Genomic DNA, 115,343 nt, shown 5'->3' with positions numbered 1-115,343 from the left:
CGGACATGACCAGGTGCTCCGGTGGCTTCTCGATGTGGAGGATGCCGCTGCCGGCCGTCATCCACTGGGTGGCGCCGTCGGCGATCACGCCGCCACCGCCGTGGGAGTCGCTGTGCTCCATCTGGCCGTCGATCATGTAGGTGACGGTCTCGAAGCCCCGGTGCGGGTGCCAGGGGGTTCCCTTGGGCTCGCCGGGCGCGTACTCGACCTCGCCCATCTGGTCCAGGTGGATGAACGGGTCGAGGAGACCGGCCGAGACGCCGGCGAACGCCCGGTACACCGGGAACCCCTCACCCTCGTGGCCGGAGGGCGCGGTGGTCACGGACCTGACGGGGCGTTGACGACCCTCGGGGGCCGCCTCGGCGAGGCGAGGCAGTTCCAGGGTGTTCTCGACGGTGACGGCTGGCATGGCGCCCCTCCTGGTGCGACTCGGGACGCGCGTCGTCCCGACCACGCCAGTTTAGTTGAAGTTTCATCTAGTTTGGTGGAGTTCCCGCCGTCCGGGTTTCCGGTTGGGCGCCGCCCAACACACGGCCGCCTCGACCCCAACACTCCCGGCACCACGTCCCACCGGTGCCCTCCGCTCGGAACCGTGGCTCCTGGTGGGACGGGCCCGCGCGCCGGCCAGCCGACGGGAGCGGGCGCGGGCCCACCGGAACCGCCACCCCGACGCGGTGCGGCGACGTCCCCACCTCCGACACGGGTCAGGCGGTCACCGGGCCCGAGGACCCGGGCTTCGCGCGAGCGGAGGGCCACCCGTTCCCCGCTCCGGCCGGGACCGGAGCACCTCGGCCCGACGCGCACTCGCCGGCGCGTCGGGTCGTGCCATCGTGCACCGGGTGCGCACCACTCACTCGTCCGGCGTAGGTGGGTCCGCTTCCCGTCGAACGCGCTGCGCCGTCCGAGCGGATGGGACTTCGCCTGCTCAGCGGGACCACCTCCGCCGGGACCGCCCTAGGCTCGGTTCGTCGGCGTCGCCGCCGACCACGACCCCACCAGCTGGTCGTGCCCTCGCCGGGTCGGAGGTGTGGGTTGCTGCGCGGTTCGCCCTCCCGTGAACTCGCCCGACTCCCCCGAGCCCACCCCGAACGCGTGCCCCGGTCAGTCCCCTGGGCGGCTGGCGCCCGGCTCGAGGGCACCCCCGAGACGGCCGATCCCGAGAGCTCGGCCACCCGGCGCGCCGACACCGGGGCGCGGCCCGGACCAGGCGACGTCCCCAGCGGCGGCGGGACACCCGTGCCGCCCCTCAGGGAACCCGGCCCGCCGTGGCCCATCCGGCACACCGACCCCCGCGCGCACCTCGCCCACCGTCCGGCCACCGCACCGGGCGGCCAACGACACCACGCCCACCCGCCTGGTGCCCGGCGCCCCGATCCGCCCCCGGGGCGCGCCGGAACGGGAACCGCCACCGCCGGCGGGACGGCCCCGACCACACCCGTCCACTGCCGCGCCCGACGGACGCCGGCTCCGGGGCGGGGCCTCGCCCGCCCGCGCCCGGCCCGCCGGCGGCCCCAGCCGGCGCCCCGGAACTCCCGGCCGCCGTCGTCCGCGACTCACCCGGACGAGCGGGCGAGCCGCGTCGGTTCGCCACCCACCGGCGAAGGTCACCGATGCTGGCAAGCCCGGCACGACCACCGCCCCCGAGCCCACCAACCCGGTCGCGGGACACCCGAGCCAGCGACCACCCCGACGCGCAAGGGCTGAACGAACGGCAGCGACCAGGAGAGGTGCCAGTCATGCATTGGTCCCGGCAAGGCGCAGACACCCCGGCCCGACCACATCCGCCCCGACGTCGTCCCACCGCGATCCTCGCCGCCGTGGTCATCATGGGAGGCATGGCTCCACTCAGCACCCCCGGTTCCGCCGACGCCGAACCGGCCACCACCACTGTCAACGGCCAGGTGGTCGACGCGGACACCGGCCGCCCCCTCCCCGGCGCGGTCGTCCACGTCACCGAGCAGACCAGCACCGTGCGGACCGACGCCGACGGCAGGTTCACCGTGCCCGAGGCCCCGGTGGACGCGTTGGCCCTGGTCGCCGCGCGCCAGGGCTACTCCTTCGGCTGGCACCCACTGGAGGATCCGAACGCACCGGTGACCCTCGCGTTGGAGGCGGAAACCCCGGACACCGCCCCCCACCCGGACTACCCCCGCCCGGACTTCGACCGCCGCGCCGGAGTGGACGGCCAGTGGGCCTCGCTGAACGGCACCTGGTCGCTCGACTTCGACCCCTCCGACGTCGGCGTGGACGAGGGCTGGCACGAGGGGGACCACGAGTGGGCGCACGCGGTGCGGGTGCCCTTCGCCTACAACTCCCTCGCCGGGATCGGTGAGGAACGGCGCGCGGGCAACCAGGTGTACGCGAGCCAGTTCGCCGAGGCCAGGGGAACGGTCTGGTACCAGCGGGACCTGACGGTCCCCGAGGACTGGCCGACCGACCGCGGCACCCTGCTCCGTTTCGGCGCCGTCGAGTGGCGGGCGGAGGTGTTCCTCGACGGGAACCGCGTCGGGGAGAACGACGGGGGCTACTCCCCCTTCGACGTCGATCTCGGCCCCCTACGCCCCGGGGCGGAGCACTCCCTCGTCGTGCGCGTCGAGGTCCCGGACAACTCCGCGACCACCCCGTACCCCCAGGGCAAGCAGATGGGCTGGTACACCGACACGGGCGGCATCTGGCAGTCGGTGTGGATCGAACCGGCGGACTCGGCGCGGCTCACCACGGTGCACACCACACCGGAGATCGACTTCGACGGGCGCGAGGCCACCGCCGCCCGGGTCACGGTGGACGTCGAGGCGCGGGGCGCTCCTGACGGGACGGTGGAGCTGGCGGTGCGCGCCCAGGACGGGGAACCGGGCGCGCGTGCCGGGCAGCGGCAGGACGGCGTGTCCGCGCCGGGGCTGCCGGTGCCCGTGGAGCCCACCGTCGGCGAGGTGGTGGCCACGGCGACGGTGACGCTGGTGGACGGCGCGGGAAGCGCGGTCATCGACGTGCCCGACCCCCGGCTGTGGGAACCAGAGGCGCCCTGGCTGTACCGGGTGGACGCGAGCCTCACCGATCAGGCGGGATCGGACAGGGTGGACACCTGGTTCGGGCTGCGCACCGTGAGTCGTGAGTGGCTCCCCGGGCACTCGCCCGAGGAGCAGGACGACCCGGCCGAGCAGTACCAGTACCTGTTCCTGAACAACCGGCCCGTCTACCTGCGCTCGGTGCTGGACCAGAACTTCAACCCGTGGGGCAACTACAGCTACACCGGCCTGTACCAGGGCGCCGACCTGCGCGGCGGCGAGCTGGAGGACCCCGGCAAGGGATCGGTGCTGTTCGACCTGGCGCTGACCAAGCAGCTCGGGTTCAACTCGGTGCGCCCCCACATCAAGGTCAACGACCCGCTGTACTACCACTGGGCGGACGTCCTGGGGCTGCTCGTCTGGTACGACCAGCCGAACTTCGGTTACGACGGCTACGGACCGGAGGCCGAACGCCTGTGGGAGGAGGTCCTGCGGGACGCCGTGCACCGCGACTACAACCACCCGTCCATCGTCATCTGGGACGCGTTCAACGAGGCGTGGGGCTTCAACGCCACACCGGGTGGCCCGATCAGGGACGACGCCAAACCCTGGATCGAGCGGATGTTCGACCTGACCACGGACCTGGTGCGGGGGACGCGGCTGGTGGTGGACAACTCGCCGTGCTGCGAGAACGGCCACCTGGTCACCGACATCAACGACTTCCACGGCTACTACTCCACCTGGGAGGAGTGGGCGGCGACGGTGGACCGGATCGTGTCCAACACCTACCCCGGGTCGACGCACAACTTCGAGGACGGGCGGACCCAGTCCGGGCAGCCGCTGATGAACTCCGAGTTCGGCCCGTGGAGCGGTGGCCGGGAGAAGGACCAGGAGGTGGCCACGCCCTTCCGGTACACCGCCGAGCTGTTCCGCGCCGAGCAGAAGATGAGCGGCTACCTGTTCACCGAGCTCACCGACCTGGAGTGGGAGTGGAACGGGTGGGCGGCCTACGACCGCACCCTCCAGGTGCCCGGCTACCTCGACGCCGACGGGGCGCAGGGCGGGGTCGGGTTGGCCAACGCCGACGACGTGCTGCTGGTCGGGGAACGCCCCGTGCAACGGCTCGTCGGGGACGACCGGATCGGACTGGCGGTGCGTTCGTCGTTGTTCTCCGGTCGGGACCTCGGGGAGACCACGCTGCGGTGGCGGGTGACCGGCACCGACGGCACCGGGGCGGAGCTGCCGTCCTCGGACTGGGCGGAGGTACCGGTCTCGCCCGAGACGTTCGCGGTCACCGAGTTGACGACGGTGGAGGTCCGTCCGCCTGACGGGTTCGTCACCGGGCGACTGGACGCGGAGCTGCTCTCCGACGGCCAACCGGTCGCCTCCGGCCAGACGGTGCTGGCGGCGTGGGGCGCGGCGGCCGAGCAGGCGGCGGGAACGTTGGCCCTCGACCCGGCGGGCGCGGACGTGGAGTGGCCCCAGGGTTCGGAGGTGTTCTCCCAGGACGGCGCGTCGGCCGTGGTCGGGTGGGGTGACGGCGAGTTCCGCTGGCACCTGACCGTGCCGGAGGACCTGCGGGACGGTGGTTTCGACAGCGCCCAGCTGGTCCTCGAGGCGGCCGCGTCCCGCCCGTCGCTGCCGCGCACCTCGTTCCCCCAGACCTCGGAACGGGTCTTCCCGACCACCCTGAGCGCGACCGTGTCCGGCGCGGGAACCGTGGTGGAGACGGAGGCCGTCGTACTCCCAGACGACCCGGCGGACGCCAGGGGCGCGTTGTCCCACGAGTCCGGGTTCCACCCGGGGCAGTACGGCTACCGGGTGCTGCTCGACCTCGACGTCGAGGACATGCGGGCCGCCGTCGCCGACGGCGAGGTCACCGTCACCCTGCGGGGAGCCGGAGGCGGTCTGACCGTGCTGGGCCCGCGCACGGGGCGGTTCGGTGTGCCACCACAGCTGGTGCTGTCCGAAGGCGCCGGCCTGCCCGGGCCGGCGGTGGCCGGAGGTGAGCCCTACCTGCGGACCGCCGAGGCCGCCGGGGTGACCACGCACCTGCTGGCCGGCGACGCCACCGCCGGTGCGGAGGCCGCCATGACCGTGAGCGTGGTCAACGACTCCGGCGAGGTCGTGCGCGACGTGCGGCCGGCGTTCGTGGCGCCCGAGGGGTGGACGGTCGAAGCGTTGGGCGACCACACCGTCGGCGAGCTGGCTCCCGGTGAGGGCGCGCACCTGCGCTACCGGGTGGTCCCTGACGGGGACGGCCCGGTGACCGTGCGGACCCGGGCGTACTACTCCACTGGGGAGGGCAGGCAGGTCACCGAGGAACCGTGGGAGCTCGACCTGAGCTGAGCGGGACCACTGGTACGGGGCCGGCCCGGGACGGCGGGCCGGCCCCTGCCCGATCCGGACCGGTCGCCCGAACCCGCTGGCGATCCGCCCAGATTCGTCCGGGGGAGGGTGTGCCCCGACTCGTCCGCGACTTGCCCGGCCTCGGCGGGCGGTCCGGCTCCGACCGCCGGTCGAGGCGCCGAGCGACATCGACACGGCTCCAGCAGAGCGCCCCTCCGCCCTGGTCCGTGAACGACCGAACTCTTGAGGAATAACCCCACGGCGTGGCAGCGACCGCGGGGCGCCAGGAACGGCGGCATGCGGTGCCACCGCCGCACACGTCCCGGGTCGCGACCGGCCTCCCCGAGCCGGGAGGTGCGCGGGGAGGACAGTGAGCGGCCCCTGCCCGCGCGATGCGCCGTTCCCGGCACGGCACCCGGTGTCCACTCCCCCGCGGAGGCGCCCCGTGTGGCTCCTCGGTCACCCGGGAATGCCACGGCCCGTGCCCCGAAACCTCCTCCGCTGGCCGCTCCCCACCGGGGCACCGGTCCACGATGCGGATCACCCGGGTCGGTTTCCAGTCCCCCGACGGCGGAGCCGGTGGCGGATACGGCTCCACAACCGGACCGGCCAGGGCCGGCCGTCGTGGACTCCGAGCACCCGCAGCGGCCGGTTGGGTTTCGCTGGCTGCCACCGGACGGGCGCGGCGACGCGGTTGGGGAAGACGACCCACCAGGTCGCCCCGTCGTGGGGGGCCGCCCACTTCGGACGTGCCCAGGCCAGGGTTCCGCCGAGGGGCACCGAGGACGACAGGAGCCGGTCGGCCTCGCCGCCCACCGGCAACCGGGTCCGGTCCACCTGGCACACGGCGTGCAGCCTCGCCCCCGTGCGCTCGAAGAGGTCCGAGGCGCGGTGCAGGCAGGTGGTCGCGTCCAGTTCGGCCACCGCTCCCGGCCGACACGGCAGGCAGTACTGGTCGTGTTCGCCGGCGACGAGGAACACCTCGGCGGGGGTGGTCCGGCACCAACCCGGTGGGCGGCGACGAGCCCGCACCGTCGGCGCGATCGTGCTCCTGAGCTGCCGGGCGGCGTCGTCGAGGTCGGGGGCGCCCCCACAGCGTTCCTGGAACCGTTCGACCGCGTGCCGCGTCAGGTGGATCCGGGCCAGCAGCTCCCGGCCCCGCAGGGCCACCAGGGCGTCCAGGTCGGGCGGATCGCACGCCGGGAAGGGAACGCAGTGGGTCGCGATCCAGCGGGTCGACCCGTCCGAGTCGCGCACCAGGGGGAGCACCAGGGTGTCCGGGACCAGGAGGAAGAACCCGGACCTGCTCCGTCGGCCCGCCAGTTGGGGCGGGAGTTGGTCGGTGACCTCACCCAGCTCGTCGACCATCCGCCGCAGGGTCGCCTTCGCCGCGCCGTGGTCGGTGAGCCCGCGCCACCGGGCGTAGGCCCCGGCGCAGGAGTCGGTTACCACCACGGGCCACTGGTTGTCGTGCTTCGCCGCCACCCCTCCTTTCCTACCGGCCTCACCCCGGTCGACGACACGTCCATCACGGCGATCCGCCGCCGCCGGACCGGTGAAGCCGGTGCCAGCCGGCTCGGCCCGGCGTGCGGTGCGGTGGCCGGAACCCCGGCGGCGGGGACTACCCTCGGTGCCCGGTCGCGGACGGGATGCCACGGCCGGTGGTCCGGGAAAGCACGGACCACCGGCCCACTTCACGCGGAACTCACGAATCCGAGCGGACGCCCCGGCCGCCCCGCACCTGCCGGCGTCGGCGAATCCCCCACCGCCCGCCGCCACCCGACAGGTGACCCCCTTCCGGCCGAACGGTCAGCGATCCGGCCGAGTGGAGCGCGCCAGAGCGCACCGCCGTTGCGCACCGCGAACGGCACCACGCCGCCCCCGCTCCTCGGACGCCCCCCGCTTCCGGCGCCGCGCGAACGGCACGCCGAAAACACGTGGAGCACCCTTTTCCCACCACCGCCGTCGCCGATTCCGGAAATCGGGGGAGATGATTGACCCGCCTTTTCCCGAAAGGGCCGCGAACCTCCTCACGGAAAAGGAACCGCACGCGCGGAGAAAAGGGAACTTCACACCACGAACGTTACCGAGAGTGACATCGAGGCCGTCGCCCGGCGGCCCCGAACACGAGGAACCGCACGAGAGCGACCCGAACGAGACAGTACGTCCATCTTGCATTCACCAAAGTGTGATGACAGAGTGTGAATGCCCTGCCGGCGGGCCACACCAGCGAAACGGAAGCACCCACTCGGAAAGGGAGTGACGTGATGACCGAGAAAGCGGGTAGACAACGCTGGCGGAGACCCGCCTCCGTGGCCGCGGCGAGCGCCCTCGCGTTGACGATCGGCGCGCCCACCGCCGTGGGTCTGGAACCGGGCACGGCGGAACACGTGGCCCCGCTCGGCTTCGGCCCGAAGAACGTCATTCACCTCATCAGCGATGGCATGGGCTACAACCACGTCGACGTCGCGAGCCTCTGGGAACACGGCACCACCGCGCACCAGGTCCGCGTCGACCCCGACTCGGGAACCACCGAGCACCTGCCCGCCACCCCCGCTCAGGTCTACGAGGACTGGCCCGTCCAGCTCGGCATGTCCACCTACCACGACGGTCACTCCTACGAGGCGGACCGGGCGTGGGCCGGGTTCGACTACCCCAGCGAGGACTTCACCGACTCCTCCGCCGCCGGCACCGCGCTGGCCACCGGAGTCCGCACCTACAACGGTGCGATCGGTCTCGCACCGGACCGCGGTCCCGTCAAGAACCTGACCGAACGGGCCCAGGAACTGGGCAAGGCATCCGGCGTCGTCTCCAGCGTGCCGTTCAGCCACGCCACCCCCGCCGCCTACGTGGCCCACAACCCGGACCGCAACGACTACCACGGCATCGCCAAGGAGATGTTGTTCGAGCACGACATCAACGTCGTCTTCGGCCCCGGCCACCCCGACTTCGACGAGGACGGTCAGCGTCGCGACGAGCCCGACCACCGCTACGTCGACGAGTGGACCTGGGGAGCCGTGCAGCGGGGCGCCACCGCGTTCGACCTCGTCGAAACCCCCGAGGAGTTCGCCGCGCTCGCCCAGTCCTCGAACCCACCCCGCCACGTGCTCGGCGTTCCCCAGGTCGCGGCGACCCTCCAGTACGACCGAGGAGGCCCGGACCGCACGCCCGACGGACGACCGGTCCCCGGAGCGCTCCCCTACACCGCGCCGCCAGTCGAGAACGTGCCCACCCTCGCCGACATGACGACCAGTGCCCTCGCCGTCCTGGAGAACGCCTCTGACGAGGGGCTGTTCCTCATGATCGAGGGTGGAGCGGTCGACTGGGCCAGCCACGACAACGACACCGCACGGGTGATCGAGGAGCAGATCGACTTCAACCGGGCCGTCGAGGCCGTCGTGGACTGGGTGGAGGAGTCCAGCAGCTGGCACGAGACCCTCGTCGTCGTCACCGCCGACCACGAGACCGGCTACCTGGCCGGCCCCGGCGCCGACCCGACCTGGACCCCGGTGATCGGCTCGGCCGGGCAGCTGCCCCACGTCTCCTGGCACTCAGGTAACCACACCAACGCCCTCGTGCCGTTGTTCGCGAAGGGACCGGGCGCGAGCCGTCTCGAACAGCACGCCGACAACATCGACCCCGTCCGGGGTCAGTACCTGAACAACACCGATGTCGCCAAGGTCGTCTTCGACTTCTGGGGACGCTGAGCACTCCTGGTCGACCCGGACTGACTCGGGGCCGCCACCACTGGTGGCGGCCCCGCCCCGCGAGCCCGGACCCATACCCGGCGCCCAACCGTGCTCCTCCCCGTCCGTGACCACCCGTCGCCCCGGCCGGGCTCCCGGGGCCACCCCGGGGAAATCCGTTGCCCCAGCGGCCGGCGCACCCGATGCTCGTCCCGTGTCCCTCCGCGAGGTCCGAGCCAATGCCGACGCGAGCAGCGTCGTGGTCTACCAGGCCTACCCGGCCGCGATCGCCGACCCGGCGTTGCGGGCCGGCACCTTCGTCGCTCCCTTCAAGCAGGAGCGGATGACCTGGATCAAGCCCTCGTTCCGCTGGATGATGTACCGCTGCGGCTGGGCCACGAAGCCAGGCCAGGAACGGGTGCTCGCCGTGCGGATCAGCCTCGAAGGGCTGTGGTGGGCTCTTCGCCGGTCGTGCGCCAGCAGCCACGGCGCGGGACGGCACCCGAACAGGGAGGCCTGGCGACGGCAGCTGGCGGAAAGCCCGGTCCGGGTGCAGTGGGACCCGGACCGGGACATGGACCTGAACCCCCTTCCCCAGCGCTCCATCCAGATCGGGCTCGGCCCGGAGGCCAGCCGCCGCTACGTCGACGAGTGGATCGTGGAACTCACCGACGTCACCGAACTCGCCCGCGAGGTGGGGCGCCTGGTGCGGGCTGGCGATCAGGACGGGGCGCGTGCGCTGTTGCCCGAGGAGCACCCGTTGACGGTGCCCGCCGATATCGCCGAGCGGATCGACGTCACCGGGCCAGCTCCCGCCCGGACGAACGGCCAGGGCAGGTGAGACCCCCTACCGGTAGCCCGGGAACAAGGGGACCTCGTTCTTCCTGGTGCCACATCACCCCAGGTCAGAACGGCCTGACGACGATACGCACCCCCCGGTCGGGCCGCGTGGGAGGCGTGGGGTAGTCTGTGTTCACACCGAGACGGTAACCGGGACGTGGCGCAGCTTGGTAGCGCACTTGACTGGGGGTCAAGGGGTCGCAGGTTCAAATCCTGTCGTCCCGACGGTTACGAGAAGGCCCGCTGACACTGGGAACATACCAGGTCAGCGGGCCTTCTCGCGTTCCGGTGCCGATCAGCGACCGATCATCCACTTCGGCCCCTACCCGCGAGTAACCCCCGCGGTGGGAGGATTTGGGGAGGATCGGGTCCGACGGGGCGAAATGTGGTCGCGTTCCCAGAAGCGAACCGTGTCGCCCGAACGGGGTGATCGTGGCGGCCCAGCAGGAGCCAAGCCGGCGTGCCGACCGACCGCGCGCCCAGTATTGCCGGAACCCCAGCAGGGTGCCGTACCAGGAGCAGCACGAGGGTGCCCCCCATCTCGCTTCAGGAACAGCGCGTACTCGTCGTAGGGAGCATCCCCGCGTACGCGGGGCCGATGCCCTGGCGGTCCTCAAGCTGACCTACGCCACGGGAGTATCCCCGCGTACGCGGGGCCGATACTTGTTGACCTGCGACTCCACACGGGATGAGGCCCATTTCTCCGCAGCCTTCATTCAATGCCGCTCGCCAGTTCACTCGTCACTTGATCACCACTTGTCCCACCATGGCGCCTGTCGACGTGACCAGAACGGCCACGACGGTGATCCCCCGTGTTCAAGGGCATTTTCCGGGCGGCGAGCCGGCCCCGCTCGACGATGAGCACGGACGGGTTGATCCTCGACCTACCGTCGCTCTGGCGCCTGGACGATCACGACGCTCGCCGGGCACCAGGCGGATCACGCACAGGGTACGCACACCGAAGCAGCGGGCGACCGGACTCGGCACCCAACCCGGCCAGTGGCTGCCGAGGAGAGCGCCGGCGGCCCGAGAGCCCGGAGCACGTTCCTCCTCCGGTGGTCGTGGGGACGGGTCAGCGGGCGATGAGCCCGGTGAGCACGAGCGCGAGCCAGCGGACACGGGCGGCGGGGGCCTGGTCGGTGGGGAACGTGGACAGCACCAGGTAGAGGTCGTCGACGGTGCAGTCGGTGCGCAGCTCGCCCTGTGCCTGTGCGGCGCGGAGGAGTTGACCGAGCGCGCTGGTCACGCGTGCCTCCAGGTCGCGCATGGCGGGATGGACGGCGTGGTCGGTGTTGAGGGCGTGGGCGGCCGCTTTGACCGCCTGGTTGTGCGCGACGGTGTCCATCAGGCGTGTGAGGAACCCCGTGAGCTCCTCCATGGCGGGCGCGCCCTGGCCGGCGCGCCGCAGGGAGTCTTCTGCGTCGTCGGCGACCGGTGCGAATGAAGCCGCGATCACGGCGTTGACCAGGTCGGTTTTGTTCGGGAAGTGCTTGTAGAGGGTGCCGACCGCCACGCCGGAGGCGGCGGCGATCCGCTCCATCGACACTCCGGCCCCGTGCTCGGTGATCTGTTCGTGTGCTGTGGCCATGATCCGGGCGCGGTTGCGGGCGGCGTCGGCTCGCAGTGGCCGTTGGGGGGACATGGGCTGCTCCGGGTACGGGTTTGCGTCAAGGTGAATTATGATTCACCATAGAGGTGAATCGGCATTCATCTTACCGACAGGGGACGATCATGACGAGCACGACCGCCGCCACCCGCTGGACCGAGGACGACGTCCCGGACCAGGACGGCCGGGTGGCCGTCGTCACCGGTGCGAACAGCGGCCTCGGTTGGGAAACGGCGCGGGTCCTCGCCGCACACGGGGCGTGTGTCGTCCTCGCGGTACGCGACCTCGACAAGGGCCGGCAGGCGATGGCCGCCATCACCGACCAGGTGCCCGGCGCCCAACTCGGCCTCCAGCGCCTGGACCTGGCCTCCCTGGAATCGGTGCGCGCCGCGGCTGCCGAGCTGCGTGACGCCCACCCGAGGATCGACCTGCTCATCAACAACGCCGGTGTGATGTACACGCCTCGGCAGAAGACGCAGGACGGCTTCGACCTGCAGTTCGGCGTCAACCACCTCGGGCACTTCGCGCTCACCGGGCTCCTGCTGGAGGCGATGCTGCCCTTACCCGACTCCCGGGTGGTGACCGTCAGCAGCCTGGGCCACCGCATCCGGGCCGACATCCACTTCGACGACCCGCAGTGGGACCGCACCTACAACCGTGTCGCCGCCTACGGGCAGGCCAAGCTCGCGAACCTGATGTTCACCTACGAGCTGCAGCGCCGCCTCGCCTCGCACGGCACCGGCACCGGCACCGGCACCACCATCGCCGCCGCGGCCCACCCCGGGGGTGCCGCCACCGAACTGATGCGGAACCTGCCCGGCCCGCTCCGTGCGACCGCGGGCCTCCTCGTCCCCTTGTTCACCCAGACAGCGGCCATGGGCGCGCTGCCCACGCTGCGGGCCGCGACCGACCCCGCGGTCACCGGCGGTCAGTACTACGGCCCCACCGGGATGGGAGGGGTTCGGGGATACCCCCGCGTGGTCGCCTCCAGCGAGAAGTCCCATGACAGGGCCGTTCAACAGCGCCTGTGGACCCTGTCCGAGCAGCTCACCAAGGTCACGTTCCCCGTCTGAGCCGACCTGGCGGGGATACCGGCCCGACAGGACGGCGGCACCGTCGCGCCGGAGCCTGGGTGCCGGTCGCGTGCTTCCAACTCATCGACGACGAGGAGGACTTCCCCGGCGCGGGGGGCTCGTAGGGGTCCACCACTGCCCGCGCTCCCGGAACGGTGGACACGGTCGGCTCAGCAACCCTTCGATCCGTGCTCGTCGATCAGGGGAGCCCGGTCCCCTGGCACGGGAACGGCTCCGGGTGGGAGCACCACCGATCCTGTGCCGCCACCGGTCGGTCATCCGTCCACGCGCAGCGCCGTCCAGCTCAGGCGATGATGTTGTCCAGCAGCAGCATGAGCGTGATGAGACCGGACAGTACGAGCACACCCACCACGGCGCAGCCCGAGTTCGGGGCCGAGGCGTTGGGCTTGCGGGGTTCCCTTCCCGCGTTGACGGCCGTTCCGGCCTCGAGCCCCCAGCAGTAGAGGCACTCGCCGCCGTAGTCATAGGTCCTGCCGCACTTCGAACAGGTCTGCGACGCCATGTCGAACTCCCCTTCGGCTGCCTCGTCCCACACCAGGCCGCGCACGCGAGCCCGTTGCTGAATTCGTGAGGTGGAACGGTCCCTCGAATCCGCGGGACTTCCAGGGCGAGGCACCGAACTCCTGGGTCCACCTCGGACTCGTCGAGGACGGGATCCGTGACCGGCGCGGGCCGCCGGTCACGGTGATCGGGCCCGGCCGCCCCCCAGGCCGGCCGGGTCCGGTCACGTCCCCGTCCCCGTCCCCTGGGGCGACCGGAGACGATCCGCTGTCGCGTCGCGACCGCGACAGGAAACCCCCTCCGGCTGCCCCGGCAGGGTGATCGTCTCCGTTGCCTTCGGGTCCGGAGTGGATCTCGTGTCCCAACTCATGATGGTTCGACCCCGTGCCGAGCGGTATCCCAGAAATCTGGGAACACCGTCGGCCACCAACCAGTTGCTCGCAGTATCGTCCTGTTGATCGCGGCGACCACCGTCGCCGGAACGACTCACGAGAACGGACACCCGTGGCGAACCGGCGGCAGCGCGAGCGACAGGTTCTGGGGGATCTCCGCGACCTGGCGAGGGCGGGCGTGACCGCCAGGGAGCTCTTCGCCGAGTTGGACGGCCTGCTCCCGTCGTTGATGGGCTTCGAGGCCGTCTGCTGGCACCACACCGATCCGCTGACCGGCTTACCGACCTCGATGGTCAGCACCACCCTCGACCCACGGGGCATGGGGCCAGCGATGGACCTGGAGTTCGCCGGCGGCGATGTCGCCACGATGGCGCAGATGCACGCACGGGGCGACCGGGTAGCGGCCCTCAGCCAGGTCACCGAGGGCCACCCGGAACGCAGCATCCGCATGCGCGAACACCTGTCCACGCACGGGTTCGGCGACGAACTGCGGCTGCGGTTCGATCTCGGTGAGGGCACCTGGGGCTTCGCGGCCCTCATGCGGGAGAAGGGCAGCGGCCCGTACTCCGAGGAGGAACTCCGCTTCGCCGGTCAGGCGAACCGGCTGATCAGCGCCGCGCTCCGCCGCACCTACCGCCCACCGACCACGCTCGCGGTGGCCGCTCCGGTTCCCGCCGTGATCGTCCTCGGCTCGAGCGACGAACTGGTCGCGGCGGACCAGCCGGGGCAGGCCCTGCTGCTCGAGCTCGCGGACTCGGTGTTCGACGTGCTGGCCGTGCCCGCCGTGTTCCTGGTCCTCTCCCGGATGGCCCGACACGCCGAGGCGGACCCGACGGGTATTCCGGCGGTGATGCGGCTGCAGACACCAGCCGGGCAGTGGATCGTCCTGCGCGGCTCGGTGCTCCACGGCATCGCCGCCGGGCAGGTCGTGGTGACGGCCTCGACGCCGACGGCCGCCGAGATCATGCCCCTGGTGCTGAGCTCCCACGGCCTGACCCGCCGTGAGCAGCTGGTGACCGCGCAGGTGCTGCGGGGCGGCAGCACCAGGGAGATCGCCAAGGAACTGTCAGTGGCACCGGTCACGGTGCAGGACCACCTGAAGTCGATCTTCTCCAAGGTCGGCGCGCGTAGTCGAGGCGAACTCGTCGCCTTGCTCTCGCTCGACGGCCCGCGGCTCGACCACTCGGTCCCCGCGGCATCGAGCGACCGGCGGTGACCCGCGGTGGGCCGCACGCTCCGGGGCCGCCCTCAGGAGAGCCCGCCCGGTGCGGCCCGCCCGCTGCCCGCGTGCGGTCATGCGGCTCACTGTTCGGGCAGCCCCGTAGGTCCCTGCTCGGCGAGGAAGCGCTCGAACTCGGAGCCGATCTCCTCGGCGGTGGGCAGCGCCTCGCCCTCCTCGACCAGGAGACCTCGCGTGCCCGGTGCCGGGGAGGAGGAGTCGTACTGGCGCTCCAGCGCGCGCACCACGTCCGACACCTCGGCGGACTCCACCACCTGCCGGTCGATCTCAATGTTCACCCGCTCGGCCGCGGCCGGCAGTCCCCCGGAGGGCAGTGCCAGCCCCGTGGCTCGGCTCACCGACTCCAACAGGGTCACGGCGGCCGTGGGGTAGCTGGACTGCGCGAGGTAGTGCGGCACCTGCGCCGCGAAGCCCATGGCGTCCAAGCCCGCCTCACCCAGCCGCAACTCGAGCAGGGCCGCCACGCTGCCGGGTACCTGGAACCGGTCCCTGAACGCCGGGTGACCGAGCCCGGCGACCGTGTCCAGCAGCTCGGTTCGCGTGGCGTGCGACACCACCCCGAGCGGTCGGGTGTGCGGCACGCCCATCGGGATGCCGTGGAAGCCGACGGCGAGCCGGACACCCCACCGGTCCATCAGATCGCGCACGGCCGCGATGAACAGTTCCCAGTGCCGGTCGGGCTCGGGCCCGGTCAGCAGCAGGAACGGCGTGCCCTCCTCGTCGAAGAGCTGCCGGACGACCAGCTCGGGCTTGTCGTAGGCCGCCCAGTGGTCGACGGCGTAGGTCATCGTTGGCCGTCGGGACCGGTAGTCGATCAGCCCGTCGACGTCGAACCGGGCGACGATGCGTCCCCCACCGCTCTCGGCGAGGTGCTCGGCCAGCAACCTGCCCGCCGAACCGGCGTCCATGAACCCCTCGAGGTGATGCAGGAGGACCGCACCGTTCAGGTCGGGGACGTCGGAGTCCACCTCGTACAGCTCCCGTGGATCGAGCACCACCTGTAACCTCCAGCCCTTCGGCCTACCTGTCGTCGCTCAGGTGCAACGCGGCACGGCCGCTGTTCCATCCCGCGTTCGCGGACGAGTTCGACGAGTCACACGAGATCGTCGGGGTGGTCTCCGTGACCGCCTTGTCCCGGCGTCCCCGCGTGGCGCTCCGAACCACGTCCTCGCGATCGATCCTGCCATCGTGCGCCCGTGCGTCGGGCGGGAACCGGTCGAGCGGTCCGCCCGACCGAGGAACACCACGCCAGCCCGCAGGAGGTGTGTTGGCCGAGGACCGGCTACCTCAGCGCGATTGGGTGGTATCGGCATCACCACCGCACGCGGAACGCGCACGAGCACTTCACCAACACCCGGGAGGACCAGGACAGGGCCGAAGGAGATGACGAGCATCAACACGCCCCGCTGCCACGACACCCCGTCATCAGCAGCGATGCCGGCCGATCCGAGCCACTTCGCCAGCAGTGCGGCGGAGGCCGTGAATCCCGCGGCTACCCGGATCCAGGAATCCGTTGCTGTCGGTGTCCTTGCCCTTGTCCTTGTTCTCCCCCATGCGCGGGCCTCTGCCCGATTGATGGAGCGGCGGCTCTCGTCGATCCCCCGTCGCCTTCCCGCACGACTCTGTGGACCGCCAATCGCCGCGCGAAGCCCGACCGTGGTGCTTCGAGCCCTCCCCCGAGGCCGGTGGCGCGCGAATTCGGCGGGTGTGGCCCCGCGCCCGGCACGGGGCCGTCGGTCGGACCACCCGCTCCGACGGGCCACCACCACCTGGCGCGCTGGCGTCGGCCACGCGCCACCTCCCGGCCGGTTTCGCCGGCCCGGAGGGGCGGCTCAGCGTTTCGCGTCCCGTCCGGCACCCGGAGCGTTGGCGGTGCCGGTGTAGATGAAGACGCCCACCGAGCTCGGGAGCCCCTCGAGGGCGAGCGGCATGGTGCGCTCGTGGGCGCGGTGGAGACCCCTCCGCTCGTAGAACTCGTAGGTGCACAGCGAGTCGGTGAAGAGGTGGTAGTCATCGCGGCCTGAGGCCCGCAGGTGGTCCGTGAAGTGGGTCAGCAGCTGCTTGCCGACGCCGGTCCCCCGCGTGGCGGAGTCCACGACGAAGAGGGTGAGTTCGTCGCCGAGGGTCCCGCCAGCGTCCCGTCGCAGGCCCGCGTAGGTGCGGGCGAAGGTGAAGTACTGGCCCAGGGAGCGGTAGTGCCCGAATCCCGTCAGGGCGATCATCGCGGCGTGCCCGGCCAGGCGAAGCCGGTCGCGGGCCCGACGCGCGAACGGGGGGTGGCCGTCGACCCGTCCCATCACGATGCCGACCGCGCGTCCGTCGAGGACCGCGACCCGCGTGTACGTGCTCGCGACGAGGCACTGACGCAGGTAGATCTCGAGCGCGTGGCGCAGGAGTCGTGGGGTGCCCGCGTAGCGGTGGATGTGGAACGCCTCGTTGATCACGGCCTTGACCCGAGGAGCGTCGGACTCCCGGTAGGGCCGGTACGTGACCTCGGCCATGGCGGACCTCCCTGGTGGTGAGCGGCCGGGTGGGCCAATCGACTGTTACTGTACCGACTAGTCAGTACAGTAACACCGAGGGGTGACGGACGTGGCAGGGATGAGCGACGCGCGACGCTGGGCGAGCCTGGGAGTACTGGTGGCAGCCGTGCTGCTGCTGGCGATCGACAGCACCGTGCTGTACCTGGCCGTGCCGTCACTGACCCAGGACCTGGGCGCGAGCGCGACCGAGGTGCTGTGGATCGGTGACATCTACTCGTTGGCGCTGGCCGGGCTCCTCGTGACGATGGGCAACGTCGCCGACCGCATCGGACGCCGGAGGCTCCTGTTGATCGGCGCGTCGGCGTTCGGCGGGGCCTCCGCCCTGGCGGCCTTCGCCGTCAGCCCGGAGATGCTGATCGTCGCCCGCCTGTTGCTCGGTGTCGCCGGCGCCACCATCATGCCCTCGACGCTGTCGCTCATCCGCAACATCTTCACCGACCAGGTGGAACGAACGCGGGCGATCGCGCTCTGGTCCGCGGCGGCGGCGAGCGGGATCGCCCTGGGTCCCCTGGTGGGTGGCGCCCTGCTGCAGAACTTCTGGTGGGGCTCGGTGTTCCTCATCAACATCCCGATCACCCTCGCGCTGGTGGTGGCCGGTCTCGCGCTGCTCCCCGAGTCCCGCAACCCGAACCCCGCCCGGTTCGACCTGCTCTCGAGCTTCCTGTCGATGGTGGCGATCGTGCCGTTCGTGTACGTCATCAAGAAGGCCGTGGGCGGGGACGTCGACCTCGTGGTCGGTGCCGCGCTCCTGCTGAGCGTCGTCGGAGCGGTCCTGTTCGTCCGGCGTCAGCGGTCCACCGCCTCACCGATGATCGATGTCGACCTCTTCCGCGTTCCCGAGTTCAGCGGCGCGGTCCTGGTCAACTTCATCACCATCTTCGCCCTCAGCGGGCTGCTGTTCTTCTTCGCGCAGTACCTGCAACTCGGACGCGGGATGAGCCCACTCCAGGCCGGCGTGGCACAGCTGCCCGTCGCGGTGGCCGCCATGATCGTGGTCGTCCTGGTCGGCCGCGCGTTGCGGCTCCTCGGTCGAGGACGGGCGATCTCGGTGGCGCTGGTCGTCGCGGCCGCCGGGCTCCTCCTGCTGGCCCTGGCCGAGACGGCCGACGGCTTCGGCTGGATCGCCCTGGCGCTCGTCCCGATCGGGCTGGGGATCGGCCTGGCCGAGACCCTCAGCGTCGACGCGGTCGTGTCCGCCGTGAAGCCGACGAAGGCCGGCGCGGCGGCCTCCATCTCCGAGACGGCGTACGAGCTCGGCGTCGCGCTCGGGATCGCCGTCCTCGGTTCGATCGTCACCGCGCTCTACCGCTCCAGCCTCGACCTCTCGCAGGTGGCGTTGCCCGAGCTGGTCCGGGCACAGGTCGAGGACTCCCTCGCCGGCGCGGTGGCCGCGTTGGAGCCCGGCTCGCCGGCTCTCGGCCTGGCCCAGAGCGCTTTCGTGTCGGGCATGCAGGTCACCACGGTCATCGCCGCTGGGATCCTCGCCCTCGCCGCCGTGGTTGCATGGCGGTTGATCCCCGCCACCCGGACCACCACGCCGGTCGAGCACTGAAGGAGAACCGATGGGTCGCACCGAAGGGCGCACCGCCGAGGACACCAAACGCCTGATCCTCCGTGCGGCCGCCCAGGTCATCCGCCGCGACGGGTTGGCCGCGAGCCTCGATGACATCGCGGCAGAGGCGGGGGTGTCCAAGGGCGGGTTGGTGTATCACTTCCGCAGCAAGCAGGCGCTGCTCGTCGCCCTGGGCGAGTCCATCGCCCGGAGTTTCGAGGCGCTGGTCACCAGCAGGATCGACCCCTCGGACACCCGTCCAGGACGTCTGACCCGCGCCTACATCCGGGCCTGCTTCGCCGATGTCGAGGACCCGGTCGCCATGCGGGACAACATCGCGATAGCCGCGCACCTGATCAGCGATGATGACCTCCAGGAGCTCGCCGACCAGGACGGACGCCGCTGGCGGGCACGGCTCCGCGAGGACGGCCTGCCCGACCGGACGATCACCCTCGTCATCGCCGCGTGCGACGGGGTGAGCACCGGCCCCCTGTGGGGTTCGGCGCTCGACGGCGACGACGTCCGCGAACTGGAGAGGGACCTGATCGGTCTCACCGAGTCGGGTCCTGGGCCCGGCTCGGGCGGATAGGGGACCGCCCCGCACCGATCCCGCCCGTCGTGGACCGGAACCAGGCGACCCACCCGGGGGCCTGGCACACGGGGGACTCCCAGCGGCGACCCGGACGGCGACGTCGGGGTGCACCGCGCGCTCACGGTCCGACCGCGCGCCTCGGCGGGCGTCCCGGGCCACCGGTAGCCGGTCGAGGACGGGCACGTCAGTCGCGGTCAGCCAGGCGGGTACCGCGCTCGTCCCGTATGCCGTCCCGTCGACGCGCACGCCACGCGGCCGGTGTCCACCCCGGCCTCGGGTAGTGCTGGGCCCACTGTCGGCGGCAGCCGACCGGGCAGGCGTCGACACCGGATGTGGCGGGGCAGGTGGGGAGGGTCCGCGCACTCGTCCGTACGCCACCCGCCACCACCCAGGACACGCGGATTGCCCGACGTGGACGAGCAACGCCCGCACACCCGACCTACCCGGCGGCGCCTCGCGGCCCCGCCCTGCCTGGCCGGTGGCCGAGTACCGTCCGAGGAACCACGCCAGGGTGATCAGCTCTTCGGTCGCCCTTCGACGACGAGCAGTGCCGCCGGGGTTGTCGCCGGTGGACGGAAGTGCGGGGATCGGGTCATGGGAGCCAACCGCGCGCGAGTGCACCGGTCCGTTTCGACGTGGACGCAGCCGACACCGCCTCCCTGTTCGCCTGCTCGCACCGCGCTCATCGCCACGATCGCGGACCAGGTCCTGGCGCTGGGCCCCCATCGCCTCCGCGTGGCTGTTGACGGCCGCACCGCGGCGGGGAGGACCAGCTTCGGCCATGAACTCGCCGAGCACATCGCTCACCGTCGCCGACCGGTTCTCCGCGGGAGCCTCGACGACGACAAGAAGCCCTGGCGGGACCGGCACCTCGACGATCGTGAGTCCGGCGAAGGCTACTACCGCAACGCGTACGACTAGGACGCCGTGACCGACCTCCTGCTCGATCCGGCCGCTCCCCAGGGCTCGGGAATGTGCGTGCTCTGCGGCATCGACCCGCTGGCCCAGGTGGACCACTCGTCGGTGACCGCCCGCGCGGCGCCGGACGCCGTGCTCATCGTCGACGGCGTGTTTCGCGTTCCGCGCCGAGATCAACGACCGCTGGGACTTCCGCGGCTGGCTGGACATCGGTGCTGACCTGTCCATCCAGCGAGGGACCGGACGGGACCAGGACTGGACGGATTCCGACGCCGAGGCCCTGCACCTCGACCGCTACCTGGGCGCCGAACGGGTCCACATCGCCGAGGCCGATCCCATACGGGTGGCGGACGTCGTCATCGACAACCGCGTGTTCGAGCACGCCCACGTGCGACGCCGAACGCCCGCCTGCGGTCACCCGGACGCACGACAGGGACGGTGCCGGACGGGGCGCGGGGCATCGCCGCGATAGCGGGAGGACGTTTCCCCATTCGAATGACGCTGGGTACGAGTACTGGGCACGAGTACTCATCTCGACGCGAAAAGCGCGGGCGAGGCAGGACGAGGGGCCTTTGCTCAACCGCGAGCAGGGGCTGGCCGGAGATGCCCCCGAGTCCACGGTCAATTCGTCCCCGAACTCGGTGCCGCGCGCTTGTCGTCCCTCGGCGGCCGTCCGGGCGGAGGAATGGCGAGGCGGTCACCCGCTCTCGGCCATGTTCAACATATAGCGCACTGGTGGTCTTGCGGCAAGACCCCGGTCGTGCCGCAGAATCGCCGGCCGAAGCCAGAACCTACGGAAACGGGTGGCGTGGAATGCGGGTGCTGTTGTCGACCTACGGGTCGCGTGGGGATGTCGAACCGCTGGTGGGGCTCGCGGTGCGGCTGCGGGAAGCGGGAGCGGAGGTGCGGGTGTGCGCACCGCCGGACGAGGACTTCGCCCGGCGGTTGGGCGATGTGGGCGTGCCGGTGGTGGGCGTCAGCGAGTCGGCCCGGGTGTGGACGAAGGCGGCCCCTCCGGCGGAGGCCCTGCCCCGACGGGCGGCCGAGGTGATCGCCGGGCAGTTCGAGGCGGTCGCCTCGGCGGCCGAGGGATGCGACGTGCTGGTGGCGACGGGGATGATGCCGGCCGCTGCCGGTGCGCTGTCGGTGGCCGAGCTGCTGGGCATCCCCTCCGTGTCCGTGACCTTCCAGCAGCTGACCCTGCCAGCGCCGCACCGGCGGCCGCTGGCGTACCCGGGCCGGCCGTTCCCACCGGACGTGACGGACAACCGGGTGCTCTGGGACCTGGACGCCCGCAACATCGACGCGCTGTTCGGCGAGGCGCTGAACACGAACCGGGTGGCGGCCGGCCTGCCTCGGGTGGACGGCGTCCGCGACTACGTCGTCGGCGTCCGGCCGTGGCTGGCGACGGACCCGGTCCTGGATCCGTGGCAGGAGACCCCGGGACTCGACGTGGTCCAGACCGGGGCGTGGGTGCTGCCGGACGAGCGCCCGCTCCCGGCCGAGTTGGTGGCGTTCCTGGACGCCGGCGAGCCGCCGGTCCACGTGGGCTTCGGCAGCATGCCCATGCACGCCTCGACCGACGTGGCCCAGGTGGCCGTCGAGGCGGTCCGCGCGCAGGGCCGCCGCATCGTCCTCGGTCGGGGCTGGGCGGATCTGTCCCTGATCGGCGGTGGGGACGACCACATCGCCGTCGGCGAGGTCAACCACCAGGCGCTGTTCCGCCGGGTGGCCGCCGTCGTGCACCACGGTGGTGCGGGCACCACCACCACGGCCACCCAGGTTGGGGTGCCCCAGGTCGTCGTCCCCCAGTTGGCGGACCAGCCGTACTGGGCGGGCCGGGTGGCCGACCTGGGCATCGGCTCGGCACACGACGGGCCGACCCCGACCGTCGGGTCGCTGTCGTCGGCGCTCGCGACCGCCTTGGCTCCCGAGACCCGCGCCAGGGCGGCCGCTGTCGCGGCCACGATCCGCACCGACGGCGCCGCGGTGGCCGCGCGTCTGTTGCTCGACGCCGCCGGAGGAGGAGCGGGGGCGGGGTCATCGTGAACCGCGGGGCTTCGTCCAGCCGGGCGCCGTGACCGGCACCGCCGCCTCCACCGCACCGCCCACTCCCCCGCCGGCGACCTCACCTGCCGGTCAGGTCTGGCACGAGCTCGGCCCCCTGCCGGGCGGCTCGCGACGTGCGGGGAGATCCGCGGTCAGCCGCCGAGGCCGCCCGTATCGCCGGCGCGGACTCGGCGGAGCGACACGGCGATGCCGGTGGCGCCAGGAGTCGGCAGCACACGCGGCCAGGAAGGTCACTGGCCGGGGCCGGCGTCGCGACCGGGACGCGGGGACGGTGGACCTCGGTGCCGGGGCGGCGAGGGACGCCGTCGCCGACCAGGGCGCTGGCGGCGGGGTCGCTCGCGGTCGCCACCTCGCCGGGCGACCCGCACCACGGGGTCAGCGGGACTCGTGACCGACCAGGTCGACGAGGAACGGCGAACTGGGGTCGGGCGCCGCGGCCGGGGCGGGTCGAGCCCGCTCAACAGCGCCGGTGCGCGTCCTCGGCGGCGGTCCCGACCAGGTGGCCGCCGCCCCCGCCGCTCGTCCCGCGACGCGAGCGCCGAGCGGCCCCCCAGCCGCCCCGCGCCCTACGCCTCCGCCCAGACGCCCAGTTCGTTCCCGCTCGGGTCGGTGAAGTGGAACCGACGTCCACCGGGGAACTCGTACGGTCCGTTCACCACGTGGCCGCCGGCGTTCCTCACCGCCTCCACGGACCTGTCGAGGTCGGCGGAGTAGAGCAGCACGAGCGGGCCACCCGTTCGCACCTCGTCGGTTGTTCGGAGTCCGCCTACTTCCGCGTCGCCCCGTGGGCTCCGGATGCCTGCGTACCCGGGGCCGTGGTCGTTGAACCGCCAGCCGAACGCCTCGCTGTAGAAGCGTTTGGCCCGCTCGAGGTCGGTGACCGCGAGTTCGATGTAGTCGAGGGCGTGGTGCTGGTGCGTGAGGGGTTCGGACACGCCCGCATCCTGCGCCCCGGGGCCGACGAACCCGCGATCGTGGAGGGCGCCGCCGGGGCGGGGAGTGGGGTGGCCGGCCGCCGGTTCTGGTCACCGCACGGGTGGACGTGATCGCTCGGCCGGCGGCGGAACCGGGTGGGGCACGCTCGACCGGTCGACGCGGGACCGCTGGATCACGGCAGCGTGTGGAGCCAGCACCGGTGACCTCGTCGAAGTCATGCCTTCGCCTTCCAGGGCCAGGTCGAGCACCAGGTCGGCGCCACTGGACCCCGGCCGGGACAGCGTCGCCGGCCCCGGTCCACCGATGGCCCGCACCGTCTCGCGTTCAGGACGGGCGAGGCCGCACGCGGACGTCCTCAGTGAGCCCGAAGGGCTCCAGCTGGTCGATGCGGCCACGGCGGGGCGGTGGGGCGGCGGGGCGGCGGGCGGCACCGGGCCGGGGTGAGCGGTCGTGGCCACCCACCCCGGCCGGGGGACACCGCCTCGCCCGGCATTCGGTCCTCACCCAGCGGCCGGGGCCTCGCAGGTCAGGTCCCGTTCGGGCATCGTGCCGTCGACCAGGAAGCGGGTGGTGACGTTCAACGCGCAGGGGTTGCCGCCGAGGACGTACACGCCGTGCCCGCTCCCGTCGACGCTCAGCAGCCGGGATCGCTCGCCGAACTCCTCGTTGAGCAGTTCACCGCCCCGCAGGGGGGTGACCGGGTCACGCTGGTTCTGCACGACCAGCACGTTGGTCGGCCCGTCGTCGTTGATCTCCACCGGAGGCCCGGCCGGCTCCCGCCAGTAGGCGCAGGGCATGACGTTCGCCGTGGCCGCACCGAAGAGCGGGTACTCCACGCGGTCCTCGGCGACGGCCCGCCGGTAGGTCCGCAGGTCCTCGGGCCATTCGACGTCGTTGCAGGTCACGGCGAGGAAGACCGACCAGGAGTTGTCGTGCGGTGCGGGCGTCCCAGTGGGCGCCGGCCGGTCGTCCTCGGGGCCCGCCTCGGTCCGGGAGAGCAGTGACTGCCAGGTCTGCGCGGCCTGGCCGTAGGACTGCTCGTGGTAGAGCGTCGCGAAGGTGGACAAGCGGAAGAGGTGGCCGTCGACTTCGCCGACGGGGGTTTCGTCGAGCCGTTCGGCGAGGGTGAGGTAGGTGGCGCGCACCTCCTCGGGCGTGCGGCCCAGGCCGTAGCTGTCGTGCCGTGCTGCTGCCCAGGCGGCGAAGTCGGGGAAGGTCTCCTCCATGCCGCTGCCGTAGCGGCGCATCCCGTCGTGGTCCAGGTGCGTGTCGCCGATGTTGCTGTCGAGCACGATCCGGTCGGAGCGTTCGGGGAACATCGAGGCGTAAGCGGCGCCCAGGGCCGTTCCGTAGGAGTACCCGAGGAAGCTGGCCTTGTCCTCGCCGAGCGCGGCCCGGATGCGGTCCAGGTCGCGGGCCTTGTTCGCCGTCGTGAGGTGGCGGAGTCGTCCCTCGTCGTCGTTCGCGGCGCACTTCTCGGCGACGCTCTCGGCGATCCTCGCCTGCTCGGCGACCGCCGCGTCGTCGACCGCGTAGGGCGGGATGGCACCGTGGTACTGGTCGTCGTCGGTGAAACCGCAGCTCACCGGGGCCGAGTGGCCGACGCCCCTGGTGTCCATCCCGATGAGGTCGTAGCTGTCGAGGACGCTGGCCGGAATGCCCTGGGAGACCAGGAGCTGGGGTTGGGTCAGCCCGGTTCCGCCGGGGCCACCCGGGTTCAGCAGCAGTACCCCGCGCCGCCGGTCGGGGTTCTCGCTGGCGAGCCGGGAGATCGTGATGTCGATGTGCTCGCCGTCGGGGTCGTCGTGGTCCAGGGGCACCGGGACGGTGGCGCAGTCCAACGGGGTCGGGGCGGCGGGGACGTCGTCGGGGCACTCCCCCCACCGCACCTGGGCGGCGGTCTCCTCCCCGTGTTCGCCGGCCAGGGCGGGTACCCCGGCGACGGCCGTGGCGAGGCCGAGGACGGCGGTCAGGGTCACGCCTCGGGCGGCACTCCGTGGTCGGTGCATACAGCTCCACTCCTCGACGAGGACGCGGTGGACCGCCCGGTGTGGCGTGCCGGTCGCCGTTCGGGTGGTTCGTGGGTCCGCACGTCCTCGGTGTCGTGTCCGTCGTTCTGGTACGGCCCGAGTCTGTCCTTCTGACCCGGCCGGCACATCGGCCTCAGGGCTCGAACCGCCTCCGACGGAAGTCGGACGCGGTGCCTCGACCCTGGTCGAGGTCCCTGTCCGCCGGACCCGCCCGGCGACGCGCAGCCGTGGCGATAATGGCGGGGTGATCACGGACGGCGCGCCACGGCTCGGGGGGTGGCAGCAGGCATGGAGACTGGCGGCGGCCCTGGCACTGGGCGTTCCGTTCTGGCTCGCCACCGCCGCTGTGTTGCCACCGGGGTGCGCGGCCGACACGTGTTCCTGGTTCGCCACCGGTGATCCGCTGGTCGCGGTGGGCTGCGTGGTGGCCCTGCTGTGGCGGCGGCGGTTCCCGCTCGCGGTGGCTGTGGTGGTCGCGGCCGCCTCGACGGCGTCGTCGCTGGCCACCGGCACCGCGCTGCTCGCCCTGTGCTCGATCTCCACCCGTCGCCGGCCCGTCGAGATCGGGATCGTCGTCCTGGTCCACATGGCCGCCTCGCAGCTCGCGCTGGGCCTCTACCCCGTCGTCGTGTCCTCGCCCTCGCTGTGGGTGCGGCTCGCCCTTCCGGCTCTGAGCGCCGGTACGGCGGTGGCGGTGGGCCTCGCCATCGGCGCGCGGCGCGTCGAGGTGCGTTCCCTGCGGGACCGGGCGGAGAGCGCGGAGCGGGAGCGGGCCGCCGGAGCGGAGCGGGCCCGGGTTCTGGAACGCAACCGGATCGCCCGCGAGATGCACGACGTGCTCGCGCACCGGATCTCACTGGTCGCCATGCAGGCCGGGGTGTTGGACCACCGTCGCGGTCTGAGCGCCGAGGAGCACCGGGTGTTGGTCCGCGGCATCGCCGACGGTTCCCACCAGGCGTTGGAGGAGCTGCGGGACGTCCTCGGTGTCCTCAGGGCCGACGAGGGGGCCCCGGAGCCGGAGCCACCCTCCCTCGACGGGATCCCCGATCTGGTCGCCGACGCCCGCGCCTCGGGGCTGGACGTCGCGCTGACCCTGTCCGTGGACGGGTCACCACCGGAGGCGGCCGGACGGGGCTGCTACCGGGTGGTCCAGGAGGGGCTGACGAACGCCGCGAAACACGCGCCCGGCGCGTCCGTTCGCGTCACGGTCGGAGGGGCGGTCGGGGACGGGCTGCGCGTGGGTGTGCGCAACGCGTCCCGCACTCGGAGGGTCGCCGCGCCGCCGTCCTCGGGGTTCGGTTTGCTCGGTCTGTCGGAGCGGGTCGCGCTCGCCGGTGGGCGCCTGTCGCACCACCCGACCTCCGACGGCGGGTACCTGCTCACCGCGTGCCTGCCCTGGCCTGGTCCCGACGACGAGAAGAGCGCCGAGTGACGGGTGAACGGGAGCCGGTGCGGGTCGTCGTCGTCGACGACGACCCGCTGGTGCGGATGGCGCTGCGCCTGGTCATCGACGGCGAGCCGGATCTGACGCTGGTCGGTGAGGCGGCCGACGGGGTCACCGCGATCGCCGTGGTGGAGGAGCGGCGTCCGGACGTCGTGCTGGTCGATGTGCGGATGCCGGGTCGTGACGGGCTCGACACGACCCGGGAATTCCTCACGTGGCCCGTACCGCCCCGGGTGCTGGTGTTGACCACGTTCGACTCGGACGACCTGGTGCTCGGCGCGCTGCGTGCCGGCGCGCACGGGTTCGTCGTCAAGGACACCCCGCCGGCTCGGATCGTGGAGGCGGTGCGGAGCGTGGCACGGGGTGACCCGGTGCTGTCCCCGGCGGCGATGGCGCGGGTGATCGCCGCGGCCACCGGGCCGGGGTCGGCCGATGCGCGCGGCTCGTCCCGCGAGGCGGCGCGTCGACGACTGGCGGTGCTGACCGAGCGGGAGCTGGACACCGCGCGGGCCGTCGCGGACGGGTTGGGGAACTCGGAGATCGCCGCGCGGCTGCACGTGAGCGTGGCGACGGTGAAGGCGCACATCGGCAGCGTGTTCGCGAAGTTGGGTCTGGAGAACCGGGTGCGGGTCGCGCTCCTGGTCCGCGACGCGGAGGGGTGACCTGGTCCGGGTGGGCCGCGTACGTCGCGGGCGCCGGCGGCCGCTCCGGGCGGTGCCGGGTTCCGCGCGCGGCGGGCGGAGGGGGTGTGGTGTCGGGGTGGCCGTCGTGTTCCCGGGGTGGGCGGGTGTCGGCGGCGAGGGGTGGTGGAGCGGGTCGCGACCCCACTGAACGGGTGGGTTCGGTGTCCTCGTTCAGTTCCTCCGACGCTGTGGGTGGGGTGGGCGGCGCCAGGAAGGACATGCTCGGCACGACGTTCCGCGACGGGGTCACCACGAGCACGATCCCGGCCGCCCCGGGCACGCCGAGGGTCCTGTCGCCTCGGCCGCCGGGTGGTGGTGTCGAGTCGGCCCGTCCCGTGGTCGTACCGGGTGCCCTCCGCCGGCCACTCGACCACGAAGGGCTTGTCAACCTGGGTTGACGATCCCAGGATGTCAATATAGGTTGACACCCATGATGACGGACAGACTGGTCGACGTGGGCGGGTACGCGCTCCACGCCCGGGTCCAGGGATCGGGGCCGGCGGTGGTCCTGGACGGCGGCGGAGCCGGTCAGGGACTGGGCACGTGGGGGCCGGTACCGGAAGGTCTCGCCGAGTTCGCCACCGTGGTCACCTACGACCGGGCCGGGGTGGGTCGGTCGGGCGGGACCCAGGCGGGGTCGGTCGTGGACATGGCCGACGACCTGCGTCGACTGCTCCGCGCTCTCGACCTCGACCTGCCGGCGGTGCTCGTGGGCTGGTCGTACGGCGGACTGGTCACCCAGGTGTACGCCGCCCGCCATCCGGAGGACGTGGCCGGGTTGGTCCTCGTCGACCCGACGGCGGCGGGGACGCCCCCGGGGTCCGCCGTGGTGCGGAGTTCGTCCTTCGTCCTCGCGGCATGGCTGCTGCGGGCGAGGGCGGCCCTGGGCGGACGGAACGCGCGGCCCCTGCGCGAACTGGCCGTGACGCTGCGCGGCATGCCGGACGCCATGGCCGAGACCGCGCGGATACGGGAGGAACACGGCTTGCCACCCGTACCGGTCCGCGTGATCACGGCGGGCCGACGGCCCAGGATGCCGCGCGCGCAGCTCGAACACCTGACCGCCGACCACGAGGCGCTGGCCGCGCTGTCCCCGCGCGGACGGGTGCTGGTCGCCGAGCACGCGAGCCACCAGGTGCCCCACGACCAACCGGAGGTGGTCCTCGACGCGGTCGGGGAGGTTCTGCGGGGCTGAGGTCGGCCCGGGTCGTCACGTCCGAGGCCCGAGGCGAGGGCGGCCTTCCCACTGGTCACTCCCACCGGGCGTCCGGTAGTCCCCGTCCGTGGTCGTCGCCACCGCGCGTCCGGGCGGCGGCCTCGGAGCCCGGCGGCGGACTGGACCCGGTGGCCGCCCGCGTGTTCCCCCGTCGCCTCGCGGCGCCCGAACAGGCGGGGACGGGCGACGGCGGCTCAGCCGGCCGGGTCGCCCCCAACGGTTCCTCCGCGCTGCCCACTCCAGGGCCGGGGCCGCGCGGCGCCGGCCGGCCCCGGCGCGTCGCGTCGGAGGACCTCTCCCGACCAGGCTCCCGCCAGCCCACCGATCCGGTGGGCTGGCGGGGTACCGCCGTCACCAGCGCCCGGAGCGGCTGACCGACCGCGCGAGGGGAGCGCAGGTCGGCGAGCCCGTCGCCGACGGCACCGCGCCGCGGGCGGTGGTGACCGCGCGTCGTTCCCGGCATCGGGACACGCGGTCGAAGGGAGCCGGATCCCACGCCCACTGCACATCCTTCGGGGGCGTCGTGGTGCGCCCCCCGTCATGGATCAGCATCTCTTCCGGGTGGTGCCGCGACACGTGGACCTGCTGCGGGTGCGCGGCAGCGCGTGTCGTGGGCCCCCGTGCTGACCCAGTCCGCCCCCGCGCTCTGGCCCGCCCCACCGCTGGGCGAGGTCGGGAGCGGGACGTGTGCTCCGCACCTGCCGTCGGACGGGAGCGATCGGGCCTGACCGGTCTCTCGGGCGGCTGACCGCCGCCCCCGGGGTGGCGTCCCCGTCGCGGGGTGGTGGGCGGGCCGCTCCCTCGCTAGGGGGCGACCGGGCCCAGGCCGGTGGCCGCCGGGTCCGAGCGGGTGGCGGCTGGGGAGTGGCTGGTCTCCCAGGACGCCAGGAGCCGGAGCGCGTCCTCCGAGGGCGAGCCGGGTTCGGCGGTGTAGATGGTGAGGGTGAGACCCGGTTCCGCGGCCATCTCCAGGCCCTCGTAGGCGAGGGTGAGGTCACCGACCACGGGGTGGTGGAACGCCTTCGACCCGGTGCCGTGCTGTCGGACGTCGTGCGCCGCCCACCGGGTGCGGAACTCCTCGCTGCGGGTGGAGAGTTCCCCGACCAGGTCGTGCAGTTCCTTGTCGTGCGGATTGCGACCGGCCTCGGTACGGATGATCGCGACGCTGATGTCGGCGAACAGGTCCCAGTCGGGGTAGAAGCGGCGCGCGGCCGGGTCGAGGAACTGGAACCGGGCGAGGTTCGGCGGTTGGGACGGGGACGCGTGGACGTCGGAGTAGAAGGCCCGCGCGAGCTGGTTGGAGGCGAGCAGGTCCAGCCGGCCGTCGCGGACGAAGGCGGGGCCCGCCGTGATGGCGTCCAGCACCCACCGCAGGCTGCGGTGCGGCACCCACTGCCTGCTCCGCCTGCGCCGGGGCCGCCCGAGCGCGCTGGTGCCGTCCGCCGCCCTGGCGAGGTCGAGCAGGTGGGCGCGTTCGGCCTCGTCGAGCTGGAGCGCGCGGGCGAGCGCGTCCAGCACGCTGGCGGACGCGCCGGCCAGCGCACCCCGCTCCAGCTTCGAGTAGTACTCGACGCTCACGCCCGCCAGCGCGGCGACCTCGCCGCGGCGCAGGCCGGGTACCCGCCGGTGCCGGCCGGCGGGCAGTCCGACCTGGTCCGGGCTGATCTTGGCTCGCCGCGAGACGAGGAACTCGCGCACTTCCTGGCGGTTGTCCACGCACACCACGGTAGGTGCTCGCGGCCGGTGCGAGGGGTGCCCTGCTGGTACACCTCTCCGGAGGAACTCCCCGCTCGCCGGGGTCAGTGGTTGCCTGTGCCCCGGACCAAGTGACACCTGCCTGGCGACCACGGGGTTTAACCACCGCCTCGATTGGAACGCCTCAGGTGGGCCCCCGGCCACCCCTGGCCGGCGGCCCAGGAGCGACGAAATGGAGACTCATCGTGCGTGGTGTGGTGCTGCGCTCCCCCGGCGACGTCCGGGTGGAGCACCGGGACGACCCGACGATCACGGCGCCGACCGACGCCGTCATCCGGCTGTCCGCGACCTGCGTCTGCGGGTCCGACCTGTGGCCCTACCGAGGGATCGAACCCGTCACCGGCCCGGCCCCGATGGGCCACGAGTACGTCGGCGTCGTCGAGGAGGTCGGCGACGAGGTGCGGACGGTGCGGCCCGGCCAGTTCGTCGTCGGATCGTTCTTCGCGTCCGACAACACCTGTGAGATCTGCCGGGACGGATACCAGAGTTCGTGCGTGCACCGGGTGCCCATGGGCGCGATCGGGTCCCAGGCCGAGCTGCTGCGGGTGCCGCTGGCGGACGGCACGCTCGTGGCGACGCCGGACCTGCCCCCAGCCGACCTGATCCCCGGCTTCCTGGCGGCCTCCGACGTGTTGGGCACCGGCTGGTTCGGCGCGGTCGCGGCGCAGGCCGGGCCGGGGAGGACCGTCGCCGTCGTCGGTGACGGGGCGGTCGGCCTGCTCGGGGTGCTCGCGGCCAGGCAGCTGGGTGCGGAGCGGATCATCGCGATGAGCCGGCACGAGCCCCGCCAGCGGTTGGCCCGCGAGTTCGGGGCCACCGACATCGTGACCGAGCGGGGTGACGAGGGCGTGGCGCGGATCAAGGACCTGACGAACGGGTTGGGGGCGCACTCGGTCATCGAGGCGGTCGGTACGCAGGAGTCGATGATGCAGGCGATCCGCTCGACCCGGCCCGGAGGTCACGTCGGATACGTCGGCGTCTCCCACGGGGTCGAACTACCGGGCGAGGAGCTGTTCTTCTCCCATGTGAACCTGCACGGCGGGCCGGCGCCGGTGCGCCGTTTCCTGCCCGAGCTGATCGACCTGATCTGGAACCGCCGGATCGATCCTGGTCGGGTGTTCGACCTCGAACTGCCGCTCGACCAGGCGGCGGAGGGCTACCGGGCGATGGACGAGCGCAGGGCGATCAAGACGCTGCTCACCTTCTGATCCGTGGGAGGTGCCACCGAGCTGGCTCGTCGCGCACGTCGGCGGCGGGCGTCCGACCTGGTCGGCTGACGGACCCCGCTGCCGGTGGGCTCGAACGGGTGGGGATGTCGCCGTCGCGGGCCGCGCTGGTCGTGGTCGGCGGGCCGGCAGCGGGGGATGCCCGGGGGTCGAGGCGTCCTCCGACGCCCCGCCAGGACGGGGCGGGGCGGGGCGAGTCGCACCGTGCCCGCTCGGCGCCGGTGGGGTGGCGGGCGCGGTCGTCGTCGAGGGGCGGGCCGGATCCCGGTGGAGAGCCGGGGTTCGACGCGCCTCGAACCGCCCCGGTCGTGCGGCGACCTGTCCCCGGCCAGCGCGGGGCCCCGACAGCGTGAGCACCGGCCGGGGCCAGGCCCCGGCCGACCCGTCCACCGCCCACGCGGTCCCGCGTCGCACCGTTCCCACGACGGCCCCGCGCGTCGCGGGCGGGTAGGCGGCCGGCCACGTCGGACACCGGCCCGCTCCGGCCACGGCCGGTCACGCCGGGTGGCGCCGGCGAGCGCGGCGACGGGCAGCGGACCGTGGGAAGCGCGCACGTCGGAAGAGGACACGGTGGGAGCCGCCGACACATCCTGGGTGCGGGCGCCGACGCCACCACCCACGGCCCACGGGCAGCCGTCCCGGCGCCGCGTCTTCCCAGCAGTGTCCGTCGTGGACGAAAGGACGAAGCGGATGATCGGGCTAGCCGACGCGATCGCCGACCTGACGGCTGAGGCGGAGGAGGTCGACCGGCTCGTCGCCGATCTCGAACCGCCCCGGTGGGCGCTGGACACTCCCGCACCGGGATGGACCATCGCCGACCAGGTCGCCCACCTCACCTTCATCTTCCGGCTCGCGGAGACGGCGGCGGCCGAACCCGAGGCGTTCCGGGCGATGGTCTCGGGGGCGGAGGCGGACTTCGAGGGCGCGGTCAACGCCGCGTTACCCGCGTTCCTGGGGCCGCCCGCCGAGATGCTGCGGCACTGGCGCACGCAGCGGGACCGGACGATCACGGCCCTCGCCGCGGTACCGGCCGATTCGGTGGTGCCCTGGCTGGTCCGCCCCATTCCCCCGTCCGTGCTGGCCTGCGCGGGCCTGATGGAACTGTTCGGGCACGGCCAGGACATCGCCGACGCGCTGGGCGTCCGCCGGGAGGCCACCGACCGGCTGCGCGGGCTGGTCGGTTTCGCCGTGCTCACCCGCGACTTCGGCTACCAGGCCAGGGGTATCGCACCGCCCACCGAGCCCTTCCGCTTCGAGATCAGCGGGCCGTCCGGCGACCTCTGGGCCTTCGGCCCGGAGGACGCCGGGGAACGCGTCACCGGGCCCGCGCGGGACTTCTGCCTGTTGGTCACCCGCCGGCGGCACCACGCGGACCTCGCGGTGCGGGCGTCGGGAGCCGAGGCTCGGCGCTGGGTGGAGATCGCCCAGGCCTACCGGGGCCCCGCCGGTCCTGGCCGGAGGCCGGGGCAGTTCTGAACGGGGGACGTCGTCCGGCCTGGCTCGGTGCGCGTCGGGAACGGCGCCGGGCCGGCTGGACGGCGGCTGAGCGGTGACGGTCCCCACCGGACCGGGCGGCGTGACCCGTCCCGAGGACGGGCGGTGGCGCACGCGAGGGCGACCGGGGTGCTGGCCGTCGTGGCTTTCGACGCGGGCCGGTCGCGGTGGTCACCGCCCTCGCGGGAGGCCCGGGGCAGCATGGTCACCGCGCAGCGCGTCCGCTGCTGCTCGGCGGACGCGGCCTGACGCTCGGGCGTCTCGGGTCGCGGTCGCGGCGGGGTGAGGGGCGGGCGAGCCTGGTGGGGTACCCGCACGGTTGGTGAGCGCCAGCGACGGGGCGGGTGCTTCGGCGTGTCCGCCGGTGGCGGCCCCGTCGGCACTCGGGTGCGGGCCTCACCGACGCCGCGCCCCAGGGTGGTCCCGCCGGCGGCATGGGGACCACCCTGGGGCCGTGGTCCCGTTCCCGTGCCCGGTCAGTCCCCGGCGCGGGTGTCACCGGCGGGGAGGGCGCGGTAGCCGCCCCCGAAGAAGGTGAGTGCCCGGTCGCCCCGGCCGCGCCGGGCCGTCACCACCTCGCCGAGGAAGACCGTGTGATCTCCGGCGGTGACGGAGGTCGTCAGCTCGCACTCCAACCAGGCCAGTGCTCCGGCCAGCAGCGGCGCCCCGGTTCGGGGCCCGGGTTCGCAGGCGACGGTGTCGAACTGGGCGGCGCCCCTGGGGCGGTTCCGGTCGGCGAAGTAGCGGGCGGTGTCCTCCTGGTCGGCGGCCAGGACCGAGACCGCGAAACCCGAGGCGGCCGTGATCGCGTCGTGCATCGTGGCGCTTCGGCCCACGCAGCACAGGACGAGCGGGGGACGGAGGGACACCGAACTGACCGCGTTGGCGGTCATCCCGTGGACCCGTTCCCCGGTGACGGTCAGGACGACCACCCCGGTGGCGAACCAGGACATCGTCTCGCGCAGGGCGGAGGGCTCGACGACGCCCCCCGTCCCGCGTCCGTCGTGCCGCCCGGGGGCGGCGGGCGTTTCGGGCCGGTCCCGCCCGGTCACGGTGTCCCTCGCCGAGGCTCGGGAATGGTCGGGCTGCTGCCGCCACCACCGTAGGAGTACGGGGCGAGCGCGCGGCGGAGCTCCTCGGGGACCCTGGCCGGCGCGGTCGCGGAGTTGGGGCCGCGCATGCAGGCGATGCGTTGCCGGCCCCGGGCGACGAGCACCTCACCGGCCGGGTCCACCAGGACGTAGTCGAAGGTGAACTGGATCTGGGTCTGGGTCAGCTCCTCGAGCCGCATGCGGATCGACAGCTCGGAGAACGCGGTGATCTCGGAGAAGAACTCGCAGTCCACGGTGAGCGTGAACAGCTTGAGGTCCTGGCTGAGCTCGTCCAGGACGCCGGGTGCCCGCTCCCGGAGGAACATCTCCCGGCACCGCCCCTGCCAGCGCAGGTAGTTGACGTAGTACACGTTGCCGACGAGGTTGGTCTCCTCGAAGCCGACGACGTGCCGGATCTCGTAGTAGCCGGTCATGTCACCGCTCCTTCCAGGCGAGTACGGCGAAGACCACCGGGGTGGGGCGGTCGGTCACGGTCGTCATCCAGGTGGCGATCCTGATGTCCCCGGAGGCGAGGACCGCCCAGCCGTCGGGCCGGACGTGGTCCACGGTGAGGTCGACACGGGCCACCCCCGCCTTGCGGGCGCACTCCAACGCGCACCAGACCCTGGTGCTGGCCGCCGACGTCGACTCCCCGGTCTCGGCGCGGAGCAGGTCCCGGACCGGGGTCAGTGCCGGACCGAGCAGATCAGCCCACTCGGCGTCGGTGCGTTCCACGACGGGTTCGACGTCGCAGCCGGGCCGGGCGGCCGGGCCGGCGACGACGAGGGTGAGTCCCGCTCCGTGCGCGGCGGACAGTTCGGCGCCGTCGACCTCGGGCCTGCCGTCGGGCCGGTGGCGCAGCCGGGCGGGCCGTCCCAGCGCCCGGTCCGCGGCCGCCGCCGTCCCGGCGCGGCGCCGCGCGACCGCGCCGGCCCGGTCGGCCTCGCCGGGCCCGCTCTCCTCGGCTCCCGGGCGGGCGCCGGTGTCCTGGCCGGTGGGGAAGGTCCCCGCCTGGGGTTCGACGACCACCGAACGGCGGCCACCGAGGACCGGTTCCAGGGCGCGTTCGAGCTGGGGCCCGAGCAGGGCGGGCGGCCACGGACCGGCGCCGTCGCGGCGGCGCACCGCGCGCAGGGTGAGCCCGTCCCAGCGCTCCACCAACACACCAGCGGGGTCCCGCAGGCAGATGTCGTAGGTGTGGTCGTCGCCGTCCTGGTGGCGCTCGCGCGCTTCGAGGACGAGGTACTCCGGGGGGTCGTCCACCCGCGCCGCCGACCACAGTCGCTCCACTCCCCGGGGCAGCAGGGTCGCGTCGGGTACGCAGCACTGGAGGGCGTGCATCGCCGCGTCCCGGGTGCCGGGGTCGGCCATCAGCAGCGGGGCTGGGACGAAGTCGCCGAACCAGGCGGTCGAGGCGTCGACGGAGAGCTCGGCCACGACGTGCCGGGCGGCGGCTCGCCGGTAGCGCAGCAGTCGGCGGAACCTGCCCCCCTGGAACAGCAGGTTCCCGTACATCTCGGTGGCGGGGTCGACGGGCACGGCGGTGAGCAGGTGGTCGGTGGGTTCGGTCCCGGGGTCGGGGAGCTCCCGGGTGCGGGGCACCCTCAGCCTGGCCCGGAAGTGGTCGGCGCCGAACCCGGTCTCCTCGCTGCGGAGGACGACGTCGACGGTGCCGTCCTCGACGAGCAGCGCGGCCAGCCGGATGGTGGTGGAGCCGCCGGGGCGCACGACCACGGGGCGGAGGAACTCCACGTCGGTGAGCACCGGTGCGTCGGGCCGTCCGGTGAGGACGGAGGCGACCTGGCTCATCGCCTCCATGCCCATCACGGCGGGGAACAGGAGGTCACCGTCGAGGAGGTGGTCGGCGAGGTAGGGGTCGGCACCCACCGACAGCCGGGCCTCGGTGACCAGTTCGACGCCCTCGTAGTGCACGAGGACGCGTTCGACGAACCGGAGCAGCGGGGGCTCCTGGCGGGGCGTTCCAAGCGTGGGCAGCCCGGCGGTGCGGCCCGCCACCACCAGGGCGGCGGGTCCCTCGGGGTCGGCCAGGATGCCCCGGAGCGCGGCGACGCCCTCCTCGGCGGGGATCGGGGTGATGCCCTCGCGCAGCAGCGACTCGATCACACCGAGGCGTTCTCCCATGCCGGCTCCGGACCAGACCGACCATTCCAGGGCCACCGTCCGCGTGTGGGGGTGGTCCCGGTGGAAGCGGAGGGTCAGCTCGGTCAGCCAGTCGTTGGCGGTCGCGTAGTGCGCCTCGCCGCGCAGGCCGGTGCGGCCGATGATGCTGCCGAAGGTCACCAACAGCCGGAGCCGGTTGGTGTCCACGGAGGACAGCACGGCGCGCAGCCCGTCGATCTTGGGGGCGAGGGTGCGTCGGAAGTGCCCCTCGGTGAGGCCGGTGAGGGCGGTGGGTTCGTTGCGGCCGGCGCCGTGCAGGACGGCGGTCACGGGCCCGAACTCGGCTTCGGCCCGGGCGATCGCCGCGGCGACCTGGTCGGGTCGGGTGACGTCGGCGCGCTCGTACCGGTAGCGGACTCCCTCCACCCCCAGGCGTTCGAGGTTCGCGGCCAGTTCGGGGTCCTCGCCCGGGTCGGAGCGGCCGAGGAGGAGGGCGGCCGCGCCGGTGTCGCGGGTGATCGCCAACGCGCACTCCGCCGTGATCCCCTTGCCACCGCCGGTGACGACCAGCACGTCGGTGGCGTCCAGTGGTGCGGTCGTGGTCGCGGTGGGGGCGGTGGGGACGCGGGCGGTGAGGACGGGGACGGTGCGCACACCGTGGGCGTCGTAGCGGACCTCGGTGTAGGCGGTCGTCGCGGCGACCTCGCCGACGACGCGGTCCACCGTCCGGGCCAGGTCGTGCGGGTCGTCGGGTTCGACGTCGGGCAGCTCCACGACGGTGGTGGGAGTCCGAGCCTCGAGGTGGACGGTCTTGGCCAGGCCCGACGCTCCCAGGTCGCGCTGCACCACGACGAATCGGGTGCCGGGCGCGGCGGTCGCGGCGGCGCGCCCGGCCGCCAGGATGCGGCCCACCTGGTCCTCGCCGCCCTCGCCGGGGAGGGCCAGCAGGACGCCGTCGCCCAGCCCGGCGGCAGACAGGGCGGCGCGCAGCGGCTCGGCGAGGCGGTGGCCGGGCGGGGCGTGCACCGCCCAGTTCGTGGCGGTGGGAGCGGCGGGTGGGGCGGGCGCCGCCGGTCTCGGTTCAGGGACGTGCCGCAGCGCGAAGGCGCGCACCCAGGGGCCGACGCCGGCGGCTTCCCCCGTCTGGTGGTCGTCGTCGCGGCTGGTGGCCGCCAGGTCGTCGATGAGGTCGGCCAGTTCCCCGAGTCGGACGGTGGCGAAGTTGGGGGTGGCGGCCAGCGGTGGGCGCCGCAGTTCCCGGACGGCCTCGTTCACGATCTGCCCGACCGTGATCGAGCTGAGGTGCAGGTCGTCCAGCGGGTGGGTGGCCGCGTCGATCGTGTCCGGGGGCAGTTCGGCTCGGTCGGCGGCCAGCCGGCGCAGGACCTCCAGGGTGGGGGCGTCCGCCTGGCTGGGGACGTCCGCCGGGGTCGCGGTCGACGCGGTGGTGGTGGGGGCGGGTTCCGGCGCCACGGCTGGTGGGGGCCCGCCCGGTGACGGGCTGGCCGTCGTGCCGACCAGGCCGGTGTCGAGGTCGGGGGCGGTCTCGCAGGGGTTGGCCAGGAACGTCATCGACCCGTCGCGCGGTATCGGCCGGATGACCCGGTCCTCGAACAGGGCGGCCGCGCGCACGTCGACGCCCAGCGCGAAGGCGGCGGCGACCACGGAGAGCAGCGGGGCCAGGGAGGGGCTGTCGGTGTCGACGGCGAGCGCGGGGACCTCGGGGGCGATGTCGCCCAGCAGCCGGGTCAGCACCCGACCCGGGCCGACCTCGACGACCAGGTCCGCGCCCTGGGCTGCGGTGGCGGCCGCGCGGTCGAAGCGGACGGGGTGGGTGATCTGGTCCCGCAGCAGGTCACGCGGGTCGACGTCGCGGTCCAGTTCCTCGCCCGTCACGGAGGAGATGACGCGTCGGTGTGGTGGTGCGAAGTCGACGGTGGCGAGGTGGTCGGTCATGGCCTCGGCGGCGGGCGCGACCAGTGGGGAGTGGAAGGCGTGGGACACGGCGAGGCGGGTGGCGTCGATCCCGGCGGCGCGGGCGGCGTCGCACACCCGGTCCACGGCCGGGGCCGGCCCGGAGATGACGGTCTGCCGGGGACCGTTGTAGCCGGCGATCACCACGTCCCTGGCCTCGGCAGCCGCGTGCGGGTCGGTCGCCTCGTCCGTGGCGAGTCGGATGAGGCGACCGACCTCGGCGGGGCCGGCGGTGAGTCCGGCCATCCCGCCGCCGCCTCGGCTGGCGGCGGCCATCACCCGGCCCCGTGCCGAGGCCAGCGCGCTGACCTGGTGGTCGTCGAGCGCCCCGGCCCAGTGCAGCGCGGTCAGCTCGCCGAGGCTGTGCCCCACGGCGGTGTCGGCGTCGACGCCGAGCGCCCGGAGCACGGTGAGTGCGGCGAGCGAGCCGGCGACGATGCGGGGTTGGGCGTTCTCGGTGGCCGTCGCGTCCAGCTCCCCGGCGTCGCCCGTGCGTTCCCGCGCCGTCTCGAACGGGGTCCGGGCGGCGGGGAAGCGGCGGCGCAGCGCTCCGGCGGCCGCCCGGCCCGATCCCTGGCCGGGGAACAGGTACACGATGTGCGGGGTGTTGCCCCGGTCGGCCAGGAACACCCCCTCCGCCGGTGACAGGAAGGGCACCTCGTCCCCGTCCAGCGCGGTGAGCAGGCGTTCCAGCCGACGGGCCGCCTCCTCCGGGGTGCCGGCGACGATCGCGGCCCGGGTTGGCCGGCCGGCGAGTTCGTCGGCCAGGACTGCGGCGAGGTCGGCCAGCTCGGCGTAGGCGAGCCGGTGGACGATCGTCACCAGCTCCGCGACCCGGGACCGCAACGAGGCCCGGTCCTCGGCGTCGAGCAGCAGCAGTTCGGCGTCCTGCCGGGAGGCCACGGCGGAACGGGTGCGGTCGTCGAGGGTGTGGCGTCGGGTGACTCCCGGGGGCTGGTCGACGGCGATGTGGGTGTTGATGCCGCCGAAGCCCATCGCGGAGACCCCGGTGCGGACGGGCTGGTCGACCGGCCAGGGCTCCGCCTGGTCGGGGACGTAGACGGCGGCGTCGGGGGCGCGGAGGCCCGGGTGCGGTGCGTGGTGGCCGGTGGCGGGCGGGATGACCTGGTGGTGCACCGCGAGGACGGCCTTGATGAGACCGGCGACCCCGGCGGCGGCCTTGGTGTGCCCGATGTTGGCCTTGACGCTGCTCAGCGCGGCGGGTCTCGCCTCGGGGGCGGCCTCCCGCCGCGCCGAGGACAGCGCGTCGATCTCGGTGGCGTCGCCCAACGCGGTGCCGGTCCCGTGCCCCTCGAAGTAGGAGACGGTTCCGAGGCCGTAGCCGGCGCGGTCGTAGGCCCGGGTGAGGGCCCGCCGGTGTCCGGTGGCCTCGGGGCGGGTGATGCCGCCCCGCCCGTCGGAGGAGATCCCCCACCCGGCGAGGGTGGCGTAGATCCGCCGGCCCTCGGCCAGCGCGTCGGCCTCCCGCATGAGGACGAGGAGACCGCAGCCCTCCCCCGGCCAGAACCCGTTGGAGTCGCGGTCGTAGACCTTCATCTCCGAGGTGGCCAGCGCCCCGGTCTTGGCGAATCCGATCACCTCGAACGGGTCGATGGACAGGTCGACGCCGCCGGCGAGGGCCACGTCGAGGTCGCCCTCGGCCAGTGCGGTGGCGGCGGTGGCCACCGACAGCAGGGAGGACGAGCAGGCGCCGTCGACGGTGTAGCCGCCGCCGCCGAGGTCGAAGTGGTTGCAGATCCGGCCGGCGATGGTGTTGGAGAGGCCGCCGGCGAGGGAGTCCTCGTCGACCGGGGGGAAGGGGGCCTTGTACCGGGGTTCGAGGTCGAGCAGGAACCGGGAGATCTCCTGGTCGTCCCAGCCCCGGTCGGTGAGGGCGGCGGCGAGGGTGCGCCGGACGTAGGGCCAGCGCAGCCGCATCATGCCGGCGCGGGTGAACTCCCCGGTGAGGCTGTTGCCGATCACCACCCCGGTGGTGGCGGAGGGCAGTCCGGCGCCGTCGGGGTATCCGGCGTCACGGAGGGCGTGGGTGGCGACGTCCAGCGCCAACCAGTGGGTGAGGTCGGTGACCCGGTAGGTGCTGCCGGCGACCTTGTGGGCGACCCGGTCGAACTCGAAGTCGCGGAGGACCGCGGCCTTGGTGGCGTAGAAGCGGTCCGGTGCCGCCGGGTCCGGTGACCAGTAGTCCGCGCGGTTCATGCGTTCGTCCGGCAGCGGGCGGAAGGCCCGCCGGCCGGCGAGTACGTTCGCCCACAGGTCGTCCGGGGATTCGGCGTCCGGGTAGCGGAGGCCTATTCCGACGACTGCGATTCGCGCGCTGTTCATACACCCCACCGTCTCTGGATTCTCGGGCGACGGACTTCTCGCCGTGGTGGCGGGTCCGCCGTCGACCGCCGCCGGGCCGGTTCCGCGTGCCCGTGCACCCGACGTGCTCGCGCTGTCTCGCTCGTTGGAAATGGACAGCGGTGGTCATCCGGTTCGGGGCGGTGGTATTCGCACCCGTTCCGAGCCGATCGTCCGTCACGACCGTGTTCGGTGTCTTCTCTGACGGTGCGCGGTGTTCCTCGGTGGTTTCGGTCGCGGGTCGTCCGCCGGTTTTCCTCGGCCGTGGGGAACGCGGAATCGGGGGTGCTGGCGGAATGGTGCGCGGGGTGTGGCGGTTCCGGGGTGGCGGGATCGCGGAGCCGGTGCGGCGGGTGGGGCGCAGGTTGGGAGAGGACACGGGCGGGGCGCGAGGTGCAGGCTGGTCGGGGTCGGCGGAGCGGGGCCAGCGGCCCAACGCCGCTCCGCCGCCGGGTGCCCCACGCGGCGGGTGGGGCGTGTCCGCCCGCCCGTGGTCCACCGTCCACCGTCCACCGTCGAGTCCGACCGCGCGGCGTCGCGTCGCCGGGTCCGCTAGGGGGTTGTCACGATGCCGACGTTCCTGGGCTCACTGCGTCGCCTGGTACTGGCGCCGTCGCTGGCCGATGTCTCCTTCGACGGCCGGGGTTTCCCCGGTCCACGCACGCCGGACACCCCCGCTCTGGAGGCGATCCCCCAGGCGGTGGTGTGCGGGTTCGAGTGGGGGATCGACGCGCGCGGCGTGGGGGAGGTGGAACGTCGTCTGCGGCTGGTGGAGCCGGCGATGCGCGGGTTCGCGGTGGAGGGCGCCACGATGGCGTTCACCGTGCTGGACGCGATGAGCGGTGGTGTCCGCACCCGGGACCTGTTGCGCGGTGAGGGGGCGCCGCACCTGTTCCTCGCCTACATCGGCATCGGGTTCGCGATGGCCCGCCTGCCGCGCGTCCTGTGGCGGCGGGTGCTCCCGGACCTGGCGGGCACCTCCCCGTACCACCCCACGATGAGCTGGTTGGCCGTCGACGGGTACGGCTTCGACCTGGCCTACTTCCGGACCCGCCACTGGGTGGGGGGTCAACGGGTGCCCGCCGCCTACGCGTGGCAGGGCGACTCCGGGTACTTCCCCCGGGCCGCCGACCAGGGTGTCGGTCGGGCGTTGTGGTTCGTCCACGGTGCCCGGGTCGACGATGTCGCGGACGCGGTGGAGCGGTTCCCCGAGCGGCGGCGCGGCGACCTGTGGTCGGGCGTCGGCCTGGCGGCGGCCTTCGCGGGCGGGGGGACGGCGGAGGCGACCTCGGCGTTGCGGCGCCGTGCGGGCGGGTACCGCGCCGAGCTGGGACTGGGCGCGGTGTTCGCGGCGTCGGCGCGGAACCTCGCCGACCACGTGCCCGAGCACACCGCCCGGGTCGTCGAGGGCCTGGCGGGGTTGACGGTTCCCGAGGCGGTGCGCCTGGCGGAGTCGACGTCGACCCACACCTCGGACGGGGACGTGCCGCCGTACGAGGTGTGGCGGGGGCGGATCCGGCACGCGCTGGGCGGTTCGTGAGCCCTCCGGCGTCGGTCCGCCGCGTCGACCGGGGTGGGGTGGGGTGCCGGGGAGTGGGCGGGCGAGGGTTGCCCACCGCCCGGCGTCTCCCGCCTTTCCGGGGCGGGGAATATCGGTTGCTCCTGCCAGCGCGGCGCTGGTAGCGTCGAATTCACGTGCCGCGAAGGGAGTTTCACGGCGGTGGCCTCCTGAGCTGGCAGCGTCGAGACCTGTCGTCGTTTCCTGACCCACCGCCTCCACGGAGGCGAACCACCGTGCCACGCGGCGAATCCCCTTCGGACACCACCTGCCCGGTTTCCGGCGGCCCTGGGATCGGTCGCGCGTCGAATTCCGGTGGGAGCACCACCGGCCGCGCGGTGGGCGGCATTGACCAAGCGGTGTGGCAGGCGATCGATCGCATCCTGGACAACGTGGGCGAGATGGTGACCGTCGAGGACCTGGCCCGCGCCGCCAGGTACAGCAAGTTCCATTTCTCGCGCGCTTTCCAACGGGTCACCGGGATCTCGCCGGGCCGTTTTCTCGCCGCGGTCCGAATCCAGGAGGCGAAACGACTTCTGGGCACGACGTCGTTGTCGGTCGCCGAGATCAGCCACCGCGTCGGCTATGCCAGTGTGGGAGCTTTCGGGTCGAGGTTCGCCAGCACGGTCGGGGTGTCCCCCACGACCTTCCGGCGGATGGTGGGCCGGGTGTCCCACCTCACGGGCGCTGGCGTGTCCCGCGCGGTGGCGTCCGCTGCCCCGCCCCGGGTCGGGCCGCGCGTGGAGCGTCGGCGGGCCGAGGAGCGGGTGGGCCGGCGGTCCCGGGGGAAGGATCTGTCGATCCCGCGACCGGGGTCGTGAGGGGCGCGGGTGGCTGGCGCACCCGGCCGGGCGGCGCGGCGCCGGCCCGCCCGGTTCGGGCGGTGGCCCGAGGTGGCGCGACTGGCGGCGGGTCCCGGCCCGGCCGAGGACGCCCCGGCCGGGCCTGGCCGGGGCGTTGGGGTCACTCGGCTCGGTGCACCGTCATCGCCAGGCCGCCGCGCACCCGCAACGACAGCATCGGTTCGGGGACGACCGTCCGTCCCGGGACCCCGGTGAGCCGCAGCTCCCGCATGAGCACGGCGAGGACGAAGACCGCCTCGAGCATGCCGAGGTTGCTGCCCACGCAGAAGCGGGGTCCCGCGCCGAAGGGCAGGTAGGCGTACCGCGGGCGGCCCTCCAGCTGGTCGGGGGCGAACCGTTCCGGGTCGAAGCGGTCCGGGTCCGGCCACCACGCGGGGTGCCGGTGCAGGGTGTACGGGCAGATGAGCACGTCGGACCCCTCGGGCACGTGGTATCCCCCGACCTCGTCGTCCTCCTGGGCGATCCGGGGCAGGATCCACACCGGCGGGTAGAGGCGCATGGCCTCCTTGACGACCATCTGGGTGTAGGTGAGGCGGGTCAGGTCCTCGTGCCGGGGTGCCCGGTCGCCGAGCACCGCCCGGGCCTCCGCCCGCAGCCGCTCCGCGACCGGGGGGTGCCGGTCGATCAGGTGCAGGCTCCAGCCCAACGTGCTCGCGGTCGTCTCGTGGCCGGCCAACAGCAGGGTGACGAGTTCGTCCCGCATCCGGGTCGCGCCGACCCGGGGATCGGGTTCGCGCCGGGTCGACTCGATGAGCCGGCTCAGGACGTCGTCGTCGGGGACCCCCTGGCGTCGGGGGCCTCGGGCGTCGCGGTCTGCGACCAGGCGGTCGACGATCCGCCGCAGCTCGGCGCGGGCGCGCCGGAACCGCTGTTGCCTGGGCAGCGGCGCCCACGTCGGCACGGTGCCCATCGTGACCATCTCGAACATCGCCTGGTCCTGGACGGCTTCGAAGGCGTGTCCCACCGTGTCGAAGGCGTTGAGGTCGACGTCGAGCAGGGTGCGACCGAGCACCCCGAGGGTCATGGTGTTCAGCTCGGCGACGAGGTCCACCGCCGGGCCGCCGACGCGGGCGCGGAGCCGGTCGACGAGGGTGGTGGCCTCCTCGGCCACCACCGGTGCCAGCCCGGTGATGCGGCGTTGCTGGAAGACGGGTTGGATCGTCCTGCGCTGGGTGCGCCACAGCTCGCCCTCGCTGGTGAGCAGGCCGTCACCCAGGGCGCGGCGGGCCTGCACGAGACCGATGCCCTTGTGGTAGTTGCCGGCGTTGTCGGCCAGGACGTGCTTGGCGTGGTCGGGGTGGTTGAAGAAGTACAGGGCCTTGGGGCCGATCGCCAGGCGGGAGGCGTCCCCGAAGCGGGCCGCCGCCGTGGACATCAGTCCGAGGCGGTCGGCGGCCAGCTTCCGGAGCATCGAGGGCGTCTCCCACCGGGACGGCCCGGGCGGCGTGCGCCGCCCGTGGTCGGTGGTCATCCTCGGCGCACCTCACTCGCCGTCCCGGGCGGCCCGTCGGCGCTGGGGGCCGCGCCCTCGGTGGAGGGCCCGGTGCCCTCCTGGCGCTCGGCGGGGGCGGGTGCCGCGCCCCCCGCGGGTTCGGCGGGTGTCGCCGCCCGGCGGGACGCCTCGAACTGGGCGCGGGACCGTTCGCTGTGGTGCAGGCCCCACAGGAAGGCCCCGCGCACCAGGCACACGATGGCGGTGGCGAAGAAGATCCCGTAGGCGATGTGCATGGCGGTCAGGACGCCGTAGGCCGCGGCGACGCCACCGCCGAAGGCGACCTGCGCCCAGGGCCGCGACGGGGTCGTGCCCGGGTCGGTGATCATGTAGTTGGTGAACAGGATGAACGCGACGCCGGTCATCGTCGCGAGCCCGCCGGGGATCGAGGTGCCCTCCAGCAGGCCCCGGATCACGGCCTGGAGCGCGAACCCGCCGACCCAGCCGGCGATCAACCACATCCGCCCGGTCAGCTTCGCGTTGATCATGGTCCCGCCGAGGACGATCAACGCGGGGATGAGCCAGTCCACCCATCCGGTGACGTGTTCGGTGAAGTGGTAGGGCGGCGCGATGCTGGCCCAGGGGAACAGCAACAGGATCACGGTGATCCCGAAGTTGGACGGGTTCATGTAGTGGCGGAGCCTGCCCCGGACCGGCGCCCGCAACACCCACTTGGTGCCCACGGCGACCAGGACGCCGAACATCATCACGAAGACCTGGTCGTTGACGTAGATGAGCATGTTCAGGGCCAGGCTGGTGATGTGCGCCGGGTAGAGGAACTCCACCACGCCCCGGACCCCGCCGCCGAGGTACCGGGGTGCCCGGCCCTCGGAGTGCGCGGCGATGCGTTCCAGCACGAGTTCCACGGTGTAGCCGGTGGCCAGCGCGATGAACGGCCACAGCCAGGGTTGTTCGAAACCGAGCACGGTGTAGCCGAGGATGTTGAAGACCGTGATCGAGATGGCGAACCGGCGCAGCGCCGTGGTGACCTTGTTGTCGTGACGCGGCGGGGCCGCTGTCGTCGTCTTCTCCGCCATGTCCCTCAGTCCTCCCGCACGGTGGCGCCGAGCCTCAGCGTGTGCTGGCCGGTGTCGAGTCGCAGCTGCTCTTCCCGGACCGTGCCGCCCCGGTCGCGCCAGGCGATCTCGACGTCCAGCGGGGACGCGACGCCGTGACCCAGTCCGATGTGCACCTCGTGGCTGCGTTTGCCGGCGTGGCCGCTGCCGCCGTCGACCCGCGACACGAACCGGCGCCCGTCGGCCCTGGTGACGGTCACCTGGGCACCGACCACGGGCGAGCCGGGCGCGGCGAGCTCGCCGGGGGCCGGTTCCTCGTCGTGGACCAGCCGCAGGTTCAGGTAGTCGCCCGGGTTCGGGGCGGTGTTGCGGTAGAACAGCGGTTCGTCCCACTGCCGGGCGATGGCGAAGTCGAGCGTGCCGTCGCCGTTGGAGTCGCCGGTGGCGATCCCCCGGGTCGGAACGGGCACGGCGAGCCCGAGTTCCCGGGAGAGATCGACGTAGCGGCCGTGGTCGCCCTTGGCGAAGAAGGCCATGTGCTGGTCGCCGCCGATGTCGTCGCCCTCGCTGATCCTCGGCCAGGCCTTCGGGTTGCTGAGCAGGGTGTCGTTGGCCGCGGCCAGTTCCTGGAGCTGCGGCCAGCGGTTGGTCTTGCCCTTCACGAATCCGGTGGCCTGGGCGACCACGAGATCGCCGCTGTTGTTGAAGTCGGCCATCTTGGCGTCCCAGCCCCAACCCGACCAGGCGAGGTGGAGCTGCGCGCTGCGGTCGGTCCAGGGCGCGTTCCCCTCCTGGAGCCGTTCTCGCACCTCGTCCTTGTCCTCGGCGTCGCTGATGAACGCGAAGTGGCTTTCCTGGATGCCGAAGGAGGTGGTGATGTTGCTGACGAACATGTCGTACATGCCGTCGCCGTCGAGGTCCCCGAAGTCGACGCCCATGCCCTTGAACGAGTCCATGCCGATGACCTTGGACTTGGGGATCATCGCCTTGCGGTCGCCCTCGACGACGCTGAACCTGATCTCCCCGGGCACCGACCGGTTGTGGAGCAGGCGGTCGGGGCCGAAGTCGTTGCCGACGTAGAGTTCCGGCAGCAGGTCCCCGTCCATGTCGTTGGCGCCGGAGGCCAACGCCCAGCCGGTGCGGGCGTCGTCGTCGGGCACCACGTCGCTGACCAGCTCGAAGGTGACGGAGTGCTCGTCCTCGTCGGTCAGCCCGGTCCACCGCAGGAAGTAGTCCTCGCCTCCGTTGAACGCCCGGGACATCGAGTAGTTCATCTCCACTCCCCCGCTGACCGAGTCGTCGAGGACCGGGCCGTGGGGGAAGTAGTTGCCGACGAAGATGTCGAGGTGGCCGTCTCCGTCGAAGTCGTCCACGGCGACGGTGTTGGTGTTCCACTGCGGACCGTCGTACTCGCCGCCGGTGGCACCGGGGACCACCTCGGTGGCCCGGTAGGTCTCCGGGCCGAACGACGAGGCGCCGGGGTCGGCCAGGTACAGGATCGGCGTCCGCCCCCAGTAGTAGACGAGCAGGTCGAGCCGTCCGTCCTCGTCGAAGTCCCCTGGCACGCAGCCCATCGGGGCCATCACGTCGTTCATCGGGAGGTCGCCGGGGTCCAGGACGAAGGCGTCGTAGCGGTCCGACCCCTCGCCCGGTGTCGGGGTCACCACGACCTCGTCGAACCGGGGGTCGGTCAGGCACAGGTCGTTCGCCAGGCCGTCGCCGTCGAGGTCGTTCATGGCGATGGACGCGCCCACCGAGGAGATCCAGGCGTCGATGTGGCTGTAGTCCTGGTTGACCGAGCGGATCGTCCGTCGCGGGAGCCCGCTGGGCAACTCGATGGACATCGGCTCGAACCCGTACTCGGCGGCCATCGCCTCGACCTCCTCCGCGGAGGAGGTGGGCAGTCGCACGGCGAGGAACGTACCGGCGATGAGCACCACGGCGGTCACGCCGGCGAGCTGCCTGCGTATCCAGCCAGCTGTCGTGAACATGTCGTCAGGACCTCCCATGAGAGACGAACTCGTCGGCGATGCGGCGTCGCCAGACCTCGAAGGCGGGCACGCCCCCGGGCCCCGTGGCCGTGGGGTCGGGACGTGCGGAACGGGACACCAGGGCGGCGGCCTCGGCATCGAGCCCGCAGAACACGTGGGTGGCGACCGAGGTGTGGGGCACGACGAGCCCGGCGCGCACGCGGGCCTCCGCCGCGAAGGACGAGCCCTGCGCGACGTCCGGGCGGTGCGGCCCGGCCCGGTCGGCGAGCCGGCGGAGCTCGTCCTCGTCCGCCCCGCCGAGGTAGGTGGCGGCCAGCCCCACCCCGCTGTACAGGTCCCCCCGCCGGCTGGCCGGGTAGGTGTCGACCAGGTCCGCGGCCCGTTGGGCCTCGGTTCCGGCGACGAACCACAGGGCCCGGCCGATGCCCTGGTCGATGGCCCGCTGGGCGTAGTCGGAGTCGAAGGGGGCGGGTAGCACCGGTTCGAGGTACCGCTCGGCCACGTAGCGGCGGGTGTGGAAGTAGGCCTGGTGGAAGCCGTAGCCGTCCAGCGCCAGCCACCGCAGGAGCGGGTCGGGCAGGTGCAACCTCGACCACCGGAAGCGGGGGACGCGGGCCATCGCCCACCCCACCCCGATGTAGGCCATGTAGACGTGGGCGTCGCCCCGCCCGGCGAGGAGGTCGGGGACGCGGCGGCCACTGGTGAGCGGCAGGGCGTCCAGGACCGCGCACCCCATCGCGGCTCCCTCGTACCCAAATCCCCGGAAGGAGCGGGGCAGTCCTTCCAACCGGTCCTCGGCGTCGCTCACCGCCCGGGCCTCGGCCGCGTAGGAGTACGCGGTGAGGAAGGTGCGGCCGACGGTTTCGATCAGGTCCCTGGCCTCCGTGCTCTTCTCGTGGAATCCGCGCGTCGACACCTCGGTCGCCGCCATTCCCGGAGTCAGCACGAGACTCCTGATCCTTCGGATGAGCCGAACCACCGCACTTCCCTTCCACGAATTCCACGGATCGGGCGGTGAACCTGGCGCCCGGAGAAGACCATCACAGACGGCACCAGGCCGAACCACTCCTCACGTGCGGAAACGTCCGGCGTTCTGGCCTTCGCCCTTCGCGGGTCGACGCGCCGAGCACGCCGTGAGATGCGCGGAGCGCCGGTCCGATCGGAGCATCGTGCCACCGAGGACGCGAATATCCGGGCTGGTGAGCGGATTCGCCGGCAGCGGACGGGAACTCGTTTCCGGCGATTCCGGCCGTTCCGGAAGGACGCGGGATCGGACGTTCTCGCGCGCGCCGGTCGGGCGAGCCGGGTCGTGAACCCCGGCCCGGTGCGGAAGACGACGCGGCCCCACACGAGGAGGCGGGATGCCACCGGACGGTACCGACGAGGAACGGACGAGGATGACGATCGAGGCGTTCGCGGACACGATCGTGCCGGGGGCCAAGCGGTCGCCCGGGGACGCCGCGATCGCGGGGGTCTCCGAGGGCGGCGGGGCCGTGGAGTCGGGCGCGTTCGCCCTGCTGACCGATCCGGCCAGCGGCTTCGCCGAGGCGCTCGGGCCGCTGGCCGCGATGCTCAACGGGCACGCCAGGACGCTCGCCGAGGGGCGGGGGGCACCGCCCGAGGAGACGCTCCCCGAGTTCGTGGCGTTGCCCTACGAGGAGCGGGCCGCCCTCGTCCTCCGGCTGACGGCGCCGGACAACCCCGAGCGGGACGGCTGGGTCGCCCTGGCGATGTTCAGCAACATGGCGTTCGACACCGCGGCGCACCTGCACACCGCGGACGCCTTCGCCGAGGGCCACCCCGGCCTGCTCACCATCGGTTACGCGCCGGCCGACGACGATGGACTCTGGCGCTTCGCCGACTACTCCTACGGCCGGGTTCTGGCCGAGACCCATCCGGACACGACGGCCTCAGGGAGCCCGGCATGAACGCCACCGAACGCACCGACGTCGTCGTGGTGGGCAGCGGGTTCGGGGGTGCCATCACCGCCTACCACCTGGCGGCCGGCGGCGCCCGGGTGGTGCTGCTGGAACGCGGGCCGTGGCTGTCCAGCGAGGACTTCGACCACGACTTCAAGCTTGGCTCGTCGTACACGCGTGTCTTCGACTTCGTGGTGGGCGACGGGATGAGCCTGCTCGGGGGGAACTGCGTCGGGGGTGGCAGCGTCGTCTACTTCGCGGCGATGCCCCGGGCGCCCCGGTTCGTCTTCGACCGGCAGGGTTCCCTCGGGCGGCGGATGTGGCCGGCCTCGATCACGCGCGACAGCCTCGACCCCTGGTACGACCGGGTGTCCGAGTCCTTGCCCGTCACCCGGCAGAGCTGGGACGACGTGAGCTACGCCGGCGGGCTGTTCGCCGCCGCCTGCGCGCACGCCGGGCGGTCGGCCAACCCGGTCCCGGTGGCCATCGACACCGGCCGCTGCACCAACTGCAACTGGATGATGGCGGGCTGCCGCTTCGACGCCAAGCGGTCGCTGCTGCTCAACTACCTGCCCTCCGCGGTGGATCACGGGGCCGAGATCCGACCGTTGCACGAGGTGCAGCGGATCTCCCGCGTGGACGGGGGCCGGTACCGGGTGCACTACGAGACGGTCGACGCGGAGGACTACCGGATCACCACTGGCGGCGGCACGATCGACGCCTCGATCGTGGTGCTGGCCGCGGGCGCGGGCGCCACCCCGGTCATCCTCCAACGGTCGGAGGCGGAGCTGGGGGCGATGCCGCACGCGGTGGGACGCTACTTCTCCGGCAACGGTGAACGGCTGAACACCGCGATCGTCGACGAGGACCGGGTCTCCGAGCTGTTCGGGCTGTCCCGGCCGGACGGCCGGGCCTACGAGGCGAACCAGATCGGCAAGGGACCGGTGGTGGCGAGTTGGGACCACCTCGACGGCGACCTGCCCGAGTACTCCCGCTTCTCCCTTGAGCAGCTGTACTTCCCGCCGGGGCTGGGCACGATCCTCGCGCAGGCCCCGGACGCGGCGGGGGGCCCGACCTGGTTCGGCCGGGAGAAGAAGGAGGTGCTGCGCCGTTGGCGGTCGTGGCTGACGATCTTCTCCATGACCGAGGACGACAACGAGGGCGTCTTCGGCGCACCGCCGCCCCGGGGCAACGCCTACCGCATCTCCCAGCAGATGCTCGGCCGGGGAACGATCAGCTACCGGCCGACGGCGAACACGCTGCGGGGGTGGGCCGAGTCCGACGCGGAGGTCAGGCGCGTCATGGAACGTGACGGGTTGTCGAAGGTCATGCCGTGGACCAACGACGTCGTCGGCGCCTACACGGTGCACCCGCTGGCCTCGTGCCGGATCGGCGACGACCCGGCGACCTCCGCCCTCGATGACCGGCACGAACTGCGCGGTCATCCCGGCATCTTCGTCACCGACGGCTCCGCGGTGCCCGGGGCGTTGACGGTGAACCCCGCGCTCACCATCGCCGCCCTGGCCGAGCGGGCCGTGCCCGCGATCGTGGACGCGGCTCGCGAACGGGGGGTCGACGTCCGGTACGGAGCTCCCGCTCCCTCGGGCACGACCTCGTCCGCCGGAGCGGGCGGCCCGACGGGGGCGCGACCGAGGTGACCGGTCCGCTGGTGCGGGCGGCGGTGCGGAGGTCGTTGGGGCGAACCCGCCACGTCACCCCGGTGCTCCCCTCCGCCGCGACCGGGGTCGTCGCCGAGGTGTACCGGGAGCTCGAGCGGGACTTCGGAGTGCTGGCTCCCCCGATCGCGGTGCTGTCACCGGCCCCGCACCTGCTCGCCGCGTCCTGGTCGCTGCTCCGCGAGACGCTGGTCGTCGACGGTGCGGTGGACCGGCCGGTGAAGGAGGCGGTCGCGGCGGCGGTGTCGGCGTCCAACTCCTGCCCCTACTGCGTCGAGGTGCACGGTTCCGCCCTGCGCGGGCTGGGGTCGGGTGCGGCGGCGACGGCGATCGTGGCGGGGCGGAGCGGCGAGGTCGGTGATCCTCGGCTCCGCGCCGTCGTCAAGTGGGCGGGGGCGGGTGGACCGGGGGCCGGTGCGCCGCCGCCCCCCGAACCCTTCCCCGTCGGGCACCGCGCGGAACTGGTCGGTGTCGCGGTCACCTTCCAGTTCCTGAACCGGCTGGTGAACGTGTTCCTGGAGGAGTCACCCACCCCCGCCGGGGTACCGGCCGGGGTGCGCGGCGGCGTGCGGAGCCTGCTGGCCCGCCATCTCGGGGCCGCCGCCGGCCGCGGGGTCGGGCCGGGGGCTTCGGAGCGGGGCGGGGAACGCGAGGAGCCGCCACCGGACCTGGGGTGGGCGGCGGCGCACCCGGGGATCGGTGGCGCGGCGGCGCGGATCGCGCGGGCCGCCGACCGCGCCGCCGGCGGGAGCGGGCTGTCCGAGCGGGCGAGGAGCCGGGTGCTGGACGCGGTGGCCGTCTGGGAGGACGTGGGTCGTGGTCCCGGCCGGGACTGGGTCGAGGACCTGTGCGCTGGTCTCGCCGCGCCGGACCGGGCGGCGGCCCGGCTCGCGTTGCTCACCGCCTTCCGCTCCTACCAGGTGGACGACCGGGTGGTGGCCGACTTCCGAGGCCACCACCTCGGCGACGCGGCGCTGGTGGACCTGGTGGGCTGGTCGGCGTTCACGGCGGCCCGCCGCGTCGGCCGGTGGATGGCGGGCGGCGGCTGACCGAACGCCACCGGGGCCGGGACGGCGGGGTGGCGGCCGGGCTCCGGCTCCCCCCGGTGGGGGCGGCACCGGGCCGGGCCGCCCCCTTGACGCGCACCGGCCACCGCACCGGTCGCGGCCGGTGCGCGAGGGGAGGCCGCCGGCGGCGGGGTGAGCACGCCGAGTCGTGGGGTGTGGCACGAACCGCTTCGCGGCGGCTCCCGCGCTCGCCGCCCAGCCGCGCGGTCGGCTTCGCCGTGCCGGGCGCGAAACCAGCTACCGCCCCCGGCCGTGGCAGCCGGACGGGGCACCCGCGCCCGTATTCCCGGGCGTGGACTCCCAAAGTGCCGCATCGCGCGACTGCGCTCTCACGAAGGCCGTGACCGGCGGGTTCCCGCCGTACCGTCGGTCACGGGCCCGGGCGACCGGGCTCCGCCCCCGGGGATCGCACCCGCGACCGGCCGGTCGAGGTTCCCCCTTCTCCAGGTACCGGTTCGGGTTCGGATCGCCCTTCCCCTGACCGAGGAGGCCCTTCCATGACGACGCACCTGGCACACCCCCCACCGACCCGTTCGGCCGGCGTGATCGAGATCCTGAACACCAGCAGGCACGAGATCGCGCTGGTGCTGTACGGGATCGTGGTCCTCGCGCACTGGCTGGAGCACGTCGCGCAGGCCGCGCAGATCTACCTGTTCGACTGGCCGGTCCCCGAGGCCGGTGGGGCGCTCGGTCTCGCGTTCCCCTGGCTCGTGGAGTCCGAGCTGCTGCACTACGGGTTCGCCCTGGTCATGATCGTCGCGTTCTTCGTGCTCCGGCACGGGTTCGGCGGTCGCGCCCGGACCTGGTGGGGCATCGCGCTGGGGATCCAGTTCTGGCACCACATCGAACACCTGTTGCTGCTCCTGCAGGCGTGGAGCGGGGTCCACCTGCTGAGCAGGCCGGTGCCCACCAGCATCATCCAGCTCGTGATGCCCCGGGTGGAACTGCACCTGCTCTACAACGCGATCGTCTTCGTCCCGATGGTGGTGGCGATGGTGCTGCACCGACGCGGCGAGGACGCCGGGGAACCCCAGGTGCGGTGCTCCTGCGCCCGCGTTCCCTCGGGCGGATGATCAGGTCCACGGCCGCCGTGCTCCTGGCCTGGACGGTCGCCTCGGTGCTGCTCGCGTTGCCAGCCGAGGCGGCCGTCCCGGTGGTCGGGGGACACTCGCACGGGGAGGGGACGGGAAGCCCGTCCGGCAGCCTGCTGGTGCGGCTGGGATTCCTCGTCGCGCTCCTCGTCGCCACCGGCGCCACCCTGCTGCGTCCCCTGCTCGGGGAGCTGAGCCGCCGGGCGACCGCCGCGCTCACCGGGGCCGCGTCGTTCGGCGGGCTGTTCGGGTTGCTGCTCGCCGACCTGCCGTGGTTGGCCGACGGCGCCGCCTTCCTGGTGTTGGTGGCGCTGGGGACGCCGGTGGCGGTGGCGTGCTCGCGGTCCCGCCTGTCCTTCCTGCGCGGCGCGGCGCCCCTCGTGGTCGGTGCGGGGACGGTGGTCGCGGTGGTCGCGCTCCTCACGCGGGCCGTCGGGGTGGTGTCACCGCCGCAGTCGGCGACGTACCTGGCCATCGTGGCGGCGTTCGCCAGCCTCTCCTGGAGCATGTTGTGGAGCGGTCGGCGGCCCGGCGCGACGACGGTGGCGGTGCGCTCCGCCGCCGTCCTGTCGAGTCTCGCGCTCATCGTGGGCGCGGCCGTGGTGGTCACCGCCGGGCACCTCGTCGTTCCCCGCAGCGGGGAACCGCTCCTGGCCCGCGCGGTGGTCGGCGACGAGCGGGTCGAGGTCCTCGTCGTCCCGCACCGGCCCGGCCCGAACCTCGTGTACGTCGGGTCGGACCGCGCCGCCGTCGGGACCTCACCGTCCACGATGGAGCCGGTCGAGCGACGGCCCGGAGCCGGGGGCGGGTGGGCGGTGGTGGACCTCGACGAGGGTCCCGCTCGGCTCTACCTGAGCCTCGGTGGACGGACGGCCTCGGTGCCCGTCGACACCGGTGCTGAACCCTGGGAGGGCCGCGACATCCGGGATCCGGGTGGCCCCGAGTACGCCAGCGCGGTGCTGGCGCACCTCGTCGCCGGCGGCCGGGACGAGGTTCCCTGGCCGGACGGGGGTCTGCTGGCCGAGGACGAGTCCGTGCTGCGGGGCATGGTGGGCCACCTCGCGGGTGGCCGGGTGCACGTCGTGTCCGACGCCTCCCCGCGGTCGCTGGCGGCACGCCGGGTCGTCGTCGAGGCCGCCGCCGATCACCGCGTGCGGTTGGTGCCGCTGGCGTCCGACGCCGACCACACCCTGGTGGTCGCCGGGTGGATGGGTGCCGAGCGGGCGTTGCGGGCCGGGGCGTCGTCGGGGCGCGCGCACCACCTCGCCCCGTGGTTGGTCACCCCGGAGTTGCTGTCGGAGGAGGCACGGCCCCGGTTCCCGTTGCGGGGAGGGGAGGAATCGGAACGGCGTGGCCGGTACGGCGCCATGTTGGACGTCGCGTTCCCGGGTGCCAGCCCCAGCTCCAGTGGTTTCCGGTCCTGGGCGACCAGCTACCCGTCGCCGTCCGTGCCGCCGCCTCCGACGGTGCTGTACCGGTGGCGGGCGGATGCCCGCCACCCCGCGCTCCCGCCGGCACTGCCCCCGAGGGACCGTCTCGTCCCGGTGTCGGGACCGCTGGACGCCGGATGACGCCGACCGGGTGGGGCTCGGTCACCGGGGGCCCGCGGCTGGCACCCCCACCCGGGTGGTCCTGCCGGCTCCGGGTCGGCCTCCACCCGTCGGGGTGGCGCGGAGCTCGTTGGGCTGGGTGGGCCGATCTGGTGGCGGACCGGACCGCACCCGCCCCTCGGCGTCCCCGTCCGGGCGCCGTCGCGGGATGCCGGTGCCCGGGACGCGCCGGGCTCCCCCGAGCCCGTCCCGCCGGTTGGGAACCACGGGGTGTGACGTGTTTCGCACCAGCGGTGGGGAGGGCAGGTCGCGGCGTCCGCCCGTCGTGGACGGTTGGCGGGATACCCGGGTGCGCCCGAGCTCGCCCGCGCACCTGGGCGATCCGACGCGGGGTGTCGGCAGGGTGTCCGACCGCACGGGCGGCGAGGACCAACGGTGACCACCCGTTTCCGTCGGTTTCCGTTGGCGCCCGGCGGTGTGCTGACCCGCGCGCCACCACGGCGGGCGGTTGTCATTCGGTTAACGGAAGGAGCGGGGGCAGCCGAAAGCCCTACCCGGCGCGAGACCAACTGCCGCAGAAAACCGCCCGTTCGAGTTAAGCGCTGCCCGGCTATCCGGCGGCCTCCGCGCAGTTCTGGGCACGTCCGACCATTCATCACGTCCCAGCTCCGATGTCCCTTTCGCTGGCCGCCCAGCTCCGAATACGGCGTGCCGACGCGGGATGCGCTCCAACCGTTCCGGTTGGGGAGGGCACGGGCGGCCGGGACTGGTAATGTGACGCGTACCGGTCACCGCCTCGGCCGATTCCACGGCGGCCCACCCGGTTGCCAGCGCGTCCTCACTCCTTTCCGCGACGAACGGGCGGTATCGACCCCGGTACCCCACAGAGGTTTCCCCACCCATGGAACTCGACCGGCTCGACCGGATGGCGGCAATTCGCCGCATCGGCGGCGGGCATGACACGCCACGCCCCGACACGGCGTCGGACACCGGTCGGCTGGCGGATCTCGACGGTCGACGGGGACGGTCCCCGGCCGTGGCATCCGGGGCGACGCGCGGCGCGCCGGGCATCCCCGCCGGAACGGCCAGGCGGGCCCCACCAGGCAGAGCGCGCTCATCGCGCCCGCACCGCCAGCGGCCCGAGCCCGCGAGGAGCGGCGCCTTGCGCCGTTGGCGCCGGGGACCCCGGGGCGGGGGTCGACGGCGGGTGGGGAACGGGGTGGCGCCCACCTCGCCCCGGTGCATCCGCGACTCCCGGCCGTCTTTCCTCCGATTCCGTCGGAACGCGTCAAGGGATTGTCCACACCCGCGGCATTCGCGTCCCGGCTTCCTCACCTCCTCGGGGCTCTTCCCCGGGGCGTCCTCCCGATACGAGGGGGACGTGGCGATGCCACTCGCCCCTCTCGCGGCGATACGAGGAATACCCGAGTGGCGGTGGATGCTTCCAGGCCCGTCGGGTACCGGGCCCGCCGTTCGGGGCCGGTGCGGAGGGCGCCCGAGGCAAACGCGACGCGCTTCTCGTACCGGTTGTGGCTGTCGCAGTTTCGTGAGGTTAGGATCAGGGAAAAAGTCCCAGAACTCCTTCGGCCAGGTGCGAACCGCGTCGTCACCGTTCGGGCATCGCAGGGCCCGACGCCGGGAAAGAACCGAATACCGGGTCCAGGAGGACGAACACGGGCCGCTTCGCCGCGAAGACCGAAGCGACGAGGCCGGAAGTGCGGACCCTGGATGGCGGTGCGCGTTCGGATCGTACCGGAACTCTGCTGGACGCCTCGGTCCGTCGACCGGTGTCCGTTATGTCGAACGATCGCCAAAGACGGGGAATAACCGACTTACCGCGAGGCCGCAGCAGAAAGGAAGTACCGGAGCGTGCTGCTCGAGAACAAGATCGCCGTGGTCTACGGTGCCGGAAGCGCGCTGGGTGGTGCGGTGGCCCGGGCGTTCGCCCGCGAGCGCGCGTACGTCTTCCTCGCCGAGCGGGACATGGCCGCCCTCGAACCCGTGGCGAGTCGCATCGCGGAGGCGGGCGGCGTCGCCGAGGTCGCCGCGGTGGACCCGCTCGATCCCCGCGCCGTCCGCGCCCACATCGACGAGGTGACCTCCTGGGCGGGTGGTCCGCACATCCTGTTCAACGCGGTGCCCCTTCCCCGCACCACCAGCACCGCCCTGGTGGACGCGTCGGTGACCGAACTGGTCGATGCGCTCAACCGGCAGGTGGCGGCCCAGCTGATCACCGCGCAGGCCGCCGCCAGGCAGATGACGAGGAGCGGGTCGGGGGTGATCCTCACCGTGTCGGGAACCGCGTGGACGGGTGGCGGCACGACGGGGCAGGACGGGGCGGGGCTCGGCGACACCGTCGTCGAGGCGATGTCGGACCGGCTCGCCCGGGAGCTCGGCGATCGGGGAGTCCGGGTCGTCTGCCTGCGATCCGGAATGCTGGCGGCGCCTCCCGCCGCGACCGGCGCCTCGGGGGCCCGCGCGAGGTCCCCCCTGGACGTCGACCTCGCGGCGGCGGCCGAGACGATCCTCCTCGCCGCCGCCGGGCGGGGTTGACCCGCCACCCCGGCCGTCCGGCCGGTGGCCACCGCATGGGAACGGTTTCGGCCGCGCCCGGCGTGACCCGGACTTCCGAGTGCGCGGGGTGGCGGTGGCCGGCGGCGCCGTCCCGTCACGCGTCCACGCTCGCCCCCGGCGGGCGTGGGCGCCCCCGCACTCCGGTGCCACCCGACCCCGCCCAGCCCGGTGCCGACCGGCTGGCACCGCCGACCCGGCGGACGACACCGGCAGTCGGGCGGGTCCCGTCCGCACCGGCGCGGCGACCGTGGGCCGAGGTCTGGTTCCGCCAGCCGGCCGGTTCGGTCCCGTCCGGTCACGAGCACCGAGACCGGCGACCGTCGGATCGTGCGCCGGCGAGGTGCGGCACGCCGGCCGGCCACGGGGGTGGCGGCGGACCGGTCGGGTCGGGTGCCCCGGGTCAGTGCGGCGGCGGTCGTGCGCGGGCGCCGAGCGGCACCAGGCCGGGTCCGCCTCGCGGGCACCTCCCCGGGGCCAAGCACTCGCGGTGACCCTCCCAGCCGGGATGGTCCGACGGCCCCCGTGGCGATCCCTCCGCCGTCGAGGCGGGTGAACCGCTCTCGCGGGCGAACGCGAGGCGGCGGGCAGGACGGGCGGGCCCGCCTCGGCGTCGGGTGCCGGGGCCCTGCCCGGCACGGCCGACCACCGCGGTGGTCGGCCGGTGGTGCTCAGCCCACGCAGTTGGTCAGCTCGTCCGGAACCGGCCCTCCGGTGGACGCTCCGAAGAACAGCTCGGCGCAGTCGATCAGGAACTCGGGGTTCTCCTGCGCCACGAAGTGGCCGGCATCGGGTGCGATGACCGGGCGCACGTCGTCGGCGACGTGCTCGAAGGAGGCCGGAATGGCCTCACCGAACGCGTACTCGGCGCCCATCGCGAGCACCGGGATGTCGATCTTCGGTTCGGCGTGCGCCAGGTTGTCGGCCGCGTCCTCGGGGAAAGCCCGGTAGTACTCGTAGCCGGCGGAACGGACGGCGGGATCGGAGTACGCCTCGAAGTAGACCTCCTGGGAGATCCGGTCGGGGCGGTAACTGCCGTCGTAGAGATAGCCCAGGTACACCTCCACGTCCTCGTCGTCGAGGATTTCCTCGGGAACGGGGGCCGGGGCCATGTTGAACTGGAAGTGGAAGCTCGCCGAAAAGATGTCCTCGAGGCCGAGTCCGGCCAGCGGGGCCTCGATCACCGCCAGTTTGTTGACCTCCTGGGGAAAGTCCCGCGCGTAGTTGTAGGCGACCATCGCTCCGAGGTCGTGCCCCATGAGGGCGACTTCCTCGTATCCCAGTTCACGCACCGCCGCGCGAATTCGGTGCGCCGTGGTGGCCTTGTCGAATCCGTCCTCGGGAATCTCGGAGTCCCCCAGTCCGGGGAGGTCGAACGCCAGCACGGTGTGCGTCCTGGCGAGGTCGGGCATGACCTCGTTCCAGTGGTACCAGGTTTCGGGCCAGCCGTGCAGGAGGACCAGTGGTGGGCCCTCACCGGTGCGCACGTAGTGGAGGCCGATTCCGTCCACGTCGACGGTGCCGTGCTCGTGGCCGGTGTGCTCCGCGCCCGCCAGCGGCGCCGGGCCCCGGTCCTCGTCGAAGGCCGCGGCGCTGGTCGAGACCAGCATCGTGCCAGCCAGCAGGCCCGCTACCAGCAGGCGTCCCCGTCTCGCGCCGCGTCGAACCGACACCCGGCCGTGCGGCTCGCGAGTGCCACCGAACGCGTTGTCCCCAGTTGTCATCAGCGATCCCGTCTACGCTCCGTGCGGCAAGTCCTGATCACCCGGCCGACATCTTTGCTCACGGAAGCAAGAACGTCCAGGTGCCGGATCCAGCGAAACGAGGGGGAGGACCAGTGATCCTACGGGGACACCGTGTTCCACGCCTGGATTCGCGCTGGCCAAGCCGGTCGGAATGCGGGTGAACACTGTTATGCCCCACCCGGGGCTGACCGCCCCGGGAGGGTTTACCGACAGCGGTCCGATCGGGTGAGAAAATCACCACCCGCCCCCGGGAACGGAAGCCCGGCGCCCGTCGGCGCTGGTTCTCCACGGCACCCGGAATGGGAGCGGGAACGGGCCTGGTGGGGCGGCGACGGCTCACGCACGGGGAGGGTCGTCGACTGGGTCGTCCCGGTCGGGCGGCGAGATCATCCACCGGGGTCGTGGCGGCCCCATACCCGGAGACACCCCGGCTCGCCAAGAGGCCCGGATGACTACCACAAACCGTCCGCACCGGGGCCCCGGGAATGGTTCACTGCCGTGGACAGTCCGCAAGTTTGAAGTGGACGGGGCAACGGGGGCGCTGTGAGGATCTGTCGTCAAAGGAATCCGGGGAAAACACCCCGTCCGATTGGGGGCGCCTTGCGCAGTGGTCAGCAGGCTCGCGGACCTCGCCACCGGGCACTCGGGGGGCCAACCGGGGCCGAGTCCGCCTCCGGGGCGGGTACTCGCTCCAGTTCGACAGAACATCACCGGAGGATGTCGATGTTCCGCCGTGGTACCAGTTCCCGGAAAACGCCGGTCACCCTTTTCGGGGAGCCGGCCACGGATCATCGGGGCACGAGTCCGTCCGCGTCGGAATCCTATTCCGGCGACCCCGTGCGGCGTGCCGCCGGGTGGTGGCGGTGATCCCGCTACCCGGCTGGTCGAGGCGACGGGAGATCGGACCGGACCACCCGTGTGGAAACCGACCGCCGGTACCGGAACCAGAACGGGCTCGCGTTCCGCGTCACCGTTCTCGTTCGTGGTCCCCGGCGCTCGTCGCCGGTGCCGAGCATCCCGGACCGAGCGGTTCGGGGGCTGTCCCCGACCACGCGGTGACCGCCGATGTGGTGGGCGGGCCGGGGCTCGGGCGGACGCGGCGCGGCTCGCCGTCCGTCCGGGACGACGATGCCACCGGCGCGGCACCGGTCCCGCCGGTGTCGAGGCGGGGTCGTCGCTGGTCGGGCTCGGATCACGACCTCACCAGCGGCTCGGCCCGGGCCGGCCCTCGGCGGGCTGGCCGGAGCGGGGCGACCCTGATCCCGGCCGGCTCCGGGAGCGACCGGGAGCCGAGCGGTGCCGGAGCACCGGGCTCCACGGTCGCTGGGGGCTCGGCGGGCGACGCCCTTCCCCCTCCTGCTCGGGGACTCCGCACCGACACGCGTGCCTCCACTCCGGCGCCGCCACCGGGCCGCGAACGCGCACACCGAACTTCACTCCGCCGGACCGACGGCGACCCGGCTCCAAGTCGAACGGAGGAGATATGACATCGGGGGTTGAGAAAGCGGTCGAGCGTGTCATCGAGATGATGTACGACCACCTCGGCGAGCAGTTGACGATCGACGATCTGGCGCGGACCGCGCTGTTCAGCAAATTCCACTTCACCCGGGTGTTCCAGCGGATCACCGGTGTGTCCCCCGGCCGTTTCCTGTCGGCGATCCGGTTGGCGAGGGCGAAGGAGTTGTTGGTCTCGACCAGCCTCACCGTCGCCGAGATCAGCCACCTGGTGGGCTACTCGAGCATCGGCACCTTCAGCTCGCGGTTCCGGTACAGCGTGGGTGTCTCGCCCACCACCTACCGCCAGTGCGACGGGTCGGTGTCCGAGCCCTTCGGGCGAGCGGTGCCCGAGCAGCCGACGGGACCGGCGAGCCGCGTCCGGGGGACCGTGGAGTCGGCCGTGTGGGACTGCTCACGGGTCATCTTCCTGGGGTTGTTCGCCGGTCGCCTCCCCGAGGGGGAACCCGCCGAGTGCGTGGTGCTGGACGGGCCCGGTCCGTACACGATGGACCGGGTTCCGGCCGGGATCTGGTACGTCCTCGCGCACGCGCTGCCAGCGGGCCGTCCGCACCGCGGGTGGGGGGACCGCGCGGCCGGGCCACCCGCCGAACGAACCCTCCTCGGTACCACCGGCCCGGTCACGGTGGAGGCGGAGGGAGTGTGCGCCGCGGACGTCACCCTGCGGCCGCGCTCCATCTTCGATCCGCCGATCCTGTTGGCGAGCGCCTCGGACCGCTGCCGGGCGCGGGACCGGCGCGTCGACCTCCGGGGCGGTCAGCGGGATGGCGGGCAGCCGGACGGGCCGGGGGGTTCCGTCCCGCTCCCCCGGGTGGCTGACGCTCGCCCGTCCGGCGCCGTACGAGAACCGGCCGGCGGAGGCTTGTGACGGTGGTCCTCACCGCTCCGGACCCACGTCCGGAGCGGTGAGCGGACCGCCGTCAGGCGGGTGGCGGCGGCGGCTGAGCCTGGTGCCCTCCCAGGCGGAGGACCTGATCCGGTCGTCGTGCACCAACCGGGCCCCCGCCTGGCACGGCCTGTCCGAGGTCGAGCCCGGCCGAGCGGGTCGGCCCGCTGGCCGCGCCGGGCTTCCTGGGGGCACGCGGCCCCAGGGCGAGCCAGCGGGTGGCCGGGGCTGGGTTCGCGGGAGCCGGGTGGATGGGGGTCGCCGCACGGCCGAGGTGTGGACGGGGATGCCCCGCTCCCCCCGGCCGTCGGTGCCGCCTCAGGCCTGACGGGTCCCGGTGACGGCCCCCTCGTTGCCCCGCGCGGTCTCGCGTCCCGCCGGCCGCGCGGTACCCCCCGCGCTGTCGCCCCCACCGGAGCCGAAGCCCCGTGCCACGGCGAGCCACGGGTGCCCCGAGGACTGACGGGGTGGGTCGCGGAGCCACCGGGGAACGCCCTGTCCCGCGAGGCGCCGAGCCCGGCTCCACTTGAACCGGGTTCGAGGGCGGCACCACCTCCTCACGGGCTTTTCCGGTGGCCGCCCTGGCCAGTCTGGCCGCGCGGTTCCGCACGGCGACCTGGTGCGCCACGGGGCATCGACCCTGCTGGGCGCCACGCCCCGCCCTGGTCCCGGCACGGTGGGAGATGCGGCCGCCGGCGCCGGTGCGGAAGTGTCGGACTGCGTACCTCGTCCCCGCACCGCCTGGGGGTAGGCGCACGGCTCCACGGCGCTGACAGGACACCGGGTACCACCAGAACCGTCGTCGCTCGCACTCAGGGAGGACATGTGTCGACCACTCAGGTTCCGACGAGGGAGGAACTCGTCCGCCGCGCCTCCGAGGCGGCGCCGGTGCTCCGGGCCAACTCGGCCTGGTCGGAGCGCAACCGGCGGTTGCACGAGGACACCGTCGCGGCGCTCGCCGAAGCCGGTGTGTTCCGCCTGCGCACCCCTGCCCGGTACGGCGGGTACGAGGCCGACACGGGAACGCTGCTGGACGTGGTCGCCGAACTCGGCGCGGCCGACGGGGCCGCTTCCTGGGTCAGTTCGGTCTACTGCATCCCCACCTGGATGGCGTGCCAGTTCCCGGACGAGGTGCAGGACGAGGTCTTCGCCACCCCGGACGTGCGGATCTGCGGGACGTTGAGTCCCAGCGCCGTCGCCACGCCGGTCGGCGGGGGCATCAGGGTCAACGGCAAGTGGGGTTTCATCAGCGGTGCCCTGCACGCCCAGTGGCAGGAGATCATCGCCGTGCTGGTCCCCGAGGACGGTGAGCCCTACCCCGTCGTCGCGCTCGTCCCGCTGTCGGACCTGTTGGTCGTCGACGACTGGCACACCTCGGGGCTGAAGGGGACCGGCAGTGTCAGCACCGTGGCCCAGGACGTGTTCGTTCCCGAGGAGCGGGTGCTCCCGCTGCCGGTGGTCCTCGAGGGCCGGACCGCGTCGGAGGGCAACGCGGGCACGGCGATCTACCGGAACCCGCTGCTCCCGGTCGCCGCCGCGTCGTCCGTCGGCACGATGGTGGGTCTGGCGAGGGCGGCTCGGGAGGGCTTCCTCCGGCGGCTGCCCACCCGCAAGATCACCTACACCGCGTACGAGAGCCAGCGGGACGCCCCGCTGACGCACCTGCAGGTCGCCGAGGCCTCGATGAAGGTCGACCAGGCCGAGTTCCACGCTCGCCGGCTCACGTCCCTGGTCGACGCCAGTGGCGTCGACCAGGAGTGGGACCTGCTCGACCGGGTTCGCGCGCGGGCCGACATGGGCGCGACGTGCCGGCTGGCGAAGGAGGCCGTCGACGTCCTCGCCTCGGCCAGCGGCGGTTCCTCGATCTACGAGGACGTCCCGATGCAGCGGATCGTGCGTGACGTCCAGGCGATGACGTTGCACGCGCTGATGAACCCCAACACGAACGCGGAGCTGTACGGCCGGGTCCTGTGCGGCCTGGAGCCGAACACCCAGTACGTCTGACCACCACTCGGATCGAAGGGACGACCATGAGCTCGAGCAGCCCTCGCGCCTCCGCCGCCGACCAGGCGGCCGTCGCGGCGCTCACCCAACGCGTCATCGCCGCCTGGGCCTACCACGACGCGGACGCGTTCGCCGACGTGTTCACCGAGGACGGCACCATGATCCTGCCGGGCATCTACCGGAAGGGGCGGGAGGAGATCCGGTCCTTCCTCGTCGACGCCTACGCGAACGAGTACCGGGGCACCCAGGTCACCGGCAGGCCGGTGGACCTCCGGTTCCTCACCGAGGACACCGCGCTGCTCCTCACCCGGGGCGGGGTGTTGGCCGAGGGTGAGTCCGAGGTGTCCGACGACCAGGCGATCCGGGCCTCCTGGCTGGTGGTGAGGCAGGACGGGGAGTGGCGGCTGGCCGCGTACCAGAACACCCCCGCGGTGCACCGCCTCCCCACCCCCGGCGCCACCGGCCGGTAGCCCGGTGTGGCGGTCGGCGCTGCCGAGCCGTCCCCCAGCCGGAGGGCAGACGGCGCCGACGGGCCCGGTGGGAACGACGCGAGGGCGCACCCCGGGGGTGCGGAGGGAACCCGGTCCCCCGCTCGGCTCCGGCTCCCGCCGGCGGTGTCCGCCGACCACCCCGGGCCGCTGTCCGCGTCGGGCGTGCCCTGGCGCGGGGACCCCGTCGCGCGTCCCTGGCGGGTGACACCGGGCGGCGGCCGGTCGTGGTCGTCGGGACGCCGAGCTCGATCACCTCGGCGGGGGCAGCGCCACCCGGGGGCACCGCCCACCCGAAGCCGGTCCGGTGCGGTCGGCCGACGGGGGACGGGCTGGGGCGTCGCGCCCGTCCGTCCCCTCCTCCGGGGCACGGGTTCGGTGGCCAGTTCGGGCCGAACGATCACCGGCGACCCGGACCTCCTGGGCGATCCGACCCTCGGGATACCGAGGACCGGTCCGCCGGCGGCCCGGGCCGGTGTTCGCCGCGCCCGTTCCCGCGACCACCGGGCACGAGGACGGCCCGAGGTCCTGCCGCGCCACCGGGGCGGGCCTCCCCCAGCCGGCCCCCGAACGCACCATGAACCGTTCGCCTCGGTGCCGTCACCGCCCCCGTTCCGCCGTGCTCGGAACGGCGCGAGGGCGGCCCCCGAAAAAGGCATTTCGAGAGAAGTGCCATTTCCTGGTCCTGCCTAGACTTCTCGCCATGAACAGGAGATGTCGCGTCTGCGGTAGCCGGGTCAGCGAATTCCTCGACATGGGCAGGCAGCCGATGGCGAACGGTTTTCTCCTGCCCTCGGAGACGGCCGACGAGTTCCACTTCCGGCTCGCCGTCGGTTCCTGCGACCGCTGCTCCCTGGTGCAACTCGTCGACGAGGTTCCGGCGGAAATGCGCTATCACGGTGAATACCGGTACCACGCTTCCGGATCGGACGGCCATCGACGCCACTTCGCGGACGTCGCGACCCAGTTCCTGGAGGACGAGCTGACCGAGCGGGATCCCTTCCTGGTGGAGATCGGCTGCAACGACGGGGTCATGCTCTCGACCATCGCCAGGGCCGGTGTCCGGCACCTCGGCGTGGACCCGGCGACCACGGTGACGAGGGTCGCGCGGGAGAAGGGGGTCTCGGTGCGCAACACCTTCTTCGACGAGACGAGCGCGGCCGAGATCCACGAGGAGAACGGGCCGGCGGACGTCGTGTTCGGCGCCAACACCATCTCCCACATCGGTGGCATCGGCTCCGTGTTGCGCGGCGTGCGGACCCTGTTGTCGCCCGACGGGGTGTTCGTCTTCGAGGAGCCCTACCTGGGGACCATCGTCGAGGGGCTCGCCTTCGACCAGATCTACGACGAGCACGTCCTGTACTTCAGCGTGACCTCGGTCCAGGTGATGGCGGAGCTGTTCGGGTTCGACCTCGTCGACGCGCGGCGGACTCCCCTGCACGGCGGGCAGATCCGCTACACGCTCGCGCGGAGGGGGACCCGGGCGGTGCGGTCCCGGGTGGCCGACCTGCTGGCCGAGGAGCACGCGCGCGGTCTGTCGCGTCCGGACACCCTCGCGTCCTTCGGTCAGGCCGTGGGCCGGATCAGGGACGACCTCCGCACCCTGCTCGGGGACCTGCGGGCCGAGGGGCGCACCGTGGTCGGTTACGGCGCGCCGGGAAAGTGCGCCACGGTGACGAACTACTGCGGGATCGGGACGGACCTCGTGCCCTTCGTGTGCGATTCCACTCCCGCCAAGCAGGGGCGTCTGGTGCCCGGGTCCCACCTCCCGGTCCGCCCGCCCGAGGCGTTCGCCGACCCGTTCCCCGACCACGCGCTGCTGTTCGCCTGGAACCACGCGGAGGAGATCATGCGGCGGGAGCGGGACTTCACCCGGGCGGGCGGGCGGTGGATCACCTACGTGCCCGAGGTCCGCGTGAGCTGATCCCCTCGGGGCGCGAGCCGACGCCGAGCCAGGACCTCCGGGTCCTGGCTCTTCGCCGTGCCAGCGGCCCCTCCCCCTCGCGCCGCCGGGAGGCCTGGTCGCCCGCGCTCCGGCCCGCGCTGGTCCCGGGTGCCGGGCGGGCCACCCGGTGAGCCGGCGGGTCACCAGGTGGCCGGAGGATCAGGAGCGCCGGCTGGCCGCCCGGCGGGTGCGGACCGCGTCCCGGGTCGCCGTGACGACCTTCTCGACGTCCCCGTCGGTCAGGGACTGGTGCATCGGCAGGAGCAGCGTCCTCGCCGCCGCCCGCTCCGCCCCCGGCAGCACCGCCCGGGAGCCGTAGGCGGCGACCCTGTGCAGCAGGGGGTAGCGGAAGGTGGTGTAGATCCCGCGCTCGTACAGCTCGCGGGCGACGTCGTCCCTGATGTCGTCCTCGAACTGGACCCAGTACATGTAGTGGGACGTCTCCTGCCCGGCGGGCAGCGGTGGCGGGGTCCACATCCCGCCCAGGTCGGCGAACTCCTGGTCGTAGTGCCGGGCGACCTCCCGCCGGCGGCGCATGAACTCGGGCAACCTCTCCAGCTGCACCCGGCCGACCGAGGCGAGGACGTCGTTGGTCACCGAGCGGCGGGAGAAGGACGAGATCTCGAACTCCCACCACCGGGTGCGGCTGCGCAGCGCCTGGTCGTAGCCGCTGGTCTGTTCCAGCCCGAAGTAGGCGCGCTTCCTCGCCTCGGCGACGAGCTCGGCGTCCCGCGCGTGGAGCATCCCCCCGTCGACGGTGACGACGATCTTGCCGTGGTCGAAGCTCCAGACGGCCAGGTCCCCGAAGGTGCCGCACGCCTGCCCGTCCACCCGCGAGTCGACCGCGATCGCGGCGTCCTCGATCAGCAGGACACCGCGCTCGCGGCACATCTCGGCGATGCGGACGATGTCGCCCGGCACGCCGCCGTAGTGCAGGACGACGACGGCCCTGGTCCGCTCCGTCATCACCGCCCGCACCATGTCGACGGTGGGGTTCAGCGTTCGCGGGTCCACGTCGCAGAACACCGGGTGCGCGCCGCGGGCCGCGACGGCGTTGGCGGCGCCCACGAAGCTCACCGTGGGCAGGACGACCTCGTCCCCGGCTCGAACACCGGCGAGGCGCATCGCCAGGAACGTCGCCTCCGTGCAGGAGTTCAGGGACGTGACGTTCGCCGGATCGACCCCGATGTGCCGCGCGAAGTCGGACTCGAACGACTCGGTGCGGTGGCCGCGGCCGATCCAGTTGCTCTCGAACACCTCGCGCACCGCCGCCAGCTCCCGTTCCCCGAGGGCGGGCTGGAATATGTTGATCATGCCGCTCACGCGACGCTCCTCTCCGTCGGCGAATGTCGTTTTCGGCACTCATCTTCCCCGGCGGAAACGCCTGGAGTTCGGTTCCGCACCGAGGTGGGCACGCTGCGACAAATTCGCGTCGAACGCCGGGAGGAAAAAAGTTCCTCGGCCGACGGGGAACCTTCTTCCCCCGCTTCCGCCGGTGCGATTTCGAGCATTGTGGGACACGTTGTCCCGGTTCCCCCGCTGCTACCGTCGAATGGACGCGCGGGCACGGTCCGTCACGCGGTTCCGGGCCGGCCGTCCACCATTGCACGCGCGACGGAGAACGGCGCCGACGGCGACGGAGAGGCAGACATGCGATTCGTTTCGGATTCCCCCCGCGTCGCGGTCATCGGTTTCGGTTATGTCGGGTCCTGCCTTGGCGTGACGCTCGCCGAACTGGGCGTTCCGGTCGTCGCCGTCGACGACGACGCGTCGCTGGTCGAGCGGCTCCGGGCGGGCGAGTGCCCCATCCCGGAGCCAGGGCTGGCGGAGGCGCTCGGACGGGTGCGGGGCACCGGCCTGCTGACGTTCACCACCGACCACGACGCCGTGCGGGAGGCCGACGTCGTGGTCATCACGGTCGGGACCCCGGTCGACGAGGACGGGGCGTTGCTCACCGGTGCGTTGGAGCAGGCCTGCGTCCAGGTCGCCGCCCGGATCCGACCGGGGTGCCTGGTGATCCTCAAGAGCACCGTGTCGCCGGGGACGACCACGAACCTCGTCATCCCGCTGCTGGAGGGGTCCGGCCTCCGCGCCGAGCGGGACTTCGGCCTGTCCTTCTGCCCGGAACGGCTGGCCGAGGGTGCCGCCCTCGCCCAGCTCCGGACGCTCCCGATCATCGTGGGGGGCCGGGGCCCGGCGAGCACCGCCGCGACGGTCCGCTTCTGGTCGGACACCCTGGGCACGGTCACCCACCCGCTGCCGAGTCCGGAGGCGGCGGAGGTCGCCAAGCTCGCCACGAACTGGTGGATCGACGCGAACATCGCCATCGCCAACGAGGTGGCCCAGCTGTGCGCGGCGTTCGACGTCGACGTGCTCGACGTCCTGGGGGCCACCAACCAGCTCCCCAAGGGGGACCGCCACGTCAACATCCTGCTGCCGAGCATCGGCGTGGGGGGTTCGTGCCTGGTGAAGGACCCGTGGATGGTGTGGCGGGCGGCCCGCGACCGGGGCGTCGAGCTGCGGACCGTCCCGGTCTCCCGGGGGGTCAACGACGGGATGCCCACGCACACGGCGCGCCTGATCGGGGCGGAGCTGGCCGGCCTCGGGGTTCCGCCGGCCGGGGCGGTGGTGGCCGTGCTCGGCGTCAGCTTCAAGAACGACACCGGTGACCTCCGGAACACCCCGGTCGCCGGGGTCGTCGAGGCGTTGCGTTCGCAGGGGTGCGCGGTGCGGCTCTTCGACCCGTTGGCCGACGCCGAGGAGGTGCGGGCCCGCTTCGGGATCCGCCCGAGCGCGACCCTCGAGGACGCCGTCCAGGGAGCGAACTGCGTCGCGGTCCTCGCCGGTCACCGGTCGTTCCACGACCTCGATCTCGCGGTGCTGCGCGCGCGGGCCGCCCACCCGTGCCTGGTGTTCGACGGGCGCAGGTACTTCCCGAAGGCCGACATCGAGGAGATGCGGCGGTTGGGCCTGCGGTACCGGGGCATCGGGCGGTGATGATCCGACTGGCCGGCCCGTTCCCGGTGTCCCGCTGGTCCCGGCGCTGAGCTCTGAGCTCTGGCCCTGAGTGCTGAGTGCTGAGTGCTGACGGCTGTCCGTCGACCGGCGCGGAGGTGTCCCTCGCCGTCACCCACCGGGTCCGTGTCGCGCCGCGCTCCCCGGCGGGCCGGCCGCGCGACCGCGGTCCGCCGACCGCCCACCGTCGCCCCGGTGGTCCCTCGTTCCTCGGTCCCGGGACGCCCCGCGCACGGCGGCGGGGCGGGCGATCTCATCGCGCCCGCCCCGCCCCGCGCCGAGGGCCACCCCGACGTCAGCGGCTCACCTCGCCGAGCACGTCGACGATCGCCTCGGTCGTCCGCCGGGCCTCGTCGTCGCTCATGACCAGCGGCGGCGAGAGGATGATGTTGTGGGCGTAGGGGCGGACGATCACGCCCTTCTCGTCCCTGATCCTGGCGGTCAACGCGAAGACCTCCGGGAAGGGCATCGGTTCGCGGGTCTCGCGGTCGAGGACCATCTCGACTGCCGCCGCGGCGCCCTCCACCCGGATGTCACCGACGAGCGGGTGGTCGGCCAGCGACGCCAGGCCCTCCCGGAAACGGGTCGCCAGCGGTTGGGAGCGGGCGACCAGCCCCTCCTGCTCGATGATGTCGAGGTTGGCCAGGGCCACCGCGCTCCCGACCGGGTGGCCGCTGAAGGTGTAGCCGTGGAAGAAGCCGTAGTCCTGGCACAGGACCTCGGCGATGGCGTCGCTCATGAGCACCGCGCCGAAGGAGAAGTACCCGCTGGTGATCCCCTTCGCCGTGACGACGATGTCGGGGTCCATGCCCCGGGTCTCGGAGTCGAACCAGGACCCGGTGCGGCCGAACGCGGTGATGACCTCGTCGGCGACGAGGAGGATGCCGTGCCGGGACAGCACCTCCCGGACGCGGGGCCAGTAGTCCTCGGGTGGGGTCAGCACGCCACCGCCGCCCATCACGGGTTCGCCGACCATCGCCGCGATCCGGTCGGGTCCGATCCGGTCGATCGTCTCCTCCAGCTCGGCGATGAGGAAGTCCGTGGGGTCGGCGTCCCCGTAGAGCTCGGACGCTCGGTACAGGTAGGGCGGGGACACCTTGACGACGTCGGGGAGGTTGGGGCCGACCCCGGCCTGCATCGCGTCGAACCCCGTAAGGGTGCCCGCACCGTAGCTCCCGCCGTGGAAACCGAAGTTGCGGGAGATGATCCAGGTGCGGTCCGGTTCTCCGCGCCGACCGTGGTAGAGGCGGGCCGCCTTGATGGAGGTCTCCACGCCGTCCGCTCCACCGCTGGTGAAGAACACCCGGTTCAGGTCGCCGGGCGCCATTCCGGCGAGGCGGGCGGCCAACGCGACGGTGGTGTCGGTGCTGAACTCCTGGTAGGCGGTGAAGTACTCCAGCTCGGCGATCTGCTTCGCGGCCGCGTCGGCCAGCTCGCGCCGCCCGTGCCCGACGTGGGAGTGCCACAGCCCCCCGCCTGTCGCGTCGATCAGTTCCCTGCCCTCGGCGTCCCAGACCGTCGACCCCTTCCCCCGCACGATCACGACCCGTTCGGACACCGAGTCCGCCTGCATGGGGTGGAGGAGGTGACGGCGGTCCAGATCGGCGAGTTCGGCCGCGGAATATGTCGTCGTCTGCTTTCCGGAGGAATGGATCGTCACGGGATTTCCCATCGTCGAGGACCACGGGGGTCGCTGGCAGGAGGTGGTGGGCGGCGGTGATGTCCGCGAATGGCGTGATTTCCTCCCGCACCTTTTCCGGGAGTCAGGACTCACGCTCAACCGATGCTAGATCGGTGGACCGGGCCGCTCGTACTTCCACGTTGCTCGTTCTCCCGGGTGGGGGCCGACGGTCGCCCCGGGGGCGCTCACCAGGAGACGGGCAGGGCACGGAGCCGTGCCAGGGTGAGGTCGTCGTACCAGGGGACCTGCTCGGCGGGCACGGCGAGCCGCAGCCCTGGGAGCCGGCCGGTGAGGGTGCGGAACGCGATCTCCAACTCCAGCCTGGCGAGGTTGTGCCCCATGCAGTGGTGGATTCCGTGACTGAAGGCGAAATGTCCCACCGGCGGCCGTTCGATGTCGAATTCGTCGGGGTGGGAGGACAGGTCGGGACCGAAATGCATCGCGGCGAAACCGATGAGTATTCCCTCGCCCTCCCGGATCAGCGTGCCCGCGATCTCGATGTCGGCGAGCGCGACCCTGGCGAGTTGTTCGACGAGCGAGAGGTGGCGCATCATCTCGTCCACGGCTCCGGGCACGAGTTCCGGCGAGCTGGCCAGCAGCGCGTACTGCCCCGGGTTGTCCAGGAGTGCGAGGGTGCCGAGGGCGAGGGTCTGGGTGCTGGTGACGGTGCCGGCGACCAGGATGGCGAGGGCGAACGCGACCAGCTCGTCGACGGTGAGCTCCCCCGTCCTGAGGTGGTCGTCGATCACGCGGTCGAGGAGACCGGGGGTGCCGCCGACCTCGGCCGTCTCCCGGGCGGCCTTCCTGCGGACCAGGTCCTCCAGGTAGGAGGTCAGTTCGGCCTCGGCGGCCTCGGCGCGGGCGGGGTCGAACAGCGTCGAGGCCGGCCCCTCGAAGCGATCCCGTTCCTGGTAGGGGACGCCGAGGAAGGAACAGACGACCATCATCGGCACCGGGCGGGCGAAGGCGTCGACGAGGTCGGCGGACGAGCCGCGTTCCACCATGCCGTCGAGGACCTCGTCGACGATGCGTTGGATCTCGTCGCGGTGGGCCTGGACGCGTCGCAGGGTGAAGCTGGGCAGCAACATGCGGCGCTGCCGGGTGTGGTCGGGCGGGTCGACTCCGAAGAGGACACCGGCGAAGCCGCCGTCCTCCTCCCGCGCCATCTCCCGGGTGGCGCGCATGTGGAGGTGGCTCTCGTGGAGGACGGGGTGGCCGGGGAGGTCGGCCCGGCTGGACAACCGGGGGTCGGCCAGCAGGGCACGGGCCTCCTCGACGCCCGTCACGAGCCACGCGGTGCGTCCGTCGTAGAGCCGCACCCTGCTGAGCGGGCGGGGGCCCCGCAGGTCGGCGAGGGCTGGGGACGGCCGGTAGGGGCACTCCCTCGGGCGGGGGTAGTGGGGGAGGTCCTCGGTCGTGGCCCGCGGTGACCCGTCCATCGGCTGTGCCATGTCGTCTCCTCCTGTCGTCGGCGGCCACGGGCGTGGACGCGGCAGGAGCGTTCGTCCCGGCCCGCGCCCGTGCCAGCCCCTCGGCCGACCCGGCCGTCGCACCGGTCGCGGTGACGTGCTGCCTCGGGGAGGCGCAGCTCCCGGCCGGTCCGGGCCGCTCGACGGGAGAGGCGGTGGGAGTGCGCCCGGCGGCGCGGGACACGGGCGGTGCGCCGTCCCGCGCCGGGTGCGCGGCGCGGCGGGACCGCCGTCGTCGGCTCCCGCCGTGCGGCGTGGTGGACGCCGGGGCGAGGGGTTCACCGTCCATCGTGCCGGGGGGCGGGCCGGTTCGTCGTCTCCTGTCGTGCCTGACGGGGGCCGAGGGCCGGGAGTCGGGGGCCGGGGGCCGGCGGGGCTCCGCCGGGACGGCGGCGTGCGGGGACGCGGCGCGGGCCGAGGAGGGAGTGGAGAGGCGCGTGGAGGGGCGCGTGCAGAGGCGGTTGGCCGGCACCGGGCGGATCCCGGCCGGACGGAGAACCCGTTCGCCCGCGTGGCGCGACGCGGGCGAACGGGAGCGAGGACACCGTGGAGGGCACGGGCGGTGGGCGGCTCCGCCCGACCGCCGAAGGGTCTACCTGCCGCGCTGGGCCTTGCCCAGCCCCCGGTAGTGCTCGCGACGTTCCTTGTCGAGGTGCTCGATGGCGTAACGCAGCATCGTGCGCGGCATGGTGGCCGCGTGCTCGTCCAGGAAGGCGATGAGCCGGTCCGGCTGTCTCCTCCCGGCCTCCCGCACCCACCCTCCGACCGCCTTGTGGATGAGGTCCTCCTCGTCGTGCAGCAGGATCTCGGCGATGCGGAAGGTGTCGTCCACCTGGTCGTGCCGGATGAAGTAGAAGGTGCTCACCACCGCGGTCCGGCGTTCCCAGATGTTCGACGAGCGAGCCAGCTCGTAGAGGATGTCGCGGGGTTTGTCGAACAGGTAGCCGCCGACCACGTGGGGGGCGGCCACATCGACCAGGTCCCAGTTGTTGATCCGGTCGATCCGCCGCAGGTAGAGGTCGAACAGTTCCTGCCGCCTCGACTCCGGGGTCCTCCTGCGCCGGGCCTGTTTGTCCATGATGCTCAGCCCGCCAGCCCTGACCTCGTGGATCGGGCTTTCCAGGAGCCGTTCGACCTCGTCCGGCTCCATGTCGATGAACTCCTTGGCGAGCGCGAACACCTGTCCCATGCGGACGCCGAGGAAGGTGTCGCCCTCTCCGTACTCCCCCGCACCGGACTTGAAGTAGCGCTGGATCTTCTGGAGTTCCTCCTCGGAGCGGTGCTCCTCGAGGCGTTCGACGAAATGGTCGGCCGTGAGTGTGGTCGTCATCCACCCATCCCTGTGCTCTCGCCTCGGCCGGAGCCGAGTGCCACCAGCAGTACGAGCCCGGCGATCAGGTGCGGGACGAGATCTGCTGGAGCGCCCAACGGTTGCCGTCGGGGTCGGAGAAGAACGCGAAGCCCACGTTGTTCAGGTCCTCGCCCTCCTCCGCCGGCCGGAAGCCCTCCGGACCGGGGACCTGGACCTCACTGACCTCGACGCCCCGGCCCAGCAGTTCCTCCCGGGCCGCGCGGATGTCGCGGACGACGAGCTGGAGCCCCTGCATCGAGCCCGGCTCCATCTCCACCAGGCCGACCCCCAGGACGATGGAACAGCCCGACCCCCTCGGTGTCAACTGGACGATGCCGGGGCCGCCGTCCACCCGGGTGTCGTGGTCGACCACGAAACCCATCTGCTCCCCGTAGAACTTCTTCGAGCGGTCGATGTCGCTGACCGGCATCGCGACGACTTCCAGGGTCCAGTTCATGCGTGTGGCTCCTTCCTGCCTGATTCCGATGTTGCTTCCGCCGTCCGGGCCTGGGCGCACGCCCGCCCGGAGTCCTCCGACCGATGTGAGCAGGGCGTCGAGCCGGGCGTGGCTCTCCCGCAGTCCCCGCTCCATCGGAGTGCGCAACGTCCTGTCCCTCGCCTCCGGGGAGGGGTGCAGGATCGTGCTGGTGACGGTGGTCCGACCGGCGCGTTCCACGAACCTCGTCGTGACGAGCGAGGTGAGGTCGGGGTGTTCGGCGCCGTCGTAGGACTCGGTGTGGACGAGCAGGCCCGGTGTCTCGATCTCGCGGTACACCCCGGACTGGGTCATCTCCGCGCCGCCCGGGCCTCGGGAGACGAAGCGCCAGGTGCCGCCGACCCGCAGGTCCACCTCGCAGGCCACCAGGTTCCACCCGCGCGCGCCGAACCAGCGGACCAGCAGGTCGGGTTCGGTCCAGGCCGCGAAGACCAGTCGCGCGGGGGCGTCGAAGGACCGGCGCAGGGTGATCTCGCGGTCCGTGGGGGTCGTGACGCGCGTGGAGGTGGCGTCGCCGGCGAGTGACATCAGTGGTCGTCCGACTTCCCGTCGCGTTCCGCCCTGAGGTCGGCGAGGACGGCGTCGAGCCGTTGGAAGCGCTCCTCACTGGCGGAGCGGAACTCCTCCAGCCAGTCGACCGCCAGGCGGATGGGGGCGACGTCCAACCGGGAGGGGCGGCGTTGCGCGTCGCGGCCCCGCACGACGAGACCGGCCCGTTCGAGCACCTTGAGGTGCTTGGAGATCGCCGGCTGGCTGATCGCGAAGGGCGCGGCGAGTTCCGTGACGGTCGCCTCCCCCTGGGCGAGGCGGGCGAGGATGGCGCGTCGGGTCGGGTCGGCGAGCGCGGCGAACGTCCTGTCGAGCACGTCGGAGTCCATCGTCCATAACCCCCCGGGTTTATTACCTTGCGGTTTTATACCGGTCTCGTCCGTTGAGGTCAAGCACGACGGAAGAAGGCTCACCCGGTTCAGCGACGGTGCCTTGGTGCCGACGGGGTGGTCCCCGCCGCCGGGGGCCGGTTCGGCCCGGGAGCCGCCCAGGTCGCTCCGCTGGTCCGTCGCCGCACGGAGGAAGGTGCGAGGCGGTCGCCGCGCGATCAGGATTGACCCCGACAGCGGGGCCGAGGGACGCCCCGGACGGGCGCCTCCGGACGCGGACGAGCGAGCAGCTCGGCCCCGGCACCCACCGCTCGGGTCCCCTCGGCTGGCCCCCGTCCGGCGCCGGCGGGAAGCGGCCTCGACCCCCTCTTCCCCTCGGACCGGCAAGGAGAACCATGACCGGCAGCGGCGACGTCACCCTGAGCGAGGCCGACTACCTCCGGCTGATCATCCACGGCACGACCGCCTTCGAGCTCCTGCGCACCGCGATGGAGTTCGACCTGTTCGAGCGGCTCGAGGCCGAGAACGGGCTGACCCTGGAACAGGTGGCCGACGCCATCGGCGTCGCCGAACAACCCGCGCGGATCCTCCTGCTGGGGCTCGCCTCCCTGTCGTTGGTGACCAGGGAGGGCGAGCGCTACGTCAACAGCCCCGTGATCCGCCGGAAGATGCTCCGCGACGCTCCCCGGTTCCTGGGGCCGCTGCTGGACGTCCAGGCGGAGGTCATCAACCAGTCGATGGGGGACTTCGCCGAGTCGATGCGGCAGGGCACCAACGTCGGGCTCCGGCACATCCCGGGACCCGGCACCACGCTCTACGAGCGCCTCACCGCGCACCCCCGGCTCCAGGAGGTCTTCTACGCGAACATGGGGGACGCCTCGCGGAAGGCCTTCGCGCGGATCCTCGACTTCCACGACTTCTCCGGCGTCCGCCACCTCGTCGACCTCGGTGGCGGCGACGGCACCAACGGCCGCGAACTGGCCAGGCGTTACCCCGAGCTCACCGTGACGGTCGTCGACCAGGAGAGCGTCACCCGGCTCGCCTCCTCCCGGGTGGAGGACCCCGAGCTCCTCGGACGCATGCGCTTCCACCCCGGCGACCTGTTCACCGTGGACCTCCCCCGCGACGCCGACGCGATCCTGTTCTTCCACCTCTTCGAGATCTGGTCGCTGGAGCGCAACACCGAGCTGCTCCGGCGCTGCCACGACGCCCTGCCCGAGGGCGGCGTCTGCCTCGTCTACAACTTCGTCTCCAACGACGAGGGCACCGGTTCGCTCAGCGCCGGTCTCGTCTCCCCCTACTTCCTCACCCTCGCCTCCGGCGAGGGCATGACCTACTCGCCGCGCGACGTCGAACGCGCGGTCCGGGACGCGGGCTTCTCCCACGTCGAACGCCACGACGACCTCGGGTTCAGCCACACGTTGGTCATCGGCCGCAAGTAACCGCGCCCCCGATCGTTCCCACCAACGCCGCCGTGGTGAGGGGCACCGGCGGCGTCGAAGGAGGTTGTCCCCACGATGAGTTCCTCCGAGCCCGTCGCCGTCATCGGGATGGCATGCCGATTCGCCGGGGACGTCGACTCCCCGGAGGCGTTCTGGGACCTGCTGAGCACCGGTGGCGTGACCGTCGACGACATCCCCGAAGACCGCTGGGAGTCCTACGCGGCACGTGGCCCGGACCACGCGGCGGCGGTGCGCCGCGCCCCAGGGCGGGGCGCGTTCCTGCGCGACGTCCGGGGGTTCGACGCCGACTTCTTCGGCATCACGCCACGCGAGGCGGCGCAGATGGACCCGCAGCAACGCCTGGTGCTGGAGGTGTCCTGGGAGGCGCTGGAGCACGCCGGGATCCCGCCCACCGACCTCGCCGGCACGGACACCGGCGTCTACGTCGGCGTCGGATCGGACGACTACGGCCGCAGGCTGTTGGAGGACCTCCCCCGGATCGAGGCGTGGACGGGGATCGGCACGGCCCACTGCGGGGTCGCCAACCGCGTGTCGCACGCCCTGGACCTGCGGGGTCCGAGCATGGCCGTGGACACGGCCTGCTCCTCGTCACTGGTGTCGCTGCACCTGGCGGTGCAGGCGCTGCGGGCGGGCGAGTGCCCGGTGGCGCTGGCAGGCGGCGTCCTGGTGATCACCTCACCCGGGCTGTCACTCGTGCTCGACGCGGCGGGAGCGACCGCCGCCGACGGGCGGTGCAAGACCTTCGACGCCGACGCCGACGGGTACGGGCGGGGCGAGGGCGCCGGCATGGTGGTGCTCCGGCGGTTGTCCGACGCCCGCCGCGACGGCGACCGCGTCCTCGCGGTCATCCGGGGCAGCGCCGTGCGCCAGGACGGCCGGACCAGCGGGATCATGGCCCCCGACGGGACCGCGCAGGCGCGGCTGATGCGACGGGCCTGCGAGAACGCCGGAGTCGACCCGTCTGAGGTCGACTACGTGGAGGCCCACGGCACCGGCACCCCCACCGGCGACCCGGTCGAGGCCGGGGCGATGGCGTCGGTGTTCGGCCGGGGCAGACCGCCGGAGCGGCCCCTGCTCACCGGCTCGGTGAAACCCAACATCGGTCACCTGGAGGCCGGCGCGGGCATCGCCGGGGTCCTCAAGGCGGTGCTCGCGCTCCGCCACGAGCTGATCCCGCCGACCGTCAACCTCACCCGGCCGAACCCGGCCGTCGCCTGGGCGGACTCCGGCCTGCGCGTGGTGACCGAACCGACCCCCTGGCCGAGGTCCGACCGGCCCCGGCTGGCCGGCGTCTCCGGGTACGGCTACGGCGGGACCATCGCCCACGTCGTGCTGGCGGAGGCGGACCCGCCAGACCAACGACGGCCCGAGGACCCCGGCGGCGCGGACCCGTCGGGACACGGCCTCGTCCCGACCGCTCCGCCCGCCCTCCACCCCGTCTCGGCGGGGTCGGCGGCCGCCGTCCGCCGGCACGCCGGCCGGCTGGCCGACCGGCTCGCAGGGGTCGGGAGCCCGCTCGGCGACCTCGGCCACACGCTGGCCCGCCGCCGCTCCCACCTCACCCACCGGGCGGCGGTCGTCGCCCGGGACGGCGCGGAACTGGCCCGGGGTCTTCGGGAGGTGGCCGAGGCCGACGCCGACGCGCTGGTCGGCTCGGTCCTGCCCGGTTCCGCGTTGGGTGCGGTGTGGGTGTTCTCGGGGCACGGGTCGCAGTGGACCGGGATGGGACGGGAGCTGTTGACCGGCTCCCCCGAGTTCGCCGCCACGATCGACCGGATCGCCCCCCTGTTCGAGGCGGAACTGGGTCTCTCCCCGAGGGCCGCGCTGCTCGGTGACCTCCCCCGGTCGGCCGACGTCGTCCAACCGTTGATCTTCGCCGTCCAGGCGGGGCTCGCCGCCGTCTGGTCCTCGCTCGGCTTACGACCGGCCGCCGTCCTCGGCCACTCGGTGGGCGAGATCGCGGCGGCCGTGACCGCCGGTGTCCTCACCCTCGAGCAGGGCGCTCGTCTGGTGGCGCGGCGTTCCGCGCTGCTGCGGCGGGTGGCCGGGCACGGCGGCATGGCCATGATCCGCCTGCCCGCCGAGGAGACCGAGCGGCGGCTGGCCGACCACCCCGACGTGGTCGTCGCCGTCGAGGCCTCCCCGTCGTCCACCGTGATCTCCGGTCCCGCCGGGGCCGTCGCAGAGGTGTGCGCGCGGTGGCGGGACCAGGGGGTCGCCGTGCGCCGCGTCGACGCGGACGTCGCCTTCCACGGGCCGGCGATGGACCCGCTGCTGGACCCGCTGCGCGAGGGCCTGTCCGACCTGGCCCCTGACGCGGCGGCCCTGCCGGTGTACGGAACGGCCGATCCGGACCCGAGGTCGGCGGCGATCCGGGACGCCGACTACTGGGCGCTGAACCTGCGTGGCCGCGTCCGCTTCGCCTCCGCCGTCGCCGCGGCGGTGGAGGACGGTCACCGCCTGTTCCTGGAGGTCTCCCCGCACCCGGTGGTCGAGCACTCGCTCAGGGAGACGCTGGAGCACCTCGGTATCGACGACGCGTTCGTCACGCACTCGCTGCGCCGGGGCCGCCCCGAACGAGAAGCGCTGTCGCGCGGGCTCGGCGCGCTGTACTGCCACGGCGCCGACGTCGACTGGACGCGGCACTGGCCGGGGGGCGCCCTCGTCGACCTGCCCACCACCCCCTGGGACCGGCGACCGCACTGGGTGGAGGAACACCGACGCCCGTCGACGTTCGGGGCCGGCCACGACCCGGCCCGGCACACCCTGCTCGGGTCCCGGCTGCGGCTCACCGACGGATCGGGGGCCCAGGTCTGGGTGACCAGGCTGGACCGCGAGTCCCGCCCCTTCCCCGGCGAGCACCCCGTGCGGGGGGTGGAGATCGTGCCCGCCGCGGTGTTGCTGTGCACCCTCCTCGCCGCCGCGGGGTCCCGAGACGACTCCCACCGGATCGCCGATGTCGCGTTGCGGACGCCCGTCAGCCTCTCCGCTCCCCGGGACGTCCAGGTCACCCTGCGCGACGGCGCGCTCCAGATCTCCGCGCGCCTCGACGAGGACGACGTCGACGACCGGGGTTGGGTCACCCACACCACCGCGAGGCTGCCCGCCGAGGACGACGACGGGCAAGCGGCGCCGGAGGGCGCGGACCCCCGGGTGCCGGCCGGGGACGACCTGCCGGAGTTGCCCACGTCCTGGGTCGTCGAGGTGCTCGCCGAACGCGGCGTCGGGGGCATGGGGTTCCCGTGGGCGGTGGAACGGCTCCGGGGTGGGCCGTCGCGGGTGGAGGCGACCGTGGTCGCCGATCCCGGGGCCGCCCCGCACAGCTGGGCCCCGCTGCTGGACGCGGCCCTGTCGACCGCGTCCGCGGTGTTCCCCGGTTCCCGGTCGCTGCGGATGCCGGCGCACATCCGCCGGGTCTGGCTGGCACCCCGCCCACCGGGCGAGGCCGTGGTCCGCGTCGAGGTCACCGATGAGGACACCGTGGAGGTGCTGATCGGTGACCGGGAGCGGCGCCTGGTCGGCCGGATCGCCGGGCTGCGGTACGGGGTGCTCGACGGGGACATCGCCGCCTCCCACGATCCGGGGGCGCTGCTGCACGAGGTGGCGTGGCGGCCCCGGGGTCTCCCGAGTGCCCCGGCCGGCCGGCTCCCCGGACTGGCGGTCCTCGTCGGACCGGACTCCCCGACGCGGCGGGCGGTGGGGACCGCCTTCGACGCGGCGGGCCTCCCCCACGTGGTCGTGGCGGACGCCGACGGGCTGGACGCCGCCGAGGGCGCCGAGGACGTGGCGGTGGTCGTCGTCCCCGGCGAGCACGGCGCGGACGGCGCGGACGGCGCCGGGCCGGCGGAGGCGACCAGCGCGGCGACCTGGCTGCTGGCGGACACCGCTCGGCGCCTCGCCTCGGCACCGGGTGGGAACGGCGCCCGGCTGTGGTGCGTGACCAACGCCGTCCGGGAGGCGAGGAGCACCGCGTCCCTCGTCCACGGGGCGCTGTGGGGGCTCGGTCGCGTCGTCGGCGGGGAACACCCCGAGCTCTGGGGAGGCGTGATCGACCTCGCCGACCCGGTGCGGGACGCCGGGACCGTGGTGGACGTGCTCCGCGCGGGCCCGGGCGAGGACGTCGTCGCCGTGCGGGACGGCACGCAGGAGGTTCCCCGGATGCGGGAGCTGGCGGGCGTCCCGACGGGGCGGGAGCCGACGTTCCGCCCCGAGGCGACCTACCTCGTCACCGGCGGGCTCGGCGCGCTCGGCCTGGAGGTCGCGCGGTGGATGGCCGGGCGGGGTGCCCGGCGGATCGTCCTGGCGGGCAGGCGCGGCCTGCCGCCCCGCGGCACCTGGGACTCGCTGTCCGATCCGGACGAGCGCGGCCGGGTGGAGGCGGTGCGCGCCCTGGAACGGCGGGGGGTGGCGGTCGTGGTGGTCGCCGTGGACCTGGCGGACAGGGACGCCTCCGCTCGCCTGCTCGACCCCTCGGCGCTGGGACTGCCCCCGATCCGGGGTGTGGTCCACGCCGCCGGGGTCCTCGACGACCGGGTGGTGCGGGAGCTCGACGCCTCGTCGCTGCGCGCCGTCCTGCGCCCCAAGGTGGACGGCGCGTGGGTACTGCACGACCTGTTCCCGCCGGGCACGGTCGACTTCCTGGTCCTGTTCTCCTCCTGCGGGCACCTCCTCGGGCTTCCCGGGCAGGCCGCCTACGGCGCGGCGAACGCGTTCCTCGACGCCGTGGCCGCGCACCGGCGGTCGCGGGGGGACCTGGCCGCGTTGAGCCTGTCCTGGACCTCGTGGCGGGGCTTGGGGATGGCGCGCAGCACCGGTGTCATCGCCGAGGAGCTGGCCGCGCGGGGCACCCGGGAGATCACCGCCACCGAGGCGTTCCCCGCGTGGGAACTGGCCGCCCGCCACGAGCGGGCCCAGGTCGCGGTGCTGCGCACCGTCCCGCTCGGCCCGGGTGACCGACGGCCCCCGTTGTTCTCGGAGCTCGGCGTGGACCACGCCGCCGACCAGGCCGGGAAGGGCGCTGGCGCGTCGTCACCCTCGGCACGGGAGGCCCTCGGGTCGCACGCCTCGCTCGTCGAGGAGATCAGCCGCCAGGTGGCGGAGGAGACCCGGCTCCCGGCGGACGACGTCGACCCCCGCCGGCCGCTGGTGGAGATGGGCGTGGACTCGGTGATGACCGTGCGCATCCGGCGGGCGCTGGAACGCCGGTTCGGGTTGTCGCTGCCCACCACGCTGTTCTGGGACCAGCCCGACATCGACTCGGTGGCCGCGCTGCTGGTGGAGCGCGCCGGGTCGGGAGACGACACGAACGGGGAGGCACGATGAACCCGGACCTGGTGGTGCCGTGGCCGGCCGATGCGGCCGAGACCCACCGGCGGAACGGTTGTTGGCTCGGTCGCCCGTTGGGGCGGTTGCCCTGGGAGTGGGCCGGGCGCTGGGGGGACCGGGTGGCCATCGTGGACGGGGAGCGGCGGTTGACCTACCGCGACCTCGCGGCCTCGGTGGACCGCCTGGCCGAGAACCTGCTGGGGCTCGGCCTGCGCCGCCACGACGCCGTCCTCGTGCAGTTGCCCAACGTGGCGGAGTTCGTGGTCGTCACGCTGGCCTGCCTCCGCGTCGGTGTCGTGCCGGTGATGATGTTGCCGCCACACCGCGAGTACGAACTGTCGTCCATCGGCGCGCACGTGGACGCCAGGGCGGTCGTCGTCCCGGACGAATGGCGGGGGCACGACCACCAGGACCTCGCCGTGCGGGTCGCCGAGGCCCTCCCCTCCCCCGCCCGGGTGCTGGTCGTGGGGGACGAGGTCCGGCCCGGGTGCCACGACGTCCGCCACCTGGCCCGCCCGGACGGGGACGAGCGGCGACGCCGCCGCACCCTGGACGCCCAGGCGCCCCCGTCCTCCGACGTGGCCCTGTTCCTGCTCTCCGGTGGCACGACGGGGGTTCCCAAGGTCATCGGGCGCACCCACGACGACTACGAGTACAACATCCGCCGGAGCGCGGATGCCTGCGGTTTCGGGGAGGGCACCGTCTACCTGGCGGTCCTGCCCGCCGGGCACAACTTCCCCCTCGCGTCACCGGGGATCCTGGGAACCCTCCACTCGGGAGGACGGGTCGTCCTGGTGCCGACCCCTAACCCGGCGGTGGTCTTCCCCGCCGTCGAGGCGGAGCGGGTCACGGTCACCTCCGCCGTCCCGGCCGTGGCGCTGCGCTGGGTGGCGGCGGCCGAGGACACCCGGCACGACCTGTCCAGCCTGCGGTTCGTCCACGTCGGTGGTTCGGTGCTGTCGCCCTCGGTGGCCGAACGCATCGGACCGGCGCTGGGCTGCCGCGTCCAGCAGGTGTACGGGATGGCGGAGGGGTTGATCTGCTACACCCCGACCGACGCGCCTCCCGAGGTGGCGCACACCACACAGGGACGCCCGATCAGCCCGTACGACGAGCTGCGCGTGGTGGACGAACGGGGCCACCCGGTGCGGCCGGGGGAGGTCGGTGAACTGCTCACCCGGGGTCCGTACACGCCGCGCGGGTACTACGGCGTCCCCGAGCAGAACGCGGTCTCCTTCACCTCCGACGGTTTCTACCGCACCGGGGACCTGGTGCGCCTCACGGCCGAGGGCGACGTCGTCGTGTGCGGACGGGTCAAGGACCTGATCAACCGGGCTGGCGAGAAGGTGTCGGCCGGTGAGATCGAGACGCTGGTGCAGGAACTGCCGGCGGTCGCCGAGGCCGCCGCGATCGCGGCCCCCGACCCGGAGGTGGGCGAACGCGTGTGCCTGTTCGTGCGTCCCCACCCGGGACGACCGCCGTCCCTCGACGAGATCGCCGCGGCGCTGACCGCGCGCGGGGTGGCGGCGTTCAAGATCCCCGAACGCCTTGAGATCATCCGCGACATGCCGCACACCCCGGTGGGGAAACCGGACAAACCGGCGCTGCGGGCGTTGTTGGCCGACCTCGACTGACCACGTCCCCGACCCCGAGGTGCGCTCCCACCGGGGGCGCACCAGGGGCCGGGTCGGCGATGCAGGGTGCTCCGCTCCGCTCGGGCCGGCGCCAGCCCCGACCGCCTCCCTCGGCCGCGCCAGCACCTGGCGGTAGCGCGGACGCGGGTGGCCGCCCCTCGGCGGGCCACCCGGTCGACCCCCGGTCCTCCGAGGTCGCCCGGGACCGGGCACCGGCCTGGCTCGTCGCGCGACTCGGGCGCGTGAGCCGCCGAGGGTGCGAGTGGGCCCGTGCCACCACCTCGGGTGCGCCGGGTGACCCCGTTCGAGGCCACCACGTCCCGACCGCCGAGCTGGGCGCGGCCCCGCCTCCGCTCCGGTCGTCCCGGGCAGGGGTGCGGTGGGGCGTTCAGTCCGGGCCGCGGTGGGGCGTTCGGTCTGGGCGTTCCGGCTGGGCTGCGGTGCGCGTTCACTCTGGGCGTTCCGGCTCGGGTCGCCGGCCGGCGGGAGGACCTCGTCCGGCTCATCCCGGTGGGGCGGCGTCGGCCGGTCCCCCGCTCCCGGAACGACACCGGTCCGCCCCTGGCCACGGGAGTGCCGACCGGCCGTTCCTCACCCCGGGGAGGGTGGGACCACCGCGGCGGCGAGGCTCCGACGGCACGCTGCGCCGCCCGGGTACCGGTTGCTCGGGGACGACCCCGGCGCGGTCCGCGGCGGAGTGGCCACGGGACACGCCGGCGCCCCCGGGACCAGTCCCGGGGCGCGTCGCCGGAAGAACGGACCGAGGGACTGGACCACCTACTACGCCTGACGGACAACCAGGCACGGTTCACCGTCCACGACCTGTCCACCGACAAGCCGATCCCGTGCGGGCCGGCGATCCGCGGGCCTCAGTGCTCCCGGGCCCGCAGCAGTCCGCCCAGCTCCGCCGCGAACTCGTCCGGATGGGTCACGTAGCCGACGTGACCGCCGGAGAAGTGCGTGATGTCGAGGCCCAGCCGCTCGGCGAGCACCAGGTTGGGCCGGTACGGGAAGTGCTCACGGGAGTCCGCTCCCCCGGCCAGCACGAGCCGGTCCGAGACCGACCGGAGCACGTCCAGGTCCGGTCGGTGGGCCGGGTAGGGGATCACCTCGTGTTCGAACCAGAACAGCTGGTTGCGGCGCAGGCGGTCCAGCATCTCCGCCAGGCGTTCCGGGGACTGCTCGGTGTGCGCGGGAGCCCGGGTCGACGTCGTCATCCCCATCGCCGTCCTGAACATCCGGCGTGCCTCCTCGACACCCGACCGCTGGTAGGTGGCGTGGAGGTCGCGGTAGAAGCCGAGCCAGCGCCGGGAGTCCGCCATGACCGAGGCCAGCGGCGGCTCGTGGGAGACGGCGGTGCGCAGCCCCTCCGGGTACCGCTCGACCAGCGCGAGGGCGATGATCGCCCCGGAACTGCTGCCGAACACGTGGGCCGGCCCCGACGACAGGTGGTCCAGGAGAGCGCGGATGTCCTCGACGTCCTCCCCGATCCGCCGGTCGTCCTGGACGGGCCCCTCGAGCGTGCTGCGGGAGAAACCCCGGCGGTCGTAGGTGATCACGGTGTGCCGCCGGGCGAGCCGGTCCGCGAGCGGAGCGAACGGAGCCGCGTCACCGTTGCCGGTGGGGATGATGAGCAGCGGCGTTCCCGACCCCCGTACCTCGTGGTACAGGCGCGCCCCGGGCACCCGGAGGAACCCCGTCCTCGGTTGGTGTTCCACGTGTCCTCCTCATGGGAGCGGCCGTGGCGGGCGTCCCACCCGCCACGGCGCGCCGGTCACGGGGCGGGAGCCCTCGGGGTCGGGACGTCGCGCAGCGCGACGAGGGCGAGCCCGGTGAGCACCACGAAGGCGACCGCGCAGATGCCCGCCGCGGTGTTCAGCCCGGCGACGAAAGCCGCGCGGGCCGACTCGACCAGTGACGCCGCGACCGGACCTGGCAGGCCCTCGGCGACGACGAGCGCGCCAGCGAGGGTCTCCCCGGCGACCGCGCCGGCGCCGGTGTCGGCGACCTCGGCCGGCAGTGCGACCCCCGAGCGGTAGACGGCCGCTCCCACGCTGCCGAGCAGCGCGATGCCCAGGGCGACACCGAGTTCCCCACTGGTCGACTGGAGGGAGGAGGCCGACCCGGCCTTCTCCGGTGGCGCCGAGGGCACCACGATGCGGGCCACGAGCGGGCCCACCGGACTGACCCCGAAGTAGACGACGGTGAACCCGGTCATGAGGACCGGCAGCCCCGTCGTCGGCCCCACCTGGGTGAGGACGAGCATGCCGACGGCGGCGACGGTGGTGCCGATCGCGATGAGGTGCGCGGGCCGCAGCAGACCGCTGACGGCCTGGCTGACGAAGATCCCGACCGTGAGGGCCAGGGTCGGGACGAGCACCCACAGCCCGGCCACCAGGGGCGAGAACCCCTCCACCATCTGGAGGTGCTGCGCGACGAAGAAGCCGCTCCCCGACTGCACCCCGGCGACCAGCAGGCCGATCAGCAGGGCCGCGCTGACCGCCCTGATGGAGAACAGGCGCAGGTCCAGGAGCGGGTCGTCCAGCCGCCGCTGGCGGAGGACGAACGCCAGGCCCATCAGCGCCCCGACGAGGACGGCCAGCACCGGTCCGGGCTGCCAGCCCAGCCGGGCGATCTCCTTGAGCCCGTAGATGAAGGGCAGCAACGCGCCCAGGGAGAACAGCACGCTCACCGCGTCCGGCCGGCCCGCCGAGGGGTTGGCGAACTCGGGCAGGACGGCGCGGCCGGTGACCAGCAGGAGCAGCATGATCGGCACGGCGACGAGGAAGACCGAACCCCACCAGAACCACTGCAACAACACCCCGCCGAGGACGGGTCCGAGCGCGACGCCGGCGGTCAGGGAGGCCGCCCACACCGAGATGGCGATGCCGCGCTGCCGGGCGTCGCGGAACATGACCATGATCAGGGCGAGGCTGGAGGGCACGATCGTCGCCCCGGCCACCCCCAGCGCCGCGCGGGAGGCGATGAGCATCTCGGGCGAGGAGGAGTAGGCGGCGACGACGGAGACGACGGCGAACACGGCGGCGCCGACGAGCAGCAGCCGCCGGCGTCCGATGCGGTCACCGAGGGTGCCCATCGTGACCAGGAACCCGGCGGTGAGGAAACCGTAGGCGTCGGTGATCCACAGTTGCTGGCTGGCGCTCGCGGACAGCGTCGCGGTCAGTTCCGGCAGGGCCAGGAACAACACCCCGATGTCCAGCATCGTCATCATCGTGGGCAGCGCCAGCACCGCCAACGCCAACCATTCCCTCCGGCCCGCCGTGGACGGCGGACCACCAGCGGACACGGGCATGCTCTCTCCTCCTCGACGTGGGTTCCTGGTCGTCCCGGTCGCCGCCGGGAGCCGGTGGTGGCTCCCGACGGCCGGAACCGACGCGGCCGGCGGGCCGCGGGTGTCACCGCCGTCAGCGGCGTTCCGCCGTCATCCCCTCCAGCAGGGGCACCACGTCGGCGGGGCTGGGCATCGCCAACCAGGACTCCCGGACGTCGCGGGCGCCCCGCTGGAAGGAGGGGTCCTCGACAACGGCGGTGATCATCCGCCGGATGTCCTCGACGGAGGTGGTGCGGTGGTTCAGGCGCAGGCCGGCACCCCGCGCGACCACGTAGTCGGCGGTGAGGGTGGCCTCGAGCTTCTTCGCGGGCAGTTCCCACGAGGTGACCTTCTCGACGACGTCCTCGCTGATGCCGAACTCGAAACCGACGCGGTAGGTGCCGTCCCCGGGGCCCCGGGGATCGACCTCCACCGGGCGCATCATCAGGGTCTCGCCGGTGTCGCAGACGATCTGCGGAACCCTCATGGCGGCGGGCGCGGCGAAGGTGCCGATGCCACCGTGGTGGATCAACGCCGAGCAGGTGGGCATCAGGTGGGTCAGCGGCACCCACTCGATGACGCGGACGTTGTCGGGAATCCGACCGACGCCCTCCAACTGCGGCTCGTTGAGGGTCGCGACCAGCTCGACGTCGAGGTCCGCGACGGCCTCCAGGATCATCGGGGTCCGCCCCCAGTCCCCCTTGATGAACCGGCGGGTGGACTCGCCGAGGGACAGCGCCACCCTCGGCCGCTCCGGCCGGTCGGTCAACCAACGGGGGAAGGCCTCCGCCCCGTTGTAGGGAACGTAGCGCATGGCCAGCGTCGTGGTGCTGGTCGGCAGCACCATGCCCGGCGGCATCGGGTCCATGCTCCACTGGCCGTACAGGAGCTCGTCGTCGATCTCCATGCCGTACTTCTCCGCCAACGGGGTCATGAGCTCGACCTGCGGGTTCGGGGAGAGCCCCGCCGCGAGGAGTTCGGTCCCGCGCTCGGCCAGCCGGTCGAGGCTCCAGGCCAGGATGTCCGGGCCGATCAGCATCCGGGCGTGGGCCGCGCCGCACGCGCGGGCCGCGAACGGCCCGCAGGCGAAGGTCGGGTCCCAGATCACCAGGTCCGGCTTCCACTGGCGTGCGAAGTCGATGAGTTCGTCGGCGTAGGGCAGGTCCGTGCGGATGTAGTCGGAGATCGGGTTCAGCAACCACTGGTAGTAGGCGATCCAGTGTTCGCGGCCCTGCTCGTCGAGCCCGAGGGCGTCGGCGTACCGGAGGACCTCCTCGGGGTGGGCGGGTGCCCGCGCGTCGGGCCGCGTCCGCGCCTCGTCGACGGAGGCGTCGCCGAGCCCGACCGGGGTGAGCCCGGCGGCCGTGACCGATCCCTCGAACCGCGCGTGGGTGGCCACCCGGACCTCGTGGCCCGCGCTCTGGAGCCCCCAGGCGAGCGGCACGGCCGGCCAGAAGTGGGCGTGCGACGGGTAGACGATGAACAGCACTCGCATGGGGTCTCCTCCGGAACGTGTCGGCCCCGCCCGGCGACGGCGGGCCGCGAACGGCGTCGGGCGGCGGTCGCCGACGGAAAACGGTCCGCCACTGCTGTCGGCCAGTCGAAATCGCGCTCATCATGGTTCGCGGCGAGGAGACCGACCGCACCTTCCAGAATGCGCTCCGGCCCGCTGGGCCGGAATGGTGTTCGGGGCCGCGTCGCGAACGGTTCCGCGCGCGGTCCCGCCACGCGGGGAGCCCGCTTCCCGGTCCCTGGCCTCGGGTTTCGGCGATTCGCTCCCCGCACGCAGGAAGAACCGAGGACGCGCGTCGATTGCTAGGTTGGGCGTGGTGATCGAGGCGGGCCGGTTCACGGTCACCACTCGATCCCGGTGGTCCGCACCATTTCGGCGGACCCACCCCGAATTCCCCTGAACCGGATCTCCCTTTCCCGGTGGTTCCCCGGACGTCGATTCCGGTGGATTCGCGTGGGAGTCCGGGACCACTGACGAGGAACCGCCCAGGGCCCGTGGGTCACGAGCGAGGACCGAGAGGAAGAGCTGAGCCGTCATGCGTGGATATGAGGACGCGGTAGCGCTCCCCGTCGAGGTGTTCGCCGACCCCGAGGCCCTGTTCGCCCGGCTGGGGCACCGGGGCCCGGTCCACCGGGTCACGCTCCCCGACGGGATGCCGACCGTGCTCGTCACGGGGAACCAGGCGGCCAGGGACGCGTTGTCCGACCCCCGCCTGGTCCGGGGGATCGGGGCCGCCGCGCCGGAACTGCACCCGTACCACCCGATGGGGGGCGAGGACTTCCCGCTCTCGCGGCACATGCTCTTCGCCGATCCGCCGGATCACGAGCGGCTTCGGCGGTTGGTGTCGAAGGCGTTCACCCGGCGCCGGGTGGAGGCCATGCGTCCCCGCGTCCAGGAGATCACCGACTCCCTCCTCGACGCCGTCGCCGACCGGGGTTCCACCGACCTGGTCGAGGCGGTGGCGCTGCCCCTCCCGATCGCCGTCATCTGCGAGATGTTGGGCATCCCCCGGGAGGACCGGGGGGAGTTCGAGCAACACGCCGAGGTCCTCACCGGCATCAACTCCTCGTCGTCCTACGAGGACATCATCACCGCGGGCCGCTGGCTGGACACCTACCTCGGCGGGCTCGTGGAGGACCGGCGCGCGCGCCCCGGCGACGACCTGGTGTCGGCGATGGTGCTCGCGCAGGAGCGGGACGACCGCCTCAGCGACGTCGAGGTCCGGTCGAACTCGATGCTCCTGCTGAGCGCCGGGTTCGAGACGACGGTGAACCTGATCGCCAACGGGATGCTCACCCTGCTCCGCCATCCCGACGACCTGGACCGGCTGCGGGCGGATCCCGGGCTGGTGCCCGCCGCGCTCGAGGAGCTGCTGCGCTTCGACAGCCCGGTCTCCAGCATCACCTACCACTTCGCGCGGCAGGACCTGGAGCTCGCGGGTGTCCGGGTGCGGGCCGGCGAGCACGTCGTGATCTCGGTGGCGGCCGCCAACCACGACCCCTCGGTGTTCCCCGACCCGCACCGCCTCGACACCGCGCGGGAGACCGGTGGACGGGTGCTCGGTTTCAGCCACGGCATCCACTACTGCCTGGGTGCTCCCCTCGCCAGGATCGAGGGGGAGATCGCCGTCACGACGATGTTGCGGCGCCTGCCCGGCCTCCGGCTCGCCGTCGACGTCGCGGACCTGAGGTGGCGGCCCACGTACAACCTGCACCGGTTGACGGCCCTGCCCGTGCGGTTCGACGCCGGCTGACCGCGACCCCGACCGCAGCCCGTCGCCGCGCCCGAGGAGCCCTGGCCAGGCGTACCGGGGGCCCGCACCCGCGCCGCGCCCCGCGACCAGCCCCACCACACCAGCTGACGAACCCACGAATGGAGCCATGACCATGCGAAGCCGAACCAGGACGAGGACCGTGCTCGCGGCGACCGCCGCGGCCGCGATCGTGGTCGCGGGGTGCAGCCCCGAGTCGAGCACGGATCCGGTGGTCTCGGAGGCCGCCCAGGAGACGGCCTCCGAGACCGTCGCGCCGGCCGGGCCGGCCGACCTCCAGTCCGTCCTGCTTCCGGTGGAGGAACACCCGGAGGGCAGCCAGATCCACGCGGAGATGCCGCTGCGGGAGGCCACCGCCCGGATGATGCCGGGGACCGGCGAGCCTTCCGGCATCGTGGTCATGCCGCGCTGCGTCAGCTACTTCTCCGTCATCGGTGGTCTGGAGGAGCTGGACGGCTGGTACCAGTTCGGCAACCGCGCCGACGGCGCCCTGTTCATGGCCTTCGTCGCCGAGGCCCCGGACGAGAACGTGCTGGACCTGATCCGGATGCGCGTCGAGGGCTGCGGTGAGGGTTTCCAGACGATGCAGGGCTGGCCGCCCAGCGCGACGGGGGGCGGCGAGATCGTCTCCAGCACCCTGTCGTTCTCCGAGCGGGAGGTCGCCGAGGTCCCCGACGCCCAGACCCTGGGCATCACCCAGTCCATCTCCTTCCACGACGAGGAGAACGAGCTGGTCAGGACCATCCGGGAATCCTGGCAGTGCACCGAGGGGCCGTGCGACTCGCAGGACTCCATGGTGTTGACCGACGACGTCTTCATCTGGGTGCACGAGGGCGGCGCGGACACCACCGCGGACACCGTCGCCGCGGCCATGCGCGAACGGGTCGGTTCCTGACGGGCCTCGACCCGCTCGCCGACCGGATGCGGGGGCGGTGCTCGCACGGGCACCGCCCCCCGACCCAGCCCGACCGATCTCCCAGCTCCGCCCCCGCACCGGGGGCGTTTCCCCGTCCAGGAAACCGGAGGAACCCGATGGCGCGCGCACTGGTGACCGGCGGCAACGGCTTCGTCGGCGGCCATCTCGTCGACCGACTCGTCGCGGACGGCGACGAGGTGACCGTGCTCGACGTGGCACCGCCCGGCGGGGCGGGGGGCCACCGGAGCGACGTGGAGCACCTGCCGCACGACGTCCTCGACCGGACCGCCCTGGCCTCGGTGCCCGCGAGGTTCGACGTCGTGTACCACCTGGCGGCCGTCGTCGGCGTGGACCAGTACCTGGCCCGCCCGCTGGAGGTCATCGACGTGAACCTCCAGGGGACCCGCAACGTCCTCGACCTGGCGCACCGGTGCCGGGCCAGGGTCGTGGTGGCCAGCACGAGCGAGGTGTTCGGGAAGAACCCGGCCGTGCCCTGGAGCGAGGACGCCGACCGGGTGTTGGGGCCGACCTCCGCCGACCGGTGGGCCTACTCGTCGAGCAAGGCGTTGATGGAACACCTGACCTTCGCCTTCGCGAGGGAACACGCGCTGCCGACCACCGTCGTCCGCTACTTCAACGTGTACGGCGCCCGCCAGCGACCGGCCTACGTGGTCAGCCGGTCGATCCACCGCGCGCTCAACGGCGAGGAGATGGTCGTCTACGACCGGGGCGCGCAGACCCGGTGCTTCACCCACGTCGACGACGTCGTGGAGGGCACCGTGCTGGCCGCGCGCAGCCCGAGGGCGGTCGGTGAGACGTTCAACGTCGGCAGCATGCGCGAGACCAGCATCCGCGAGGTGGTGTCGCTGATCGCCGAGGCCACCGGCGGATCGTGGACCGAGGTGGACACGACCCGGCACCTCGGCTCGGCCTACGAGGACCTGCCGCGGCGGGTGCCGGACAACACCAAGGCCCGCACGCTGTTGGGGTGGAACCCCGACACCCCGTTGGACGAGGGCATCGCGCGGACGGTGGCCTGGGCCCGGGACACCCCCTGGTGGTTGGCCCAGTCGGACACCGGGGCTGGCTGAGGTCCCGGCGGGCCGGCCGCCGCCCCGTCGTCACCCCCGGAACGAGGTGGGAGGAACGAGATGCGCCACGGGAACGACCCCAAGCACTTCCTCGTCGACCGGGCCACCGGCGACTACCTGGCCCGGTCGAGCACCACACCGGTTCCCGCGCTGCGGTCCCTCGCCGCGCGGACCGCAGCCCTCGGGGAGGCGGCGGGCATGGCCGTGCCCCTCGAACAGGCGGCGCTGCTGACCCTGTTGGCCAGGACCCTGTCAGCGCGGAACGTCGTCGACCTGGGCACCTTCACCGGGCTGTCCGCGTTGTCGCTCGCCCTCGGGGTGGCCGAGGGCGGCCAGGTGACCACCTGCGACGTGTCCGACCGGTGGGTGGGGCTCGCCCGGGAGCACTGGCGGCTGGCCGGGGTGGCCGACCGGGTGCTGTTCCGGCGGTCGTCCGGGGCACGGGTGCTGCGGGAGCTCGCGCAGGGGCCGCCGGTGGACCTGGTGTTCGTGGACGCCGACAAGATGAACTACCCGGCCTACTGCCGGGCCGCGGTCCCCCTGCTGCGACCCGGGGGCCTGCTGGTCGTGGACAACGTGCTGATGGAGGGGTGGGCGGTGGCCCCGGAACGGGCGGAACCGGGCCTGCCCCGCCGGTGCGCCGAGGCGGTGCGCTCGGCCAACGCGTCCCTGGCGGAGGACGACAGGCTGGAGACGGTGATGCTGCCGGTGGCCGACGGTCTGACGATCGCCCGCCGCCGCTGAGGCTGGTTCGCCCCGCCCCGACCGTGCCGCCCGGCGCTCGCCCACCCCCGGCGGTCCTCACTGGTCCCGTTCCCGTGTTCGCCGTCCCGCTCGGCCGCCGTCCCGTCCCCCTCGCCCCGCACGGCACGACGTCCCACCTCGTCCCGCTCCCCCGGGTACCGCGACCAGCCCCGGCCTCGCCCCACCGCCCCCGGTCCCCACCCGGTCCACGCGCCGTGCCGCCGCGGGTCGGGCACGGCGGTGGGGCCGACGTCGTCCCCGGCGGGAACGTCGTCGGCCCCGGCGCGCGCCCCGGACCTCCCGCGTCAGCGGCGGACCCGCCGTTGGAAACCCAGGTGGGCGTAGTGGTCGGCGACGGCGTGGAAGGCCTCCTTGGGTTCCACGCGGTAGGGCGAACCGTGCTTGGTGATGTCGTCCCGGATGGTCTTGACCAGGGCCATGCTCGCCATGTCCAGGTCCAGCGCCGGGTCGTCGGAGTGGGGGTGGGTGGGGTGGATGAACTCGGAGATGGTGGCGCCCCTGACCCCGGCCCGCTCGAACACGTCGAGCATCCGCAGGTGGTAGTCCGCCTGCGCGCCCTCGTCCCGCGTGTACCCGTCCAGGATCGTGGGCACCGGGCCCTCCCGGTCGACGACGTCCCAGAAGAAGAACGCCTTGTCCTCCGCTCCCCGGTAGGTGGCCGTGCCGTACTCGGCGACGTCCACTGGCAGTCCCGTCTCCCGGTAGGAGGCCAGCAGGTCGAGGTGCTCCTCGGCGGTGCGCGCCGCGGGCAGGTACTGGTACATGAGGGCGACGAAGTCGAAGAGGTCCCAGTCGACGTCCTCGAACGGCGCCGCCGCGTAGCCGACGTCACCCCCGAAGACACCCCGGACCAGGTTCTGCGCGTCGTCGAGGAAGGCGTTCAGCCGGGGCGCCGCGGCGGCGACGTCCACGGTCCGGGTGGGGACCAGCAGGTGGTGCTGCGCGTCGGCGTAGATGTTCGCCATCCGCTCGTGGTACTGCCCCTCGTCGAGCAGCCCCGGGGTGAAGAGCAGGTGGACCGCGCCCACCGTCATGTCGATGTCGGCGCCGTCCACGCGGAGCCGCTCGGCGATCCGGGCCGCGGTGACGAGGTGTTCGAGGACCTCGGTGCGGGGGCGGTCCACCAACCGGGGTTGGAGCTGGACGTGCAGCCCGCGTTCGGCGACGGCGGTAGCCGTGATCTCCAGGCGCCGGGGGTCGCTGCCGTACACGGTGACCGAGTTGGCGTTCAGCTGGTCCGTGATCAGGCTGATCTCCTCGAGCATCCGCGTGGAGCTCCACACGTCACGTGACAGCGGGCCCTGCCCCGTCTCGAAGTTCGTTCCGGTGTCGTAGGCGACGCCGCGGCGGGCCAGGACCCCGTCCGTCGGGGAGCCCTGGCTGTGCGGAGCTGTCATCGTGGTCGTTCCCTTCGTGGTCGCGGTGGTACCTCGGGCGGCTGTCACCAGGTCACCGGGAGTTCGTAGAGGCGTTGCAGCGTGCCGTCGGTGTTGTTGCTGGGCAGTTCCTCGGTGGGCACGGCGGACCGCAGGTCCGGGAACCGTTCGACGAGGCGGCGGAAGGCGATCTCCAGTTCGAGGCGGGCGAGGTTGTCGCCGGGGCAGCGGTGGATGCCGTGGCTGAAGGAGAACGACGGCCGAGGGGGCCGGCGGATGTCGAAGTCGTCGGGCGAATCGGTGAACCGGGGGTCGAAGTTCACCCCGGCGCAGCTCACCAGGATCCCCTCACCGGCCCTGATGACACCGCCATCCAGCTCGATGTCCTCCACGGCGACGCGGGCGAAGACCTCCACGAGCGACACGTAGCGCAGGATCTCCTCGACGGCGGCCGGGACCAGGTCGAGGTCGTCCCGCAGCGCCTGCCACTGCTCGGGGTGGTCGAGCAGCGCCAGGGTTCCGAGGGAGATGACGTTCGTCGTGGTGTCGGTGCCGGCGACGAGCATCGACATCGCGATGTGGGCCAGCTCGTCCCGGCTCATCTTCCCCGGGTGGAGCTGGTCGACGATCAGGTCGTCGATCAGCCCGGTGGCGCCGGCCCCCGGGTCCCGTTCCTTCCTGGCGATGAGGCGGTCGAGGTAGGCCATCAGCTCGGTGGTCGCCTCGTCGGCCAGTTCCGGGACGAACAGCTTGTGGGCTGGCGTCTCGAACTCCTCGTGGTCCTCGTAGGGCACCCCGAGGACCAGGCTCATCACCATCGACGGCACGGGCTGGGCGAACCGGGTCACCAGGTCCGCCGGTTTCCCGGAGCGCACCAGGTCGTCGAGGCTGTCGTCGACGATCCGCTGGATGTCGTCCCGCAGCTCGGCGGTGCGCCGCATCGTGAAACTCGGCATGATCGTCTGGCGTTGCCGGGTGTGCTCGGGTGGGTCGACGCCGAACAGCACGTCGGCGTAGCCGCTGTCGACGACCTTCTCGAACTCCTCGTTGAGCAGCGGGTAGTTCCCGTGCTGGGGGCGGATCGACACGCGTCGGTAGTCGGAGAGGACGGCGCGGGCCTGCGCGGCGCCGGTCACCAACCACGCGTCCCTGCCGTTGTAGAGCCGGACCTTCGTCATCGGTCCCGACTCGCCGAGCCGGGTGTGCCGGGTGGAGGGCCGGTACGGGCAGGTCGCCGGGCGGCTGATCGGGAACGACGGCGGTCCGTCGGCGCTGGCTGCGGAATCGTTCATGGGTACCCCTCGATCGGATGTCGGCCACGGCGCGGGAACTCGCGGGACCGCGTCTCCTCCCGCTGGACTCCGGGCATGGCGGGTCCGTCCCGCCCTCATCGTCGTGGCGTCGCGCTCCGGGCCGCATCTCCCGGCGTGCGGGGCTCCTCCCGGCCCCGGCCGGGGCGGGTGGAGGCGCGGCCACACCCCTCCACCACGGTGTTCCGCCGACCGGGGGCGAGGGTGCGGACGGGGCACGTCCCGGGGTGCCCACCCGGTCGGCATGTCGCTGCGTGCGGCATCGCCGGGGAACGCTTGTCAGCCCAGGACGGCGCCGTGATCGTGGGTTCCGGCCCAGTCCACCACCGACACGACGGGGGCGTCATCCATGAGCACAGGCCAGGATTCTCGTGCGGGTGGGGCGGCGCCACCCCCCGACCGCGACCGTGGCACCCGGCCGATGACCGGGGACGAGTACGTCGAGAGCCTGCGGGACGACCGGCAGGTCTTCCTGCACGGCACGCGGATCGAGGACGTCACCCGGCATCCGGCCTTCCGCAACCCGGTCCGGATGACCGCTCGCCTCTACGACTCCCTGCACGACCCGGAACGCCGTGACGTGCTCACCGCGCCGACCGACAGCGGCGGCGAGGGTTACACGCACCGCTTCTTCCGGGCGCCCCGCACGGTCGACGACCTGGTGGCCGACCAGCGGGCGATCGCGGAGTGGGCGCGGATCGGCTACGGGTGGCTCGGGCGGGGGCCGGACTACAAGGCGTCGTTCCTGGGGACCCTCGGCGCGAACGCCGACTACTACGGCCCGTACGCGGACAACGCCCGCGCCTGGTACCGGCGGGCGCAGGAGAAGGTCCTGTACTTCAGCCACGCGATCGTGCACCCGCCGGTGGACCGGGACCGCCCGCCGGAGGAGGTGGGCGACGTGTACGTGCACGTGGAGCGGGAGACGGACGCGGGGCTCGTCGTCAGCGGGGCGAAGGTCGTCGCCACGGCGTCGGCGCTCACCCACCACGTCTTCGTCGCGCACTACGGCCTGCCGATCCGGAAACGGGAGTACGCCCTGGTGGCGGCGGTGCCGACCAACTCCCCCGGTGTCCGGTTGATCTGCCGCCCCTCCTACTCGGCGACGGCCTCGGTGATGGGGAGCCCCTTCGACTACCCCCTGTCGTCCCGGTTGGACGAGAACGACAGCGTCCTGGTGTTCGACCGGGTCCTCATCCCCTGGGAGAACGTGTTCGTCTACGGCGACCTGGGCAGGGCGACGCTGTTCACCGCGCGGTCGGGGTTCCCGGAACGCTTCATGTTCCACGGCTGCACCCGGCTCGCGGTGAAGTTGGAGTTCATCGCGGGCCTGCTCGCCAAGGCGCTGGAGATCACCGGCACGGCCGACTTCCGAGGCGTGCGCGCCCGCCTCGGGGAGGTCCTCGCCTGGCGGAACCTGTTCTGGGGCCTGTCCGACGCCGCCGCCCGCAACCCGGTGCCCTGGAAGGGCGGTGCCCTGCTGCCCAACCCCCAGTACGGGATGGCCTACCGGTGGTTCATGCAGCTCGGGTACCCGAGGGTCCGCGAGATCGTCCTCCAGGACGTCGCCAGCGGGTTGATCTACGTCAACTCGGGCGTCGAGGACTTCGACGACCCCCGCATCCGCGGTGACCTCGACAGGTACCTGCGGGGGTCGGGTGGGGTCGAGGCGACCGAACGGGTCAAGGTCATGAAGCTGCTGTGGGACGCCGTCGGCTCGGAGTTCGCCGGTCGGCACGAACTGTACGAGCGCAACTACGCCGGCAGCCACGAGAACACCCGGATCGAGCTGCTGTCCGCGCAGCTCGCCGACGGCACGGTGGACGGTTACCGGGCGTTCGTGGACCAGTGCCTCGACGAGTACGACCTCGGCGGTTGGCGCGCGCCGGACCTGGAGTCCTTCGAGGACCTGCGGCGGGCGGGACGTGACCTGCTGGGTCCCTGAGACGCCGGTGAGGTGCCGGGACCGTCTCCTCGACGGTCCCGGCACCGGGGGCGGCGCGGCGGGCTCGGGAACCGGCCTCCGCCGCGCGGGGCGCGGGGCGCTACTCGGCGGCGGAGGCGACGACCGAGTCGCGGAGCACCGAGGTGAGGTCCCGGACCTGGGCGGCCACCGAGTCCTCGTCGAACATGTTCGTGGTGTAGCCGACCTTGCCGTACACGACGCCGTCAGGTCTCGGTTCCAGGGACCAGAGCAGGCCGTCCGGCAGTTGGGATCCCTCGGCCGCGGACAGGGTGCGGCTCCGGATCGCGCTGAACGTCACGTCTCCCGCCGTCCGCTCACTCATGATGAACGGCGACTGCACCACCTGGAAGACCGCCGCCGCTCCCCCGGGGTCCTGCACCGGGTCCATCAGGTCGGGGGCCGCCGCCGAGAGCTGGAGGAAGGGGATCTCGTGGTCGTAGGCGGCCAGGCAGGCGGTTCGCGTGCGTTCGATCACCGAGGCCAGGTCGCCGCCGCCGATGTCGACGCGCAGCGGCAGGAAGTTGTAGAAGCTGCCGACGGTGTCCTGGATCCACCCCGGGCTGCGGCCGGGCGTGAAGGTGGGGACGACGAGATCGCTGCTCCCGGTGCGGTCCCGCAGATAGGTGAGGTAGGCGGCGAGGTACACCATGAACGGTGAGGAGCGGGTCCGCCGGGCGACGAGGTCGACGGCCCGCCCGTACCGCTCGTCGAGGACGAAGCGGTGCCAGCCGGTGCGGAACTCGCCCTCGCTCGGGCGGGGCCGGTCGGTGGGGATGGCCGTCATCCGCGCCCCCCGCAGGTTCTCCCGCCAGAACGCCAGGGCCCGAGCCGTGGACGGCCCCTCGGCCTGGGCACGCTGCCACGCCACGTACTCGCGGGGCTGCCGCACCTGCGGCAGCACGGGGAGCCGGTCTCCCCGGCGGGCGGCGTAGAACTCGGCGAGGTCCCGCATCACCACCTGCGCCGACCACCCGTCGACCATGGTGTGGTGGGCGATCAGGACCAGGACGCCGTCCTGGTGGTCGAACCGTCCCAGCACCATCCGCAGGGCGGGGTACTCGGTGGCGGGGAACGGGCCGGCCTCGATCTCGCAGGCGAACCGTTCGGCGGTCTGGTCCCGGTCGCCGTCGGCGGGCAGGTCCCGCAGCGTCAACTCCGGCTCCGCCGCCGGCCGAACCGCCTGGTGGGCGTCGTCGCCCTCGACGACGATGGAGGTGCGCAGCGCCTCGTGCCGGGCGACGAGGTCGGTCATGGCGGCGCGGAGGACCTCCACGTCGATCCTGCCGTGCACCCGCCAGCCACCGACGATGTGGTAGTAGGGCCCGAAGGGGCCGCTGTCGTCACCGTGGTCCATCGCCCGCAGGAACTCCTGCTGGGCGGTGAGCGGCACCCGTTCCGCCCCCTGGCCCGGCGGGGTGCGTGACGTGTCGTGCGCCATGATCAGACCTTCCCTTCGGTGGTGGCCCCCACGGGTGGGGTCCAGTGGAAGCCGTCGGCGGACGGGACCAGGCCCCCGGGACGCACGGGGCGGGTCTCGTCGAGGTTGTCCCCGGTCGCCGCGTGCACCTGGATCCGGGCCCCGGCCCGGGCGACGTCCTTGGCCAGTGCCGAGCTGAGCAGGTCGCGGTCCTCGCCCTCCCGCTCCACGGGCTGGTCGACGATGTCGGCCAGCTCCTGGAAGGCGGCCTGCCGCTGGGCCGCGTACGCCTCGGGGGTGACCAGCGCGAGCTCGGCCGAGGCGCCACCGCCGACGAGCTCCACGAAGGACTCCATGCTGGTGGCCTGGCGGCCGAGGACCTTCTTCGCCCGCCAGAAGTAGGACTCCTCGTCCTGGTGCATGTCGTAGAAGCCGACGAGGAAGTCGTGGAACCGGGTGTACTCCATGCGGTACCGGGTCTCGAACTCCTCGAACGCGGTGGTGTCGTCCAGGTCTCCCCGCAGCACGGTGTTCAGGGATCGGGCGGCGAGCAGCGCGCCGTAGGTGGCCAGGTGCACGCCGGAGGAGAACACCGGGTCGATGAAGCAGGCGGCGTCACCGGTGAGCACGAGACCGGGCCGCCAGAAGCGTTCCTGGATGTAGGAGTAGTCCTTGCGGACCCGGATCTCGCCGTAGGGTCCTTCGGTGACCCGACGCGCGTCGGCCAGCAGCTCGGCGATCATCGGGCAGTCCTGGATCAGCCTGGTGAGCGCCTCCTCCCGGTCGCCCCGCACCCGGTCGAGGGCCTCGGGGAGCACCACGGCGCCGACGCTGGTCAGCTCGTCGGTCAACGGGATGTACCAGAACCACCCCGAGTCGAAGGCGGCGGCGACGATGTTGCCCTGGTTCGGCGCCGGCATGCGGCGCCCACCCTCGAAGTAGCCGAACAGCGCCAGGTTCCGGAAGAACTCCGAGTAGCGTCGACGGCCGCCCACGCGTTGGTGGATGCGGCTGGTGTTGCCGGAGGCGTCGACCACCCACCGGCACCGCACCTCCCGGCGGCGGCCGTCGGCGGAGGACAGGACGACGCCGACCACCCCGCCGTCCTCCTCGACGACATCGTGGACGGTGGTCTCCTCGACGACCTCCACCCCGTGGCGCCGGGCGTTGTCCAGCAGGATCTGGTCGAAACGCATCCGTTCGACCTGGTAGGCGGTGGAGGAGTCGCCCGCGAAGCGGGGTGACGCGCCGAAGGAGAACGTCCAGGGCGTGGGGTTGCGGCCCCACCGGAACGTGCCGCCGCGCTTCACCACGAACCGGGCCCTCTCCAGTTCCTCGGTGACGCCGAGGAGTTTCCCGATGCCGTGCACGGTGGCGGGGAGCAGGGACTCCCCGATCTGGTAACGGGGGAACCGTTCCCGCTCCACCTGGAGGACGCGGTGACCCTGTCGGGCCACCAGGGTCGCGACCGTCGAGCCGCTGGGTCCGCCGCCGACCACGACGACGTCGTAGGGATCACTCACCGTTGCTCCTTGTCGGGTCTCGGGGCATTCCGCTCGGTGTCACCGCAGCCCTCCGATGGCGGCCTCCACCGCGGCGAGGAACTCGCCGTGCTGGAGGGCCGAGGCTGTCCGCTCGATGTCGTCCGCCATGTACCGGTCCCGGTCCAGGGTGGGCACGACGTCCCTGACGTGCTGGTACGCGGCCGCCGCCGCGGGACCGAGCTCGTCGGGGCCGCCGGCGAGGTCGACGGCCTGCGCCGCGGCGAGGAACTCCACGGCGAGGATGCGGTCGTTGTTGCGCAGCACCCGGCGGGCGTTGCGCGCCGAGATCAGGCCCATGCTGACGATGTCCTGGTTGTCCCCGTTGGAGGGAACGCTTTGGGTGCTGGCGGGGCCGATGGTGCGGTTCTCCGCGACCAGGGCGGTGGCCGGGTACTGGGCGCCCGCGAACCCGCTGTTCAGCCCCGGGTCCCCCGCGACGAGGAACTCGGGGAGCCCGTAGCTCAGGTGGCGGTTGAGCGCCCGGTTGAGCTGCCGCTCGGCGAGCACACCGAGCTGGGTGAGGCCGATGGTGACGAAGTCCATCGCGAAGGCGATGGGCTGGCCGTGGAAGTTGGCCCCGTGGAAGACCTCCCGGTCCTCGAAGAACAGGGGGTTGTCGTTGGCGGAGTTCAGTTCGATCCGGAGCTTGCCCTGGGCGTGCGAGAGCACGTCGCGCACCGCGCCGAGCACCTGCGGTGTCGCGCGCATCGAGTAGGCCTTCTGGAGGTACAGCTGGGTGCGCCGCACCCCGCTGTCGCCCTCTCCGGCGTCCCGCACCTGGTCGCGCAGCACCGCGTGTTCCACGGTGCGGCCGCTGCCCGCCAGCAGCGCCCGCATGTTCGCGGCGGTGTCGACCTGCCCGGGGTGGGGCCGCGCCACCTCGTGCCCCTCGGCGAGGAACGGGCTGGTCGACCCGCGCAGCGCCTCGGTCAGCAGCGCGGAGACGATCTCCGCCTGCCGGACCTGGGTCAGGGCGCGGTCGACGACCAGGGAGCCGAGACCGGTCATCGCGGAGGTCCCGTTGATCAGCGCCAGGCCTTCCTTGAACCGCAGTTCGAGCGGTTGGATGCCCCGTTCCCGCAGCACCGGGCCGGTCGGGACGGCGGCGCCGTCCCGCAGCAGGTAGCCCTCCCCGATGAGGGTGGCGGCGATGTGGGACAGCGGGGCGAGGTCACCACTGGCACCCAACGAGCCGATCTCGGGGACGGCGGGGGTCAGCCCGAGGTTGAGGTACAGGGCCAGCCGTTCCAGTACCTCGGGGCGCACCGCCGAGTGCCCCTTGGCCAACGCGTTCAGCCGCGCGGCGAGGACGGCCCTGGTCTCGTCCTCGGCGAAGAGCGGCCCCACCCCGGCGCTGTGGCTGCGGACCAGGTTGGTCTGGAGTTCCACCTCGTGGTCCGGCCCGACGAGCATGTAGATCATCTCGCCGAACCCGGTGGTGACCCCGTACACCGGGGTGCCGTCGTGGACGATGTCCTCGAACAGCTCCCGTGACCGCGCCACCTTCTCCAGGGCGGACGGGGCGACCGAGCACGGGGTGATCCCCTCCGCCACGCGGACCACGTCGGGGATGTCCAGGCTCTCGCCGTCGAACACGACCGGGCGTGGGCTCTCCTGCTGTGTCAACTCTCGCTCCTTCTCGTGGCGTCGCGGCTCAGCCCGCTGACGGACCCGGTTGTGGTCGATTCCGGACGGCCGCCCCGACCAACGCGGCCATGCCGGCGGGGGTCGGGTTGGCGAGGAGGTCCTGGAGGGTCACCTCGACGTCGAACCGGCCCCGGACTCCGACGAGGACGCGCAGCAGGAGCGGGGGACTCCCGCCCTGGGCGAAGAAGGAGACGTCCGGTTCGACGCGGGGGACGCCGAGCACGTCGGAGACGACCGCGAGGACGTGCCCCTCGGCCTGGTCCGGTGGGGGCTCGGTGGTGGGTCCCGGTGGGGCGGTGGGGCCGGCGGCGATCAGCGCCCGCCGGTCGACCTTGCCCGCCACCGTGCGGGGGAGGGGTTCGGCGCGGGTGACGAACTCGAGCGGCCCGGTGGGCCCGACGCGCACCCGGCGCAGGTGCGCCCGCCAGACGGCCGGGGTGCCCTCGGTCGTCGCCTCCGCTCCGGCCGGGCCCGTGACGACGTGGGCGATCAGCCGGCCCACGAGCCCGTCGGCGTCCACGGCGGGCACGACCGCGCACTCCCGTACCGATTCGTGGCTGGCCAGGTCCGCCTCCAGCTCGGCGGGTTCGACGCGCACTCCGGCCACCTTGACCTGGTCGTCGCGGCGGCCGAGGAACTCGAGGAGGCCGTCGGGCCGCCGTCGTCCCCGGTCGCCGGTGCGGTAGCACCGGGTGGTCGGCGGGGCGGCGGCGGTGCCGGCGAGGGGCGCGAACGCGGCCGAGGCGCCCTCGTCCCCGAGGTAGCCCTTGGCGACGCACCGCCCCCGCACGACGATCTCGCCGGCGACGCCCACCGGGCACGGCAGGTCCTGCTCGTCCACGACGAGGACCTCCCGGCCGGGGATCGGACGTCCGATGGGCACGCGCTGGCCCTCGTTCCCGGTGACCTCGTGCCAGGTGGCCGCGATGGTCTCGGTGGGGCCGTACACGTTGGCCAACCGCGTGGTGGGCAGCACCGCGCGCAGTTCCCGCGCCAGGTTCCCCGGCAGGGCCTCGCCCATCAGCAGCAACGCGCGCAGCGTCGGGGGTGGGCGCCGGCCGTGGCGGGTGATCAGCCGGAGGAGTTCCCGCGCCACGCTGGGCACGGTCTGGAGGAAGGTGACCCGCCGGACGGTGAGCCAGTCGAGGAGCCGTTCGGGGTCGACCCGGACGGACGGGGGGACCGGGCAGAGCGTGGCACCGGCGATCAGCGCGGCGAAGGTCTCGCACAGGCTCGGGTCGTGGTCGGGAGCGGCCCACTGGGCTACTCGGGACCCCGGGCCCAGGTCGAACTCCTCGACCAGCCAGTTCGCGATCTCCAGCAGCGACCGGTGGTCCTGGGCCACGCCCTTGGGCACCCCCGTCGACCCGGAGGTGTGGGCCACGTAGGCGGTCAGGTCGAGGGGCACGTCCCCTCCCCGGCGGGTCGGCCCCGGGTCCCTGCTCCCGGAGCGTCCCCGAGGCGGGTGGACGTCCAGCACGGGCCTCCCCAGCTCTTCGCGGTACCACCGGACCAGCTCGTCCGGTTCGCCGGGCGCCGACGTCGTGCGCAGCAGGCACACCGGATCGGTCTGGGCGAGCACGTGGCGGCCCCGGGTCCCCAGTTCGCCGACCCCGAGCCAGACCAGGTGGCCGCCGGCCCGCAGCGCCCCGAGCGAGGCGACGGCCTGCGCGGCTCCGCCGGGCATCCGCACGGCGACGGCCGCTCCCTCGACCACCCCGACGTCCCGGAGGCGGTCGGCGAGGTCGTCGGCCGCCTCGTCCAACTGCTGGTAGGTGAGGACATGGGAGTCCCCGAGGACCGCCCGCGCCCGGGGCGCGCTCCGCGCCCGGGCGCGCACCTCCTCGTGGACCGGGAGGCAGGCCCGGGCGCGGTGGCGCCCCGCCGTCGACGGCGCGAGGCCGGACGGCGGGTCGATCTCGGTCATCTCGTCACTCCGATCACGACCGGAATCGTCACACGCGCCGCGAAGAAAACGCTTCTCGTGAATTGCTCCGCTTTTCTGGCCCCACGGGCACCTGCGCGCAGGGCACGTGCGCGGATGCCCGGACGACCCACTTCGGAGGACACTGGCGCTTCGGTCTCCATTCCTTGGGGGACACGACACACCCCACCACCACCGAAACAAGGGAGACGCCACCATGTCGGATGCCGCGGTACCGCCAGCCCCGTCACGGTCCACCATCAGGGAAACGGTGACGAGAATTTGGTCCACGGTCCTGGAGATGCCTCCGGGCCGGAGCGACCTGACGTTCTTCGAGCTCCAGGGCCAGTCGATCTCCGCAGTGCGGATCACCGCCCGGATCGAGGACGAACTAGGGCTCACCGTGGACGTCGGAGCCCTGTTCGACGACCCTGACCTGGACACTTTCCTCGACACGGTGTTCGAGGGCGCCCACGGGTCCTGCGCCGGGGTCCGCGAGGGGGGATGACGGGGCGCGGTGGGTCCCCCGAACGGGAACCGGCCACCACCGGTACACCGCCGGAATCATCCGGAAAATGACAAACGGACATTCGGCGGTCCAGGTGGGAAGGCAACTCGGGAGTTGGGAAGGGCGACCCACCACCGATACCGTGGTCCTGCAGGCGAAAAACGCGGGGAAACGAAACCCGGAATCGGAGGATTTCCCCGCACTATCAAGGAGAAAATCCATGAGGCTATCTCGGAAGAATTCCGCGGTGCTCGCCGCCGGCGCTGTGGTGGCCGCCGGACTCGCCACCAGTTTCGGCGTCGCCGCGGCCGACAACGACGACAACTCCCTGGCTGGCACGTCGCGGGTGACCTACAGCTGCGGCGACCCGGCCGACCCCCGGGTCGAGGACATCGACGTCACCATCACGGCGCCGGCGACCGCGACCCAGGGCGACACCGTGACCGTGGAGGCGAGCACCCTCATCCTCCTCGGCGTGCCCTTCGACGCCCCGGCCGGTTCCTTCGCCACGGAGCTCGACATCGAGCTCGGCGGCGACGCGTCCGGCAGCGTCACCGCGGCGGGTCTCAGCAACGTCGAGACTCCCGCGAACGAGCCGATCCGGTTCACCGGTGGCGAGACCCAGATCACCCTGGACGAGCCCGGCCAGGTGTCCCTGACTCCCGCCACCATCACCTCGGTGGTCGACGGTTCGGAGTGCGTCGTCGTCGGCGAGGCCGCCACGGCCGCGACGATCGACGTGACTCCCGCCGTTCGGTAACGAACCCGGTCGGTAGCGCGGTCCCCGCGCTACCGACCCGGCTCGGGGAGTTCCCCTGACAGGACGGCCCCCTCGCCTCGGCGAGGGGGCCGTTCGTCGTTGTGGGCGAGTTGCCGGGTGGTGCCGCCGCCGGGAACCAGTTCCCCGGCATCCGGACCCGGCGCCGGCTGGTCGCGGCGGCGGCGTGGTGGGTTCGCGCCCCGGGGCGGTCCCAGCCGGTGCGGCGGCAGCGAGGTCCGACGAGCCGGTCGGGGTGGAACGCGTCACGTCCGCCCCGGGGGGTGAGCACCGGCTGTCCCGGAGACACGGCGGTCCGGGTCCGTCCACGTCGCGTGCCGCGTGGACGAACCCGGACCGACTGGTCAACCGTCGCGCCCGGGAACCGGAGTGCCCGACGCGATCCTCCGGCGAGGGTCAGGCGCTCCCGCCTCGCCGCCTGGCGAGGAACCGGGAGAGCCGTACGCCCACGGCGTCCCGCAGCACCCGCAGCACCAGCCCCGGCCGTTGGAGCGCGGTCGGTGGGTCGACCAGGCCCGCGACCCGCATGAACGCCGCCGTGAACCGGCCGTCACGGGTGGCGGCGTCGTGCAGGAGCCGGGAGAAGACGTGCATCATCCGCACCTTGGGGGTGCGCTCGCCCTCCACTCCGGGGAAACCGAGGTCCACGGCCGTCGTCATCTCCCAGGCGGGTCGGATGATGTCGGCGACCGCGCGCTGGAACTCCGGGGTGTCGGGTGCGCGACCGGCGCTCAGGCGCTCGCGCAGGGCCAGGGCCTCCAGCGCGGACAGCGACTGCGCCTGGGCGTAGACGGGGTTGGGGGTGCACACCGCGTCACCCATGATCAGCAGCCGCTCCGGCAGGGTCTCCATCAGGTCGTACCGCCGCCACATCGTGGTGGGGAACTTGAACAGCGCGATGTCGTCGATCGGCTCGGCGACGGAGATCGCCTCGTGGATCTCGGGGGCGGCGAGGGTCTTGACGAACGCGTTGAAGCCCTCGGGGTCGGTGGGCGGGTGGTCGCCGAGGATGCCGTAGGTGGTCAGCTCCACCATGCCGCTGTCGGTCTTGGTGAAGATCGCACCCCGGGGCAGCGTCGGGGAGGCCACCGGGTTGATCGAGTGGTCCTTGCCGAAGGGGTCGGTGGTGAGCTTGTAGTGCCGGCTGGCGTACCCGATGCCGACCTTGGTGCCCTGCTCCTCCACCCGCTGGTAGCCGAGTTCCACCAGCCACTTCGGCGACCGGGAGCCGCGACCGGTGGTGTCGATGACGAGATCGGCCTCGATGACCTCCTCCGCGGTCTCCGCCTTGCGGCGGGCGTTGGAGTCCGCCTTGCGCCGGTGGATCCTGGCTCCGGTGACCCGGGCGCGGTCGGGGGAGGTCGTCAGACCCACCACGTCGCACTCCTCCAGGAAGGTCACGTTCGCCATCGCCTCGACTCGACGCCGCACGTGGTACTCGAGCATCGGACGGGTGGCCGCGACACAGCTCAGCCCTCCCCGGAGCTGCTGGAGCCGCTTGCCGTAGAAGTACCACCGCACGGTGCCCGAGAGGTCGGAGAAGGGGATCCCGTCGTCCGCCATCTCCTCGGTGATGCCGGGGAACAGCTCCTCCAGGGCCTGGTGGCCACGGGCGAGCAGGCCGTTGATGTGCCTGGTCTGGGGTGCGCCGCGACGCCACTCCCGGACGCCGACCAACCGGTCACGGTCCACGATGACCACCTCGCGGTAGGACGGTGCGAGCGCCGCCGCCGCGAACAGACCGGTGATGCTGCCTCCGAGCACGACCGCGCGCGCTCCGATTCCGCTTCTCATTGCGAGAACTCCCTCCGTGCCGACCCAGAACGGGAAATCCGCCGGGTGTCGTGCGAGTGGGGCGAGCCGAACCGCCACCCGGTCCGCGATTCGCGTTTCGTGATTCCTGATCCGTGATCCGTGATCCGTGAATCGCGATTCGCGGCCAGCGCTGGCGAACGGCTCGGTGTCCCCCTCGCCCGCCCGGCGGAGAAGGGAAGGCGAGGACGGGAACACCGTGGCCGAACGACGGGTGACGGGTGACGAGTGGCCTGCTCGCACGCGGTGTCCACGCCCCGGCTGCCTCGTCGCATCCTCACAGGACGCTCGGAGTGCCGGCACCTCCGAACGTGCCACGACCAGCGACCATCCCCTCGCGGGGCGCCGCCGACCTCGTCGACGGGGAGAGCGCACGACGGGAGATGAGGCCCGCCGCCGGCCGGCGGGAGGATGGGTCCCGCGGCACCCGACGTGCCGACGCGGCTCACCTCGCCATTCCCGTTGACACGACGGGATCGGCGTGACCACGTCGGAAAACACCGATCGGGCGCGGACGGTTTTCCCACCGCGTTCGACGACCCGCCCACCAGAAAAGGGAAAAGCGGGCACGTCCTCCACCAACGCGCCGGACCGGGACGACGGGGAACGCCTTTCCCGCCCCCGTTCCCCACGGCCGGCCCGAAGCGCTCGACGACGCGCGTTCGTTCCGCCCGTCGCCGCCGACCAGACCACCCATCCATTTCCGACGAGCGGAGAAGGCCGACCATGAAGGCAACGGTGATTTCCTCGGTTGGCGAGCCCTGGCGCCTCGCTGAGATCCCCACCCCGAGCGCGGGGCCCGGCGAGGTGCTGGTCCGGGTTCGTGCCTCCGGGATCTGCCTGAACGACGTCCTCGCGTCCCGGGGGATCATCCCGTTCCCGTCCACGGCACCGGCCGTCCCCGGGCACGAGGCGGCCGGGGAGGTGGTGGAGGTGGGCGCCGGTGTGACGTCCCGGCGGCCCGGGGACCGGGTGGGCGTGCCGTGGATCCAGGGGACCTGCGGGCGGTGCGCCCACTGCTCCCGGGACCCGAGGCTGTCCGGCCACGCGGCGTTCGCGTGCGTGGCGCCGGCGATGACCGGGTTCACCGCGCCGGGTGGGCAGGCCGAGTACGTGGTCGCGCCGGCGTCGGGCACCGTGCTGCTGCCCGACGACCTCGACTTCGAGCTCGCCGCGCCGATGCTCTGCGCGGGTTACACGGCGTTGAGCGCTCTCCACGTGGGCGGCCCGCGCCAGCACGAACGGGTCGCCGTGGTCGGCATCGGCGGCATGGGCCACCTGGCGGTGCAGTTCGCCGCCTCGGCCGGCTTCGAGACGATCGCCGTGACGAGGTCGGCGGACAAACGGGGCCCCGCGCGCGATCTGGGGGCGGCGCTGGCGGTGGCTGATGCCGACGAACTGGCCGGGGCGGGCGGGGCTGACGTCATCCTGATCACCGCGCCGTCCTACGGCCTGGCCAGCGAGTGCCTGCGCGGGTTGCGCCCCGGGGGTCGGCTGGTCCTCGCCGGCATCGACGGGCGCACCCCGTTCAGCATCGAACCGGACCTCGGCCGCCCCTTCTTCGCCCAGCGCCAACAGGTCCTCGGTGCCACCCACGAGGGGACCGAGCTGCTGACCGAGGCCCTGCGCATCGTCGCCGACGGTCAGGTGGAGCCCCGATGCGAGGTCTTCCCCTCGTCTCGGATCAGCGAGGCGGTCGAGGCGGTCGAGCGGGGCTCCGTCCGGTTCCGCGCGGTCGTCACCTACTGACGTGTTCACCCACAACGACACGAGACCGGGGCGCGCCCCGCGAGGAGAGGTGGTCCGATGAGCCCCCAGAACCGAGGCCGTGCCGTGGTGCTCGGCGGCAGCATGGCTGGCTGCCTGACCGCCCGCGTGCTGGCCGAGCACTTCACCGAGGTCGTCGTGGTCGACCGGGACACGGTGCTCGGTGTGAAGGGCGCCCGGCGGGGAGCTCCCCACACCCGGCACGCGCACGGCCTCCACGCCCGGGGCCACCTGGCGTTGGAGGAGCTGTTCCCCGGCCTGACCGAGGAGCTGGAGGCCACCGGTGTCCCCACCGGGGATCTCGGGGAGATGCGGTGGTACTTCGACGCGCGGCGGCTCCGCCCGGCCCACACCGGACTGCTCTCGGTGACCGCGCCGCGCCCGGTGCTGGAGCACCACGTGCGCACCAGGGTGGCCGCGTTGCCCGAGGTCCGGTTCCGGGAGGGCCAGCAGGCCCAGGGGTTGCTGACGTCCCCGGACCGGAGCCGGGTCGTGGGGGTCCGACTGGTCCCGGCGGCGGGGGGCGTCGAGGAGGAACTACGGGCGGACCTGGTGGTGGACGCGTCCGGAAGGGGGTCCCGCCTTCCCGTGTGGTTGGAGGAGCTGGGCTACCAGCGTCCTGAGGAGACGAAGGTGCGGGTCGGCCTGGCCTACACGACGAGGCACTACCGGACCCGCCCCGAGTGGTTCGACGGCGTGCAGTCGATCAACCCGGTGGCGTCCCCCGCCCACCCCCGAGGTGCCTTCTTCGGCCAGGTGGGGCGCGACGTGTGCGTGCTGTCGCTCACCGGGATGCTCGGGGACCACCCGCCCACCGAGCCGGGGGCGTTCCTGGAGTTCGCCCGGTCGCTGCCGGTGCCGGAGATCTACGACGCGGTCCGGGACGGTGAGCCGCTCGACGAGCCGGTGTCCTTCCGGTTCCCGGCCAGCGTGCGGCGCCACTACGAACGGCTGGGTGCCTTCCCCGACGGGCTCCTGGTCACCGGGGACGCGGTGTGCAGCTTCAACCCGGTCTACGGCCAGGGCATGAGCGTCGCGGCGATCGAGGCGTTGACCCTGCGCGACCACCTCCGGCGGGGCACGCCGCCCTCCCCCGCCGCGGTCATGTCCGACCTGGCCCGGGTGGTCGACGCCCCGTGGGAGGTGTCCGCCGGCGGGGATCTCGACTTCCCCGGCGTGGAGGGGCGGCGCACCCTGAAGACGCGGCTGGCCAACGCCTACATGGCCCGGTTGCAGTACGCGGCGAGCAGGGACCCCGCCGTCACGAACGCCTTCATGCGGGTCGCCGGCCTCGCGGACCCGCCGCGGGCGCTGTTCCGCCCGAAGACCGTGTTCCGTGTCCTCCGGCACGCGACCCGACGGCCGGCTCCCGGACTGGCCCGCCCCTCGTCCGCAGCGCCCCCGGCCGACGTCGACCGGGGCCCCACCCCGGGTGGGGCAGGTCGGGGCGCTCGCCGGAAGACCACCTGACCGGTCCCGTCTCGGCGGGGTGGACGGGGTCCCGTTCCAGGGCTGGGACGATGGCCGGTACCCCGGGCGCGACAGGCGGTCGGGGTACCGGGGCATACCCCTGGCCCCGGTTCTCGCTCGTGGCGTCGCCGCCACGCCGAGCGCGGCCCCGGCCCACCTCGAGATCCGGGCGGGCCACCGCCCCCGGGGCGGCACCGGTGGAACGGGTCAGCGGTCCCATCGGCCGCGGGGCGGAGACCCGTTCACCGCTCAGCCGGGGCGCGGCCCGCCTCGGCCAAGGCCGAGACGAGCAGGTCGGCCAGCAGCCGCCCGTGGCGGAAGTCGGGGTCGGGTTCGCGGTCCGGGTCGTAGATGGTCACGTCCACCCCGACCAGGCGGGGCGAGACGGCCAGGTGTCCCAGGGCGGCGACGAGCTGGTCGAAGGTCAGGCCGCCGGCTTCCGGGCTGTCGACGGCCGGCATGACGTCGGGGTCGAGGACGTCGGCGTCCACGTGGACCCAGAACCCGGCCAGCTCGGGGCCGTCCACTGTCCTCAGCGCCTCCTCCGCCGCCCCGACCGGGTCGGCCGCGACGCCCGTCGAGGTGATCACCCGCAGGCCGGCGTCCACCGCGTCCGCGAGGTACTCGTCGTCGGGGCGCACGCCGAGCGCCACGGTGTCGGCGGGGCGGACGTAGGGGCGGGTGCCGCCCAACTCCGCCAACATCCCGCCACGCCCGGTGGTCAGCGCCAGGCTCTCGCCGCCCGCGGCGCCGACGGCGTCGCTGTTGCCGGGGTGCCGGTAGTCGAGGCCGTCGAAGGACACCAGGCCGAACCGGCCGCGCCCACGCAGGTGCGCGCCGATCCCCACGAGGATGGAGCAGTCACCGCCGAGCACCAGCGGGAGTTCGCCCCGGTCCGCGATCCGGTCGAGCCTGGCGGCGAGCCGCAGCGAGTGCTCGGCGATCGCAGCCTCGTTGCGCACGGTGCCGGGTGTCCAGTCCGGGCGGTAGCGCCCGGGGGTGACCACGCCGGCGTCCACGGCGTCGAGCGCGGTCACCAGCCCCGCGTCCCGCAGCACCCCGGGTGCCTTGCCGCAGCCGGGCACCACGCCGTCCTCCGGAGGTCGCAGCCCGAGGTTGGAGGGTGCGTCGAGCACCGCGATGGTTCGAACACGTCCTGCCATGTCATTCCTCCATTCGGCGCCCGGCACACCGCCGGGTCGGTCGTCGGTCACGCCCTGCCCGCAGCGCCACGGATCGCGCTCGGCCAGAGCGGGGTTCGTCGGCGCTCCGCTCAGTCCCGGGGTTCCGGGCCGGGTGGGTGCCCGCCGTCGGTGGGGATGCCGAAGGTCTCGCGGATCACGGTGGCGAGGACCGCCGGTCGGGTGAAGGGAATGTCGTGCCCCGCGCCCTCGACGGTGCGCGGGCCGTCGCCCTGGACCTGGTCGGCCGTGAGCCGGGCGGATTCCCGCATGAGCCGGCGTTCCTTCTCCCCCACCAGCACCGCGACGGGGGTGGACACCGTGGACCAGGCGGAGGGGAGGGTGAAGCGGAGGTTCTCGCCGACGCTCGCCACCAGCGTCTCCCTGGTCGTCGCGGCGCTGTCCCGGACGTAGTCGGGCATCAGGTCGGCGGGGATGGCGAGCTGCCTGGCCTGGGCTCGGGCGAACCACGCCCGCCGGGCCAACGGGGCGGTCACCGACACCAGCGCCAGCGTGGTCCCGGGCAGCGGGGCGGGTGTGGTCTCCGCGCTGACGACGACGGTGCCGAGCACGAGGTCGGGGTGGTGCGAGGCGAGCAGGATGGCCAGCTGGGCGCCGAGCGAGAACCCCACGACGTGGGCCCCCCGGGGCGCGGTGCGCCTGATCAGGTCCGCCAGTTCGGCGACGGTCTCCTGGTGGGAGACGTAGGGGCGGTGGGCGCTGCGGCCGAATCCGGGCAGGTCAGGGACGATCGCGGTGAGGTCCCGCCCGAGGTGTTCGAGTAGCGGTCGCCACATCCAACCGCTGACGCCCGCGCCGTGTAACAGCAGGACCGGGTCTCCGCTACCGAACGTGTCGCTGTGCATGGTGTCGTCCTTCGTGGCCGGGTCGGCCGTGGGAGTGGCACCACCCGCGTCAGGCGGGGGTGGATGGCCGGGCGCGGGTGGTGGGGCTGGTCGCCGTCACGTCGGCCCGGCGGGTGGAGGGCCGTCTGGGGAGCGCGCCACGTGGGGAGGCGAGAGGGCGTCGGGCGGTCCGCTCCGCTCCTCGATCCGTGATGTCCGGGGCCGCGGCGTGCTGCCAGGCGGTCGGCGCGCCGGGGAGGACCAGGGGTACGCACGCTGCGACGAACCTCCGCGTCCAGACCCGTCGTGACGACCGGAGTCTATCGGCAACCGCAGGTCCGATCGGCGTTTTCCACGAACTTGACGGAGCACAGTGGACGTCGGAGCGTTCCGCCGGGACGGCCGGGTGCGGCGCAAGGCGGCACCCGGTACCCAGGCGCACCCGCTCGGGCGGTGGCCGACGGGCGCCGTCGTGTCCGAGGGGCCGCGCCGGCGGCGCAGCACCGGCAACGGCCCGTCGGACGACTCCGTTCACCCGAGGTCAGCGCGCCGCCGCCGGGGCGGGCGGCACGCGGTGCCAGGGAAGGCCGGGTGGCCGCACCCGGTCACGTGCCCGCCGGCCCCGCTCCACCTCGCCCGCCGGGCACGTCGGCCTTGATCGTCTTCATCGGGAATCGGGACTGGAGCTTCGCCAGCCCGGGGACGGCCATCAGGCGCTGGGTCAGGAACCGCTCGTAGGTCGCGAGGTCCGCCACCGCGACGACCGCGTGGTAGTCGGGCGCACCGAACATCCGGCGTGCCTCCACCACCTCGTCGAAGGACACCAGCGCGGCCTCGAACCGTTCGAGGGTGGCGCGGGCCTGGTCGGTGAGTTCGAGGTCGACCAGGACCTCGAAGGCCCGGTCCAGGGCGTGGGGGGCGATGCGGGCGTGGTAACCGAGGATGACGCCCTCGTCCTCCAGCCGCCTGACCCGGCGCAGGCACGGCGAGGGGGTGAGCCCGACGCGGTCGGCGATCTCGGTGTTGGCGAGACGGCAGTCCCGGCGCAGGTGGTCGATGATGGCGCGGTCGGTGCGATCCACGCACTGAGTGTGCCCTGATACCCCCGTTCACGGGCAACATCCGCAATCGGCTGCCGCCACGTCTGTCCTAGCCTGGCCACAAGCGCCGCCAGGAGAAGGGGCAGGACATGGGCATGACCACCGACCCTCAGACGACCGCGCGGGCCGCCGAGTCGGCCGACGAGTTCTGGGCGACGGCTCGTCGCCACCTGATCCGCTACGCCCACAACGACTTCGTGCCCGCCATCATCGAGCGGGCGGCGGGATCCGAGGTCTTCGACTCGGAGGGCCGCGCCATCCTGGACTTCACCTCCGGGCAGATGAGCGCGCTGCTCGGCCACTGCCACCCGGCGATCGTCGAGTGCGTCAGCCGGTCGGTCTCCAGGTTGGACCACCTGTTCAGCTGGATGCTCAGCCGTCCGGTGGTGGACCTGGCCGCCGCCCTCGCGAACACCCTGCCGTCCGGGTTGGACAGGGTGATGCTGCTCAGCACCGGCGGCGAGTCGAACGAGGCGGCCATCCGGATGGCCAAGCTCCACACCGGCGGCCACGAGGTCGTCTCCTTCGACCAGTCCTACCACGGGGTCACGCACGCGGCCGGCGCCGCGACCTATGGGATCTCCCGGCGTGGTTACGGTCCGGTGGCCCCCGGCAACCTCGTGATCCCCACGCCGAACGCCTACCGGCCGCTGTTCGAGCGGGACGGGCGGCACGACTGGCGGACCGAACTCGACCACGCCTTCGCGATGGTGGACCGCCAGTCGGTGGGCAGCCTGGCGGCCTTCATCGCCGAACCGATCCTGAGCACGGGAGGGGTGATCGAGCTGCCCCCGGGGTACCTCACCGCGCTCAAGCGCAAGTGCGAGGAACGCGGGATGCTGCTGATCCTCGACGAGGCGCAGACCGGTCTGTGCCGCACCGGTGACTGGTACGCCTTCCAGCACGAGGGCGTCGCCCCGGACATCCTCACCCTGTCCAAGACGCTCGGCGCCGGGCTGCCGCTGGCGGCGGTCATCACCAGCGACGAGATCGAGTCCACCTGCCACGACCGGGGCTTCTACTTCGGCACCACCCACGTCTCCGATCCGCTGGCGGCGGCGGTGGGGCTCACGGTCGTCACCGTCCTCCAGGAGAACGCCTTCGACCGGACCGCGCGCCAGCTGGGCGACCGGCTGCGCCGTGGGCTGCTCGAGATCCAGTCCCGGCACGAGCAGGTCGGCGACGTGCGGGGCCGTGGCCTGCTCCAGGGCATCGAACTCGTCACCGACCGCGAGAGCAGGACCCCGGCGCACGACTTCGGCGGTGCCGTCACACAGGCCTGTTTCGAGCTGGGCCTGCACCTCAACATCGTCCAGTTCCCCGGGAGCAGCAGCATCTTCCGGATGGCCCCGCCGCTGACCACCACGGACGCCGAACTGGACCGGGGACTGGACATCCTGGACCAGGCGCTGACGACCGTCGCCGGACGGGGCTGAGGGGCGGACGACGTCCGAGCCCGGGCGGGACGTCGGGTCGCACCGTGGTGGCGCCAGCCCCCGCCAGGACCTCGGAGGTCCTGGCCGGCCCGGGTGGCGGTGACCGATCGGGCGGAGCCGGGCCGGTGGCACCAGGGCTGGTCGCCGCTCCGGGGGCTCCCCGGGCTGGGCGATGATGTCCCACCGGCACCGGGGAGCGGGCCGCGGTGCCCCGGTGGGAGCGGACCGGCGGCCACCGGGAGTCCCCGCGGGGGCGGAGCGCGGGGCGCCGGCCGCGTTCGCCGCCGAGTCGGCCCGCCTGGTGGGCGGGCATCGACTGGAGTACCGGCAGCCGCCGTCCGCCGCTAGGTTGATCGGCATGACCTCAACGGCGGAGAAGGCCACCCTGCTCCAGGAGCTGCACGCGGCACCGGAGCCGCTGCTCGTCGTCAACGTGTGGGATGCGATCACGGCGAAGGTCGTCGCCG

At 73.1% G+C, this 115,343-nt stretch carries 81 protein-coding genes and 1 tRNA gene (2 of these 82 only partly in view); 44 read left to right on the top strand and 38 right to left on the bottom strand.

Annotation, left to right across the window (positions count from 1 at the left end; translation table 11 throughout):
• Positions 1–409, bottom strand: partial view of a pirin family protein gene (locus ACOJVX_RS11795; protein WP_422647526.1) — the beginning only. It extends 590 nt beyond the left edge of the window; 409 of the gene's 999 nt are visible here — the first part of the coding sequence; it begins with the start codon at positions 407–409; its stop codon lies beyond the left edge, outside the window.
• Positions 410–1,835: 1,426 nt separating this feature from the next.
• On the opposite strand from ACOJVX_RS11795, the gene ACOJVX_RS11790 reads away from it, so the two are divergent.
• Positions 1,836–5,354, top strand: a complete 3,519-nt coding sequence (locus ACOJVX_RS11790) for a sugar-binding domain-containing protein (protein ID WP_422647525.1) — start codon at positions 1,836–1,838, stop codon at positions 5,352–5,354.
• A gap of 540 nt (positions 5,355–5,894) precedes the next feature.
• Here the strand turns inward: ACOJVX_RS11790 and ACOJVX_RS11785 are convergent.
• Positions 5,895–6,839, bottom strand: coding sequence for a hypothetical protein (locus ACOJVX_RS11785; RefSeq protein ID WP_026420285.1), 945 nt, complete (start codon positions 6,837–6,839; stop codon positions 5,895–5,897).
• A gap of 827 nt (positions 6,840–7,666) precedes the next feature.
• On the opposite strand from ACOJVX_RS11785, the gene ACOJVX_RS11780 reads away from it, so the two are divergent.
• The 3 genes from ACOJVX_RS11780 to ACOJVX_RS11770 all read left to right on the top strand — a co-directional run bounded on the left by ACOJVX_RS11780 (position 7,667) and on the right by ACOJVX_RS11770 (position 10,105).
• Entirely contained in the window at positions 7,667–9,061 is a 1,395-nt protein-coding gene (locus ACOJVX_RS11780; RefSeq protein WP_422647524.1) for an alkaline phosphatase, read from the top strand.
• Positions 9,062–9,254: 193 nt separating this feature from the next.
• Positions 9,255–9,881: a DUF4291 domain-containing protein gene (locus tag ACOJVX_RS11775; protein WP_051314300.1), complete on the top strand. Its 627-nt coding sequence runs from the start codon at positions 9,255–9,257 to the stop codon at positions 9,879–9,881.
• Positions 9,882–10,031: 150 nt separating this feature from the next.
• Positions 10,032–10,105 (top strand) — tRNA-Pro (locus ACOJVX_RS11770).
• 847 nt (positions 10,106–10,952) lie between these two features.
• On the opposite strand, the gene ACOJVX_RS11765 is transcribed toward ACOJVX_RS11770, so the two are convergent.
• Entirely contained in the window at positions 10,953–11,522 is a 570-nt protein-coding gene (locus ACOJVX_RS11765) for a TetR/AcrR family transcriptional regulator (RefSeq protein ID WP_026420274.1), read from the bottom strand.
• Between the two features lie 89 nt (positions 11,523–11,611).
• On the opposite strand from ACOJVX_RS11765, the gene ACOJVX_RS11760 reads away from it, so the two are divergent.
• Positions 11,612–12,559, top strand: a complete 948-nt coding sequence (locus ACOJVX_RS11760; protein ID WP_418155236.1) for an SDR family NAD(P)-dependent oxidoreductase — start codon at positions 11,612–11,614, stop codon at positions 12,557–12,559.
• A gap of 304 nt (positions 12,560–12,863) precedes the next feature.
• Here the strand turns inward: ACOJVX_RS11760 and ACOJVX_RS11755 are convergent, their stop codons facing one another.
• Complete coding sequence (locus tag ACOJVX_RS11755) at positions 12,864–13,127, bottom strand: hypothetical protein (protein ID WP_418155237.1); 264 nt, start codon at positions 13,125–13,127, stop codon at positions 12,864–12,866.
• Between the two features lie 524 nt (positions 13,128–13,651).
• Here ACOJVX_RS11755 and ACOJVX_RS11750 point away from each other — a divergent pair.
• Positions 13,652–14,689, top strand: coding sequence for a helix-turn-helix transcriptional regulator (locus ACOJVX_RS11750; RefSeq protein ID WP_418155238.1), 1,038 nt, complete (start codon positions 13,652–13,654; stop codon positions 14,687–14,689).
• A gap of 86 nt (positions 14,690–14,775) precedes the next feature.
• Here the strand turns inward: ACOJVX_RS11750 and ACOJVX_RS11745 are convergent, their stop codons facing one another.
• Together ACOJVX_RS11745 and ACOJVX_RS11740 are read right to left on the bottom strand one after the other, a co-directional pair.
• Positions 14,776–15,711, bottom strand: a complete 936-nt coding sequence (locus ACOJVX_RS11745) for a proteasome assembly chaperone family protein (protein WP_026420271.1) — start codon at positions 15,709–15,711, stop codon at positions 14,776–14,778.
• An 834-nt stretch (positions 15,712–16,545) separates the two neighbouring features.
• A complete protein-coding gene (locus tag ACOJVX_RS11740; protein WP_418155239.1) occupies positions 16,546–17,214 on the bottom strand; it encodes a hypothetical protein in 669 nt (222 codons plus the stop codon).
• A 100-nt stretch (positions 17,215–17,314) separates the two neighbouring features.
• Here ACOJVX_RS11740 and ACOJVX_RS11735 point away from each other — a divergent pair, with 100 nt between their 5' ends.
• The 3 genes from ACOJVX_RS11735 (at position 17,315) to ACOJVX_RS11725 (ending at position 20,321) form a co-directional block, all read left to right on the top strand.
• Positions 17,315–18,808 (top strand): MFS transporter, encoded by a 1,494-nt coding sequence (locus ACOJVX_RS11735; RefSeq protein WP_035292895.1) that lies wholly within the window; start codon positions 17,315–17,317, stop codon positions 18,806–18,808.
• Between the two features lie 10 nt (positions 18,809–18,818).
• Positions 18,819–19,397, top strand: a complete 579-nt coding sequence (locus ACOJVX_RS11730; protein ID WP_026420268.1) for a TetR/AcrR family transcriptional regulator — start codon at positions 18,819–18,821, stop codon at positions 19,395–19,397.
• Positions 19,398–20,135: 738 nt separating this feature from the next.
• Positions 20,136–20,321: a hypothetical protein gene (locus ACOJVX_RS11725; protein ID WP_418153577.1), complete on the top strand. Its 186-nt coding sequence runs from the start codon at positions 20,136–20,138 to the stop codon at positions 20,319–20,321.
• Here the strand turns inward: ACOJVX_RS11725 and ACOJVX_RS11720 are convergent.
• Positions 20,318–20,458, bottom strand: coding sequence for a hypothetical protein (locus tag ACOJVX_RS11720; RefSeq protein WP_418153578.1), 141 nt, complete (start codon positions 20,456–20,458; stop codon positions 20,318–20,320). The genes ACOJVX_RS11725 and ACOJVX_RS11720 overlap by 4 nt on opposite strands.
• Positions 20,455–20,706: a hypothetical protein gene (locus ACOJVX_RS11715; protein ID WP_422647523.1), complete on the bottom strand. Its 252-nt coding sequence runs from the start codon at positions 20,704–20,706 to the stop codon at positions 20,455–20,457. Before ACOJVX_RS11715 ends, ACOJVX_RS11720 begins: the two co-directional genes overlap by 4 nt.
• A 425-nt stretch (positions 20,707–21,131) precedes the next feature.
• Between ACOJVX_RS11715 and ACOJVX_RS11710 the strand changes: the two genes are divergently transcribed.
• Positions 21,132–22,367, top strand: a complete 1,236-nt coding sequence (locus tag ACOJVX_RS11710) for a glycosyltransferase (protein ID WP_418153580.1) — start codon at positions 21,132–21,134, stop codon at positions 22,365–22,367.
• Between the two features lie 587 nt (positions 22,368–22,954).
• On the opposite strand, the gene ACOJVX_RS11705 is transcribed toward ACOJVX_RS11710, so the two are convergent.
• Both ACOJVX_RS11705 and ACOJVX_RS11700 read right to left on the bottom strand, forming a co-directional pair.
• Entirely contained in the window at positions 22,955–23,323 is a 369-nt protein-coding gene (locus ACOJVX_RS11705; RefSeq protein ID WP_422647522.1) for a VOC family protein, read from the bottom strand.
• Positions 23,324–23,824: 501 nt separating this feature from the next.
• Entirely contained in the window at positions 23,825–25,333 is a 1,509-nt protein-coding gene (locus ACOJVX_RS11700; RefSeq protein ID WP_030107359.1) for an alpha/beta hydrolase, read from the bottom strand.
• A 265-nt stretch (positions 25,334–25,598) separates the two neighbouring features.
• Between ACOJVX_RS11700 and ACOJVX_RS11695 the strand changes: the two genes are divergently transcribed.
• The 4 genes from ACOJVX_RS11695 to ACOJVX_RS11680 all read left to right on the top strand — a co-directional run bounded on the left by ACOJVX_RS11695 (position 25,599) and on the right by ACOJVX_RS11680 (position 28,676).
• Positions 25,599–26,786 (top strand): sensor histidine kinase, encoded by a 1,188-nt coding sequence (locus ACOJVX_RS11695; RefSeq protein WP_026420265.1) that lies wholly within the window; start codon positions 25,599–25,601, stop codon positions 26,784–26,786.
• Complete coding sequence (locus tag ACOJVX_RS11690) at positions 26,783–27,460, top strand: response regulator (protein ID WP_418153582.1); 678 nt, start codon at positions 26,783–26,785, stop codon at positions 27,458–27,460. Before ACOJVX_RS11695 ends, ACOJVX_RS11690 begins: the two co-directional genes overlap by 4 nt.
• Before the next feature lie 182 nt (positions 27,461–27,642).
• On the top strand, positions 27,643–27,879 hold the full coding sequence (locus tag ACOJVX_RS11685; RefSeq protein ID WP_418153583.1) for a hypothetical protein: 237 nt from the start codon (positions 27,643–27,645) through the stop codon (positions 27,877–27,879).
• Positions 27,880–27,911: 32 nt separating this feature from the next.
• The gene (locus ACOJVX_RS11680; RefSeq protein WP_026420262.1) at positions 27,912–28,676 is read left to right on the top strand and encodes an alpha/beta fold hydrolase; all 765 of its coding nucleotides are present in this window, start codon (positions 27,912–27,914) and stop codon (positions 28,674–28,676) included.
• An 825-nt stretch (positions 28,677–29,501) separates the two neighbouring features.
• Here the strand turns inward: ACOJVX_RS11680 and ACOJVX_RS11675 are convergent.
• On the bottom strand, positions 29,502–30,413 hold the full coding sequence (locus tag ACOJVX_RS11675; protein WP_418153584.1) for a helix-turn-helix transcriptional regulator: 912 nt from the start codon (positions 30,411–30,413) through the stop codon (positions 29,502–29,504).
• Positions 30,414–30,637: 224 nt separating this feature from the next.
• On the opposite strand from ACOJVX_RS11675, the gene ACOJVX_RS11670 reads away from it, so the two are divergent.
• The 3 genes from ACOJVX_RS11670 to ACOJVX_RS11660 all read left to right on the top strand — a co-directional run bounded on the left by ACOJVX_RS11670 (position 30,638) and on the right by ACOJVX_RS11660 (position 33,421).
• Positions 30,638–31,660: a zinc-dependent alcohol dehydrogenase family protein gene (locus ACOJVX_RS11670; protein WP_030107363.1), complete on the top strand. Its 1,023-nt coding sequence runs from the start codon at positions 30,638–30,640 to the stop codon at positions 31,658–31,660.
• 708 nt (positions 31,661–32,368) lie between these two features.
• Positions 32,369–33,154 (top strand): TIGR03084 family metal-binding protein, encoded by a 786-nt coding sequence (locus tag ACOJVX_RS11665; RefSeq protein ID WP_026420258.1) that lies wholly within the window; start codon positions 32,369–32,371, stop codon positions 33,152–33,154.
• Positions 33,155–33,277: 123 nt separating this feature from the next.
• Positions 33,278–33,421, top strand: coding sequence for a hypothetical protein (locus ACOJVX_RS11660; RefSeq protein ID WP_156038672.1), 144 nt, complete (start codon positions 33,278–33,280; stop codon positions 33,419–33,421).
• Between the two features lie 227 nt (positions 33,422–33,648).
• Here the strand turns inward: ACOJVX_RS11660 and ACOJVX_RS11655 are convergent, their stop codons facing one another.
• The 3 genes from ACOJVX_RS11655 to ACOJVX_RS11645 form a co-directional block, all read right to left on the bottom strand.
• A complete protein-coding gene (locus tag ACOJVX_RS11655) occupies positions 33,649–34,125 on the bottom strand; it encodes a flavin reductase family protein (RefSeq protein ID WP_081715685.1) in 477 nt (158 codons plus the stop codon).
• A gap of 95 nt (positions 34,126–34,220) precedes the next feature.
• The gene (locus ACOJVX_RS11650) at positions 34,221–34,697 is read right to left on the bottom strand and encodes an acyl-CoA thioesterase (protein ID WP_103056864.1); all 477 of its coding nucleotides are present in this window, start codon (positions 34,695–34,697) and stop codon (positions 34,221–34,223) included.
• A 1-nt stretch (position 34,698) separates the two neighbouring features.
• A complete protein-coding gene (locus ACOJVX_RS11645; protein WP_422647521.1) occupies positions 34,699–40,701 on the bottom strand; it encodes a type I polyketide synthase in 6,003 nt (2,000 codons plus the stop codon).
• A 586-nt stretch (positions 40,702–41,287) separates the two neighbouring features.
• On the opposite strand from ACOJVX_RS11645, the gene ACOJVX_RS11640 reads away from it, so the two are divergent.
• Together ACOJVX_RS11640 and ACOJVX_RS11635 are read left to right on the top strand one after the other, a co-directional pair.
• The gene (locus ACOJVX_RS11640) at positions 41,288–42,259 is read left to right on the top strand and encodes a DUF1702 family protein (RefSeq protein WP_030107369.1); all 972 of its coding nucleotides are present in this window, start codon (positions 41,288–41,290) and stop codon (positions 42,257–42,259) included.
• Between the two features lie 356 nt (positions 42,260–42,615).
• Positions 42,616–43,098, top strand: a complete 483-nt coding sequence (locus ACOJVX_RS11635; protein ID WP_418153590.1) for a helix-turn-helix transcriptional regulator — start codon at positions 42,616–42,618, stop codon at positions 43,096–43,098.
• A gap of 142 nt (positions 43,099–43,240) precedes the next feature.
• On the opposite strand, the gene ACOJVX_RS11630 is transcribed toward ACOJVX_RS11635, so the two are convergent.
• The 4 genes from ACOJVX_RS11630 to ACOJVX_RS11615 are packed head-to-tail and all read right to left on the bottom strand — an operon-like array spanning position 43,241 to position 48,618.
• Positions 43,241–44,611, bottom strand: coding sequence for a cytochrome P450 (locus tag ACOJVX_RS11630; protein WP_418153592.1), 1,371 nt, complete (start codon positions 44,609–44,611; stop codon positions 43,241–43,243).
• Positions 44,608–45,669, bottom strand: a complete 1,062-nt coding sequence (locus ACOJVX_RS11625) for an enediyne biosynthesis protein (RefSeq protein WP_211237598.1) — start codon at positions 45,667–45,669, stop codon at positions 44,608–44,610. Before ACOJVX_RS11625 ends, ACOJVX_RS11630 begins: the two co-directional genes overlap by 4 nt.
• 5 nt (positions 45,670–45,674) lie before the next feature.
• Positions 45,675–47,639: a CRTAC1 family protein gene (locus tag ACOJVX_RS11620; protein WP_026420253.1), complete on the bottom strand. Its 1,965-nt coding sequence runs from the start codon at positions 47,637–47,639 to the stop codon at positions 45,675–45,677.
• A gap of 4 nt (positions 47,640–47,643) precedes the next feature.
• Positions 47,644–48,618, bottom strand: a complete 975-nt coding sequence (locus ACOJVX_RS11615; protein ID WP_043509677.1) for a DUF1702 family protein — start codon at positions 48,616–48,618, stop codon at positions 47,644–47,646.
• 382 nt (positions 48,619–49,000) lie between these two features.
• Between ACOJVX_RS11615 and ACOJVX_RS11610 the strand changes: the two genes are divergently transcribed.
• From ACOJVX_RS11610 to ACOJVX_RS11585, 6 genes are all read left to right on the top strand, one after another.
• Positions 49,001–49,567, top strand: a complete 567-nt coding sequence (locus tag ACOJVX_RS11610; protein ID WP_030107376.1) for a DUF5987 family protein — start codon at positions 49,001–49,003, stop codon at positions 49,565–49,567.
• The gene (locus tag ACOJVX_RS11605; protein WP_051314290.1) at positions 49,564–51,216 is read left to right on the top strand and encodes an FAD-dependent oxidoreductase; all 1,653 of its coding nucleotides are present in this window, start codon (positions 49,564–49,566) and stop codon (positions 51,214–51,216) included. The genes ACOJVX_RS11610 and ACOJVX_RS11605 overlap by 4 nt, the downstream gene beginning before the upstream one ends.
• A complete protein-coding gene (locus ACOJVX_RS11600; RefSeq protein ID WP_422647520.1) occupies positions 51,213–52,283 on the top strand; it encodes a carboxymuconolactone decarboxylase family protein in 1,071 nt (356 codons plus the stop codon). Before ACOJVX_RS11605 ends, ACOJVX_RS11600 begins: the two co-directional genes overlap by 4 nt.
• Before the next feature lie 515 nt (positions 52,284–52,798).
• A complete protein-coding gene (locus tag ACOJVX_RS11595) occupies positions 52,799–53,374 on the top strand; it encodes a hypothetical protein (protein ID WP_030107024.1) in 576 nt (191 codons plus the stop codon).
• Positions 53,371–54,963 carry a DUF6239 family natural product biosynthesis protein gene (locus ACOJVX_RS11590; protein WP_156038764.1) on the top strand — a complete coding sequence of 531 codons (1,593 nt, stop codon included), beginning with the start codon at positions 53,371–53,373 and terminating at the stop codon, positions 54,961–54,963. The genes ACOJVX_RS11595 and ACOJVX_RS11590 overlap by 4 nt, the downstream gene beginning before the upstream one ends.
• 1,848 nt (positions 54,964–56,811) lie before the next feature.
• Complete coding sequence (locus ACOJVX_RS11585) at positions 56,812–57,495, top strand: SDR family oxidoreductase (RefSeq protein WP_418153597.1); 684 nt, start codon at positions 56,812–56,814, stop codon at positions 57,493–57,495.
• Between the two features lie 689 nt (positions 57,496–58,184).
• Here the strand turns inward: ACOJVX_RS11585 and ACOJVX_RS11580 are convergent.
• Complete coding sequence (locus ACOJVX_RS11580) at positions 58,185–59,237, bottom strand: alpha/beta fold hydrolase (RefSeq protein ID WP_211256668.1); 1,053 nt, start codon at positions 59,235–59,237, stop codon at positions 58,185–58,187.
• A gap of 1,504 nt (positions 59,238–60,741) precedes the next feature.
• Here ACOJVX_RS11580 and ACOJVX_RS11575 point away from each other — a divergent pair.
• The 4 genes from ACOJVX_RS11575 (at position 60,742) to ACOJVX_RS11560 (ending at position 66,075) form a co-directional block, all read left to right on the top strand.
• Positions 60,742–61,641 carry a helix-turn-helix domain-containing protein gene (locus ACOJVX_RS11575; RefSeq protein WP_081893672.1) on the top strand — a complete coding sequence of 300 codons (900 nt, stop codon included), beginning with the start codon at positions 60,742–60,744 and terminating at the stop codon, positions 61,639–61,641.
• Positions 61,642–62,484: 843 nt separating this feature from the next.
• Positions 62,485–63,663 (top strand): acyl-CoA dehydrogenase family protein, encoded by a 1,179-nt coding sequence (locus ACOJVX_RS11570; RefSeq protein ID WP_030107029.1) that lies wholly within the window; start codon positions 62,485–62,487, stop codon positions 63,661–63,663.
• A 26-nt stretch (positions 63,664–63,689) separates the two neighbouring features.
• The gene (locus ACOJVX_RS11565) at positions 63,690–64,133 is read left to right on the top strand and encodes an SgcJ/EcaC family oxidoreductase (protein WP_026420245.1); all 444 of its coding nucleotides are present in this window, start codon (positions 63,690–63,692) and stop codon (positions 64,131–64,133) included.
• Positions 64,134–64,854: 721 nt separating this feature from the next.
• Positions 64,855–66,075: a class I SAM-dependent methyltransferase gene (locus tag ACOJVX_RS11560; RefSeq protein WP_026420244.1), complete on the top strand. Its 1,221-nt coding sequence runs from the start codon at positions 64,855–64,857 to the stop codon at positions 66,073–66,075.
• Positions 66,076–66,255: 180 nt separating this feature from the next.
• Here ACOJVX_RS11560 and ACOJVX_RS11555 read toward each other — a convergent pair whose 3' ends face one another.
• The gene (locus tag ACOJVX_RS11555; protein ID WP_026420243.1) at positions 66,256–67,410 is read right to left on the bottom strand and encodes a DegT/DnrJ/EryC1/StrS family aminotransferase; all 1,155 of its coding nucleotides are present in this window, start codon (positions 67,408–67,410) and stop codon (positions 66,256–66,258) included.
• Between the two features lie 336 nt (positions 67,411–67,746).
• Between ACOJVX_RS11555 and ACOJVX_RS11550 the strand changes: the two genes are divergently transcribed.
• Positions 67,747–69,093, top strand: a complete 1,347-nt coding sequence (locus ACOJVX_RS11550; protein WP_422647519.1) for a nucleotide sugar dehydrogenase — start codon at positions 67,747–67,749, stop codon at positions 69,091–69,093.
• 313 nt (positions 69,094–69,406) lie between these two features.
• On the opposite strand, the gene ACOJVX_RS11545 is transcribed toward ACOJVX_RS11550, so the two are convergent.
• The 5 genes from ACOJVX_RS11545 to ACOJVX_RS11525 all read right to left on the bottom strand — a co-directional run bounded on the left by ACOJVX_RS11545 (position 69,407) and on the right by ACOJVX_RS11525 (position 74,986).
• Positions 69,407–70,771: an aspartate aminotransferase family protein gene (locus ACOJVX_RS11545; protein WP_248783961.1), complete on the bottom strand. Its 1,365-nt coding sequence runs from the start codon at positions 70,769–70,771 to the stop codon at positions 69,407–69,409.
• Positions 70,772–70,977: 206 nt separating this feature from the next.
• Positions 70,978–72,243 (bottom strand): cytochrome P450, encoded by a 1,266-nt coding sequence (locus ACOJVX_RS11540; protein WP_026420240.1) that lies wholly within the window; start codon positions 72,241–72,243, stop codon positions 70,978–70,980.
• A gap of 610 nt (positions 72,244–72,853) precedes the next feature.
• Positions 72,854–73,591, bottom strand: coding sequence for a DNA alkylation repair protein (locus ACOJVX_RS11535; RefSeq protein WP_026420239.1), 738 nt, complete (start codon positions 73,589–73,591; stop codon positions 72,854–72,856).
• A 64-nt stretch (positions 73,592–73,655) separates the two neighbouring features.
• Entirely contained in the window at positions 73,656–74,636 is a 981-nt protein-coding gene (locus tag ACOJVX_RS11530) for an SRPBCC domain-containing protein (protein WP_308208832.1), read from the bottom strand.
• A complete protein-coding gene (locus ACOJVX_RS11525) occupies positions 74,636–74,986 on the bottom strand; it encodes an ArsR/SmtB family transcription factor (protein ID WP_026420238.1) in 351 nt (116 codons plus the stop codon). The genes ACOJVX_RS11530 and ACOJVX_RS11525 overlap by 1 nt, the downstream gene beginning before the upstream one ends.
• Positions 74,987–75,381: 395 nt before the next feature.
• On the opposite strand from ACOJVX_RS11525, the gene ACOJVX_RS11520 reads away from it, so the two are divergent.
• The 3 genes from ACOJVX_RS11520 (at position 75,382) to ACOJVX_RS11510 (ending at position 83,408) form a co-directional block, all read left to right on the top strand.
• Positions 75,382–76,428, top strand: coding sequence for a methyltransferase (locus ACOJVX_RS11520; protein ID WP_026420237.1), 1,047 nt, complete (start codon positions 75,382–75,384; stop codon positions 76,426–76,428).
• A gap of 75 nt (positions 76,429–76,503) precedes the next feature.
• Positions 76,504–81,771 carry a type I polyketide synthase gene (locus tag ACOJVX_RS11515; protein WP_422647518.1) on the top strand — a complete coding sequence of 1,756 codons (5,268 nt, stop codon included), beginning with the start codon at positions 76,504–76,506 and terminating at the stop codon, positions 81,769–81,771.
• Positions 81,768–83,408: a (2,3-dihydroxybenzoyl)adenylate synthase gene (locus tag ACOJVX_RS11510; protein ID WP_103056874.1), complete on the top strand. Its 1,641-nt coding sequence runs from the start codon at positions 81,768–81,770 to the stop codon at positions 83,406–83,408. The genes ACOJVX_RS11515 and ACOJVX_RS11510 overlap by 4 nt, the downstream gene beginning before the upstream one ends.
• Before the next feature lie 869 nt (positions 83,409–84,277).
• Here the strand turns inward: ACOJVX_RS11510 and ACOJVX_RS11505 are convergent.
• The 3 genes from ACOJVX_RS11505 to ACOJVX_RS11495 form a co-directional block, all read right to left on the bottom strand.
• On the bottom strand, positions 84,278–85,126 hold the full coding sequence (locus tag ACOJVX_RS11505; RefSeq protein WP_026420234.1) for an alpha/beta fold hydrolase: 849 nt from the start codon (positions 85,124–85,126) through the stop codon (positions 84,278–84,280).
• A 56-nt stretch (positions 85,127–85,182) separates the two neighbouring features.
• A complete protein-coding gene (locus ACOJVX_RS11500) occupies positions 85,183–86,721 on the bottom strand; it encodes an MFS transporter (protein ID WP_035292886.1) in 1,539 nt (512 codons plus the stop codon).
• Positions 86,722–86,833: 112 nt separating this feature from the next.
• Positions 86,834–88,234: a nucleotide disphospho-sugar-binding domain-containing protein gene (locus ACOJVX_RS11495; RefSeq protein WP_418153605.1), complete on the bottom strand. Its 1,401-nt coding sequence runs from the start codon at positions 88,232–88,234 to the stop codon at positions 86,834–86,836.
• A gap of 553 nt (positions 88,235–88,787) precedes the next feature.
• On the opposite strand from ACOJVX_RS11495, the gene ACOJVX_RS11490 reads away from it, so the two are divergent.
• From ACOJVX_RS11490 to ACOJVX_RS11475, 4 genes are all read left to right on the top strand, one after another.
• Positions 88,788–90,005, top strand: a complete 1,218-nt coding sequence (locus tag ACOJVX_RS11490; protein ID WP_030107044.1) for a cytochrome P450 — start codon at positions 88,788–88,790, stop codon at positions 90,003–90,005.
• A gap of 133 nt (positions 90,006–90,138) precedes the next feature.
• A complete protein-coding gene (locus ACOJVX_RS11485) occupies positions 90,139–90,918 on the top strand; it encodes a hypothetical protein (RefSeq protein ID WP_155886246.1) in 780 nt (259 codons plus the stop codon).
• A gap of 137 nt (positions 90,919–91,055) precedes the next feature.
• Complete coding sequence (locus ACOJVX_RS11480) at positions 91,056–92,030, top strand: NAD-dependent epimerase/dehydratase family protein (RefSeq protein ID WP_103056875.1); 975 nt, start codon at positions 91,056–91,058, stop codon at positions 92,028–92,030.
• 60 nt (positions 92,031–92,090) lie between these two features.
• A complete protein-coding gene (locus tag ACOJVX_RS11475) occupies positions 92,091–92,774 on the top strand; it encodes an O-methyltransferase (protein WP_026420230.1) in 684 nt (227 codons plus the stop codon).
• Between the two features lie 305 nt (positions 92,775–93,079).
• Here ACOJVX_RS11475 and ACOJVX_RS11470 read toward each other — a convergent pair whose 3' ends face one another.
• Positions 93,080–94,192: a hypothetical protein gene (locus ACOJVX_RS11470; RefSeq protein WP_422647517.1), complete on the bottom strand. Its 1,113-nt coding sequence runs from the start codon at positions 94,190–94,192 to the stop codon at positions 93,080–93,082.
• Positions 94,193–94,236: 44 nt separating this feature from the next.
• On the bottom strand, positions 94,237–95,463 hold the full coding sequence (locus ACOJVX_RS11465; protein ID WP_422647516.1) for a cytochrome P450: 1,227 nt from the start codon (positions 95,461–95,463) through the stop codon (positions 94,237–94,239).
• Between the two features lie 439 nt (positions 95,464–95,902).
• On the opposite strand from ACOJVX_RS11465, the gene ACOJVX_RS11460 reads away from it, so the two are divergent.
• A complete protein-coding gene (locus ACOJVX_RS11460; RefSeq protein WP_337662013.1) occupies positions 95,903–97,426 on the top strand; it encodes a 4-hydroxyphenylacetate 3-hydroxylase family protein in 1,524 nt (507 codons plus the stop codon).
• 100 nt (positions 97,427–97,526) lie between these two features.
• On the opposite strand, the gene ACOJVX_RS11455 is transcribed toward ACOJVX_RS11460, so the two are convergent.
• Genes ACOJVX_RS11455 through ACOJVX_RS11440 form a run of 4 tightly spaced genes read right to left on the bottom strand, consistent with a single transcriptional unit; the run spans position 97,527 to position 103,982 of the window.
• On the bottom strand, positions 97,527–98,885 hold the full coding sequence (locus ACOJVX_RS11455) for a condensation domain-containing protein (protein ID WP_422647515.1): 1,359 nt from the start codon (positions 98,883–98,885) through the stop codon (positions 97,527–97,529).
• 2 nt (positions 98,886–98,887) lie between these two features.
• The gene (locus ACOJVX_RS11450) at positions 98,888–100,387 is read right to left on the bottom strand and encodes an FAD-dependent oxidoreductase (RefSeq protein ID WP_030107054.1); all 1,500 of its coding nucleotides are present in this window, start codon (positions 100,385–100,387) and stop codon (positions 98,888–98,890) included.
• A 39-nt stretch (positions 100,388–100,426) separates the two neighbouring features.
• On the bottom strand, positions 100,427–102,034 hold the full coding sequence (gene cmdF, locus ACOJVX_RS11445; protein WP_026420225.1) for a tyrosine 2,3-aminomutase: 1,608 nt from the start codon (positions 102,032–102,034) through the stop codon (positions 100,427–100,429).
• 28 nt (positions 102,035–102,062) lie between these two features.
• Positions 102,063–103,982, bottom strand: coding sequence for an amino acid adenylation domain-containing protein (locus ACOJVX_RS11440; protein WP_422647514.1), 1,920 nt, complete (start codon positions 103,980–103,982; stop codon positions 102,063–102,065).
• A gap of 268 nt (positions 103,983–104,250) precedes the next feature.
• Here ACOJVX_RS11440 and ACOJVX_RS11435 point away from each other — a divergent pair, with 268 nt between their 5' ends.
• Together ACOJVX_RS11435 and ACOJVX_RS11430 are read left to right on the top strand one after the other, a co-directional pair.
• The gene (locus ACOJVX_RS11435; protein ID WP_211237595.1) at positions 104,251–104,487 is read left to right on the top strand and encodes a phosphopantetheine-binding protein; all 237 of its coding nucleotides are present in this window, start codon (positions 104,251–104,253) and stop codon (positions 104,485–104,487) included.
• Between the two features lie 220 nt (positions 104,488–104,707).
• Positions 104,708–105,247, top strand: coding sequence for a hypothetical protein (locus ACOJVX_RS11430; RefSeq protein ID WP_156038634.1), 540 nt, complete (start codon positions 104,708–104,710; stop codon positions 105,245–105,247).
• Positions 105,248–105,661: 414 nt separating this feature from the next.
• On the opposite strand, the gene ACOJVX_RS11425 is transcribed toward ACOJVX_RS11430, so the two are convergent.
• Positions 105,662–107,059 (bottom strand): FAD-dependent oxidoreductase, encoded by a 1,398-nt coding sequence (locus ACOJVX_RS11425; RefSeq protein WP_051314282.1) that lies wholly within the window; start codon positions 107,057–107,059, stop codon positions 105,662–105,664.
• Between the two features lie 744 nt (positions 107,060–107,803).
• Here ACOJVX_RS11425 and ACOJVX_RS11420 point away from each other — a divergent pair.
• Positions 107,804–108,826 (top strand): alcohol dehydrogenase catalytic domain-containing protein, encoded by a 1,023-nt coding sequence (locus ACOJVX_RS11420; protein WP_422647513.1) that lies wholly within the window; start codon positions 107,804–107,806, stop codon positions 108,824–108,826.
• A 57-nt stretch (positions 108,827–108,883) separates the two neighbouring features.
• A complete protein-coding gene (locus ACOJVX_RS11415) occupies positions 108,884–110,314 on the top strand; it encodes an FAD-dependent oxidoreductase (protein WP_422647512.1) in 1,431 nt (476 codons plus the stop codon).
• Between the two features lie 242 nt (positions 110,315–110,556).
• Here ACOJVX_RS11415 and ACOJVX_RS11410 read toward each other — a convergent pair whose 3' ends face one another.
• The 3 genes from ACOJVX_RS11410 to ACOJVX_RS11400 form a co-directional block, all read right to left on the bottom strand.
• Entirely contained in the window at positions 110,557–111,477 is a 921-nt protein-coding gene (locus ACOJVX_RS11410; RefSeq protein WP_026420222.1) for an arginase family protein, read from the bottom strand.
• 110 nt (positions 111,478–111,587) lie between these two features.
• Positions 111,588–112,361: an alpha/beta fold hydrolase gene (locus tag ACOJVX_RS11405; RefSeq protein WP_418153618.1), complete on the bottom strand. Its 774-nt coding sequence runs from the start codon at positions 112,359–112,361 to the stop codon at positions 111,588–111,590.
• A 584-nt stretch (positions 112,362–112,945) separates the two neighbouring features.
• Positions 112,946–113,422 (bottom strand): Lrp/AsnC family transcriptional regulator, encoded by a 477-nt coding sequence (locus ACOJVX_RS11400; protein WP_026420220.1) that lies wholly within the window; start codon positions 113,420–113,422, stop codon positions 112,946–112,948.
• Between the two features lie 107 nt (positions 113,423–113,529).
• Here ACOJVX_RS11400 and ACOJVX_RS11395 point away from each other — a divergent pair, with 107 nt between their 5' ends.
• Together ACOJVX_RS11395 and ACOJVX_RS11390 are read left to right on the top strand one after the other, a co-directional pair.
• A complete protein-coding gene (locus ACOJVX_RS11395) occupies positions 113,530–114,876 on the top strand; it encodes an aspartate aminotransferase family protein (protein WP_030225894.1) in 1,347 nt (448 codons plus the stop codon).
• Positions 114,877–115,234: 358 nt separating this feature from the next.
• Positions 115,235–115,343 carry the 5' portion of an isocitrate lyase/PEP mutase family protein gene (locus ACOJVX_RS11390; protein ID WP_026420218.1) on the top strand. Its footprint extends 671 nt past the window's final position, so only the first 109 of its 780 coding nucleotides appear in the window; it begins with the start codon at positions 115,235–115,237; its stop codon lies off the right edge, out of view.

The sequence above is a fragment of the Actinoalloteichus caeruleus genome (assembly GCF_049311605.1).
Lineage (GTDB): Bacteria > Actinomycetota > Actinomycetes > Mycobacteriales > Pseudonocardiaceae > Actinoalloteichus_B > Actinoalloteichus_B caeruleus.
Note: the sequence above shows the minus strand (reverse complement) of the source record. Positions and strands in the feature narration are given on the sequence as shown.

Coding starts and splice junctions, on each gene's coding strand:
- ACOJVX_RS11790 (WP_422647525.1), top strand. CDS start 1,836: ATGGCTCCACTCAGCACCCCCGGTTCCGCCGACGCCGAACCGGCCACC.
- ACOJVX_RS11765 (WP_026420274.1), bottom strand. CDS start 11,522: ATGTCCCCCCAACGGCCACTGCGAGCCGACGCCGCCCGCAACCGCGCC.
- ACOJVX_RS11760 (WP_418155236.1), top strand. CDS start 11,612: ATGACGAGCACGACCGCCGCCACCCGCTGGACCGAGGACGACGTCCCG.
- ACOJVX_RS11740 (WP_418155239.1), bottom strand. CDS start 17,214: ATGGCCGAGGTCACGTACCGGCCCTACCGGGAGTCCGACGCTCCTCGG.
- ACOJVX_RS11735 (WP_035292895.1), top strand. CDS start 17,315: ATGAGCGACGCGCGACGCTGGGCGAGCCTGGGAGTACTGGTGGCAGCC.
- ACOJVX_RS11730 (WP_026420268.1), top strand. CDS start 18,819: ATGGGTCGCACCGAAGGGCGCACCGCCGAGGACACCAAACGCCTGATC.
- ACOJVX_RS11720 (WP_418153578.1), bottom strand. CDS start 20,458: ATGAGCACGGCGTCCGGCGCCGCGCGGGCGGTCACCGACGAGTGGTCC.
- ACOJVX_RS11710 (WP_418153580.1), top strand. CDS start 21,132: ATGCGGGTGCTGTTGTCGACCTACGGGTCGCGTGGGGATGTCGAACCG.
- ACOJVX_RS11700 (WP_030107359.1), bottom strand. CDS start 25,333: ATGCACCGACCACGGAGTGCCGCCCGAGGCGTGACCCTGACCGCCGTC.
- ACOJVX_RS11680 (WP_026420262.1), top strand. CDS start 27,912: ATGATGACGGACAGACTGGTCGACGTGGGCGGGTACGCGCTCCACGCC.
- ACOJVX_RS11665 (WP_026420258.1), top strand. CDS start 32,369: ATGATCGGGCTAGCCGACGCGATCGCCGACCTGACGGCTGAGGCGGAG.
- ACOJVX_RS11655 (WP_081715685.1), bottom strand. CDS start 34,125: ATGTCCTGGTTCGCCACCGGGGTGGTCGTCCTGACCGTCACCGGGGAA.
- ACOJVX_RS11650 (WP_103056864.1), bottom strand. CDS start 34,697: ATGACCGGCTACTACGAGATCCGGCACGTCGTCGGCTTCGAGGAGACC.
- ACOJVX_RS11645 (WP_422647521.1), bottom strand. CDS start 40,701: ATGAACAGCGCGCGAATCGCAGTCGTCGGAATAGGCCTCCGCTACCCG.
- ACOJVX_RS11640 (WP_030107369.1), top strand. CDS start 41,288: ATGCCGACGTTCCTGGGCTCACTGCGTCGCCTGGTACTGGCGCCGTCG.
- ACOJVX_RS11630 (WP_418153592.1), bottom strand. CDS start 44,611: ATGACCACCGACCACGGGCGGCGCACGCCGCCCGGGCCGTCCCGGTGG.
- ACOJVX_RS11625 (WP_211237598.1), bottom strand. CDS start 45,669: ATGGCGGAGAAGACGACGACAGCGGCCCCGCCGCGTCACGACAACAAG.
- ACOJVX_RS11620 (WP_026420253.1), bottom strand. CDS start 47,639: ATGTTCACGACAGCTGGCTGGATACGCAGGCAGCTCGCCGGCGTGACC.
- ACOJVX_RS11610 (WP_030107376.1), top strand. CDS start 49,001: ATGCCACCGGACGGTACCGACGAGGAACGGACGAGGATGACGATCGAG.
- ACOJVX_RS11605 (WP_051314290.1), top strand. CDS start 49,564: ATGAACGCCACCGAACGCACCGACGTCGTCGTGGTGGGCAGCGGGTTC.
- ACOJVX_RS11595 (WP_030107024.1), top strand. CDS start 52,799: ATGACGACGCACCTGGCACACCCCCCACCGACCCGTTCGGCCGGCGTG.
- ACOJVX_RS11590 (WP_156038764.1), top strand. CDS start 53,371: ATGATCAGGTCCACGGCCGCCGTGCTCCTGGCCTGGACGGTCGCCTCG.
- ACOJVX_RS11580 (WP_211256668.1), bottom strand. CDS start 59,237: ATGACAACTGGGGACAACGCGTTCGGTGGCACTCGCGAGCCGCACGGC.
- ACOJVX_RS11575 (WP_081893672.1), top strand. CDS start 60,742: ATGACATCGGGGGTTGAGAAAGCGGTCGAGCGTGTCATCGAGATGATG.
- ACOJVX_RS11565 (WP_026420245.1), top strand. CDS start 63,690: ATGAGCTCGAGCAGCCCTCGCGCCTCCGCCGCCGACCAGGCGGCCGTC.
- ACOJVX_RS11560 (WP_026420244.1), top strand. CDS start 64,855: ATGAACAGGAGATGTCGCGTCTGCGGTAGCCGGGTCAGCGAATTCCTC.
- ACOJVX_RS11555 (WP_026420243.1), bottom strand. CDS start 67,410: ATGATCAACATATTCCAGCCCGCCCTCGGGGAACGGGAGCTGGCGGCG.
- ACOJVX_RS11550 (WP_422647519.1), top strand. CDS start 67,747: ATGCGATTCGTTTCGGATTCCCCCCGCGTCGCGGTCATCGGTTTCGGT.
- ACOJVX_RS11540 (WP_026420240.1), bottom strand. CDS start 72,243: ATGGCACAGCCGATGGACGGGTCACCGCGGGCCACGACCGAGGACCTC.
- ACOJVX_RS11535 (WP_026420239.1), bottom strand. CDS start 73,591: ATGACGACCACACTCACGGCCGACCATTTCGTCGAACGCCTCGAGGAG.
- ACOJVX_RS11530 (WP_308208832.1), bottom strand. CDS start 74,636: ATGTCACTCGCCGGCGACGCCACCTCCACGCGCGTCACGACCCCCACG.
- ACOJVX_RS11525 (WP_026420238.1), bottom strand. CDS start 74,986: ATGGACTCCGACGTGCTCGACAGGACGTTCGCCGCGCTCGCCGACCCG.
- ACOJVX_RS11520 (WP_026420237.1), top strand. CDS start 75,382: ATGACCGGCAGCGGCGACGTCACCCTGAGCGAGGCCGACTACCTCCGG.
- ACOJVX_RS11515 (WP_422647518.1), top strand. CDS start 76,504: ATGAGTTCCTCCGAGCCCGTCGCCGTCATCGGGATGGCATGCCGATTC.
- ACOJVX_RS11510 (WP_103056874.1), top strand. CDS start 81,768: ATGAACCCGGACCTGGTGGTGCCGTGGCCGGCCGATGCGGCCGAGACC.
- ACOJVX_RS11500 (WP_035292886.1), bottom strand. CDS start 86,721: ATGCCCGTGTCCGCTGGTGGTCCGCCGTCCACGGCGGGCCGGAGGGAA.
- ACOJVX_RS11495 (WP_418153605.1), bottom strand. CDS start 88,234: ATGCGAGTGCTGTTCATCGTCTACCCGTCGCACGCCCACTTCTGGCCG.
- ACOJVX_RS11490 (WP_030107044.1), top strand. CDS start 88,788: ATGCGTGGATATGAGGACGCGGTAGCGCTCCCCGTCGAGGTGTTCGCC.
- ACOJVX_RS11485 (WP_155886246.1), top strand. CDS start 90,139: ATGCGAAGCCGAACCAGGACGAGGACCGTGCTCGCGGCGACCGCCGCG.
- ACOJVX_RS11480 (WP_103056875.1), top strand. CDS start 91,056: ATGGCGCGCGCACTGGTGACCGGCGGCAACGGCTTCGTCGGCGGCCAT.
- ACOJVX_RS11475 (WP_026420230.1), top strand. CDS start 92,091: ATGCGCCACGGGAACGACCCCAAGCACTTCCTCGTCGACCGGGCCACC.
- ACOJVX_RS11470 (WP_422647517.1), bottom strand. CDS start 94,192: ATGACAGCTCCGCACAGCCAGGGCTCCCCGACGGACGGGGTCCTGGCC.
- ACOJVX_RS11465 (WP_422647516.1), bottom strand. CDS start 95,463: ATGAACGATTCCGCAGCCAGCGCCGACGGACCGCCGTCGTTCCCGATC.
- ACOJVX_RS11460 (WP_337662013.1), top strand. CDS start 95,903: ATGACCGGGGACGAGTACGTCGAGAGCCTGCGGGACGACCGGCAGGTC.
- ACOJVX_RS11455 (WP_422647515.1), bottom strand. CDS start 98,885: ATGGCGCACGACACGTCACGCACCCCGCCGGGCCAGGGGGCGGAACGG.
- ACOJVX_RS11440 (WP_422647514.1), bottom strand. CDS start 103,982: ATGACCGAGATCGACCCGCCGTCCGGCCTCGCGCCGTCGACGGCGGGG.
- ACOJVX_RS11430 (WP_156038634.1), top strand. CDS start 104,708: ATGAGGCTATCTCGGAAGAATTCCGCGGTGCTCGCCGCCGGCGCTGTG.
- ACOJVX_RS11425 (WP_051314282.1), bottom strand. CDS start 107,059: ATGAGAAGCGGAATCGGAGCGCGCGCGGTCGTGCTCGGAGGCAGCATC.
- ACOJVX_RS11420 (WP_422647513.1), top strand. CDS start 107,804: ATGAAGGCAACGGTGATTTCCTCGGTTGGCGAGCCCTGGCGCCTCGCT.
- ACOJVX_RS11415 (WP_422647512.1), top strand. CDS start 108,884: ATGAGCCCCCAGAACCGAGGCCGTGCCGTGGTGCTCGGCGGCAGCATG.
- ACOJVX_RS11410 (WP_026420222.1), bottom strand. CDS start 111,477: ATGGCAGGACGTGTTCGAACCATCGCGGTGCTCGACGCACCCTCCAAC.
- ACOJVX_RS11405 (WP_418153618.1), bottom strand. CDS start 112,361: ATGCACAGCGACACGTTCGGTAGCGGAGACCCGGTCCTGCTGTTACAC.
- ACOJVX_RS11395 (WP_030225894.1), top strand. CDS start 113,530: ATGGGCATGACCACCGACCCTCAGACGACCGCGCGGGCCGCCGAGTCG.